General features: G+C 71.3%; 95 protein-coding genes, 3 tRNA genes and 8 pseudogenes (1 of these 106 running past the window's edge). 63 read left to right on the top strand and 43 right to left on the bottom strand.

Annotation, left to right across the window (positions count from 1 at the left end):
- The 7 genes in view from ACIREI_RS31175 to ACIREI_RS31145 are tightly spaced (at most 31 nt apart) and all read left to right on the top strand, a layout consistent with a single transcriptional unit that may run on beyond the window.
- Positions 1-566: the 3' portion of a condensation protein gene (locus ACIREI_RS31175; RefSeq protein WP_403339792.1), read on the top strand. It extends 820 nt beyond the left edge of the window; the window shows 566 of its 1386 coding nt (coding positions 821-1386); its start codon lies off the left edge, out of view; its stop codon occupies positions 564-566.
- The gene (locus ACIREI_RS31170) at positions 563-1315 is read left to right on the top strand and encodes a class I SAM-dependent methyltransferase (RefSeq protein ID WP_403339789.1); all 753 of its coding nucleotides are present in this window, start codon (positions 563-565) and stop codon (positions 1313-1315) included. The genes ACIREI_RS31175 and ACIREI_RS31170 overlap by 4 nt, the downstream gene beginning before the upstream one ends.
- Positions 1316-1340: 25 nt before the next feature.
- On the top strand, positions 1341-2258 hold the full coding sequence (locus ACIREI_RS31165) for a hypothetical protein (protein ID WP_403340041.1): 918 nt from the start codon (positions 1341-1343) through the stop codon (positions 2256-2258).
- Complete coding sequence (locus tag ACIREI_RS31160) at positions 2255-2500, top strand: Trm112 family protein (protein ID WP_403339786.1); 246 nt, start codon at positions 2255-2257, stop codon at positions 2498-2500. Before ACIREI_RS31165 ends, ACIREI_RS31160 begins: the two co-directional genes overlap by 4 nt.
- The gene (locus ACIREI_RS31155) at positions 2497-3300 is read left to right on the top strand and encodes an FkbM family methyltransferase (RefSeq protein ID WP_403339783.1); all 804 of its coding nucleotides are present in this window, start codon (positions 2497-2499) and stop codon (positions 3298-3300) included. Before ACIREI_RS31160 ends, ACIREI_RS31155 begins: the two co-directional genes overlap by 4 nt.
- The gene (locus ACIREI_RS31150; protein WP_403339780.1) at positions 3275-3871 is read left to right on the top strand and encodes a hypothetical protein; all 597 of its coding nucleotides are present in this window, start codon (positions 3275-3277) and stop codon (positions 3869-3871) included. Before ACIREI_RS31155 ends, ACIREI_RS31150 begins: the two co-directional genes overlap by 26 nt.
- A 31-nt stretch (positions 3872-3902) precedes the next feature.
- Positions 3903-4163 (top strand): hypothetical protein, encoded by a 261-nt coding sequence (locus ACIREI_RS31145; RefSeq protein ID WP_403339777.1) that lies wholly within the window; start codon positions 3903-3905, stop codon positions 4161-4163.
- Positions 4164-4184: 21 nt separating this feature from the next.
- On the opposite strand, the gene ACIREI_RS31140 is transcribed toward ACIREI_RS31145, so the two are convergent.
- Positions 4185-5111, bottom strand: a complete 927-nt coding sequence (locus tag ACIREI_RS31140; protein WP_403339775.1) for a RimK family alpha-L-glutamate ligase — start codon at positions 5109-5111, stop codon at positions 4185-4187.
- Positions 5112-5331: 220 nt separating this feature from the next.
- On the opposite strand from ACIREI_RS31140, the gene ACIREI_RS31135 reads away from it, so the two are divergent.
- The 7 genes and pseudogenes from ACIREI_RS31135 (at position 5332) to ACIREI_RS31105 (ending at position 10629) form a co-directional block, all read left to right on the top strand.
- Complete coding sequence (locus ACIREI_RS31135; protein WP_403339772.1) at positions 5332-6396, top strand: MerR family transcriptional regulator; 1065 nt, start codon at positions 5332-5334, stop codon at positions 6394-6396.
- A 782-nt stretch (positions 6397-7178) separates the two neighbouring features.
- Positions 7179-7508, top strand: a complete 330-nt coding sequence (locus tag ACIREI_RS31130; protein ID WP_403339770.1) for a hypothetical protein — start codon at positions 7179-7181, stop codon at positions 7506-7508.
- 247 nt (positions 7509-7755) lie between these two features.
- Positions 7756-7944: pseudogene (locus tag ACIREI_RS31125) on the top strand (DUF262 domain-containing protein); the annotation flags it as partial.
- Positions 7945-8150: 206 nt separating this feature from the next.
- Positions 8151-8351 (top strand): annotated as a pseudogene (locus ACIREI_RS31120) (hypothetical protein); the annotation flags it as partial.
- Positions 8352-8408: 57 nt separating this feature from the next.
- On the top strand, positions 8409-8933 hold the full coding sequence (locus ACIREI_RS31115; protein WP_403339768.1) for a hypothetical protein: 525 nt from the start codon (positions 8409-8411) through the stop codon (positions 8931-8933).
- Complete coding sequence (locus ACIREI_RS31110; protein WP_217206513.1) at positions 8933-9391, top strand: hypothetical protein; 459 nt, start codon at positions 8933-8935, stop codon at positions 9389-9391. The genes ACIREI_RS31115 and ACIREI_RS31110 overlap by 1 nt, the downstream gene beginning before the upstream one ends.
- Positions 9392-9649: 258 nt before the next feature.
- Positions 9650-10629 (top strand): annotated as a pseudogene (locus tag ACIREI_RS31105) (IS5 family transposase).
- Here the strand turns inward: ACIREI_RS31105 and ACIREI_RS31100 are convergent.
- The gene (locus ACIREI_RS31100; RefSeq protein ID WP_403339764.1) at positions 10586-11122 is read right to left on the bottom strand and encodes a hypothetical protein; all 537 of its coding nucleotides are present in this window, start codon (positions 11120-11122) and stop codon (positions 10586-10588) included. The pseudogene ACIREI_RS31105 and the gene ACIREI_RS31100 sit on opposite strands and share 44 nt — an antisense overlap.
- A gap of 404 nt (positions 11123-11526) precedes the next feature.
- Between ACIREI_RS31100 and ACIREI_RS31095 the strand changes: the two genes are divergently transcribed.
- Positions 11527-12201: an SMI1/KNR4 family protein gene (locus ACIREI_RS31095; protein ID WP_403339761.1), complete on the top strand. Its 675-nt coding sequence runs from the start codon at positions 11527-11529 to the stop codon at positions 12199-12201.
- A gap of 376 nt (positions 12202-12577) precedes the next feature.
- Here ACIREI_RS31095 and ACIREI_RS31090 read toward each other — a convergent pair whose 3' ends face one another.
- The 3 genes from ACIREI_RS31090 to ACIREI_RS31080 all read right to left on the bottom strand — a co-directional run bounded on the left by ACIREI_RS31090 (position 12578) and on the right by ACIREI_RS31080 (position 17219).
- Positions 12578-13933 (bottom strand): acyltransferase family protein, encoded by a 1356-nt coding sequence (locus ACIREI_RS31090; protein ID WP_403339759.1) that lies wholly within the window; start codon positions 13931-13933, stop codon positions 12578-12580.
- Positions 13930-16302, bottom strand: coding sequence for a glycosyltransferase (locus tag ACIREI_RS31085; protein WP_403339757.1), 2373 nt, complete (start codon positions 16300-16302; stop codon positions 13930-13932). The genes ACIREI_RS31090 and ACIREI_RS31085 overlap by 4 nt, the downstream gene beginning before the upstream one ends.
- A 209-nt stretch (positions 16303-16511) precedes the next feature.
- Positions 16512-17219 carry a FadR/GntR family transcriptional regulator gene (locus tag ACIREI_RS31080; protein WP_403339754.1) on the bottom strand — a complete coding sequence of 236 codons (708 nt, stop codon included), beginning with the start codon at positions 17217-17219 and terminating at the stop codon, positions 16512-16514.
- Between the two features lie 198 nt (positions 17220-17417).
- On the opposite strand from ACIREI_RS31080, the gene ACIREI_RS31075 reads away from it, so the two are divergent.
- The 9 genes from ACIREI_RS31075 to ACIREI_RS31035 all read left to right on the top strand — a co-directional run bounded on the left by ACIREI_RS31075 (position 17418) and on the right by ACIREI_RS31035 (position 32222).
- Positions 17418-18767: an SLC13 family permease gene (locus tag ACIREI_RS31075; protein ID WP_403339751.1), complete on the top strand. Its 1350-nt coding sequence runs from the start codon at positions 17418-17420 to the stop codon at positions 18765-18767.
- A gap of 65 nt (positions 18768-18832) precedes the next feature.
- The gene (locus tag ACIREI_RS31070) at positions 18833-20284 is read left to right on the top strand and encodes an acyl-CoA synthetase (RefSeq protein WP_403339748.1); all 1452 of its coding nucleotides are present in this window, start codon (positions 18833-18835) and stop codon (positions 20282-20284) included.
- Positions 20277-21635: a carboxyl transferase domain-containing protein gene (locus tag ACIREI_RS31065; RefSeq protein ID WP_403339745.1), complete on the top strand. Its 1359-nt coding sequence runs from the start codon at positions 20277-20279 to the stop codon at positions 21633-21635. The genes ACIREI_RS31070 and ACIREI_RS31065 overlap by 8 nt, the downstream gene beginning before the upstream one ends.
- Positions 21636-21776: 141 nt before the next feature.
- Complete coding sequence (locus tag ACIREI_RS31060; RefSeq protein ID WP_403340038.1) at positions 21777-22127, top strand: CU044_2847 family protein; 351 nt, start codon at positions 21777-21779, stop codon at positions 22125-22127.
- Positions 22124-23830, top strand: a complete 1707-nt coding sequence (locus tag ACIREI_RS31055) for a trypsin-like peptidase domain-containing protein (protein WP_403339742.1) — start codon at positions 22124-22126, stop codon at positions 23828-23830. The genes ACIREI_RS31060 and ACIREI_RS31055 overlap by 4 nt, the downstream gene beginning before the upstream one ends.
- Positions 23831-23858: 28 nt before the next feature.
- A complete protein-coding gene (locus ACIREI_RS31050; RefSeq protein ID WP_403339740.1) occupies positions 23859-24863 on the top strand; it encodes an AAA family ATPase in 1005 nt (334 codons plus the stop codon).
- The gene (locus tag ACIREI_RS31045; protein ID WP_403339738.1) at positions 24853-29916 is read left to right on the top strand and encodes an SAV_2336 N-terminal domain-related protein; all 5064 of its coding nucleotides are present in this window, start codon (positions 24853-24855) and stop codon (positions 29914-29916) included. Before ACIREI_RS31050 ends, ACIREI_RS31045 begins: the two co-directional genes overlap by 11 nt.
- Before the next feature lie 240 nt (positions 29917-30156).
- The gene (locus ACIREI_RS31040) at positions 30157-31191 is read left to right on the top strand and encodes a rod shape-determining protein (RefSeq protein ID WP_403339735.1); all 1035 of its coding nucleotides are present in this window, start codon (positions 30157-30159) and stop codon (positions 31189-31191) included.
- A 353-nt stretch (positions 31192-31544) separates the two neighbouring features.
- Entirely contained in the window at positions 31545-32222 is a 678-nt protein-coding gene (locus ACIREI_RS31035) for a hypothetical protein (RefSeq protein WP_403339733.1), read from the top strand.
- Here the strand turns inward: ACIREI_RS31035 and ACIREI_RS31030 are convergent.
- Entirely contained in the window at positions 32155-32466 is a 312-nt protein-coding gene (locus ACIREI_RS31030; protein WP_403339730.1) for an ATP-binding protein, read from the bottom strand. The genes ACIREI_RS31035 and ACIREI_RS31030 overlap by 68 nt on opposite strands.
- A 517-nt stretch (positions 32467-32983) precedes the next feature.
- Here ACIREI_RS31030 and ACIREI_RS31025 point away from each other — a divergent pair.
- Complete coding sequence (locus ACIREI_RS31025; protein ID WP_403339727.1) at positions 32984-33298, top strand: dsRBD fold-containing protein; 315 nt, start codon at positions 32984-32986, stop codon at positions 33296-33298.
- Here the strand turns inward: ACIREI_RS31025 and ACIREI_RS31020 are convergent.
- Complete coding sequence (locus ACIREI_RS31020; protein ID WP_403339724.1) at positions 33295-33975, bottom strand: response regulator; 681 nt, start codon at positions 33973-33975, stop codon at positions 33295-33297. The two genes, ACIREI_RS31025 and ACIREI_RS31020, sit on opposite strands and share 4 nt — an antisense overlap.
- A 13-nt stretch (positions 33976-33988) precedes the next feature.
- Positions 33989-35668 carry an ATP-binding protein gene (locus ACIREI_RS31015; protein ID WP_403339721.1) on the bottom strand — a complete coding sequence of 560 codons (1680 nt, stop codon included), beginning with the start codon at positions 35666-35668 and terminating at the stop codon, positions 33989-33991.
- 145 nt (positions 35669-35813) lie between these two features.
- On the opposite strand from ACIREI_RS31015, the gene ACIREI_RS31010 reads away from it, so the two are divergent.
- The 6 genes from ACIREI_RS31010 (at position 35814) to ACIREI_RS30985 (ending at position 42306) form a co-directional block, all read left to right on the top strand.
- Positions 35814-36776 carry a Bug family tripartite tricarboxylate transporter substrate binding protein gene (locus tag ACIREI_RS31010; RefSeq protein ID WP_403340036.1) on the top strand — a complete coding sequence of 321 codons (963 nt, stop codon included), beginning with the start codon at positions 35814-35816 and terminating at the stop codon, positions 36774-36776.
- Positions 36773-37309 carry a tripartite tricarboxylate transporter TctB family protein gene (locus ACIREI_RS31005; protein ID WP_403339718.1) on the top strand — a complete coding sequence of 179 codons (537 nt, stop codon included), beginning with the start codon at positions 36773-36775 and terminating at the stop codon, positions 37307-37309. Before ACIREI_RS31010 ends, ACIREI_RS31005 begins: the two co-directional genes overlap by 4 nt.
- A 7-nt stretch (positions 37310-37316) precedes the next feature.
- A complete protein-coding gene (locus tag ACIREI_RS31000; protein ID WP_403339716.1) occupies positions 37317-38819 on the top strand; it encodes a tripartite tricarboxylate transporter permease in 1503 nt (500 codons plus the stop codon).
- Positions 38820-38845: 26 nt separating this feature from the next.
- The gene (locus ACIREI_RS30995; protein ID WP_403339713.1) at positions 38846-39241 is read left to right on the top strand and encodes a universal stress protein; all 396 of its coding nucleotides are present in this window, start codon (positions 38846-38848) and stop codon (positions 39239-39241) included.
- Positions 39242-39243: 2 nt separating this feature from the next.
- On the top strand, positions 39244-40398 hold the full coding sequence (locus tag ACIREI_RS30990; protein ID WP_403339710.1) for a DUF475 domain-containing protein: 1155 nt from the start codon (positions 39244-39246) through the stop codon (positions 40396-40398).
- Positions 40399-40563: 165 nt separating this feature from the next.
- The gene (locus ACIREI_RS30985) at positions 40564-42306 is read left to right on the top strand and encodes a VanW family protein (RefSeq protein ID WP_403339707.1); all 1743 of its coding nucleotides are present in this window, start codon (positions 40564-40566) and stop codon (positions 42304-42306) included.
- Positions 42307-42318: 12 nt separating this feature from the next.
- On the opposite strand, the gene ACIREI_RS30980 is transcribed toward ACIREI_RS30985, so the two are convergent.
- The 5 genes and pseudogenes from ACIREI_RS30980 to ACIREI_RS30960 all read right to left on the bottom strand — a co-directional run.
- Positions 42319-43020, bottom strand: a complete 702-nt coding sequence (locus ACIREI_RS30980; RefSeq protein WP_403339704.1) for an SCO4225 family membrane protein — start codon at positions 43018-43020, stop codon at positions 42319-42321.
- A 107-nt stretch (positions 43021-43127) separates the two neighbouring features.
- On the bottom strand, positions 43128-44132 hold the full coding sequence (locus ACIREI_RS30975) for an esterase/lipase family protein (RefSeq protein ID WP_403339701.1): 1005 nt from the start codon (positions 44130-44132) through the stop codon (positions 43128-43130).
- Positions 44133-44245: 113 nt separating this feature from the next.
- Positions 44246-44578: a hypothetical protein gene (locus tag ACIREI_RS30970; protein ID WP_403340062.1), complete on the bottom strand. Its 333-nt coding sequence runs from the start codon at positions 44576-44578 to the stop codon at positions 44246-44248.
- A gap of 291 nt (positions 44579-44869) precedes the next feature.
- Complete coding sequence (locus ACIREI_RS30965; protein WP_403340059.1) at positions 44870-45061, bottom strand: hypothetical protein; 192 nt, start codon at positions 45059-45061, stop codon at positions 44870-44872.
- A 76-nt stretch (positions 45062-45137) separates the two neighbouring features.
- A pseudogene (locus ACIREI_RS30960) lies at positions 45138-45362 on the bottom strand (alcohol dehydrogenase catalytic domain-containing protein); the annotation flags it as partial.
- A gap of 370 nt (positions 45363-45732) precedes the next feature.
- Here ACIREI_RS30960 and ACIREI_RS30955 point away from each other — a divergent pair.
- On the top strand, positions 45733-46431 hold the full coding sequence (locus ACIREI_RS30955) for a class I SAM-dependent methyltransferase (protein ID WP_403339699.1): 699 nt from the start codon (positions 45733-45735) through the stop codon (positions 46429-46431).
- A 20-nt stretch (positions 46432-46451) separates the two neighbouring features.
- Here ACIREI_RS30955 and ACIREI_RS30950 read toward each other — a convergent pair whose 3' ends face one another.
- Complete coding sequence (locus tag ACIREI_RS30950; RefSeq protein ID WP_403339696.1) at positions 46452-46862, bottom strand: hypothetical protein; 411 nt, start codon at positions 46860-46862, stop codon at positions 46452-46454.
- 211 nt (positions 46863-47073) lie between these two features.
- On the opposite strand from ACIREI_RS30950, the gene ACIREI_RS30945 reads away from it, so the two are divergent.
- Positions 47074-47685 (top strand): TetR/AcrR family transcriptional regulator, encoded by a 612-nt coding sequence (locus ACIREI_RS30945; RefSeq protein ID WP_403339694.1) that lies wholly within the window; start codon positions 47074-47076, stop codon positions 47683-47685.
- The gene (locus ACIREI_RS30940; RefSeq protein ID WP_403339691.1) at positions 47682-48092 is read left to right on the top strand and encodes a DUF6069 family protein; all 411 of its coding nucleotides are present in this window, start codon (positions 47682-47684) and stop codon (positions 48090-48092) included. The genes ACIREI_RS30945 and ACIREI_RS30940 overlap by 4 nt, the downstream gene beginning before the upstream one ends.
- Positions 48093-48152: 60 nt before the next feature.
- Here the strand turns inward: ACIREI_RS30940 and ACIREI_RS30935 are convergent, their stop codons facing one another.
- Genes ACIREI_RS30935 through ACIREI_RS30925 form a run of 3 tightly spaced genes read right to left on the bottom strand, consistent with a single transcriptional unit; the run spans position 48153 to position 49801 of the window.
- Positions 48153-48716, bottom strand: a complete 564-nt coding sequence (locus ACIREI_RS30935) for a hypothetical protein (RefSeq protein ID WP_403339688.1) — start codon at positions 48714-48716, stop codon at positions 48153-48155.
- A gap of 35 nt (positions 48717-48751) precedes the next feature.
- Positions 48752-49204 carry a hypothetical protein gene (locus ACIREI_RS30930; protein WP_403339686.1) on the bottom strand — a complete coding sequence of 151 codons (453 nt, stop codon included), beginning with the start codon at positions 49202-49204 and terminating at the stop codon, positions 48752-48754.
- A 54-nt stretch (positions 49205-49258) separates the two neighbouring features.
- Positions 49259-49801 (bottom strand): hypothetical protein, encoded by a 543-nt coding sequence (locus ACIREI_RS30925; protein WP_403339683.1) that lies wholly within the window; start codon positions 49799-49801, stop codon positions 49259-49261.
- 338 nt (positions 49802-50139) lie between these two features.
- On the opposite strand from ACIREI_RS30925, the pseudogene ACIREI_RS30920 reads away from it, so the two are divergent.
- The 5 genes and pseudogenes from ACIREI_RS30920 (at position 50140) to ACIREI_RS30900 (ending at position 54074) form a co-directional block, all read left to right on the top strand.
- Positions 50140-50613, top strand: a pseudogene (locus tag ACIREI_RS30920) (winged helix-turn-helix domain-containing protein).
- Positions 50610-50721 (top strand): annotated as a pseudogene (locus ACIREI_RS30915) (DDE endonuclease); the annotation flags it as partial. The pseudogenes ACIREI_RS30920 and ACIREI_RS30915, both read left to right, overlap by 4 nt.
- Before the next feature lie 238 nt (positions 50722-50959).
- Positions 50960-52099 (top strand): N-methyl-L-tryptophan oxidase, encoded by a 1140-nt coding sequence (solA, locus tag ACIREI_RS30910; RefSeq protein WP_403339681.1) that lies wholly within the window; start codon positions 50960-50962, stop codon positions 52097-52099.
- Between the two features lie 18 nt (positions 52100-52117).
- On the top strand, positions 52118-53089 hold the full coding sequence (locus ACIREI_RS30905) for a succinylglutamate desuccinylase/aspartoacylase family protein (RefSeq protein ID WP_403339678.1): 972 nt from the start codon (positions 52118-52120) through the stop codon (positions 53087-53089).
- A 514-nt stretch (positions 53090-53603) separates the two neighbouring features.
- Positions 53604-54074 (top strand): Lrp/AsnC family transcriptional regulator, encoded by a 471-nt coding sequence (locus tag ACIREI_RS30900; RefSeq protein ID WP_403339676.1) that lies wholly within the window; start codon positions 53604-53606, stop codon positions 54072-54074.
- A gap of 68 nt (positions 54075-54142) precedes the next feature.
- On the opposite strand, the gene ACIREI_RS30895 is transcribed toward ACIREI_RS30900, so the two are convergent.
- Together ACIREI_RS30895 and ACIREI_RS30890 are read right to left on the bottom strand one after the other, a co-directional pair.
- A complete protein-coding gene (locus ACIREI_RS30895; RefSeq protein ID WP_403339673.1) occupies positions 54143-55573 on the bottom strand; it encodes an aldehyde dehydrogenase family protein in 1431 nt (476 codons plus the stop codon).
- Positions 55566-56654, bottom strand: a complete 1089-nt coding sequence (locus ACIREI_RS30890) for a homoserine dehydrogenase (RefSeq protein ID WP_403339670.1) — start codon at positions 56652-56654, stop codon at positions 55566-55568. Before ACIREI_RS30890 ends, ACIREI_RS30895 begins: the two co-directional genes overlap by 8 nt.
- 349 nt (positions 56655-57003) lie before the next feature.
- Between ACIREI_RS30890 and ACIREI_RS30885 the strand changes: the two are divergent.
- Positions 57004-57372, top strand: a pseudogene (locus tag ACIREI_RS30885) (PIN domain-containing protein); the annotation flags it as partial.
- Positions 57373-58485: 1113 nt separating this feature from the next.
- Here the strand turns inward: ACIREI_RS30885 and ACIREI_RS30880 are convergent.
- The 4 genes and pseudogenes from ACIREI_RS30880 to ACIREI_RS30865 form a co-directional block, all read right to left on the bottom strand.
- Positions 58486-58569: pseudogene (locus ACIREI_RS30880) on the bottom strand (IS5/IS1182 family transposase); the annotation flags it as partial.
- Positions 58570-58852: 283 nt separating this feature from the next.
- Positions 58853-58929, bottom strand: a tRNA-Ile gene (locus ACIREI_RS30875).
- Between the two features lie 179 nt (positions 58930-59108).
- A tRNA-Asn gene (locus tag ACIREI_RS30870) sits at positions 59109-59181 on the bottom strand.
- Positions 59182-59186: 5 nt separating this feature from the next.
- Positions 59187-59259: transfer RNA gene (locus ACIREI_RS30865), tRNA-Asn, on the bottom strand.
- A gap of 158 nt (positions 59260-59417) precedes the next feature.
- Between ACIREI_RS30865 and ACIREI_RS30860 the strand changes: the two genes are divergently transcribed.
- The 4 genes from ACIREI_RS30860 to ACIREI_RS30845 all read left to right on the top strand — a co-directional run bounded on the left by ACIREI_RS30860 (position 59418) and on the right by ACIREI_RS30845 (position 65207).
- On the top strand, positions 59418-59726 hold the full coding sequence (locus ACIREI_RS30860) for a YtxH domain-containing protein (RefSeq protein ID WP_403339667.1): 309 nt from the start codon (positions 59418-59420) through the stop codon (positions 59724-59726).
- Positions 59727-59926: 200 nt separating this feature from the next.
- Complete coding sequence (locus tag ACIREI_RS30855) at positions 59927-61384, top strand: FGGY-family carbohydrate kinase (protein WP_403339665.1); 1458 nt, start codon at positions 59927-59929, stop codon at positions 61382-61384.
- Positions 61385-61545: 161 nt separating this feature from the next.
- The gene (locus ACIREI_RS30850) at positions 61546-63279 is read left to right on the top strand and encodes an ABC transporter ATP-binding protein (RefSeq protein ID WP_403339662.1); all 1734 of its coding nucleotides are present in this window, start codon (positions 61546-61548) and stop codon (positions 63277-63279) included.
- On the top strand, positions 63279-65207 hold the full coding sequence (locus ACIREI_RS30845; protein ID WP_403339659.1) for an ABC transporter ATP-binding protein: 1929 nt from the start codon (positions 63279-63281) through the stop codon (positions 65205-65207). Before ACIREI_RS30850 ends, ACIREI_RS30845 begins: the two co-directional genes overlap by 1 nt.
- Before the next feature lie 121 nt (positions 65208-65328).
- Here the strand turns inward: ACIREI_RS30845 and ACIREI_RS30840 are convergent, their stop codons facing one another.
- From ACIREI_RS30840 to ACIREI_RS30820, 5 genes are all read right to left on the bottom strand, one after another.
- Positions 65329-66657 carry an RNA polymerase sigma factor gene (locus ACIREI_RS30840; protein WP_403339656.1) on the bottom strand — a complete coding sequence of 443 codons (1329 nt, stop codon included), beginning with the start codon at positions 66655-66657 and terminating at the stop codon, positions 65329-65331.
- Positions 66658-66770: 113 nt separating this feature from the next.
- Positions 66771-68678, bottom strand: coding sequence for a DNA primase (gene dnaG / locus ACIREI_RS30835; RefSeq protein WP_403339655.1), 1908 nt, complete (start codon positions 68676-68678; stop codon positions 66771-66773).
- A gap of 114 nt (positions 68679-68792) precedes the next feature.
- Entirely contained in the window at positions 68793-70058 is a 1266-nt protein-coding gene (locus ACIREI_RS30830; RefSeq protein ID WP_403339652.1) for an NAD(P)/FAD-dependent oxidoreductase, read from the bottom strand.
- Positions 70059-70377: 319 nt separating this feature from the next.
- Entirely contained in the window at positions 70378-71631 is a 1254-nt protein-coding gene (locus ACIREI_RS30825) for a deoxyguanosinetriphosphate triphosphohydrolase (RefSeq protein WP_403339649.1), read from the bottom strand.
- Positions 71632-71707: 76 nt separating this feature from the next.
- Positions 71708-72595: a sirohydrochlorin chelatase gene (locus ACIREI_RS30820; RefSeq protein ID WP_403339646.1), complete on the bottom strand. Its 888-nt coding sequence runs from the start codon at positions 72593-72595 to the stop codon at positions 71708-71710.
- A 223-nt stretch (positions 72596-72818) separates the two neighbouring features.
- Between ACIREI_RS30820 and ACIREI_RS30815 the strand changes: the two genes are divergently transcribed.
- Positions 72819-73505: a vancomycin high temperature exclusion protein gene (locus ACIREI_RS30815; RefSeq protein WP_403339644.1), complete on the top strand. Its 687-nt coding sequence runs from the start codon at positions 72819-72821 to the stop codon at positions 73503-73505.
- 40 nt (positions 73506-73545) lie between these two features.
- On the opposite strand, the gene ACIREI_RS30810 is transcribed toward ACIREI_RS30815, so the two are convergent.
- The 4 genes from ACIREI_RS30810 to ACIREI_RS30795 all read right to left on the bottom strand — a co-directional run bounded on the left by ACIREI_RS30810 (position 73546) and on the right by ACIREI_RS30795 (position 78774).
- The gene (locus tag ACIREI_RS30810; protein ID WP_403339641.1) at positions 73546-74901 is read right to left on the bottom strand and encodes a cytochrome P450; all 1356 of its coding nucleotides are present in this window, start codon (positions 74899-74901) and stop codon (positions 73546-73548) included.
- Positions 74902-75151: 250 nt separating this feature from the next.
- Positions 75152-75919 carry an enoyl-CoA hydratase-related protein gene (locus tag ACIREI_RS30805; RefSeq protein ID WP_403339639.1) on the bottom strand — a complete coding sequence of 256 codons (768 nt, stop codon included), beginning with the start codon at positions 75917-75919 and terminating at the stop codon, positions 75152-75154.
- A 21-nt stretch (positions 75920-75940) separates the two neighbouring features.
- Complete coding sequence (locus tag ACIREI_RS30800; protein ID WP_403339636.1) at positions 75941-77188, bottom strand: hypothetical protein; 1248 nt, start codon at positions 77186-77188, stop codon at positions 75941-75943.
- Positions 77185-78774 (bottom strand): amino acid adenylation domain-containing protein, encoded by a 1590-nt coding sequence (locus ACIREI_RS30795; RefSeq protein ID WP_403339634.1) that lies wholly within the window; start codon positions 78772-78774, stop codon positions 77185-77187. Before ACIREI_RS30795 ends, ACIREI_RS30800 begins: the two co-directional genes overlap by 4 nt.
- Before the next feature lie 460 nt (positions 78775-79234).
- Between ACIREI_RS30795 and ACIREI_RS30790 the strand changes: the two genes are divergently transcribed.
- Positions 79235-81448, top strand: coding sequence for a molybdopterin oxidoreductase family protein (locus ACIREI_RS30790; protein ID WP_403339631.1), 2214 nt, complete (start codon positions 79235-79237; stop codon positions 81446-81448).
- Positions 81449-81658: 210 nt separating this feature from the next.
- On the opposite strand, the gene ACIREI_RS30785 is transcribed toward ACIREI_RS30790, so the two are convergent.
- The gene (locus ACIREI_RS30785) at positions 81659-82093 is read right to left on the bottom strand and encodes a gamma-glutamylcyclotransferase family protein (protein ID WP_403339629.1); all 435 of its coding nucleotides are present in this window, start codon (positions 82091-82093) and stop codon (positions 81659-81661) included.
- Positions 82094-82203: 110 nt separating this feature from the next.
- Here ACIREI_RS30785 and ACIREI_RS30780 point away from each other — a divergent pair, with 110 nt between their 5' ends.
- The 4 genes from ACIREI_RS30780 (at position 82204) to ACIREI_RS30765 (ending at position 86449) form a co-directional block, all read left to right on the top strand.
- Positions 82204-83850, top strand: coding sequence for a M4 family metallopeptidase (locus ACIREI_RS30780; RefSeq protein WP_403339626.1), 1647 nt, complete (start codon positions 82204-82206; stop codon positions 83848-83850).
- A gap of 108 nt (positions 83851-83958) precedes the next feature.
- Positions 83959-84879, top strand: coding sequence for an aminoglycoside phosphotransferase family protein (locus tag ACIREI_RS30775; RefSeq protein ID WP_403339624.1), 921 nt, complete (start codon positions 83959-83961; stop codon positions 84877-84879).
- Between the two features lie 294 nt (positions 84880-85173).
- The gene (locus ACIREI_RS30770; protein ID WP_403339621.1) at positions 85174-85692 is read left to right on the top strand and encodes a hypothetical protein; all 519 of its coding nucleotides are present in this window, start codon (positions 85174-85176) and stop codon (positions 85690-85692) included.
- An 82-nt stretch (positions 85693-85774) separates the two neighbouring features.
- A complete protein-coding gene (locus ACIREI_RS30765) occupies positions 85775-86449 on the top strand; it encodes a class F sortase (protein ID WP_403339618.1) in 675 nt (224 codons plus the stop codon).
- Here the strand turns inward: ACIREI_RS30765 and ACIREI_RS30760 are convergent.
- Entirely contained in the window at positions 86387-86788 is a 402-nt protein-coding gene (locus ACIREI_RS30760) for a winged helix-turn-helix transcriptional regulator (protein ID WP_403339615.1), read from the bottom strand. The two genes, ACIREI_RS30765 and ACIREI_RS30760, sit on opposite strands and share 63 nt — an antisense overlap.
- Before the next feature lie 98 nt (positions 86789-86886).
- Between ACIREI_RS30760 and ACIREI_RS30755 the strand changes: the two genes are divergently transcribed.
- Positions 86887-87825, top strand: a complete 939-nt coding sequence (locus tag ACIREI_RS30755) for an NAD(P)-dependent oxidoreductase (protein WP_403339612.1) — start codon at positions 86887-86889, stop codon at positions 87823-87825.
- Between the two features lie 48 nt (positions 87826-87873).
- Here the strand turns inward: ACIREI_RS30755 and ACIREI_RS30750 are convergent, their stop codons facing one another.
- Positions 87874-88656: a sulfite exporter TauE/SafE family protein gene (locus ACIREI_RS30750; RefSeq protein ID WP_403339609.1), complete on the bottom strand. Its 783-nt coding sequence runs from the start codon at positions 88654-88656 to the stop codon at positions 87874-87876.
- Between the two features lie 248 nt (positions 88657-88904).
- On the opposite strand from ACIREI_RS30750, the gene ACIREI_RS30745 reads away from it, so the two are divergent.
- The 3 genes from ACIREI_RS30745 to nirD are packed head-to-tail and all read left to right on the top strand — an operon-like array spanning position 88905 to position 93081.
- On the top strand, positions 88905-90116 hold the full coding sequence (locus tag ACIREI_RS30745) for an NAD(P)/FAD-dependent oxidoreductase (RefSeq protein ID WP_403339606.1): 1212 nt from the start codon (positions 88905-88907) through the stop codon (positions 90114-90116).
- The gene (gene nirB, locus ACIREI_RS30740) at positions 90116-92731 is read left to right on the top strand and encodes a nitrite reductase large subunit NirB (RefSeq protein WP_403339603.1); all 2616 of its coding nucleotides are present in this window, start codon (positions 90116-90118) and stop codon (positions 92729-92731) included. Before ACIREI_RS30745 ends, nirB begins: the two co-directional genes overlap by 1 nt.
- Positions 92728-93081, top strand: a complete 354-nt coding sequence (nirD, locus tag ACIREI_RS30735) for a nitrite reductase small subunit NirD (RefSeq protein ID WP_403339600.1) — start codon at positions 92728-92730, stop codon at positions 93079-93081. Before nirB ends, nirD begins: the two co-directional genes overlap by 4 nt.
- A gap of 115 nt (positions 93082-93196) precedes the next feature.
- On the opposite strand, the gene ACIREI_RS30730 is transcribed toward nirD, so the two are convergent.
- From ACIREI_RS30730 to ACIREI_RS30705, 6 genes are all read right to left on the bottom strand, one after another.
- Positions 93197-93445 carry a hypothetical protein gene (locus ACIREI_RS30730; RefSeq protein WP_403339598.1) on the bottom strand — a complete coding sequence of 83 codons (249 nt, stop codon included), beginning with the start codon at positions 93443-93445 and terminating at the stop codon, positions 93197-93199.
- A complete protein-coding gene (locus ACIREI_RS30725) occupies positions 93442-94761 on the bottom strand; it encodes a S8 family serine peptidase (protein ID WP_403339595.1) in 1320 nt (439 codons plus the stop codon). Before ACIREI_RS30725 ends, ACIREI_RS30730 begins: the two co-directional genes overlap by 4 nt.
- Before the next feature lie 287 nt (positions 94762-95048).
- Positions 95049-95975, bottom strand: a complete 927-nt coding sequence (locus tag ACIREI_RS30720) for an oxidoreductase (RefSeq protein WP_403339592.1) — start codon at positions 95973-95975, stop codon at positions 95049-95051.
- A gap of 188 nt (positions 95976-96163) precedes the next feature.
- The gene (locus ACIREI_RS30715) at positions 96164-97321 is read right to left on the bottom strand and encodes an alkaline phosphatase PhoX (RefSeq protein WP_403339590.1); all 1158 of its coding nucleotides are present in this window, start codon (positions 97319-97321) and stop codon (positions 96164-96166) included.
- Positions 97322-97577: 256 nt separating this feature from the next.
- Positions 97578-99062, bottom strand: a complete 1485-nt coding sequence (locus ACIREI_RS30710) for a sensor histidine kinase (protein ID WP_403339588.1) — start codon at positions 99060-99062, stop codon at positions 97578-97580.
- Complete coding sequence (locus ACIREI_RS30705) at positions 99059-99877, bottom strand: winged helix-turn-helix domain-containing protein (protein WP_403339585.1); 819 nt, start codon at positions 99875-99877, stop codon at positions 99059-99061. Before ACIREI_RS30705 ends, ACIREI_RS30710 begins: the two co-directional genes overlap by 4 nt.
- 189 nt (positions 99878-100066) lie before the next feature.
- Here ACIREI_RS30705 and ACIREI_RS30700 point away from each other — a divergent pair, with 189 nt between their 5' ends.
- The 6 genes from ACIREI_RS30700 (at position 100067) to ACIREI_RS30675 (ending at position 104747) form a co-directional block, all read left to right on the top strand.
- Positions 100067-100672 (top strand): carbonic anhydrase, encoded by a 606-nt coding sequence (locus ACIREI_RS30700; protein ID WP_403339583.1) that lies wholly within the window; start codon positions 100067-100069, stop codon positions 100670-100672.
- Positions 100669-102450 (top strand): SulP family inorganic anion transporter, encoded by a 1782-nt coding sequence (locus ACIREI_RS30695; protein ID WP_403339580.1) that lies wholly within the window; start codon positions 100669-100671, stop codon positions 102448-102450. The genes ACIREI_RS30700 and ACIREI_RS30695 overlap by 4 nt, the downstream gene beginning before the upstream one ends.
- A gap of 127 nt (positions 102451-102577) precedes the next feature.
- Positions 102578-102910, top strand: a complete 333-nt coding sequence (locus ACIREI_RS30690; protein ID WP_403339577.1) for a MazG-like family protein — start codon at positions 102578-102580, stop codon at positions 102908-102910.
- Position 102911: 1 nt separating this feature from the next.
- Positions 102912-103403, top strand: coding sequence for an NUDIX hydrolase (locus tag ACIREI_RS30685; RefSeq protein ID WP_403339575.1), 492 nt, complete (start codon positions 102912-102914; stop codon positions 103401-103403).
- Positions 103400-104077 (top strand): class I SAM-dependent methyltransferase, encoded by a 678-nt coding sequence (locus ACIREI_RS30680; RefSeq protein ID WP_403339572.1) that lies wholly within the window; start codon positions 103400-103402, stop codon positions 104075-104077. The genes ACIREI_RS30685 and ACIREI_RS30680 overlap by 4 nt, the downstream gene beginning before the upstream one ends.
- 67 nt (positions 104078-104144) lie before the next feature.
- The gene (locus tag ACIREI_RS30675; protein ID WP_403339569.1) at positions 104145-104747 is read left to right on the top strand and encodes a DinB family protein; all 603 of its coding nucleotides are present in this window, start codon (positions 104145-104147) and stop codon (positions 104745-104747) included.
- A gap of 141 nt (positions 104748-104888) precedes the next feature.
- On the opposite strand, the gene ppdK is transcribed toward ACIREI_RS30675, so the two are convergent.
- Positions 104889-107609, bottom strand: coding sequence for a pyruvate, phosphate dikinase (gene ppdK / locus ACIREI_RS30670; protein WP_403339566.1), 2721 nt, complete (start codon positions 107607-107609; stop codon positions 104889-104891).
- Between the two features lie 739 nt (positions 107610-108348).
- Positions 108349-109578 (bottom strand): ROK family protein, encoded by a 1230-nt coding sequence (locus ACIREI_RS30665; protein WP_403339563.1) that lies wholly within the window; start codon positions 109576-109578, stop codon positions 108349-108351.
- Positions 109579-109698: 120 nt separating this feature from the next.
- Between ACIREI_RS30665 and ACIREI_RS30660 the strand changes: the two genes are divergently transcribed.
- The 3 genes from ACIREI_RS30660 to ACIREI_RS30650 all read left to right on the top strand — a co-directional run bounded on the left by ACIREI_RS30660 (position 109699) and on the right by ACIREI_RS30650 (position 115020).
- Entirely contained in the window at positions 109699-111105 is a 1407-nt protein-coding gene (locus ACIREI_RS30660; RefSeq protein ID WP_403339561.1) for an MGH1-like glycoside hydrolase domain-containing protein, read from the top strand.
- Entirely contained in the window at positions 111102-113039 is a 1938-nt protein-coding gene (locus tag ACIREI_RS30655) for a glycogen debranching N-terminal domain-containing protein (protein WP_403339558.1), read from the top strand. Before ACIREI_RS30660 ends, ACIREI_RS30655 begins: the two co-directional genes overlap by 4 nt.
- A gap of 223 nt (positions 113040-113262) precedes the next feature.
- Positions 113263-115020 carry a CDP-alcohol phosphatidyltransferase gene (locus ACIREI_RS30650; protein WP_403339556.1) on the top strand — a complete coding sequence of 586 codons (1758 nt, stop codon included), beginning with the start codon at positions 113263-113265 and terminating at the stop codon, positions 115018-115020.
- The last annotated feature ends 323 nt before the right edge of the window (positions 115021-115343 follow it).

The following is a 115343-nucleotide window of genomic DNA, read 5'->3' as shown; positions in this document are numbered from 1 at the left end:
GAGAACACGGCGCCCGCCCCCGACCCCTGCGCATCACCATGCCCGTGGACGACCGCCCCCGAGACGCCACCATGCCCATCGGCAACGGCACCCGACTGGTCGAAGTCCCCTTCAGCCCCGACGAGTTGAAGCGCGCCGACGACGACATGCCCGCACTCCTGCGCCGTACGGCACTGCGCACCCGCGCCCTCAGATCCCTCCCCCGCCCCCAACTCGGCCACGGCGCCTCCCTCCTCACCGCCCCGTGGGCCCCCGTCGCCGTCCGCGCCGCCCTCACCCGCGGCCTGCGCAGGGCCGCCGCGCCCTGGACCTCGACCACCCTCCTCAGCAACATCGGCCGTATCCCCTACCCCCTGGACTTCGGCGAGGAGGCCGGCCGCGCGCACGCCGTGTGGTTCTCGGCGCCCGCCCGGATGCCCCGCGGTCTCACCGTCACCACCGCCTCCACCTCGGGCCGCCTCCACCTCGCCCTGCGCTGGTCCCGGGCCCTGCTCAGCCACGGCGACGGCGCCCACCTGCGGGACCTCTTCGAGCACTACCTGCGCACCACGGAGGTGACCCCGTGACCACGACCACCAGGACCTCCCCCGTGAAACCCCCCGAACTGCGCGACTTCTACGAGAACCCGGCCGTCCCCGTCGCCTCCGGCACCCCCCGCAGCCGCCGCCAGGCCCGCATGCTCGCCGAAGCCCTGGGACCGGCGACCACCGACGGCCGTACGCGCACGATCCTCGACATCGGCTGCGGCGACGGCACCGCCGCGGCCACCGCCGCCCCCTTCCTCCCCGGCCACCGCATCGTCGGCATCGACTGGTCCCAGGACGCCCTGCGCCGGGCCCGCACCCGGATCCCGTACGCCGTCCGCGGTGAACTCACCGGCGGCGGGCTGCCGTTCAGGTCCGCCTCCGCCGACGCCGTGCTGTTCAGCGAAGTCATCGAGCACCTCGTCGACCCGGACGCAGCCCTGGACGAGATCCGCCGCGTGCTGCGCCCCGGCGGCCACCTCATGCTCTCCACGCCGAACCTGGCCGCCTGGTACAACCGCGCCCTGCTGCTGGCCGGAGTGCAGCCGGTGTTCTCGGAGGTCAGCCTGCGGGCGATCCACGGCCGGCCGGGGCGGGAGGTCGTGGGGCATCTGCGGCTCTACACCGCCCGCGCGCTGCGGGAGTTCGTGGCCGCGTCCGGCTTCGAGGTCGTACGCCTCGCGGGCGCCCCCTTCCACGGCGTACCGCGTCCGCTGCGGCCCCTGGACCGGCTGGCCTGCGCGAGACCGGCGCTGGCGTCGATCCTGCTGCTGCACGCGCGAAGGACGTAAGGGGGGCTGGACCATGTGGTGGGGAGTGGCCGCGGCCCTGCTGGCGAACACCCTGTACAGCCTCGGTTTCGTCCTGGAGAAACGGGCGCTGACCGCACTCCCGCAGGTGAGCATCCGGCAACCGGCCCGGCTGCTGCGGCTGGTGCTCGGCAGCCCGCTGTGGATCGGCGGCTCGCTGGCCCTCGCCGCCGGTTTCGGCGCGCAGCTCGTCGTCTACCGCACCCTGCCGATCGCCGCCGCGCAGGGCATCTTCGTCTCCGGGCTGGTGCTGCTCGTGCTGCTCTCGGCACGGCTGCTGGGCGAGGAGACCAGCGGACGGGAGCGGTACGCGATCGGCGCGATCCTCGCCGCGCTGCTGATGGTCGTGCTGTCGCTGCGGGAGGGGGCGGACACCGTCAGCCAGGAGGCGCCGTATCCGCTGATCCTGCTGGTGTGCGTGCCCTCGCTGGCGGCGGGCGTGTGGCTGTACAACTCCGCCGAGCGCAGGACCCGGCACCGGCACCGGCTGCCGACGACCGGCGTCGAGTACGGCGTGGCGGTGGGGCTGCTGTACGGGGTGAGCTCGCTCGCGATCAAGGGCGTGTCGAGCTACCTGACGACGAGCGGGCCGGTCGGCGCGCTCCTTGACCTGCTGCGCTCCCCGTACCCGTATCTGCTCCTGTTCACCGGCGCCTTCGGGCTGGTCATGTCGCAGGCCGCGCTGCAGCGCTGCCGGGCCTCGCTGATCGTGCCGGTGTGCACGACGGTGACGTGTCTGTACACGGCCGTGCTCGGCACGCTGTCGTTCGGCGAGGCGCTGCCCGAGGACCCGCTGCGGCTGGCGCTGCGGGTCGCGGGTACGGCGCTCGCGCTCGCCGTACTGCTGTCGATGCCCCGGCACGACCGTCCCGCACCACCGTCTCCCCAACCCCCCATCGGTGCGAAGGAGTTGACTCCACCATGAAACCCGACGACCCCCTGCTCCAGATCCTGGCGTGTCCCCTCGACAAGGGGCAGCTGCACCTCGTCGTACCGGACGGCCCCGCCGATGCGGAAGAGGCGGACGAGAAGGCCGAGGCGCTGTACAACCCGCGCCTGCGCCGCCGCTACCCGATCGTCGACGGCATCCCGCAGCTGCTGCCGGCGTCCGGGGAGCAGGTCTCCGACGACGAGCACGAGGAACTCCTCAAACGGATGGCCCCATGACCCTCGCCGCGCACCTCGCCCCTCTGTTGCCCACCCGCCTGGTCGCCGCCGTCGCCCGGGCCGTGTACCCGCGCTTCGAGCCGGAGCTGGCCCGCCTGCCGGAACTGTGTCCCGCCGAGTGCGGCACGGCCGTGGACGTCGGCGGTTGGTACGGCCCGTGGACGCGGCGGCTGTCGCGGCGGGCACGCCGGGTGGTGACCGTGGAACCGGTCCCCCATCTGGCGCGGCTCCTGGCGGCGACGGCTCCGCCCAACGTCCGGGTCGTGCAGGCCGCGGCGGCCGAACGCCCCGGCGCGGCCCGGCTCTGGCTGCCGCCGCACGACGCGGGCGACCGGGGGGTGTCCTCCCTGGTCCGCCGGAACATCCACGCCACGGCACTGCCGGTCAGCTGTGTCACCCTCGACGAACTCGGCCTCAAGGACGTCGGGTTCGTCAAGGTCGACGTGGACGGCAGTGAGCTCGCGGTGCTGCGCGGCGCGACCGCCATCCTGGCGCGCGACCGGCCCGCACTCTTCATCGAGCTGGAGTCCCGTATCCAGCCGATCGCCCCGGTGGTGACGTACCTCTCCCTGCTCGGCTACGACGGCTGGGTGCTGCCGGGCCGCGACTGGGTGCCCCTGAGCCGCTTCCCGCTGGAGACCCACCAGGCGGAGACCTCGTACGTCGTCACCCAGGGCCTCCTGCGCCGGGTGCTGCCGTTCCGCGGCCCGCGGTACGTCAATTCGGTCCTCTTCCTCCCCGACGGCCGCCGCCCGATCGGCGACCATGGAGCACATGCCCTCCGGAAAGCGCCCCGCTAGTCCCAGCCCTTTCACTCCCCTGGACTTCCAGCTGGTGCTGCTGCGCCGCATGGCCGACCACAACCCGGACCTGGTGGAGGACGCCCGCCGGGAACTGGGCGTCTCCCTCGCCGACATGCGCGAGGCGAACAAGCGCTGGCAGGCGATGGTCCGCTCGCCCCGTTCCCGCGCCGCCGCCTCCCGGTACCGCTCGGTGTTCGGCGAGCCCGAGTCGGTGATCTCCCGCAAGGTCGGCGACCTGGAGTGCGAGGCCTGGCTGTGGCCGGTCCCGCTCTGGCCCGACCTGCGCTTCGAGGTGCTGCTCGCCCCGAACGGCGCGGTGTGGAACGAGTGGCTGGTCCGCTCCCCGGACGCCGAGAGCCCGCCCCTGCGCACCCTCGCCGACCTCACCCCCTGGTCCTGCACGGTCGACGAGGCCGCCCGCGCCTTCGCCCCCGCCCGCCCCCTGGAGGGCACGGCCCCGACGCGCTGGGGGCTGGCGTTCACCGCGCCGGACGGGGAGGGGGTGCGGCGGGAGGTGGTCGCGGAGTTCACGTGGGGGTTGTTGCAGCGGACGGCGGTCAGCGGTTGAACATGGCTGAACATGTGCGATCGTTCGGCCCATGAGTAGCGACTACGACCGCATCCGTACCGGCATCGAGTTCATGACCGCCTACGTGTCCGGAAACGAACTACTGACGGCGTACGTGGCAGAGCGGCGCCGCGAGGACCCGATGGCGGCCGAGGCGCTGATGGACGGTGCCGCGGCCCTGTGCGCACTGCTGCTGCGCAAGATCGCCCGGGAGACCGGGAAGACCGAGCACGAACTCCTCCAGGAGCTGGCCCGCGGCACCCACCGACACGAGCAGCAGTCCGGCGACTGACCGGCGAGACAACCGGAGAAGCTACCGCTGCAGCTCCGCCGCCGCCAGGATCGCCTCCACCACCCGCGGCACCGACCCGGGGTGCAGCGACAGGAACAGGTTCGGTTCGACGAGCTCCAGTTCCATGACCCGCGGCTGCCCGTCCTCCCCGTCGACGAGGTCCACGCGCGCGTACAGCAGCTCGGGGGCCTCCGGCACGGCGGCCAGGGCGCGTTCGGCGACGGCGAGTTCGGCCGGGGTGGGGGTCCAGGGTTCGAGGCGGGGGTGGGCGACCTTGCGCTCGTCGTAGGGCGTCCCGGGGGTGAGGACGGCGCCCTTGCGGCTGGCGTGCAGCAGGCGGCCACCGTAGAACTGCAGCGCCCGCTCCCCGCTGACGTCGATGTTCTCGAGGTAGGGCTGCACCATCGCGGTGAACCCCTCCGCGTGCATGCGCGCGAGCTGCCGTACGGCGGTGTCGTGGTCGTCGGGCGTGTAGCGGGCGGCGAACCGCGCACCGGCCCCGGAGGTGGGCTTGACGACGTACTCGTGATCGACGGGGAGCCCGTCGATGCCGTGGGTGCCGTTGGTGCTGTGGGTGCCGTCGATGCCGTTGGTGCTCTCGTCGGGCGCGATGTACCAGGTGGGCACGACCGGCACCCCCGCCTCGGCGAGCTGCCCGAGGTACCGCTTGTCGGCGTTCCACCGCACCACCCCGGCCGGATTCGCGAGCCGGGTCGCCTTCCCGCACCGCTCCGCCCACGCCAGGAACTCCGCCGCCCGCCAGCTGTAGTCCCAGGTGGAACGGATCACGGCGAGGTCGTACCCGCCCCAGTCGGCCCGCTCGTCGTCCCACACCACGGACTCCGCCTCGGCCCCGGCCTCCCGCAGCGCCCGCACCAGCACGGGCAGGTCGCGGTCGACGGCGACCTCGGGGCCGGGACGGCAGGTGACGAGGGCTATGCGGGGCACGGTGGGCTCCTTCGGGCGGATCGGTCAGGCGGATCGGTCATGGGGATGGATCGGTCAGGCGGATCGCAGGCTAACAACGACCGCCGCAACCGAAACAGCCCGCTTGACCTTCCCCTTCGGTGAAGCCACAGCATCGGAGCGAGGAACCGGAAGGGATCCGGACGGGGATCGTGACGGGAACCAGAACGGGATCGGGAGAGGGATCGGGATGCGCAGGGGCATGCTGACGATCGGTGCCTTCGCGAAGGCCTGCCGGCTGTCGCCGAAGGCACTGCGGTTGTACGACGAGCTGGAGCTGCTGAGGCCCAGCCGGGTCGACCCGGACACCGGCTACCGCTACTACGCCCTCGATCAGCTGGAGCAGGCCCGGCTGGTGGCGTGGCTGCGCAGGCTGGGGATGCCGCTGTCCCGGATCCGCCAGGTGTGCGCCCTGGAGCCTGCCGACGCCGCCCGCGAGATCCGCGCCTACTGGGCGCAGGTGGAGTCGGAGACGGCCGCGCGTCGTGATCTCGCCGAGTTCCTCATCGACCACCTCATCTCCACACCGAGGAAGGACACCACCATGCTGGAACTCCACTACGCCGCCCACTCGGACCGCGGCCGGGTCCGCCCCGCCAACCAGGACACCGCCTACGCGGGCACCCGCCTGCTCGCGGTGGCCGACGGCTGCGGCCCCGAGGGCGCGGCCGCGAGCAGCGCGGCCGTGGATGCGCTGCGCTTCCTGGACACGGCCGAGCTCCCGGCGGGCAACGTCCTGAACCTGCTGGAGGAGGCGGTACAGGGCGCCACGGAGGCGGTCCGGGACGCGGCGGACGGTACGGGGGAGGACACCGGAACGACCCTCACGGCCCTGCTCTGGACGGGCTCCCGACTGGCCCTGGTACACATCGGCGACTCCCGTGCCTACCTGCTCCGAGACGGCGCCCTCTTCCGCATCACCGACGACCACACGGTGGTCCAGTCGCTGATCGACGAGGGCCGCCTGACGCCGGAGGAGGCCACGACCCACCCGCAGCGCGCCCTGCTCCTCAAGGCCCTCTCCCCGACCACCCCCGCATCCCCCGACCTCCGCCTCCACGACGCCGCCCCCGGCGACCGCTACCTCCTCTGCTCCGACGGCCTCTCCGGCATCGTCCCCGACGCCCACATCCGCCACCTCCTCACCTCAACCCCGGCCCCCGACACCGCCGTCCACGCCCTGATCGACGCGGCGAACGAGGCCGGCGGTCCGGACAATGTGAGTTGTGTGGTGGCGGATGTGGTGGAGAGGGGGTTGGCCGGATAGGGGTCCCCGGACCCGTGGGGCCCGGGACGCCGAATGGCTCCGCACCCACCCCCCTCACATTCTGATCCGTAGCTCTGTAGAGACCGGGCATTGAGGGGCATACAGGCTGCGGGCAGGGTCGGGCGGTTGGTGTTAAGCACTGGCGGTTGCTGGGGTTGCTGTACGTCGTTGCTGTACAGCAGGATCCTGACCGGGGGTGAGGTCATGGAACGGGAACAGCTCGAACGGCTGCTGAGCGGTGGCGACGACACGTCGTTGGCCGCACTGTCCGCTCTCCGCGCCGGCGCCTCTTACGTTTGTCTGGGACGGGACGACGTCAGCCGGATCGCTCGCGACGGTCTACAGGCGACGACTCCGTCACACGGTTCGGAGGGGCATCGAGACCTCCGGCTTGGCGCGGGCCGTGCAACGCCTCGACCTACACGGCCGACCGGTTCAGCTGGGCCAGATCAGGACTGCCGACGGATCGTGGGTCTTCATGCTGTTTCTCGACCAGGAGGGCAGCACGTTGGTGGCATGCACCGGAGTCCGGCAGACGCAACCGGACTCGCCGCGATCGGACACCTGCTGAAGCTGTGCACCGCCAACACGCTTTCCAACTGTGGTGGTGGGCTGACTGGCGGCGTGCAGGGGCGTTCACCGGCGTTCATGGGCGGTAGGCCATCGCGGTGGGGGTGGCTTCGGGTCTCGTCTGAACGACCGTGAACGGCGCTGAATGAGACGGAAACTGAGACGGACGGCGGGGCCGGGCACGCTAGCATCCTCGGCGTCCAGGAGGTGTCATGGCACTGGTCCGCAAGGGATCACGACGGATCGTTGTCGACGGCACGGTCTACCGCTGGCGGTTGCGAGGCAGACCGACGTACTGCCAGGGCTTGGCCTGGTCGCCGTGCACGTTCGCGGTCGAGCATGCGGATACTCCAGGGGCAGCGCTCGTGGTCACCACCGACCAGCCGCATCCGAGCAATTGGATCGGTCGCGAGGCCGAACCTGTGCTGCCCTCCAGCGTTGCCGCGGCCGTTCGGCTTGCCCTGCGTCAGGGTTGGTCCCCAACAGTTCCGGGCTCCGCGTTCCACCTCGACCAGTCCGCCGGCTTCACGTCCTCGTACTGAGCGGTGCAAAGAGTGAGCACCGCTTTAGGAGTTCGATCCCAGTTCGCTCCGGCTGCTGTCGTCGACTGATGCGACGGCTGGACAGGGGCGCTGCCGTACCTGCACTCGGGCGCGCGTTGACGCCATCAGTCGTTGCACAAAGTCAGACGCAGGCCGCTCGCGCGTGCCAAGCTGTGACAGGAGCACTGCCACTTGAGGGAGCGGATCTTGTCGTCTGAAGTCCACGTTTCTATCACCCCCCCGAGGCATGAGCGCCACAGAGGCGTATCGACTTTTTAGGGAGGATTCACTCCTCGTAAATCGACGGTATCAACGAAAGCTCGTCTGGTCGGTTGCCGAGAAGCAACTCCTGATCGATAGCATCCTGGACGGCTATCCAATCCCTCTGATTCTCCTAGCCGAAAGGCCTGAGATTCACGGGAGCGGCAAGTATGAGATTATCGACGGAATTCAGCGCCTCGATGCCATTTTTTCATTTATTGAGCAAAAGTTTGACTACAATGGCATGCATTTCGATCTAGGGCAGAGCGCTAGGGCGCGCCAAGCGGCTGCCGCCGGTGCGTTTAAGCCTGCCGATACCCAGAGCCTACTTCCTGCTGATAAATGCGCGAACCTGGTTGATTACCAGTTGGCTGTCACGGCAACGACCTTCGCCCGGCTGTCGCCCCGGGCATGCACGCCGCGCTGGTCCACCGTGGCCCTTGGGCGACGATCCAGTGGCGAAGCGAGGAAGCCGAGAAGCTCCCCACCTTCCGCGTGGAGAGCCCTGTGTGTACCGGGTTTTGTGCTGAAAGCCTCAGGTTTCACTCAACTGCGCTTACGTCGAACAGAGTTGCCACCTAGGGTCGGTGATCGACGGCCTGTTCGGTCGTTTTCACCGAGGAAATCAGGGGGAATCACGTGCGCCTCGCGCCCAGGATCATCACAGCCGGCTGCGCCGCCGTCGTACTCACCGGCATAGGCATCGCACCCGCGTCGGCGGACACACGCGAGGGGGTCGGTCCCCTGGTGTGTCCGCCGGACCGGGGATACGACTTCTCCGGCAGCCGCAACTACTACAGGGACATGGAACCCCGATCCGGAGGTGATAGCGGTACGACAATCAGCATCACCTTCCACAAGGGAAAGACGACGACGTCCACCGTGGGCGGAGCAATCTCGGGCGAAGCGAAGGTGGTCTTCGCCAAGGCGGAGGCGCAGTTCGACTACCATTTCGCGTGGCAGTGGACGAACAGCTCGACCTACACGTGGTCGTGGAAGGTGCCGGACACGATGAGGCATGGTTACCTGCACGCGGGCGTGAAGGTCAAGTACACGAAGTGGAACTACAACGAGACGCGGCCCGACTGCACCACCAGGGTGATACGCAGCGGAGAAGCGCGGCTGGTCTACGAGGGTCGCGAAACCTGGCACGGAACGAACTGATGCGCAGAACACGTCTGGCCGTACTGCCGGTCATCGTCGTCCTGGCCGCCGGGTGCAGCGAGAACGCCGCACCCCGCCCGGCCCCCACCTCCACCGAGTCGGCCGTCCCACGGGTGTCCGATCCGGACCACCCCGACGGCGGTGAAAAGAAACCTGGCCGCCTCGGACCCGGTACGGTCAAACTGCCTGTATCTGCCGACCGGATTGCCGAACTCGGCGTGCGCTACACCTGCCTCGGACCCGCAGGGGGTCTCGTGGTCCGTAACGGGACGGCGCTGAATGCCGACGTCGGCGACTGCCACGACGACGCCACGTACGGCGCCAGCATCAAGGCGAAGGATCTGAACGGCCGAAAGTTCGGCAGTGAGATCACCGTCACGGTCGACAAGCGGACGAGGTGGCGTATGTCCGTGGACATCACCGACAAGGACGGTGTGAGACAGACCGTCCACAGCTGACGCCTTAGCGAAGCCCCCGTGAGCATCCACCCAACGCGGGGCAGGCCGGAGCCTCCATCAACCCGGGGTGGCTCTGTATCTGTCAACCGGCTTGATACAGCCTGCGGTTGCGCTGTTCATCGGTGACCATGACGCGCCAGACGTGGTCGGCCAGGCGACGCTTGAGACAACGCTTGGCTTCCTTGGAGGGTGTTGTCTTTTCGATCTTGAGCGGTGTCGGTCGAACGCGGTTTCCCGGTCGGGTGATCTGGCCGGGGCATGAGGACGGGGCCTCCTGAACAGCTCGTGGGTGTCGAATCCATAGAGCACCAGGAGGCCCCAGTGCCGCAGTCTTCCGTGTCGATGGCCGGGCAGTCCAACTCGACTGTTCCATCGTGTGATTGCCTCGCGCACGTGTACGGCAACGCGGCCGACCAGCCCGAACGGCAGCGCCGGTACCCGACGGACATGACGGACGCGGAGTGGGCTGCGGTCCGGCCACTGCTGCCGGTGCCGGGCTGGATGCGCGGGCGGGGCGGCCGGCCGGAGGGGTATTGCCACCGTGCGATGCTCGATGCGATCCGTTATCTCGTGGACAACGGAATCAAGTGGCGGGCGATGCCGGTGGACTTCCCGCCGTGGGACCGGATTTACGCATTCTTCCGCCGCTGGCGCGATAACGCGCTGGTCAGGGAGTTCCACGACCGGCTGCGCGCCAGGGTCCGCGAGAAGCTGGGCCGGGATACGGAGCCCACGGCCGGGGTGATCGACTCGCAGTCGGTCAAGGCGGACGCCGTCGTCGGCGCCGACAGCCGCGGCTACGACGGCGGCAAGCAGATCAACGGGCGCAAGCGGCACGTCGTGGTCGACACCCTCGGCCTGCTGCTGGGCGTGATGGTCACCGCCGGGACACCGGCGACCGGACCGCCGCCCACGTGGTGCTCGGGCAGGTCGCCGACGAGCACCACCGACTGGAACTGGTCTGGGCTGATGGCGGCTACACCGGCAGCCTCTTCGAGCACTGCCTGGCCGCGTTCGCGCTGGTCCTGGCGATCGTCAAACGCAGCGACGACATGCGCGGCTTCGTGGTGCTGCCCAAGCGGTGGATCGTCGAGCGGTTCTTCGCCCACCTGATGCGCACCCGCCGTCTGGTGTGCGACTTCGAACGCCGCACCACCAGCGCCGAGGCGATGGTCTACTGGTCGATGACCCTGCTCATGACCCGCCGCCTGGCCCGGCCGGCCCCGGGGCGAGAGTGAACCGGCCCGGCTGCCGCTCGGCCAGCCACCCCCGTGCGACCAGGCGTTTCGCCTTCGACCGCAGCGCCTCCACCTTCGCCGGTACCGCATCCAGGCCAAACATCATGGCCAACTCCTGGCAGGTCAGCGGCCCTTGATGGAGCCGGTGTCGGTCCCCGAGTGCCTCAAGGATGCGCTGATAGTCCACCGACAGCACCGACCGGTCCAGCCCCTCACGCCACACCGGCACCTGTGACCTGGGCTTCGCGGCTCCGGCCGCTGACGACGCCTGCCCGGCCCGTCCGCCAACCCTCGGCGCTGTCCGGCCCTGTTCGGTCTCCTCGACCGGGTCCAGCACTTCGCTGACCCGCGAGCAGGCGATGGCCCATTCCTTCCAGTCCCGCTCGGCCAGGGCCAGCTCAGCCTGGACCCGGTCGGCCTCCTCCCGCAGCTCGTCCACCCGACGCCGAGCAACGAGCTCGCGCTGTTCAAGCAGCCCCACGACCGACGGCATCCACGACCTCCACGGGAACGGCGACACGACAGGTCACCACTCCCACAGGGTCACCAACCTATGCCTGACCAGCGGAAACATAGTCCTCAAGACCGGAAAGACAACAGCGTCTGCCGTCGCGGGCAGTACTAGGCCGCCGGGAGACTGACGCTGAGTCTGGACGGTACCGCTGGTGAGCGCATGCTTTGAGATCGAACCCCATCCTTCTCAGGTCGATCACTGGACTTTGCGACCATCGACCAACCGGCCCTGCACCTCGGTGGAACGTCTACCGAGGTTCGGCATCGGCCGGTGCCGTCCGTGGTGATGGTTAACGCTGCGGCTTCACCTGTTGCTTGACATCGCGCGTCACGGCTTGGCCGTGTGTGCACTCGGCGTAGATGCGTTGGCCTACGCTTCGGTTCATGGGGGCGATGAACTGGAGCGGCGTCCGAGAGCGGGTGGAGACTTTGGCCCGTGCTGACAAGGCGCGGGAGGTCTTCGGCGCTTGGGACAAGTACGGGGGAACGGGGCACCACTTTCGACTTGCTGATCCGCTGCCAGAGGCGAGTGTCGCGGAGGCAGAGGATCAGTGGGGTGTCTCGCTGCCTGCGGACTACCGGGCCTTCCTCCTCGAAGTCGGCGCCGGCGGTGCCGGACCCTTCTATGGACTCACGACGCTGTCCCGCACAGATACCGGGTGGCTGTGGAGTGACCCCGGCGGAGGTACCGTCCACGAGCGGCTGCGCGTCCCCTTCCCGGATGTGGAAGAGAGTGTGCGTGCTCAGGTCGAGCATGAGCGCAAGGAGCCCGTCGAGTCCGACTTCGAGGACGAAGCCGCCTTTGATGTGGCGTACCGCGCCTGGCTGGCGGAGGACGAGAGGCTGTCCGACTGGTTCTTGTCCGGCGCTGTGTGCCTCAGCCACGAGGGGTGCGGCTACTTCGACTGGCTGGTCGTGTCTGGTCCACAGCGCGGGCAAGTGTGGGTCGACGAGCGTCCAGGGGACGGGCGGTTCAGTCCCCTTGGGCAGGTCGGGTTCGCTGACTGGTACCTCGACTGGGTCGAGAAGACTGAGGCTGTCGTGCGGCGTCGCCGCTAGGACGGGCAGTCGAGTGCTCCTGGCTTAAAGGAGTATGCGCAGGCTGGGAGTTCGACAGCTTGGCGGGTGGGCCAACGGTACGAAGAGCACGGGGCGGACCGTCCATGTCATGCGCATGTGGTCTTGGGCGATCGATACGGCGCAGGGCTCTACGCGCTCGCCAACGTCGTGGGGATGCGGTGGCGTCTACCTCGGCGCCGAGGGTGTCGAAGGGCTGGTGCACCACGACACACTCGCCGACCGGGGCCGTCCTCGATGTCGGCGACGACCTGTCCGTCGAGGTCACCGGCATCAATCTCGCACGCCGCCGGGTCACCCTGACGCCGCTGCCCCGCCCCGAGGGCGAAGCAGCGGCGCATCAAGGCCCACGGCCGAGTCACCGCAGCGCAGCCTCAGGCTCCCGCTGCGGCCCCCGCTCCACCCCCGTCTCCACCCCCGGATAGAACTCCCGCGACCGCCCCTTCTTGTCCCGCAACCTCGCCAGCAGGCTCCCCGGATACTCCACCACCCAGTAGCTCACCGTCGCGACCAGCGCCCCGGCCGCGACCACCATCAGCGCCGCCGCCGGGAAAGCCGCCTGGGAGCGGGGCAGGGCGCCGGCGTCGTACAGGGCCAGCATCAGTGGCTCGTGCCAGATGTAGAGGCTGTAGCTGACCAGGCCCACGCCCGTCAGCCAGCCCGAGCGCAGCAGGGCGTGCCAGCGGGGACGGGACGCGGTGTGGATGTGGAGGGTGGCGTAGAGCAGGGCGAACCAGAGGAGCGCGGCCAGGGGGTGGTAGTAGGTGTGCCAGGCGTTCTCCGGTTCGGAGAGGTACGACAGGGCGTACAGGCCGGCTGCCGCGGTCACCGCCATCGCCGTCGCCCGGCGTGCGCCGATCCGGCCCCGTTCGCCCAGCGCCACCAGCAGCACCGCCAGCAGCATCCCCGCCGCGAAGCCGCCCAGGCGGGCCTGGGGGCCGAAGTAGACGGGCCAGTTGGTGTGCGGGATGCCCAGGGCGTGGTGGGCGACTGCGATCCAGGTGAGCGGGGCGAGGTAGAGCGCCGCGCAGCCCGCCGCGCACAGCAGCACGCGGGCGCGGCGGGTGCGCAGGCGGCGGCAGGTGCGGATCGCCAGGGGGCCGACGGCGACCAAGGTGAGGTAGAACGCGATCTCCAACGACAGCGACCAGGTCGGGCCCAGCGTGTAGAAGATCCGCTTCTGGTCGAAGACGTGCGTGAACGTGAGGTGTCCCAGCAGGTCACGCCAGTCGCCGGGGAGGGATGGGTTACGCAGGGACCAGACGAGGAGGACCGCGAGGAAGTACAGCGGCAGGATTCTCGTCGCCCGGCGGAAGAGGAAGTCCCGCCCCGGGCGGGTGCGGTCGTCGCCGTCGATGGCGGCGCGGGCGTAGGAGAGCGTGAGCAGGTACGCCGACATGACGAAGAACAGGTCGATGACCTCCAGGGAGATCAGCGCCCCGAGGTAGGGGTTGTCGACCGGCGGGTGGGCGCCCTGCGCGTCGTAGACGTAGTACTGCTGCCAGACGTGGAAGACGACCGTGCTGAGGGCGGCCAGGCCCCGGAATCCCTGGAGTTCGGGGCTGCGGGTGCTGCTTGTGCTGCGGGTGTTGCTTGTACGGCTCGTGCTGCGGGGGCTGCTTGTACGGCTCGTGCCCCCCGTGCCGCCCGTGCCGCCCGTGCCCCTCGTGCCGCCCGTGCCCCTCGTGCCGCCCGTGCTGCTTGCGTTGCTCACTCCTGCCCCACCGCCCTCGTCGCCGCCGTGCGCGGCGTGACCCGCCAGCGGCGGTCGCCCAGCAGTTCCTTGAGGTGTGCCTGCCGGGCGACGATGTTCTTGAAGTGGGTGTAGAAGAACGTCGACACGAGCGCGTGGCGCCAGAACCAGCCTCGCCGTGCGCGCAGTTCGGGCAGGGCGAGCCGGCCCGCGAACGCCGTCTGTACGAGTCCGGCCGAGAGGGTGAAGGCGAAGGCGAGCAGGCAGGCCGGGGTGGCCCAGTCGATGCGGTCCGCGCCGCCCGCGCGGACCGCCGAGTGGAGCAGGATGGGCAGGATCTGCAGCGACAGCCAGGGCTGCACCTCGCGCCAGCCCAACAGCACCACCAAGCCCGCTTTCTGACGGGGCGTGAAGGACCGAGATCGCAGCGCCTGCCCCAGGTGGCGCAGCGACACCTGCAGCCAGCCCTGCGCCCAGCGCGAGCGCTGGTTCCACAGAGGCTTGAGGCGGGTCGGCGCCAACTCCCGCGAGATCAGCGTCCGGTCACTGGCGATCCGCGCGCCCTCCCGCAACGCGCGTAGCGTCGAGTCGATGTCCTCCGTCAGCATCGAGCCGTGCATCCGGATACGGGCCAGCAGGTCGGTGCGCCAGAAGCCGTTGGAGCCGCCGAAGATGCCGAAGCCGTACAGGCGGGTCCGGCCGGGGTGGCTGACGGCGTAGATCGCCTCGAACTCGGCGGCCACCTGCCGGGCCACCCAGGAGCTGTCGCCGTTGCGGATCACGCAGTGGCCCTGCACCACGTCGTAGCCGTTCGACAGCCAGTCCCAGGCGTGCCGGAAGGCGTCCGGCGCCGGATGGTGGTCGGCGTCGAAGATGCCGACGAACTCGCCGCGCACCCGGCTGACGGCGGCGTTGACGTTCTGTGCCTTGGAGGTGCTGCCGGCCACCGGAAGCAGCACCAACCGCCGGTCGCGGCGGGCGATTTCCCGCAGGGTGTCCTCGACCGGGAGCGGGTGCGGGGTGTTGTACGCGAGGACGATCTCCAGGTCGTTCGGGTAGTCGAGGCGCAGGAAGGACTCCACGGTGTCGACGATCGTCGCGGCCTCGTTCGGCAGGTACGCGGCGATCACCGCGCTCGCGGGCGGATACGGCTGCGCGGGCGCCGCGGGCCGGGTGGGCGCGTCGAGCGAGAAGAGGCATTCGAGGAGGATCAGCGCGGCGGACAGGACCAGTCCGGCGACCACGACCCAGTAGACCCCTGAGGCGACGTCCCAGCCCAGCACCGCGTACGCCTGCTCGTACAGCGCGAACGGCACGCCCACGCCGACCAGCAGCGCGAGCAGCGGGGAGAGCGCGAGCAGCAGCGGCCGTACGACCTGCTTCGCGCGGCGGCGCGGGGCGGCGGCCCGCATCCACGGCTCGTAGCGGACGGGCCGCAGGTCGCGGTGGCGCAGGGCCTCGGCGACGGCGTCGCCCGCTCTCTCCACCGCGTGGCCGTCGGCGTCCGCGAGGGGCAGCCAGCCGACGGCGGGGGTCAGCCGTACGTTCTCGTCGGCGACCACGAACCGGGTGCCGGCCACGGCGGTGGCGAACTCGGTCAGCGCGCGCCGGGCCGTCTCCTCGTCCACGCCGGGCATGAGGAGGAGCAGCCGCCCTTCCTCGTCCCGGCCGAGCCGGTCGCTGCCGTTGCCGAGCCGCTCGGCGATCCCGGCGAGGCGTTCGGCGACCTCGCCGCGCACCCGTGCCCCGAACCGTTCCTCCAGCGTGTCCGCCTCGGCCACGCCGACCACCGCGAGGACGCCGTCGCGGCGTCCGGAACGGCTGCCGGGGCGGCTCAGTTCGCGGTCGAGTTCGGCGCGGAAGTGGGGTGCGGAGTACAGGCCGGTGCGCGGGTCGAGGGCCAGCCGGTCGACGGGGACCGGGACGCGGTGGAGCTTGGCGGCGATCCGGGCCGACAGTTCGACGGGGTCGGCGGCCTCGGGCAGGCAGTCGTCGGCGCCGCTGCGCAACAGGCGTGCCACACCGGCCGGTTCAGGGTCGGCGGTGACCATGACGAGGGGCAGGACCTGGCCTTGGGGTGCGGTGCGTATCTCCCGTACGACGGCCACGGCCTGTTCGACGCCGCCGTGTCCTTCGAGGGCGACGATCGCGTCGGGCGGGGTCCGCTGGACGCTGCGGCCGATGTCGCCGGGGACGGCGTGGGTGACCGCGTAGCCGGTGGATTCGAGGGTGCGGGTGAGCCTTTCGCGCCGGGGGCCGGGGGTGCCGACCGCGAGGACGTGGCCTTGTGACGATCCGTCGGCCGGGACGTGGCCTTGTGGCGGCCCGTCGGTCGGCGGGCAGGCCTGAGTGTTCCGGGGCGCGGGTGCGCGCCTCAGTTCGGTGTGCATGTATGTGGGTCCAATCCTGGTCGGATGTGGGGGGAGGACCTTTTGTCGGTACGCACCTGTTGTCGGTACGTGCCAGTAGCCTCACCGCGCGCTGTGACACCACACCTGCGCCGACGTAAAACGTTGATTGCCGTTCCGTGCCCGCGTCGAGGACGCAGAGGGAATCGCGTGACCGAGTGTGAGAACCCCGGGCAGAGTGGAACCCGCGGCTAGTTTTCCCCGTCCGGCTCCCAGTCCAGCAGCCGCACCTTCGCGACCGTACGGACGTGGCGGCGCATGGCCGCGGCCGCCTGTGCGGGGCGGCCTTGCGCGATCGCGTCGAGGATGGCCTGATGCTGGGCGAGGGAGCGCGCCGGGCGGTGGGGCTGGCGGAGGGACTCGGTGCGGCTCTCGGCGATCTGGCCGGCGATGGACCGCATGAACTCGGCGAGGATGCTGCTGTGCGCGGCGGCGGTGACCGCGGCGTGGAAGAGGCGGTCGCCCTCCACTCCGTGGCCGTCGCCCTCGATCTCCTCGGCCATGTGCGCGAGGGCCGACCTCATCGCCGCGAGGTCCTCCTCCGTACGGCGCTCGGCGGCCAGTTCGGCGAGTTTGGTCTCCAGCGCCTCGCGGGCCTCCAGGACGTCGGGGAGGCGTCGGCGGCGCTCGACCATCCGCTCCACCGGCTCCACGTCGAGGCTGTCGCGCACGAGGTACGTGCCGCCCCCGTGCCGCACCTCCACCAGGCCCTGCACCTCCAGGACCACGATCGCCTGCTTCACGGACGCCCGGCTGACCCCGAGCCGTTGGGCCAGGTCGCGCTCGGTCGGCAGCCGGTCCCCGGCCCCGAGGCCGCCCTCGGCGACGTACGCGCGCAGCCGGTCCAGCACCTGCTCGTAGAGGCGCTGCTTGGTCATGGGGCGCAGGGCGTCGGTCACGGGGTCCCCCTCTCGCCGGGAGCGTAACACCGGGCCGTTCGGTGGCCGAGTGGCTGAGCCAATTCACGCACGACCCCTTGACGTCCCGTCCTCGCGAGCCCACGCTTTCCAGCCAGCGCCCCCGGAATTGGCTCAGCCACTCGTCCACTCGGGGGCGTGTACCCGCAACCGCTCCGGGACCCAGAGACGGGAGCCCGTATGTCCCCCGAACTCATCTCGATCCTCGTCCTCGCCGTGGTGTTCGTCATCGCCACCACCCGCTCGATCAACATGGGCGCGCTCGCCTTCGCCGCCGCCTTCGCCGTCGGCACCCTGGTCGCCGACCTCGACGCGGACGGCATCTTCGCCGGCTTCCCCGGCGACCTGTTCGTCGTCCTCGTCGGCGTCACGTACCTCTTCGCCATCGCGCGGGCCAACGGCACCACCGACTGGCTGGTGCACGCCTCCATCCGGCTCGTGCGCGGCCGGGTCGCGCTCATCCCCTGGGTGATGTTCGCCCTCACCGGCGCGCTCACCGCGATCGGTGCGGTGAGTCCGGCCGCCGTGGCGATCGTCGCGCCGATCGCGCTGAGCTTCGCCGCCCGCTACGGGATCAGCCCGCTGCTGATGGGCGCGATGGTCGTGCACGGCGCGCAGGGCGGCGGCTTCTCGCCGATCAGCATCTACGGCTCGATCGTCAACGGCATCGTCGAGCGGGAGAACCTGCCGGGCAACGAGGTCACGCTCTTCCTGGCGTCCCTGATCGTCAACCTCGTCATCGCGGGCATCGTGTTCGTCCTCTTCGGCGGGCTGAAGCTGTGGGCGCAGGGGGCGGTGGACACGGAGGCGGACGGGAACAGCGGTGGTACCGGCACCGAGGGCGAGCCCCTCTCCGGCGGCGGGGGTACGGACGGGGCCGCCACCACCGCCACCCGCCCCGCCCCCACCGCCACCGCGGTCGCCACCACCCACCTCACCCCCGCCCGCACCGCCACCCTCCTCTCCCTCGTCGCCCTCGTCGTCGCCGTCCTCGCCTTCGACCTGGACGCCGGTCTCACCGCCATCACGCTCGCCGTCCTCCTGAGCACCGCGTGGCCGGAGGACAGCCGTAAGGCGGTCGGCGAGATCGCCTGGCCTACGGTGCTGCTGATCTGCGGTGTGCTGACGTACGTCGGCGTGCTGGACGAGATGGGCACCATCACCTGGGCCGGGGAGGGCGTCAGCGGCATCGGCGTCCCGCTGCTGGCCGCCGTACTGCTCTGCTACATCGGCGCGATCGTCTCGGCGTTCGCCTCGTCCGTCGGCATCATGGGCGCGCTCATCCCGCTGGCCGTGCCGTTCCTGGCGCAGGGCGAGATCGGGGCCGTCGGGATGGTGGCGGCGCTCGCGGTGTCGGCGACGGTCGTGGACGTGAGCCCCTTCTCGACGAACGGTGCGCTGGTGCTGGCCGCGGCACCGGACGTGGACCGTGAGCGTTTCTTCCGGCAGCTGATGGTGTACGGCGGGATCGTGGTGGCGGTGGTGCCCGCGGTGGCGTGGCTGGTGATGGTCGTGCCGGGCTGGGGGTAGGCCCACAGGCGACGGCAGCCGGTGTCCGTCGGACAATTGATTCGAGCAGTGAAGGAGTACGACGCGTGTCCTCTCTCTTCCCGGCCCTGACGGGCGCCCCGGCCGACCGAGCCGCCCTGCGGTTCGGCGACCGTTCCCTGACGTACGGCGAGCTCGGCGCCGCCGCCGGCGCCCTCGCGGCGCGGATCGGCGGGGCGGGCAGAGTGGCCGTCTGGGCGGCCCCGGCGCTGGAGACCGCCGTGGCGGTCCTGGCGGCGCTTGAGGCCGGTGTCGCCGCCGTGCCGCTCAACCCGAAGTCCGGGGAGAAGGAGCTCGGGCACATCCTGTCCGACTGCGCGCCGGGGGTAGTGCTGGCCGCCGCAGGGGACGAACTCCCCTCCCCCCTGGGTGACTTGACGCGCATCGACGTCGACGCGCACGCCACCGGCCCTCGCCCCCTCCCCGCCCCGTCGGCGTCCGGCGAGGACCCCGCCCTGATCGTCTACACCTCCGGCACCACCGGCCCGCCCAAGGGCGCCGTGATCCCGCGCCGGGCCGTCGCCCACACCCTGGACGCGCTCGCCGACGCCTGGCAGTGGACCGGCGAGGACGTCCTCGTCCACGGGCTGCCCCTGTTCCACGTCCACGGCCTGGTCCTGGGCATCCTCGGCCCGCTGCGCCGAGGCGGATCCGTACGGCACCTCGGCAGGTTCACCACGGAGGGAGTCGCGCGCGAGCTGAACGACGGCGCGACCATGATGTTCGGCGTGCCGACGATGTACCACCGCATCGCCCAGGCCCTCCCCGAGGACCCGGGCCTGGCGCAGGCGCTGGGCAAGGCCCGCCTCCTGGTCTCCGGCTCGGCCGCGCTGCCCGTGCACGACCACGAGCGGATCACGGCGGCGACCGGACAGCGGGTCGTCGAGCGGTACGGCATGACGGAGACGCTGATGAACACGAGCGTGCGGGCGGACGGCGAGCCGAGGGCCGGGACGGTCGGCGTGCCGCTGCCCGGCGTGGAACTGCGCCTGGTGGAGGAGGACGGGACGCCGATCACGTCGTACGACGGCGAGACCGTGGGCGAGATCCAGGTGCGCGGCCCCAACCTGTTCACGGAGTACCTGAACCGCCCCGACGCGACCGCCGCCGCCTTCACCGCGGACGGCTGGTTCCGCACCGGCGACATGGCGGTGCGCGACGGCGACGGGTACGTCCGTATCGTCGGCCGCAAGGCCACCGACCTGATCAAGAGCGGGGGTTACAAGATCGGCGCGGGTGAGATCGAGAACGCCCTCCTCGAACACGCCGGGGTGCGGGACGCCGCGGTCACCGGCGAACCGGATGCCGACCTCGGCGAGCGGATCGTGGCGTGGATCGTCCCGTCGGACCCCAACTCACCTCCCTCCGCCGAGGAGTTGGCGGACCACGTCGCCGCCCGCCTGGCCCCGCACAAGCGCCCGCGCAAGGTCCACTACCTGGCCGCCCTCCCCCGCAACGACATGGGGAAGATCATGAAGCGGGCTTTGACCCATGACTGAGCGGCGTCTGTCGGCACGCGAGGTCGTCGCGCGACTCGCCGACGACTCCACCTTCGCCGAACTCCCGCACCCGGAACGGCAGTCCGGGCCGGACGGCCCGCTCGCGTGGCAGGGCTACGGCGCCTCACGCGCGCGTGCCGCCGAGCGCACCGGCGAGGAGGAGTCGGTGGTGTGCGGCACCGCGAGCGTGACGGGAGCGCGGGCCGTGCTGCTGGCGTTCGAGTTCGGCTTCCTGGGCGGCTCGCTCGGCGAGCGCACCGGGGACCGACTGGAGGCGGCTTACGCGTACGCCCGCGCCCACCGCCTCCCGGTCGTCCCGCTGGTCGCCACGGGCGGCAGCCGGATGCAGGAGGGCATGGTGGCGCTGACCCAACTGCAGCGCGTGGCACGGCAGTCGGCGCTCACGCGGGAGGCGGGCCTGCCCCAGATCGCGGTCCTGCGCGACCCGACGACGGGCGGCGGCTGGGCCACCCTCGGCGCGGGCGCCGACGTCGTCCTCGCCCTGCCCGGTGCCCAGGTGGGCTTCGCGGGCTCCCGGGTCCGCCCGCCGGACGCGGATCCGGCGGCGTACACGGCCGAGGCGCAGGTGGCGGCGGGGGCGGCGGACGCGGTGGTCCGGCCGGAGGAGCTGCGGGAGGTGCTGGGGCGCTGGCTGCGGTTGCTGGCGGGATCGCCCGCCCAGGAGGCCGCGGTGCCCCGCGCCCTGGGCGCGCACGACCTGCCGGCCACGGGCTGGGACGCGGTCCGGCGCGCCCGCGCCCCGCGGCGCCCTCGCGCTGAGGCCTACCTGGACGCCTACTTCACCGACCGCGTCGCGATCGGCGGCGACCGCTGCGGCGGCGTCGACGCCGAGGGCATGCTCTGCGGCTTCGGCGCGCACGACGGCCGTACGGTCGCCTACGCCGCCCAGACCGGCACCGCGACCCGCCCGGCCGGCTACCGCACCGCCGCCCGGCTGATCCGCTTCGCGGACCGGCTCGACGTCCCGGTGCTGACGCTGGTGGACACGCCGGGCGCCGCCAATGACGCGGAGGCGGAACGGCAGGGGGTGGGCGCCGCGATCGCCGACCTGTTCGGGGCGGTGGCCGCGGCCCGCGTCCCGATCACCACGCTGCTGATCGGCGAGGGCGGCTCGGGCGGCGCGCTGGCCCTGGCGGCGCCGGGCAACACCTGGGCCACGCCGGACAGTTACTTCTCCGTCATAGCGCCCGAGTGGGCGGCGGCGATCCTGAAGCGGGGGCCGGAGGAGGTGGAGGTGACGGCGGACCAACTCCGGGTACGGCCGCAGGACTTGGTGGAGCTGGGGGTGGTCCGGGGAGTCGTCGACGGACCGAGCGGGAGCGCACCCTAGGCGGTGTCCGCAAGGTCCCGCCTGTCCCCGCTTCCCGCACGCTCCGCGAATCCCGCACACCCGAACCCGCGACATCACCAAGTACCGTCCGTAACAATGGAGTTCGTCGAGGTCACACACCACGGGGGAGCGAGCGGCGCCATGGACGGGTTGATGGAGTTCGAGACCGACGGCGGTGCGCGCGTCGTCGTGGAGGGCGTCGACGACGAGTCCGGCGCCCGGCTCGTGTCGCGCGGTGACGGCCCCGCCCGGGCGGCCCGCACCTTCGAGAACGCGCTGGACGGGGTCCGCGCGGCGGCGGACTCCGCGTTGCGGGTCTTCCGGGACGGGTCGCTCGAACCGGACACCGTGGAACTCGAATTCGGCGTGAAACTCACCGCGGAGGCCGGGGCGGTGATCGCCAAGGGGTCGACGGAGGGGCACCTGGTGGTGAAGCTCAGTTGGTCACCCGAGCGGGCACCGGCGGATCAGGAGGCCGCCGACCGGTCATGAGCAGCGCTGCCTGGCACGCCCGGATCATCTGCGGGAACGAGGTCGGCGCGGGCTTCCTGGTCTCCCCGCGCCGCGTGATCACCTGCGCCCATGTCGTGCGGTGGAGCGGCACGTCGGCGGTGACGGTGGCCTTCCCCAACAGCAGGGAACTCAGCGCACTGCCGGCCACCGTGGCCGTCCACGGCGGCTGGTCGGGCGGGGCGGCCGACCCCGGTGACCTGGCCGTCCTGGAGCTGGACCGCGAAGTACCGCTGGCGCCTGCCGAGTTCGCGCCGCCCGGCGCCGAGCTGGGTGACCCCGCCCCCACCCTGGTGGCATACGGCTTTCCCCGGGGATACGACGAGGGGATGCTCGCCCGGTACCAGGCCGTGCCCGGTCCGCTGGTCTCGGACGAGTGGCGCCAGTTGGAGGCCGTGACGGCCCACGGGCAGCCCTTGGCCGCCGGGTTCAGCGGCGCGGCTGTGACGCTGGCGGACGGCCGGGTGGTCGGCATGGTGTCGACCGTCGCGAGCGAGCGGGACATCCGGGTCGCCCGGATGCTGCCGACCCAGGTCATGGCCCGCTACCACCCCGAAATGGGCGAGCGGGTGCCCACCCCCGACCACCACCCCGACGCCGTACGACGGCTGTACACCCTGGTGCGCCGGGCGGTGGCGAAGGGGCTGGACTGCGACGCGAACCGGCTGTACGTCGATGCCGTCGGCCCCTTCGGCCCGCCGCTTCCAGGGCCCGGCTTCACCTCGCTGGGCTCGGCCGCCGGGTACGTGCAGTGGGAGGTACCCGGCGCGGAGGCGGTGACCCGGTTCGCCGAGCGGCTCCAGGAACTGCTGGACCCGCCGTCCCCCCAGCCCGCCGCCGCCTCCACGGCAGGCACTGCGGCTACCTGTACCGCTGCCGCCGTCTCGTCGTGGTCTCCGATCCTGGTCGAGATCGAGCACAGCGGCGCCGGCGCCGACCAGGTCACCGTCGAGGTGTCCGCCTACCGCGAGGGCCAGCGACGGCGTGTCGGCTCGGAGCGCCTCGCGCGCAGTGCCGTCCGGGAGTACGTCCAGCGGCACATCGACGACGCCTTCACCCAACTCGCCCCCGGCGCCGAGGAGTTGATCACCTTCGTACTCCCTCGTGAGTGGCTGAACGAGCCGGTGGCGCGCTGGGAGTGCGGCGCGGCGGACTCCACCCCGCTGGGCTGCGCCTATCCCCTCGTCGTCGTGGACCGGTCCCGGCTCCGCAGCGGGCAGCTGCGCCATCAGCTCGCCAAGAAGTGGCACAAGCTGGACGACCGTTCCCGCACCCAGCTGCACCGCGTGGACTGCGGCTCCCCGGAGCGCCCGCCGAGCCTGCGCAAGCGGCTGCGCGACGCCGACGCCGACCTGGCCGGCTACTCCTTCCCACCCAACGCCGCACGCCCGCACTTCGAGGCCGGCCTCAACACCCCGGTGCCGGTGCTGCTGTGGCCGCGCACGGGCTGCGCCGACGCCCAGCACGAGGGCCCCTGCTCCGGCGCCGCGTTCCTCGACGCGCTCAGCGCCTCGATCGCCGGCGTACCGCCCACCGAACTACCGCGCCACATCCGCGAGTTACGGGAGACCGCGGACGCGGACGACGATCCGGAGCGGCACTGGGCGACGGACGTCCAGCTCCTGTGGGACGACCCACGCTGCTTCCCCGAACCCGCCGCCAGCCTGCACTCCCCGGTCGCCTGAGCCGCCGTACCCCACGGAGAAGAGACCCATGCCCCTGTGGCCCGTCTACACCGGCACCAACGAGCCGCACGACGGCATCACCCTGCTGCCGCCGCCCCCGCCCTGGCGTGCCTTCAACGGCGGCCCGGTACTCGATCCGCCGGACGCGACCGCCGACGCCGACGCCGTCTCCCCGGACCGCACCCACCGCGCCGAGACATACCGGGCCACGGCACAGACGGTCCAACTGGTCAACGCCGCCCTCTATTTGAGACGTCCCCTGCTCGTGACGGGCCCGCCCGGCACCGGCAAGTCCTCCCTCGTGTACGCGGTCGCCCGCGAGCTCGGGCTCGGCCCGGTCCTGCGCTGGAACATCACCAGCCGGAGCACGCTCCACGACGGCCTCTACCAGTACGACCCGCTGTCCCGGCTGTACGCGGCCCGGAACGCACCCGCGGCGGAGGCCGGCATCGAGGACCATCTGCGCCTCGGCCCGCTCGGCACCGCCCTCCTCCCTTACGCCCGTCCCCGCGCCCTCCTCATCGACGAGATCGACAAGAGCGACCTCGATCTGCCCAACGACCTGCTGAACGTCCTGGAGGAGGGGCAGTACGAGATCCCCGAGCTGATCCGCACCGCCCGCGACACCCCCACCGCCGAGGTGATGATCGACGGCACCGACCAACGGGTGGCAGTGGAGGGCGGCCGGGTCCGCTGCCGGACCTTCCCGTTCGTCGTCCTCACCAGCAACGGCGAGCGCGAGTTCCCGCCCGCCTTCCTGCGCCGCTGCGTCACACTGCGCCTGCGCCAGCCCGACGACCGTCATCTCGCCGACATCGTCCGCGCCCACTTCGACGGGGAGCCCGACGCCTACGCACAGACCCTGATCAGCCGGTTCCTGTCCCGGGTGGGCGGCGGTGACCTGGCCACCGACCAGCTCCTCAACGCGATCTACCTGGCCCGCTCCTCCGGCCTGGACGTCGACTCCCTGGACGAGCTGGCCGAGCAGCTGATGCCGTATCTGAGTGAGGCGTCGCCGACCGATGCCTTCTGAGAGCGCCGGTCGGCGCCCGCCGCTGGTCCGCCTGGCCGACGTGCTGGCCGAGGCGGCCGACGGGGTGCGCCCGACCCCGCTCGAACTGGCCGAACTCCTGTGGCTGGCCCGCCACATGGAGCCCACCGAGTCAGCCTCGGAGGCCGCCGCCGAAGAGGCGCGTGCCCCTGACGCCCCCGCGCCGACACCGCCTCCTCCACGCGAGCGGGCGCCCGACGGCACCCCGCCCCCGCCCGGACCCACGTCCGTGGCGCCCCCGCCGCGTGCCCCGCTCCACCTCCCCGCCCCGCGGGGACCGGCCCCGGCCCCGGCCGCGCCCGCCGTCCCACACGCCACCCTCCTGGCCCCCGCGCCCCCGATGCTGCGCCACCCGCTGGCCCTGCAGCGCTCCCTGCGCCCGCTCAAGCGCCGTACCGACGCGCCCGACCGCCTCGAACTGGACGAGCGGGCCACCGTCGACCGCATCGCCCGGCTGGGCGCCGCCCCCGAGTGGTGGCTGCCCGTGCTGCGCCCGGCACGGGAGCGCTGGCTGCGGCTGAACCTGGTGTACGACGCCGGCCCCACGATGGCGGTATGGCGCCCCCTGATCCGTGAACTGCACACGGCGCTCGCCCAGTCGGGCATCTTCCGCACGGTCACCGTGCACCGCGCCGATCCCGACGGCAGCGTGCGCCCGGGCACCCCGACACCCACCGACGGGCGCACGGTCACCCTCCTGGTCAGCGACTGCATGGGCCCGCAGTGGCGGCAGGGCCCGGTCGGCCCACGCTGGTTCGGCACGCTGCGCCGCTGGGCGCACCGGATGCCGCTGGCCGTCGTACAGCCCCTGCCGGAACACCTCTGGCGGGACACGGCCCTGCCCGCCGCCCCCGGCCGGCTGTCCGCACCGCATCCGGCAGCGCCCTCGGCCTCGCTGGTCTTCCTGCCGTACGACGAGCCGGAGGCCGAGCCCGACGGCGCGGTCGCGGTGCCCGTGCTGGAGCCGGGCCCGGACTGGCTGGCGAACTGGGCCTCGCTGGTCGCGGCGCCGGGCGGGCGGGAGGTCCCCGGGGCCGCGGCTCTGCTGCACGGACCGCCGCCGGGCGACTCCGACAGCCGTACGGACCTCACCGTCCTGGCCCCCGAGGAGCTGGTCCTGCGCTTTCGCGCGACGGCCTCCCCGGAGGCGTTCCGGCTGGCCGGCCACCTCGCGCTGGGCCGCCCGGACCTGCCGGTCATGCGCCTGGTCCACGCCGGCCTCGAACCGTGCCCCCGCCCCCAGCACCTCGCGGAGGTCATCCTCAGCGGCATGCTCACGGGCGTGCCCGGCCCACCCGGTTCGTACGCCTTCCGGGACGGGGTGCGGGAGCTGCTGCTGCGCAGCCTGCCGCGGACGGCGCGCGAGCGCACGACCGAACTGCTGGCCCATGTGGGCGGGTTGATCGACGAGCGGGCCGGCACGGCACCGGGCGAGTTCCGGGCGTCGACCCCGGCGGCGTCGGGTACGGCGACCGTGGTGGACGCCGAGCCGTTCGCCACGGTGCGTCCGGAGAGTGTGGGCGCGCTGAGCGGGGACCGCCGGGCGCCGGAACCGGAGCCCGTGAGGGAGGTCGTGGGCGACCGCTACCGGCTGTTGGAGAAGCTCGCGCCGCACTCGAACCAGTGGCGGGCCCATGACGCGGACACGGACCGGATCGTGACCGTGCGGCTGCTCAAACCGATCACGAACCCCGACTGGCGGTCGGCGTTCCTGCGCGACGCGCAGCGGCTCCAGGACCTGGACACCCCCCATGTGACGACCGTGCACGACTTCGGGTTCGAAGGGGACAGGCCGTACCTCGTCTCGGAACACCTGGACGGTATCGACCTCAACTCCCTGATCGCAGGCAGCGGTTACGACCTCCCCCCGCCCCTGCTGATGTCCCTCGCGGCTCAGCTCACGGAGGCCGTCCTCGCCCTCCACGACGCCGGGGTCACCCATGGCGGTCTGATCATGCCGCGGGTCGTCCTGCTGCCCGACGGCACCGTCAAGCTCATCCTCGCCCCGACGAGGCGGCCCTCGATGCCTGAGGGGCCCGCCGAGGACCGGCGGGCACTCGTCGATCTGCTGTTCCAGTTGGCGGCGGGCCCGAGCCGGCCGACGCGTTGGGTGCAGCCGGACCGACTGGTCCATGTCCCGCCGCCCTTCCGCGCGCAGTTCGCTGACGCACTCGCCGAACTGCTGACCCCGAACCGCGCGAGGGACGGCTTGGACCGGCTCCTCGAACTGAGCCGGTCCCCCTCTCTCCATGCGGCCTACGCCCAGCTCCGCTACCGGGTCCTGGGGCCCCTGCAGGCCGAGTTCCCGGACCGCCCCCGCCATGTACCGCCGGACTGCGCCGCCATGCTCGCCATGCTGCTGCTCAAGCCCGGCCGCGCCGTGACCCACGACGAACTCCGGGCCGGGCTGTGGGACGCGGACGACAGACCGGCGGACACCGCGGCCGAGCTGAGCAGGATGGCCTCCCGGTTGCGGATCTCACTGGGCGCCGGCTCACTGGCCTCGCACTCCGGCGGCCGCTACGCCCTGCACACCAGCGTGGACTACGTGGACATCGTCCACTGCGACGAACTGGTCCGCCGGGCCGACGAAGCCCGCGGGGCCGGTTCCTTCGCCGAATCCCGTGCCCTGGTCACCGAGGCGCTGAGCCTCTGGAGCGGCGACGACGCCCTCGCGGACGTCCCCGGACCCGCCGCCCGCACCGCCCGCACCCGCCTCCAGCAGCTCCGCCTCGGCCTCCTGCGAGGCCGCGCCGAACTCGACCTGGAACTCGGCGAGTTCGAACGGGCTGCCACCGACCTCGCGGAGCTGCTGCGGCTCCACCCGGCCCGTGAGGACTTCCGTCGCCTGTACCTGATCGCCCTGCGTCGCCAGGGGCGCGTCGAGGAAGCCCTGGAGGTGTACGAGGAGTACGAGCTGTCCGGCGGCCAGAACCCCGAACTACTGGCCCTGGGGCGCGAGTTGCGGGACGAGTTCGGCGATGCCCCGGACGGCTCGGCGGACGGCTCGGCGTACGAGGAGCCGTCCGACACGGCCACCGACACCGACATCGCGTACGGCTTCGTCGCCGCCCCCGACGAGCTGCCGGAGGGCTTCGTCCCTCCGGAGGACGACCACCCGAGGCTCCGGGAAGAGCTGTCCGAGAACCTCCCGCTCCCCCAGGACTACGTACCGGACAGCCTGTTCGCCGTCGAAGACACGCTGTCGCTCGGGCAGGTCGAGGACGCGTACGACGAGCCCCCGCCGGACCTCGATCCCGAGGAGGAGCCGGACCCCGAGCAGCATGACTGCGTCGGCTTCGAGTTCGTGGACGGTCCGCCGACCGACGAGGCACGCGCCGAGCTCCGCCGCCTGGTCATGATCCTGGTCGAGGCGAGCGGCTTCGAGGCGAGCGGTTTCGTCCCGGGCGAGTATCTGCTCAGGGACACGGACCGCGGCTTCACGCTGCTGATGCGGCCGTACCTGGACGGAGCCCCCCTCTTCCGGGCGACGGTGGCCGGGCTGCCGGAACTGCTGGGCCGCCTGGAGGGCCGTCGTCTTCGGGTCGACTTCTGGGAGACGCGGTTCGGGCCGGCCGAGGGCGAGGTGCACAGCGACCGGCCCGACACCGAGACGGTCACTGCCGCGCTGAACGTGTCCGGGCTCCAGGCGATCATCGCCGTCTCGGAGTTCTGGCACTTCGTGGAGGTCACGGAAAGCTCCCTCGGCGCGGACCGGTTCGCGCAGCTCAGCGACGGCACGGGGTGGTACAGCACCGTTCACCCCGCCGAGGTGCCCGACCCGTCCGCCGCGACCGTGCTGATCGACATGACCGACATGCTGCGCAGTCCGGCCTTCGCCCGCGCATCCGAGTCCGCACCGTCGGCCGGCACGGCGGTGGCCGGCCCCTTCCCCGTGCCGTCCGACGGACAGATCCCCCTTCCCGGAGGCGAAAGCAAGATCGTCGTCTCTCTGCCCGGCGGCGAGCTGGTCCCCGCGGACTACGCGGTCGTCCGCTCGGCACCCGAACACGTCCGCGCGAGGTGGCACTACTTCGAGGTCGATCTGACGGAGCGCCGCCTCGCGCCCGAGGACGTTCCCGGCGTCGAGGTGAGGTGGCGCGTCAGCGACCCCGTGAGGGCCGCGAGCAGTCCGGACCTGGACCTGCCCGAACTGCTCACCGGCACTCTGCGCGGTGCGCGGGGCTCGTACGGCAACGAGCTCAGGCGAGCCCTGGGCGACAGGCACGTGCCCGGCTACCTCGTTCACTGGTCCCTCCCGACCGTGTTCCGGACCGCCGCCGTCGGCACCCTCGCACACTGGACGCGTCCCGTCAGTTCCACGCCGTCGGACCTGATCGTCCGCGCCGACTGCGTGCTGCTCGGCTTCGACGGAGTGCTGACCCGGTTGTACCCGGCGGACGAGGAACGGCAGGTCCTCCGGGACGTCGCCCGTCTGATCCTGGAGGAGCGCGATCCGGAAGACGCCCTTTCCGGGCGCCCGCTGCTGGAGCGGGAGGGTCCGCGTCAGCCGCTGGAGGGGTACGCCAACTCCCTCGACCTGCTGCGGGCGTTCGCGGGACACGAACTGGCCGAGGAGGTGCGCGGCCGGGTCGACCGGCACGACGTACTGGCGGCCGCCACCGCGCACCCCGTCCCCTCGTCCAGCCAGTTGGTCAACGCCCTGCACGCGGGCGGGGCCCGCCCGGCCGTGGTGACCGACCGGGCGAGGCTCGCCGCCGTGAAGCACCTGGAGCGGCGGGGGCTGACCTCCCGCGTGCCCGGCGGCGTGCACGGCCGCGGTGCGGATCTCGCCCGCCTCATGCCGGACCCGTATGTCCTCCGTCAGGCTCTCCACGAGCTCGGTGCGCGCGCCGCCGACTGTGTGCTGATCGGGTCCACCGTCGCTGAACAGATCGCCGCCCGTGCCGCGGGCGTGCCGTTCATCGGCTTCTCCCCGAACGAACAGACCCGGACGCGGCTGCGCGGGACGGACCGCGAAGTGCTCCTCGTTTCCAGCCTCCGTCCGCTGCTCACGGCCGCCCGGTCCCGATGAGCCGCGTATCGGGGAGCCGCCAGATCCTTACGAGGGACCCGCACCAGGCATAACAGACAAACCCCCATTCAGCCGCACCCCACCCGGCCCCCTCCAGAAGGCGCCCCCCACCACGCAGACCGCACGATCGATGTCAAGGAGGCCCGCCGCGCGGCGGGCCCGCAATCAAGGCCCACACCCCAAGCTAGGCCCGCCACCCACCCGGCGGACCCATGGTCTGCGCTCTCGGGAGGACCCCCCATGACCGCCACTCCGGAGCAGCTACGCCGCTGCCACTTCGCCGTCGACCTGGGGGCGGCCAGGACCCGCGTCTACGTCAAGGGCGCCGGACTCGTCGTCGACCAGCCCTCCGCCGCCGCCGTCAACACCCGTACCGGTGCCCTCATCGCGGTCGGTGAGTTCGCGGAGAAGATGACCGGCCGTACCCCGGACTACATCCGCGTCGTACGGCCCGTCTCCGGAGGCACCGTCGTCGACATCGAGATGGCGCAGCGCATGCTGCGGCAGCTCCTCGGTGACAAGATGCGCCGCACCCTGCGCCGCAAGCCGTTCCTGCGCGCCGCGGTCTGCACTCCGCACAACGCCGACCCGCTCGCCCAGCGCGCCGCCATCGAGACCCTCGTCGGGCTCGGCACGCGGCGTGTGGAGCTCGTGGACACGCTGATCGCCGCCGCCGTGGGCTGCGGGCTGCCCGTGGAGCAGCCCGAGGCCAGCATGATCATGGTGTGCGGGGCGGCCGCGACCGAGGTCGCCGTGCTCTCCCTCGGCAACATCGTCACCGCCGAACGCGTCCGGGTCGGCGGTGAGGCCGTGGACCACGCCATCGTGCAGCACCTGCGGCACGAGCACGAGCTCATGCTGCCCAGCCAGAGCGTACGGCCCCTGCAGCTCGCCCTGTCCGGGAACGGGCTCACGCCCCACGGCCCGGCCTCCACCGAGATCCACGGCCGCGACGTCTGCACCGGCCTCGCCCGCAGCGTCAAGGTCGACACCGCCGCCGTACGGCACGCCATCCAGACCCCGCTCACCGTCGTCCTCGACAGCATCGGCAAGGTGCTGCGCGACTGCCCGCCCGATCTGGTCGCCGACCTCGCCGACCGGGGGATCATGATGGTCGGCGGCAGTGCGCTGCTGCCCGGGTTCGACCAGATGCTGCGCCAGGCGACGCAGATGCCCGTGCACATCGCCGAGCGGCCCGACATCTGCGCCGTGCAGGGCTTGGGCACCATGCTGGAGGGCAGGGTCGAGCCACTCCAGCTGGACCCGGCCACCTGAGCGCGGCGTCACCGCGGCCGGCGTCAGTGCGGCAGCGCGGCGATCTCCTCCATCAGACTCGGCACCGGCCGCCCGGCCGCCGCCACGTCCTTGCGGTCGGCGGCCTCGCGGGGCCTCGCGCAGGTCCGCCGTGATCGCGGCCGCCCCGGCCCGGGGTGCTTCGCCCTTCAGCCGCTCCCAGACGAGTTCGAGGCTGGTGACGTCACCCGGGACAGCTCCCCCGCCACCGGCCCGCGCCGCCCCTCCGATGGACCGAAAGCACCTGAACGCCCCTGAACGCGGTGTCGGAAAACCGGGGTGAGAAGATCACCGGCCGAGTACGTCACACGTCGTCATACGGGGAGAGGGAGAGCGTGTCCCAGGGGCAATTGACCTATCACGCGGTGTACGACCAGCCCACGCCGATGATCAAGAGTTCGGTCGAGCTGAGCCAGGGCGGAAGCGGTGCGATGCGGCTCCACCGCGACACGACCGCCGTCACCGCGCTGGATCTGTCCGGCTCCGACCGTGCCTTCCACATCGTCGCCCACGGACACAGCGGCAACGGCCCCCTCGCCCGGGTGGTGACCGAGCGTCCCCTGTCGCGGTTGACCGGGCAGTCCGCCGTCTACCGCGTCGAGGACCCGTACGGCACGCCGCTCGGCCGGATCACGCTGCGCCGGCGCCCACTGTTCTGGATCGGCCGGACGCGCTGGACGCTGGAGCCGGTCGTGGGTCCGGCCCTGCGGGGCTTCGGGGGCCGCATGATGTGGTGGGTGCTGTGGTGGCCGTTCGGGCTGCCCCTCAGCCTGTTGGTGGCGATCTGGGCGTTCTTCTCCGACTGGGGCGACGACGAACGCATCCGCTCGCCCCGCCGGGTGACGTGGCGGGACGGCTCGGGCCACGCCCACATCGTCTTCCGGGGCATGATGGAGGGGTACCAGGTCTTCGCCGATGGCTGGGATCCCCGGCTGATCGCCGCACTCATCGGCCTCCATCAGTCGTTCGACCCGAACGAGGCGGCGAAGAGAGGCGGTTGGTACGCGTTGTGAGGCAGGCAGGTCGGTCCGGGGAGCACGCCGCCACCTCCGCGACGATCGCGAGGCCCAGACCAACGCCGCCCGCCCCGCGCGCACGGGACTCGACCAGCCGTACGAAATCGTCGAAGACCCGCGCCCGTTCGGCGGCCGGGATGCCGGGGCCGTCGCCCTCCAGCCTCTCGACGCGCAGGCCGGGTGCGGCAGGGTCGCTCTCGTCGGCGCGGGCGAGCAGCAGGTCGTCGACGAGGCGCTGCATGCGTACGGCCTCGTCCCGGACCGGACGGTGGCGACGCGTGGGCGCAGTTCGTGCGAGGCGGCGTCGGAGACGAACCGGCGCTGGGCGACCTCGGTCAGGACACTCGGCGTAGCGCCCCGCCGCGAACCGCTCCTCGTCCTCGACGACCAGCACCCGCATGCCCTCACGCTACGTCGGTGAGGGCGGACGGGCCCGGTGTCAGTACGGCAGGATCCGCCCCGAGGGGGTGCGCCGGTCGATCTCGCCCCTGGTGTCGCGGGGAGCGGCGGGCCGGCGGGTGACACGCACACGGACGTGGGCCTGGGGGTTCATGGCGCCCTCCTCGTTCGATGGCTCGGGTCCGTTGCGAGCGGCCTTCTCTCCGCAACCTTGTGGCACATCGTGCCCACGGAGACTCTTGTCATGCCTCCGCGGCAGGAGCGGTTGGCAGATGCCGCTCGCGCTGGACCCGGCCGGGGAACAGGCGCACGCTCGTCAGTGGGGGGTTCTTTTCCGACCCCGTACGGAAGTGATCTCGATGGAAGACAAGAACTGGACCGTCCGGATCCACATCACCGAGGACGGCGACGACACCCGCGCCGAGGCCGTGCTGACCACGCAGGACACGTCCCAGGACACGCCCGAGGGGGGCACGCCGGCCGTCACCGGCCGTGGTGTGGCCCACCGCAATCCGATCGACCGGCCCATCGCGGAGATCGGCGACGAACTCGCCGCCAGCCGCGCCCTGGAGGACCTGGCCATCAGGCTGCACGACATCGCGTCCGACGACATCGTGCAGCTGGCCGGCCCGGCCGATCAGGGAGGCGGCGGCCGGGCGTGGGAGACGCCCTAACCGCCCAGCCAGCTGTACCGCCGCTCCGGCCGCCCCGCGTGCCCGTAGCGCAGCGACACCTCCGCCTGCCCGGTGACGCTGAAGTGCTCCAGGTACCGGCGGGCGCTGACCCGTGACACCCCGAGCCGGGCCGCGCACTCGGCGGCGGAGAGGCTGCCGTCGGTCGCCCGCAGCTCGCGCTCGATCAGCTCGGCGGTCTCCACACTCATGCCCTTGGGAAGGGTGGTCGTCGTGGCGGCCGGTGCCGCGCCGCGGGCCAGCGCCCGGTCCACATCGGACTGGCCGCTGACCACGGCGGCGTAGAGGTTGCTGCGCCGGGCCGCGTACTGCTCCAGACGTGCCCTCAGGTCCCCGGCGTCGAAGGGCTTGAGCAGATAGTCGACGACGCCCTGGCGTACCGCGCCCCGGACCGCGTCCGACTCACGCGCCGCGCTGATCACCATGACGTCGCAGTCGTGGCCGGCGGTCCGCAGCCGGGGGATGATCTCCAGCCCGAACATGTCGGGCAGGTAGAGGTCGAGCAGGACCAGGTCGGGTTGCAGCTCGGCGACGGCGGTGAGCGCCTGCTCGCCGCAGTTCGCCGTGCCGACCACCTGGAACCCGTCGACGTCGTTGACGAATCCGCGGTGGATCCGCGCCACCATGAAGTCGTCCTCCACGATCAGGACGTCGATCATCGGACTCCCTCCGTCATCTGACCCCCTCCGTCGCTCGGTCGGCCGGACGGCCGACGGACATCCGGGCGGTGAACATGGCGCCGGACTGCGTGTTGGCCACCGACACCTCACCTCCCCGGCGTTTGCACACCAGCCGGGTCAGGGCCAGTCCGATCCCCCGGTCGCCACCCAGGGCGGCCTTGGTGGTGAACCCGTGCGAGAACACCTCCTGCGCGAGCTCGGGCGCCACCCCCGGCCCCGAGTCGCGTACGACGATCTCCACGCTGGAGGCGTCCTGGCGCAGCTCGACCTCCACCCACGCCTCGGGGGCGTCGTCTCCCGCCCTGGAACCGCTCGTGGCCGCGTCGACCGCGTTGTCCACGAGGTTGCCGAGCACGGTCGCCACGTCCGCCGAGTCGGTCGGCTCCAGGCGTTCCAGGGCCGTGCGCTCGGAGATCTTCAGCCGCACCTTGCGCTCGGCGGCGAGTGCCGACTTCGCCATGAGCAGCGCGGCGACGGCCCGGTCGCGGACCCGGCTGGTGAGGTGCAGGTCGAGCGACTCACGGTGTTTGCGCAGGGCGCGAACGTACCGTACGACCTCGTCGTGCTCGCCGATCTGGATGAGCCCGGAGATGGTGTGCAGCTGGTTGGAGAACTCGTGGGCCTGGGCGCGCAGCAGCTCGGTGGTGCTGCGAAAGGAGCCCAACTCCCGCTCCAGCTGGGCGAGTTCGGTGCGGTCGCGGAGGGTCGTCACGGAGCCGAGGCGGCGGCCGTCCTTGGTGACGTCCATCCGGTTCATGACCAGGACGCGGCCCCGGCGTACGACCACCTCGTCCCGCCGCGCGAGATCGCCGGGCTCGCCCTCGGGCCCGGTTCCGGCCAGGACGTCGTACAGCCGCCCCTCGATCCCCAGGTCGGCGAGGCTCATGCCGACGCAGTTCTCGGGCAGGTCGAGCAGCTTGCGGCCGACCGCGTTCACCAGCGTGAGCCGCTGGTGCGGGTCGAGGGCCACGACTCCCTCGGCGATCCCGAACAGCATCGCCTCCCGGTGTTCGGCGAGCCCGGCGATCTCGCGCGGCTCCATGCCGAAGGTCTGGCGTTTGATCCGCCGGGCCAGCAGCCAGGAACCGGCCACGCCGAGGACGCTGGCGACGCCGAGGTAGACGAGCAGGTAGGACGAGGCGCCGACCAGCCGCTGCCAGACCGACGGCGAGGCCCGCCCGATCATCACGGTGCCGAGGTGGTCCCCGGCGTTCTTGTCCTCCGCCCCCAGCACCGGCGCCTGCGCCACCAGCTCGGTGACGCCGTTCACGGGCAGCTCGCCGGACCAGCCCCGCCCCGCGGCGATCTGCGGACCGTCGGTCGGCATCCGCGTCCCGACCAGCGTGGGGTTGGTCGAGGCGACGATCTTCCCGTCGGCGTCGGCGACGGTGGCGGAGGTGACGCCGGACCTGGTCAGCGTGGACTGGAGCAGCGGCGCGAGCATCTCGGCCGGGGCGGGGCGGACGAGCTGGGTGCGCACGAGGGGGTTGCCCGCCATCTCCTCGGCGAGCGCGGTGACCCGTCGCCCCTCGACCCGGTCGAAGGTCGACTGCGACTGCGCGAGCGAGACCGCGGCGACGGCGGCCAGCACGATCACGACAATGGCGAGCTGCCATCTCAGCAGCTCACCGGCGAGCGTATGGCGCCGTTGTCGCAGTGCCGTTATGACCACTATGAACTCAACCTTCAATGGTCACAGAACCGAGACGGGGTGTCTCAGGAATCGCACAATCATGGCGCCGGATCGGCCCAAGCGAAAGAGATGAGCCATGAGAACTCGACGAGCCGCACTTGTCGGAGCTCTTGCCGCCGCGTCCATGCTCGCGGTCAGTGCCTGTGGTGCCACCGCCGACAAGGAGGAGTCCGGGAGCGGAAGCGGGTCCGGGAAGCCCGTGACGGGCCTGCGCCTCATGGTCCCCAACACCCCGGGCAGCGGTTACGACCTCACCGCCCGCACCGTCACCCAGGTCATGCAGGACACCAAGGTCGCCTCCGGCGTCCAGGTGTTCAACCTGCCCGGCGCCAGCGGCACCGTGGGCCTGCAGCGCCTGGTGAACGAGAAGGGCAACGGCAAGATGGCCATGCAGATGGGCCTCGGTGTCGTCGGAGCCTCGTACACCTCCAAGTCCAAGGCGACGCTGACCGACACCACGCCGCTCGCCAAGCTGATCGAGGAGGCCGGCGCGATCGTCGTGCCGAAGGACTCCCCGTACAAGACGATGGACGACCTCGTCACCGCCTGGAAGAAGAACCCCAAGAAGTTCGCGGTCGGCGGCGGCTCCTCGCCGGGCGGCCCCGACCACCTGCTGCCGATGCAGCTGGCGAAGGCCGTCGGCATCAAGCCGAAGGACGTCAACTACGTCTCCTACGACGGTGGCGGTGAACTGCTCCCGGCCATCCTCGGCAACAAGATCGCCTTCGGGGCGAGCGGCTTCGGTGAGTTCCTCGACCAGGTCGAGGCGGGCCAGGTGCGGGTGCTCGCGGTCAGCAGCGAGAAGCCGGTCGACGCGCTGAAGGACGCCCCCACTCTCAAGGACGAGGGCATCGACCTGGTCTTCACCAACTGGCGCGGCATCGTGGCCCCTCCCGGCATCACCGACGAGCAGAAGCAGACCTGGATCGACTCGCTGACCAAGATGCACGACTCGGACGAGTGGAAGGCGCAGCTGGAGAAGAACGGCTGGGTCGACGCCTTCGCCACCGGTGACGAGTTCGGCTCCTACCTGACCGAGCAGGACAAGGCGGTCGCCGACCTGCTGACCGAGCTCGGGCTGGCATGAGTTCGCAGACTGAGGACCGGACCGTGGAGGACTCCCGGCCACCCCGGGAGGGCGGGGACCGCGCACAGTACGGCGTGTGCGCGTTCCTCGCCCTGCTGGGCACCGCGGTGATCGTGGACGCCCTCGGCATCCCGCACATCACCAGCGGCACCGACCCGGTCGGCCCGCGCGCGGTCCCGCTGCTCCTGGGCGCGCTCCTGGTGCTGCTCGCGGTGCTGTACGCCGTCGACGTGGCCCGGGGCGGCCGCGGTGAGCCGGAGGCCGGCGAGGACGTCGACCTGTCGGGCGGCAGCGACTGGCGCACGGTCGTGCTGCTGATCGCGGTGTTCGTGGCGAACGCGCTGCTCATCGAGCGGCTCGGCTGGGTGATCAGTGGCGGCCTGCTCTTCTGGGGCACGGCGTTCGCGCTCGGCAACCGCCACTACATCCGCAACCTGCTGATCTCGGCGACGCTCTCCCTGACGACGTTCTACGCGTTCGCCATCGGCCTCGGCGTGAACCTCCCCGCCGGCGTCCTGCAAGGAATCCTGTGAGGCCCTGATGGACAATCTGAACAACCTCATGCAGGGCTTCGCGGACGTCATGGACCCGATGAACCTGCTGCTCGCCCTGATCGGTGTCGTCATCGGCACCGCGGTGGGCGTCCTGCCGGGCATCGGCCCGGCGATGACGGTGGCGCTGCTCCTGCCGATCACCTACGGCATGGAGCCGGTGCAGGCGTTCATCATGTTCGCCGGCATCTTCTACGGCGGCATGTACGGCGGCTCGACGACGTCGATCCTGCTGAACACGCCCGGTGAGTCGTCGTCGGTGGTCACGGCCATCGAGGGCAACAAGATGGCGAAGGCGGGCCGGGCGGCCCAGGCCCTCGCGACGGCGGCGATCGGCTCCTTCGTCGCGGGCACCATCGGCACGCTGCTGCTGGTCCTGGTCACCCCGTTCGTGGTGGACTTCGCGGTGAGCCTCGGCGCGCCCGACTACTTCGCGCTGATGCTGCTGGCGTTCATAGCCGTCACATCGGTGCTGGGCTCCTCCCGCATCCGGGGCCTCGTCTCGCTCCTGCTGGGCCTGACGATCGGCCTGGTCGGCATCGACACGGTGTCGGGCCAGCAGCGCCTGACCCTCGGCAGCCCGCAACTGGCCGACGGCATCGACGTCGTGGTGGTCGCGGTCGGCATCTTCGCCGTCGGCGAGGCGCTGTGGGTGGCCGCGCATCTGCGCCGCAGGCCCGCCGAGGTGATCCCGGTCGGCCGCCCGTGGATGGGCAAGAAGGACTGGCAGCGGTCCTGGAAGCCCTGGCTGCGCGGGACGGCGTACGGCTTCCCGTTCGGCGCGTTGCCGGCCGGTGGCGCGGAGATCCCGACCTTCATGTCGTACGCCACGGAGAAGCGGCTCACCAAGCACCCCGAGGAGTTCGGCAAGGGCGCGATCGAGGGCGTGGCGGGCCCGGAGGCCGCGAACAACGCGTCCGCGGCGGGCACGCTGGTCCCGATGCTGGCGCTCGGCCTCCCGACGAACGCCACGGCGGCGGTCATGCTGGCGGCCTTCCAGTCGTACGGCATCCAGCCCGGCCCGCTGCTCTTCGAGCGCGAGGCGAACCTGGTCTGGGTCCTGATCGCCAGCCTCTTCATCGGGAACCTGCTGCTCCTGCTGCTGAACCTCCCCCTGGCCCCGGCCTGGGCGAAGCTGCTGCAGATCCCGCGCCCCTACCTCTACGCGGGCATCCTGTTCTTCGCCACGATGGGCGCCTACGCCGTCAACGCCCAGCCCCTCGACCTGTTCATCCTGCTCACCCTGGGCCTGCTCGGCTTCGCCATGCGCCGCTTCGGGCTGCCGGTCCTGCCGCTGATCGTCGGCGTGATCCTGGGCCCGCGCGCGGAACTGCAGGGCCGGCGCTCCCTGCAGCTGTCCGGCGGCGAGCTGTCGGGACTGCTGGGCGGGCCGGTGTCGTACACGGTCTACGCGGTGATCGCGCTGGTCCTGGTGTGGCCGCTGATAGGCCGGTTCGTCGTCCGTCCGCTGCGCGCGCGAAGCGCCGCCTGAGGCATCCGAGACATCTGGAGATCGAGATGACCATTCTGGTCGGCTACGTCCCCTCCCCCGAGGGGGAGGCGGCCCTGCGCGCGGCGATCGACGAGGCGCGTCGGCGCGAGGAGAAGCTGCTGGTGGTGAACACCTCCCGGGGCGACGCGATCGTGGATCCGCGCTTCGCCCAGGAACCCGACCTGTCCCATGTGCGCGAGGATCTCGCGGCCCTGGGCATCGACTTCGACATCCGTCAGGTCCTCGGCGCCCGTGACGCCGCCGAGGAGATCATCGACCTCGCGCAGGAGAAGGACGCGTCCCTGGTCGTGATCGGTCTGCGGCGGCGCAGCGCGGTCGGCAAGCTGATCATGGGCTCGCAGGCCCAGCAGATCCTGCTGGGCGTGGGCTGCCCGGTCCTCGCCGTGAAGGCGGCGGGCTGACGATGGTGCTGCGGACCTTCGGCTGGTCGTTCGCCGTCACGGCGCTCGGCCTGGCCTTCGCCGCGTGGCAGTGGGGCTGGGAGGCCTTCGGGATCGTACTGATCCTGTCGGTCCTGGAGATCTCGCTGTCCTTCGACAACGCGGTCGTCAACGCCGGGATCCTGAAGAAGATGAACGCCTTCTGGCAGAAGATCTTCCTCACCGTCGGCATCCTGATCGCGGTGTTCGCCATGCGGCTGATCTTCCCGGTGGTGATCGTCGCGATCAGCGCCAAGGTCGGCCCCTTCGAGGCGGTCCAGCTCGCCCTCGACGAACCCGGGCGCTACGAGGACCTGGTCACCGACGCCCACCCGGCGATCGCGGCCTTCGGCGGCATGTTCCTGCTGATGATCTTCCTGGACTTCATCCTGGAGGACCGCGACATCAAGTGGCTGACCTGGCTGGAGCGCCCGCTCGCGAAGCTCGGCAGGATCGACATGCTGTCGGTCTGTGTGGCCCTCGTCGCCCTGCTGGTCACGGCGATGGCCTTCGCCACCCACGCCCACGTCAGCACGGGCCACGCGGACAAGACCGCCACCGTCCTGCTCTCCGGCGTGGCCGGTCTGATCACCTATCTCGTGGTCGGCGGCCTCTCCGGCTACTTCGAGGACAAGCTCGAAGAGGAGGAGGAACACGAACACGAGGAGGAGGAGAAGGCCAGGGCCGAGGGCCGGCCGGTCTCGGCGGTCGCCCTGGCCGGCAAGGCCGCGTTCTTCCTCTTCCTCTACCTGGAGGTCCTGGACGCGTCCTTCTCCTTCGACGGCGTGATCGGCGCCTTCGCCATCACCAACCACATCTTCTGGATGGCGCTCGGCCTCGGCATCGGCGCGATGTACGTCCGGTCGCTGACCGTGTACCTCGTGCGCCAGGGCACCCTCGACGACTACGTCTACCTGGAGCACGGCGCCCACTACGCCATCGGTGCCCTCGCCACGATCCTGCTGGTCACCATCGAGTACCAGATCAGCGAGATCATCACCGGCCTGATCGGCGTCGTCCTGATCGCCGCGTCCTTCGTCGCCTCCGTCCGCCGCAACAAGGCACTGGCGGCGTCGGAGGGGGACGAGGTGACGCCGGAGGCGAAGGGCGAGAAGGCGGAGGTGCCGTCAGGGGCATGACGGGCGAGGGGGCTCCCGGGCGGGACACGCGACGTGATCTGAAACATACGTGGTCTGCGACATAGGCGTTTTCGCCCGATTATGGCTAGCTGGATGTGCTTGCCTCGCGCACAGCGGCGCGTCATCGGACGCGCCGTCCCAGCCGACCATCCGCCCGGGAGACCCATGCGCCTGCGCGTACCCTCCGTCCCGCGACCCTCCTCAGCTCCCCGTATCGCCTCCCTTCCGCCCCTCGCCCTGGCGGGCGGCGCGCTGACCGTCGGTATCGGCGGCCTGTACGTCGCCGGGCTGCTGCTCGCGGGCGGTGACATAGACGCCGGCACGACGGTGCGCGGTGTCGACATCGGGGGCCTGAGCCGTGCGGAGGCCGTCCGGAAGCTGGAGGACCGGCTGGGCCCGGCCGGGTCGCGCGAGCTGACCGTGACCGTCGGCGACCGCAAGGGCACGGTCGATCCGCGGCAGGTCGGCATCACCTTCGACTACGACAGGACGGTCGACCACGCGGCGCGCACCCACGCCGCCGATCCGTTCACCGTGATCGGCGGCCTCTTCCGCTCGGGCGGCGCCGTCGAGCCGGTCGTACGCGTCGACGAGGACAAGGCGCACGCCGGCCTCGGAAAGCTGGCGAAGTCACTGGACCAGAAGGTCCGCGACGGCGCCGTCACCTTCGCCGACGGCGAGGTCCGCCAGGTCGCCCCGCGCAACGGCTACGCGCTGGACACGGACGCCGCCGTCGACCCCCTGCGCACCGCCTTCCTCAGCGGCAAGGCCGACTCCGTCACCGCCCTGCCCGCCCGCACGACGAAACCCGAGGTCACGGCGGCGGAGGTGCGGAGGGCGGTGCGCGAGTTCGCGGAGCCGGCCATGTCGGCGCCGGTCAGGCTCGCGGCGGCGGGCGAACGGTTCACGATCGACCCGGACGTCCTCGGCGAGTACCTGACGATGCGGCCGGACAGCGCCGGCAAGCTGACCCCGAAGCTGGACGCCAAGGGTCTGCGGGCCGCTCCCGCGGTGGCCGAGCCCCTGTCCGACCTGCCCGCCGAGCCCCGGAACGCCACGCTGGGCCTCGACGGCGACGAGGTCGTGGCGGCCGACGACGCCAGGCCCGGCGTCCAGGTCACCGACAAGGCGCTGGGCCAGGCCGTGCTGCCGCTGCTCACCAAGTCGGGCATCACCGCCCGCACCGGCGAGGTGGCCGCCCGCGTGACCGAGCCGCAGGTGACCGCCGAGAACGCCGAGCGGCTGGGCCTGACGGAGAAGATGTCCTCCTTCACCGTCAACTTCGAACCCGCCCCGTACCGCACGAAGAACATCGGCCGGGCCGCGGAACTGATCAACGGCTCCGTCGTCCTGCCGGACCGGACCTGGAGCTTCAACAGGACGGTCGGTGAGCGCACCGAGGCCAACGGCTTCACCGAGGGCATCATGATCCTCAACGACGAGTTCACCAAGGCGCCCGGCGGCGGTGTCTCGGCCGTGGCCACGACCATGTTCAACGCGATGTTCTTCGCCGGGGTCAAGCCGGTGGAGTACGGCGCCCACTCCTTCTACATCGAGCGCTACCCGGAGGGCCGCGAGGCGACGGTCGCCTGGGGCAGCCTGGACCTGCGGTTCAAGAACGACTCCGGCAACGCCATCTACATCCAGGCCGAGTCCACCGACACCTCGGTGACCATCACCTTCCTCGGCACCCGCAAGTACGACGAGATCGAGTCGGTCACGGGGCCGCGCGAGAACGTCAAGGAGCCGGAGAAGAAGGTGAGCACCGACGAGAAGTGCGTGCCGCAGACCCCGCTCGAAGGGTTCGACGTCGAGGTGGAGCGGATCTTCCACGCCGACGGCCGGGAAGTGAAGCGGGAGCCGTTCCGCACCCATTACACGCCGCGTGACGAGATCGTCTGCGAGTGACGCGTGCGCCCGTCAGACAGCCGGGCGCGCTGCCCCGCCCCGCAGCCGGTGGGCGAACCGGCCCAGCAGCACGGCGTTGAACAGCCCGGCCAGGCCCGCACCGGCACAGAACAGCAACGGGCTCAGCCAGGACAGCGAGGTGACCCACTCCAGGGGCCCCGTCACCACCAGGGCGAGGATGCTGAACGGCGCCGTGGCCATCAGCGGCCAGATCCCGGCGAACCCCGGGTCCGGCGACAGGTACGCGGCCCACAGGAAGAACACCAGCGACGCCGCGACCACGGCGAGGTACGCACGCGCGAGCCAGTTGTCCACCGCGGGCGCCAGCAGCTCCCGGACCCTGCCCGTGCGGGGCCGCGCGGCACCGGCCCCGTCCGTCGCGGCGGCCCCGGACCTCGTGACGAGGGCACCGAGCACGGCGGCGTTCACGACGGCGCACACCAGCAGCCATACGGCCCAGGAGCCGACGGCGAGCACCTCGACCGCCCCGCCGCCCTCGGTTCCGGGACCGAAGGGCAGGATCACGGGCGCGAAGGAGAGGGGCGCGGTGAGCATCATCGGGCTCTCGGCGAAGCCGCTGTCCGGGAAGAGGACCATGACTCCCACTCCGACGGCGACGACAGCCAGATAGCCCCGGGCGAGCCAGTTGTCCGTGGCGAGCCCGAGGAGCCGGCGCAGCCGCGGGAGGCCGCTCGGACGGGACGTGTTCGGCATCGGTGTTCCCTCGGGTCGGTCCGGTTCGGTGTTTCTCCACGGTGGACCGGAGGGCGCACCCGGGCATGAGTACGCGTACTCAGGGGCGGGGCGGCGCAGGACCTACTTCAGCCGCCGAGTACGGGCAGGGAGAGGCCGCAGCGCACGGGCCGTGCGTGAGCGGGGTCGAGGGCGTTGCTCACGAGTTGGGCGGCGTTGGTGTCGTAGGCGAGCGACAGGTGGTCGGAGAGGTCCTGCGGGCAGATCTCCTGGATCAGGATGTTCCGCACGGTCGCGCCCGGCCCGGCGGTCAGGAAGTTGTTCGTGTACGGGGTGGCGAACTCGTCGTAGCGGGTGGCGATGACGGTGTAGCGGACCCCGGGCTGGGTGTCCCCGTCCCGGTCCAGCTTCCTGTTCATCTCGGAGCCGACCATCTGGTCCGACCACGCCTGGCCGACCAGCGCGGACACGGCCGGGTTGAGGCCCAGCCTGGTGGTCAGGGTGCCGATGCCGGAGATGTTCCCGCCGTGGTTGGACGGGGCCAGGGCGATGAGGCTGCGCACCTTGTTCCGCTTCGGATGCGCGGGATCCGTGCCGCCCTCGAACCGCAGATACCAGCGGGGCGTCGGGCCGCCTCCCTGGGAGTGTCCGACGAGGTCGACCTGGCGGGCGCCGGTGGCCTTGCGTACGCGGTCGACGTAGCGGGCGATCTGCCGGGCGGAGGCCGCGATGGGCCCGGTGGCCTTGAACGGACTACCGGGCGCCCCGCCGTAGTTGGGGGCGAAGACGCAGTACCCCTGCCGCTTGAGCCACGGGGACAGCATGCCCCAGTTGATGTAGGCGTTGGCCGCGGACCCGTGCAGCAGCACGACCGGGCGCGGATGCTTGCGCGTGGGCCGGCAACTCCAGTCGTTGGCGCCGGGCGGCGACGCGTCCGGGTGGAGGAGCCCCCCGGCCGCCGCCGTGGGGATGTCGAGGATCCGCCCCTGCGGTCGCGCCGGGGCGGGTGTGTCGGATGCGGCGGCCCCGCCCTGGAGCCCCAGGGTCACCGTCAGGGCCAGCCCCCCGCAGAGCGCGGCCCACCTGCCGCGCCGCCGGTTCGACCGTCCCCGGGAAACACTGCGGTCCGCCATCGGTCCACTCCTCGCCTCAGAGCCGGCCGAGCGCCGACGCGAAGATGATCGAGGAGTGGCTCCGCGCGGCGTTCAACAACCGCTCGCGGCACCTCTGATGGAGCAGATCGTTTTCATCCGTCCAGCCCACGGCGTACCCGGGTGTTCCCCAGGTCGATGACCAGGCGGACGACGAGTTCGCCGTCGACGGTGCGGGTGCGGTCGCCGATGATCCGGTTGAGGTGGTGAACGCCGGGTTCCAGGGCCATGACGTGGGTGAGGAGCGGGCCGGCGGTGCTGTCGGTGCGCAGGGCTTCGGCGGCGGCGAGGAACTGGGGGTTGGTGACGCCGCGGTTGCCGCTGAGGGTGAGGCTCAGGCCCGGGCGGGTGAAGGTGGTGGTGGCCGCGGGCCAGGGGCCGCCGGTGCCCGCGCGGCGGACGCCGTCGGGGTCGACGCCCGGCAGCAAGGGAGTGGTGGCGCGGGGCGGGACGCCGCCGAGGGGTGGACGGCGACCAGGCGCTCGCCGAGGGCCGTGACGGCGGCTTCGACGGAGGGGACGGTTCCGCCGCGGTGGGTGGTGACGAGGAGTGCGACAGTGCCGGTGACATGCCGGTCGAGGGGGCGGTGGCCAGGACGCTCACCGTGTGGGGGAAGTGGGCCTGGGTCCATTTGAGGCCGGCCTCGGTGCGGTGGACCACGACGACCCGGACCGTGGGGAAGAGGAAGCGGGGTGCGAGCAGGGCGGCGAGATTGCCGGTCAGGCCGTCGCCGTGGACGACCAGGTGTCGGGCGCGGAGGTGGCCAGGCAGGACGGGGCGTAGCGGACGACGGCGTACGGCTCGACGAGGGTGGCGCGGGCGGCGGGGAGGTCTTCGGGGAGAGGGGAGACCAGTCCGCCGCGGACGGCCGAGGCGCCGATGAGGACGCGTTGCTGGAAGAGGCCCGGCACGTTGTGTCCGAGGAGGAACGAGGGGCGCCGGGGTGGGTGGGGTTGACGACCACCCGGTCGCCGGGGCGAAGCCGTCGGTGCCGGGTCCGGCGGCGACGACCCGGGCGGCGCCCTCGTGCCCGACGACGGGTGAGGGGTCGTCGCGGTCGCCGCGCAGGATCTGGATGTCGGTGCCGCACATGCTCACCTGCTCGGGTGCGAGCAGGAGTTCGCCGTCGCCGGGGTCCGGGGTGGGGACCTCTTCGATACGGCAGGTGGTGCCGTGGCGGACGATCGCGCGGTGGGTGGCCGTGGCCGGCATGGGGTCCTTCCCGGGTGGGTGACCACGGTTGGAGGGGCTGGTCGCGGAGCCTGTGAACAACCCCTCCAACATCGACCGCCTGGAGGCCCGCATCAGCGCCGACATCGACGCGGGCGCCCTCCCGTCCGGCGCCGACGCGCGCGGTCGCCGAGTTGGCCGGGGTGATCGTCCAGGGCATGTCGCACCGGGCCCGGGACGGCGCGACGACCGAGGCGCTGCGTACGGTCGCGGGGACGGCGTGGGAGTCGGTGCGCGTGCTGCTGGGCGAGACGTGAGGTGACGCCGGCCTGTCCCGGCGAATCCCGGGTCGGCGCCCTAGGCTGGCCCGCGTCTCCCGAACCGGTGGAGACTGCACCCCCGGGAAGTGACCATGCACGATCACCAGGGCCGGCCCGACCACGAGCTGGGCGAAGTGCAACGCACGCACTGGCAGGAGACGTACACCGAGCATCCCGGCATGTACGGCGAGGAACCGTCCGCCGCGGCCCGGCACGCCGGGGACGTCTTCCGCGCGGCCGACGCCACCGACGTCCTGGAGCTGGGGGCCGGACACGGGCGGGACGCCCTGTACTTCGCTCAGAGCGGCTTCACCGTCACCGCCCTCGACTTCAGCGCCACCGGACTGCGGCAGCTGAGCGACGCCGCCCGCTCAAGGGGAGTCGCCGAGCGGGTGACCACCACGGTTCACGACGTACGCGCCCCACTGCCGTTGCCCGACGCCTCCGTCGACGCGGTCTTCGCCCACATGCTGCTGTGCATGGCGTTGTCCACCCAGGAGATCCACGCCGTGGTCGGCGAGGTCCGCCGCGTCCTGCGCCCCGCCGGCCGCTTCGTCTACACCGTCCGGCACACCGGCGACGCCCACTACGGCACCGGGATCGCCCACGGCGACGACATCTTCGAGCACGGCGGCTTCGCGGTGCACTTCTTCGACCGCGCCCTCGTCGACGCCCTTGCCGCAGGCTGGACCCTCGACGAGGTACACGCCTTCGAGGAGGGCGAACTCCCCCGCCGCCTGTGGCGAATCACCCAGAGCCTGCCCCGCCGCGGCGGCACTGCTCCCCGCTGACCGCACCCGGTCGTACGCGATCACGACAGCAGGATGCGCGTCCCCACCACGGCCAGGAGGGTGCAGGCGAGTGTGAACAAGGTCTGCACGACGGTGGTGACCGGCATCCTCAGACAGGCATGCACGAAGGCGCTGGTTGCCGCTACGGCCGGGAGGCCCCAGACCGCGAGCCACGCCAGGGCGGGGACGTCGCGGGAGTGCGCGGTCGCGGAGGAGTGGGGAGTCTGCGTGCTGCCCATCCCGACCATGACGAGCAGCATCACGGCGGCGACGACGATGACCGCGTCCGCGATCAGGAACAGCAGGGCGACCACGATGTCGATCAGCCAGGACGAGCGTCCGCGGGCCTGGGGAGGCTCCGGGGTGTCCTGGTCGTCCTGGTCGTCCTGGTCGTCCTGGTCGTCCTGGTCGTCCTGGGGCGGTGAGGCCATGAGTCGACTGCACCACGGAATGGTCCGTTCGGCACCGTGCGGGCCCGGATAGGCATCCGACCGTGACGCCCGGCCGACGAGGGGCGTTCCCGGCCTGCCCACCGGCGGTGGAGGGACTTCCAGCCACATCCGCCTGCCGACGCACCAAAAACAAGCGGAGTGAGTGCTCACTCATTGACGGAGTGAGCACTCACTCCGTACTCTCGCGGACATGACAGCACCCAAGGAGAACCAGACCACCCGCCGCCGCGCCCCCGCGATGTCGCCGGAGCAGCGCCGCGCAATGATCATCCAGACCGCGATCCCGCTGATCGCCGAGTACGGCGCCGCGGTGACGACCGCGAAGATCGCCCGCGCCGCGGGCATCGGCGAGGGCACGATCTTCCGGGTCTTCGCCGACAAGGACGAGCTGCTGCAGGCCTGCGTGGCCGAGGCGCTCTCCCCCGAGCACGCGGTCCGCGAGCTCGACGCGATCGACGTGTCCCAGCCGCTGCCCGACCGGCTGGCGGAGGCGGCCGAGGCGCTGCAGGCGCACCTGTCCAGGATGGGCGCGATCCTCGGCTCGCTGGGGCATCGCGGCGGCAAGCACCCCGGCACGGTGCGCGGCGCGGGTCGCGAGGAGTCGACGACCCGTATCCGCGCGGCCCTCGCGGAGCTGCTGGAGCCCGACAAGGCCGCCCTGCGCCGGCCGCCGGAGCAGATCGCGGCCCTCTTCTTCGGGCTGCTCTTCACCCAGCCGCGTACGGAGGACGAGCCCGACCTGACCCCGCCGGAGCTGGTGGAGGTCTTCCTGCACGGTGCGCTCTCGGGGGGCGCCAAGTGAGCGCGCGGAGAAGGCGCCTGGGGGTCATGGCCCTGGCCGTCCTGGCCCCCGTCCTGGTGTGGCTGGTCGCGGACCCCCTGCTGGGGCACCGGCTGCGGATCACCGACGGCGAGCAGACGCTCGACATCGGCGCCGTGCCCGTGGCGGTCGTCGCACTGCTCGCCTCGCTCTCCGGCTGGGCCCTGCTGACGGCCCTGGAGCGGTTCGGGGCGCGGCGCGCCCGCGCCATCTGGACCGGGGTGGCCGGCGCCGTACTGGCCGTGTCCTTCCTGCCGTTCATCGGCGACGGCATGGACGGCGGCACCCGCATCTCCCTCGCTCTGATGCACCTGGCGGTGGCGGCGGTGCTGATCCCGGGGCTGTGCGGCAGGTACCCCGGGGCGCGAGCCGGTGCCGCCAAGGGGTGACCGCCGGCACCGAGTACGCCGCGAACAGCAGTGGCCGGCTTCCAACCGGCCCCCGACTGCTCAGGGTTGTTTCTCGACGTCGTTGACCGAGGTCGGCCCCAGCTGCTTGGCACTGGCGTATTCCGGCATGGTCATGGGTTTGTCGAACAGGAAGAACGACTGGTTCGTGCCGACCGTGAACTCCATGTACGCATCCGTCGTGGCGTCGAATCCGTAGTAGGCGTTGCAGGTGGAACCCGAGGTGTACGTGCCGTCCATGCCGGGCTGGGCGAGGACCGCGACGCCGTGGGAGGAGGATTCCACCTTCTCCGTCGGAGTGAGCATCTTGCAGCGCGGCACCGGCAGGCCCTTCATGATGAAGTACCCGTACTCGCCATTGGCGTTCTGGATGTAGACGTACGAGAGTTTGCCCCGCTTCCCCCACGTCTTGATCCACTGGTTGATCGCCTCGCGGGTCGGCGAGTACTCCATGCGGCCCGCCGGCTGCTGGGCCACGAGGTGGTCGTAGTTCTCCTGCTTGGCCTTGTTCTCCTTGTCCTGGCTGGAGTCGGTGCAGGACGTCAGGGCGAGGCCCACAACGAGCGCGCCGACGGTGGCCAGGGCCGTGCGTGCGGTCTTCTTCATGCGGTGCTGCCCTCTTCCCGGGACGAGATGGGGAATCAGTTGGTGCACGTCGTGCGCTCGGCGGTGGCATCCAGCCGGTACGGCAGATCCTGGTCACGGAAGGGCGCGCGGTGCTCCTGGGCGGCCTTCGAGTTGTAGGCGTTGACCGACTCGATCCGCGTGGCCTTCAGCGCGGTGATCGACTGGTCGATCTGCGTCGTACGCGTCTGAGAAGCGGTCGTCCGCTCCTCCCGGAGCGCCTGGATCGTCCCTTCGGCGTTCTGCACGGCCTCGCACAGATCGAAGAACTCCTCGTACGTGGTCTGGCGGAACTCGCCCGAGCCCACGGTGTTCTCGCGCTCGTCCGCCTCCCCGCGGAAGGGGGCGGTGATCCACCCCGCACCGCCGAAGGCGAACACCCCGACCATGTACAGCACCGCCAGGCCGATGACGCCGCCGACGGCCCACGCCCCGGCCCGTGCCCCCTCGCGTACCTGTCCCATGCCCATCCCTCCTCAAAGGCGCATACGAAAAGCCTTGCTTGTGGTCGACGCGTGGGACGCCTACTGCTCCGCCGGGAAGAGCCGCAGCTTCGCGGTGTCCTCCACGATGGCGAGAACGGCGATCGACAGCTCGTTGACGGTGGAGGGCCCGCCCTGGTCGGGTCGCTGCCCCAGCAGGTTGGAGGTGAATCCGCTCGCGTCGACCGAGGTCAGGTCCACGCCCCCGGCACCGACGGCGCCCACCGTGAACGGTCCCGCCCGCAGGCCCTCGGCGCGCGGGATCTCGGTGCCCTTCGTCACGACGACCGTGCAGCTTCCGTCCGCACACGCCCGCAGCTCGGCCGGCGTCGACGGCTCCATCGGCTTCACCGCGGTCGGCGACGGCGACGAGGAGGACTTCGTGGGCGTGGGCGAGGCGGACGACGGTTCGGCGGAACGCGACGGCGTGGCCGACGCGGGTGCCCCCGCCTCATCGCCCGAGTCGGAGCCGCAGCCGGTCAGCGCGACGCCAAGGGCCAGAAGGGCGCAGACGGCCCCCGCCGCGCCACGCACCACAGACAGCCTGCCCGCACGGCGGCGGGCCGAAGTTTCCGATGTGGTCATGGGGCACGTTCTACACACGGGTGCCCGGGAGGGGTCCCACGCGCCGACGGCGGCAACGGCATACGGACGCGCGGCGTTCGTGCAGCGAACGCCGCGGCCCGACTGACATCGCGACCGCGATTCCACAGGTCCCGACGTTTCTGCTGTGGTGGCGCGGGTGGGACTCGAACCTGAATTGGTGACGCGTCTCACCTGCGATGTTGCCGACGGAACGGACATATCCATCCGATTCCGTTCGGCTGCATCCCCCTCGATCCTGCTCGATCGGGTGCCGTACTGACCTTCAAAGCGTGGTGTCGTAGGGGCTGACGTCTCATGATCCCGCGTATGCCGACCGCATGAGGTATCCGCAAGGGGGCGGGCTGACCGACGAACGACGGGCCTTTCACGAGCAGTTGCAGTTGGAGGCGGCCGAGCGGTTCAGGCAGGGCGACGAGAACACGGTCATCGCTCACGACCTGCGGGTCAGCGTCCGGTCGGTACAGCGTTGGCGCAAGGCTTGATCCCACGACGGGCCAAGAGCCCTGGCCTCGAAGGGGCCGGTGGCACATGGGTAGCCGGACCAGACCTGGCCCCTGTCGCGAATCAAGACGCTGATCGGGCGCCGCTTCCACAAGAGCTACACCGCGCAAGGGGTGGCCGCCCTGCTCAAGCGGCACGGCTGGAGCTGCCAGGTCCCCGCCCGGCGGGCAGTCGAGCGGGACGAGGACATAGTGGCCGGCTGGGTGAAGGAGACCTGGCCTCGGGTGGAAGGACCGTGGCGGCGCTCGACGCCCGGCTCGCCTTCGAGGACGAAGCCGGATTTTCGATGACGCCGCCGACCACCCCCACCTGGTCCCGCCGCGGCCACACCCCCCGTGGTCCGTGTGCGTGGCCGCTCCCGACGCCGCTTATCGGTCGCAGCCCTGGCCTGCTACAAGGCCATCCGCTGGACCTCTTGACTCCCCTTTAAGCCGCTGCCATTCTCTGTGCCAAATACTAGCACGCCATACCACGATGTGGCACAACGGAGTTCGAGGGAGCTCGGCTGGATCCCCGGACTCGATACGAATACGAGTATTGGGAACTTGAGGTCCGCTTCCCTCCAGGTCGCCACCAAGCATCCTCACGCTCGGGGTCGGCCCAGCTTGCGGCCCGGCGGTACGAAAGGACAGTCCTGTGTCAGCTGCGAGGAAGCGCGTCGCCGTGGTCGGAGTGGGAACGATGGGCAGCCAGGCCGCTTGGCGGCTGGCGGCCCGGGGCGCCGAGGTCGTCGGCTACGACCGGTTCGCGCCCGGCCACGACCGCAGCGCCGCGGGCGGCGAGACCCGCGTCTTCCGCAGCGTGCAGACCCACGACGGCCGCTATGTGCCGCTCGTCAGGCACGCCGACGCCCTCTGGAAGCAGTTGCAGGCGGAGACCGGGCGGGAACTGCGCCGACTGATCGGAGCCCTGGTCATGGGGCCGGCCGACGACCCCGAGATACGTACCGTCATGGACGGCATCGCCGAACACGGCCTCAACCACGAGGTGATCGACACCGAGGCGATGGCCAAGCGTTTCCCGCAGTTCCGCGTCGACGACGGCGACCTGGTGGTGCTCGACTCCCACGCGGGGTTCGTCCGCCCCGAGCTGACGGTCCAGACCGCGGCCCGGCGTGCCGAGGAGCTGGGCGCCCGGATCCGCCGCTACACCCCGGTGCGGGACGTCGCTCCCGTCGCCGGCGGAGGCGTTCAGATCCGCACCGACACCGACACCGAGCGCTTCGACGCCGCGGTCGTCACCCCCGGCCCCTGGGTGGGCGATCTGCTGCCCGACCTGCCGTGGGACGTGAGCGTCCACCGTGCGATCAGCGCCTGGTTCCTGCCCCACGAGGATCACCCGGCGGACGTGGAGCGTCCCGCCTTCGTCCGCTGCGGCGACATCCCCTTCTACGGCATCCCGTCCCCGGACGGCCTTGCCGTCAAGCTGGGCCTGCCCCAGCCCCACCACAAGCCCGTGGAGGACCCCAACCGCCTGGACCGGACCGTCGCGCCGGAGGAACTGGAGGCCTTCACCACAGCGGTGCGACACCACCTGCCCGGCCTGAACCCCGACCCGGTGCGCCTGTCCGTCTTCATGGAGGGCTACACCGGCAGCACCCGCCCACTGGTCGGCCCTCTGCCGGGCTGCGACGACATCGTCCTGCTGGCCGGCTTCTCCGGCCAGGGCTTCAAGATCTCGCCCGCCATGGGCGACATCGCCGCGGACCTCGCGCTGGAGGGCCGCACCTCCCAGCCGATCGACTTCATCACCACGAACGGCCGTACCGCGGCCTGAGTCCGAACGAGGTAAGACATGACCCTGACCATCGGCGCGCTGCGGGCCGAGCCCGGCCAGAAGACCCGCGGGATCCTGCCCGCCGGCCTGGGCACCACGACGGCGGAGGTTCCCCTGATCCTCGTCAACGGCTCCCGTCCCGGCCCGCGGGTCGTGATCACCGGTGGTGTCCACGGCGGCGAGTTCGTCGGCGTCGACGCCGCCACCCGCCTGGCCGGTCTGCTGGAGCCGGACGATGTCGCCGGCCAGGTGGTGATCTGCCCCGTGGCCAACCCCCCGGCCGTGTACGGGGGCAGGCTCAACATCTCCCCGCTGGACGGCGTCAACATCAACCGCGTCTTCCCCGGCGACAAGGACGGCGGCCCCACCGACCGGATGGCGGCCTGGCTGTTCGAGAACCTGATCGACGGCGCCGACGCCTACGTGGACCTGCACAGCGGCGGCATCGACCAGCATCTGCTCGACTTCGTCGGCTACCGCCTGACCGGCGACGACGAACTGGACGCGAAGAACAGGGCGATGGCCCACGCGGTCGGATACGAGCTGGTCATCTTCGGCACCAGCCCGGACGGCGGCAACAGCCACGCCGCCGCGAACCGGCAGGGTGTCCCCGCGATCCTCGTCGAGACCGGGCAACTCGGCGACCGGGAGCCGCCCACCGTACGCAGGCTCCTCGACGGTCTGTACCGGATCCTGCACCACCTCGACGTCATCGAGGCACCGCAGCACCTCGCACCGGTGACCGTGCAGCCGCGCGACTGGATCTGGACGGGCGAGGTCGAATCTCCGGCCTCAGGCCTCTGGTACCCGGACGCGGTCACCGGTGACGAAGTGACCGAGGGACAAACCATCGGCCGCGTCATCGGCCCCGTCGACGGCGCCGAACTCAAGGTCTCCGCCGTCTCCACCGGAACGATCATCTACAACATGAACGGGCTGACCGTGCGCCCGGGCACGCACCTCGCCGCCATTGCCACCCCCCACGACTGACGTGCCTCACGCCCGCCCACTCAACCGCCCCCGTCCCAGTGAGCCGGCCTTCCCGCCGAGCCCGTCCTCCCCGGTGGCCGACCTCAGCTCACGGAGGGCGAGCGCGACGCACTCGCCGGTGCGCCCAACCACTACGACAAGGGCTTCGACACGGACATCGACTGGTGGCTGCAGAACGAAGCGCCGTCACCAACGCTGGTTGGAGTGGACCCACGGCTCGACACGGTGTCGCCACACCGTCCGTCAAGGTGGCCGGCGGTGCAAGCCAACCGCGACCGGCGCAGCGCAGGAAGCTCCGCGGCCAGCCTGGTCGGCTTCGACCGGAGCGGCGGCCTGCTGAAGGCCCGCCGCCACGGCCTCGCCTCCGGCACCCGGTCGCGCCGGAGACCCCTCCCTCGCGGAACAGCAGGGGATCCGGGCGGTCGCCGCGCCTGCGCCGCCTGAAGGTCTGCGGCAGTACGCCTTGCCGCGGGGGTTTGCGACCTCGACCGATTCGCGAAGGAGACGGTCCGCTGTGGACACCATCGACGAGAAGATCATCGCCGAGCTGACCCGCAACGCCCGCATCTCGCACTCCGAGCTGGCCGGCAAGGTGCTGCTGTCCCGCAACGCGGTGCGCCAGCGCATCGAACGGCTGGAGCGCCAGGGCCACATCGCCGGCTACACCATCGTCCGCGCGGGCCACGACACCGGCGATGCCGTCTCCGCCCTCGTACTCGTCCACCGCCAGGACCGCATGCGCGGCGGCGACGTCCTGGCCGCACTCAAACGCATCCCCGAGGTCGTCATCTGCGAGATCCTCAGCGGCGACTTCGACATCATGGTGCGCCTGGAAGCAGCCTCACTGGAACGCGTACGGAGCATCTGGGAGGACATCGCCAAGATGCCCGGCGTACGGGACACGGTCACCGCCCTCACCCTGTCCAGCGTCGTCAACCGCCCGCGAGGAGAACGGAATACACGGAATACCACGCCAACGGGGTGAGCAGCGGATCGGCAGGTACGCGCCGGTCACCGTTCAGTGCCAAGGGTTCGCGCTCGGTACAGAGACGGTCATTGGACGACTTCACTGATGTGGTTGACGCAGACGACCTTGGGCTGGGTCATCTCCTCGAAGGCGAAGCGCACGCCCTCGCGGCCCATGCTGCCGTACTTGAATCCGCCGAACGGCATGGCGTCGAAGCGGTAGTCGGACGAGTCGTTGATCATGACTCCGCCGGCTTCCAGCAGCCGGGCCGCGTTCAGGGCGCGGTCCAGGCGGGAGGTGAAGATGCCCGCGTGGAGGCTGTAGTCGATGGCGTTGGCCCGCTCGATGGCGTCCTCGAAGGACGTGAACGGCTGCAGCACGACGACCGGGGCGAACACCTCCTCCTGCCGGATCGAGCAGGTCGCCGGGACGTCTTCCAGGACGGTCGGCGTGTACAGGGTGCCGGTGACGTCGTTGCCGCACAGCAGCACCGCGCCCTCGGCCACCGCCGTGTCGACCTTGGCCCGGGTGGTGGCGGCGGCCTCCTGGGTGATCATGGGGCCGACGTCGGTGTGCTCGTCGAGGGGGTCGCCGACGCGCAGCTGCTTGGTGCGGGCGACGAAGGCGTCGCGGAAGCGCTCGTAGATGTCGTGGGCGATCAGGATCCGCTGGGTGCCGATGCAGTTCTGGCCCGCGGCCCAGAACGCGCCGGAGACACAGGAGGCGACGGCCTCGTCCAGGTCGGCGTCGTCCATGACGATGACCGGGGCGTTGCCGCCCAGGTCCATGGCGAGCTTCTTCAGGCCGGCGGTGCGGGAGATGGCCTCGCCGGTGGCGAATCCGCCGGTGAAGGACACCATGCGCACGTCGGGGGCGGCGACGATCGCGGCGGCGATGCCGACGTTGCCGTTGACGACGGTGACGATCTCCTCGGGCAGGCCGGCCTCGATGAGGGTGTCGACCAGCCGCAGCGCGGACAGCGGCGTCAGGGCGGACGGTTTGAGGATGACCGCGTTGCCGCCGGCGACGGCCGGGCCGAGCTTGTGGGCGACCAGGTTGAGGGGGTCGTTGAACGGGGTGATCGCGGCGATGATGCCGAGCGGTTCGCGGGTGAACCAGCCCTGCCGTTTCTCCGAGCCCTCGTAGGAGTCGAAGGGGATGACCTCGCCGGCGTTGCGCCGTGCCTCGGCTCCGGACAGGGACAGGGTGTTGACCGCGCGGGCGACTTCCTTGCGGGCCTGGGTGATGGTCTTGCCGGCCTCGCTGACGATCAGTTGGGCGAAGGATTCGGCGCGCCGCTCGATCAGGTGGGCGGCGCGTTCCAGGACCGCGGCCCTGGAGGCGCGGGACAGCGCGGCGGCGGTACGGCGCCCGCATCTGGCCTGCTGCAGGATGCTGCCGACGGCGGCTGCGTCGACGGTGGGCACCGAGGCGATGACCTCGCCGGTGTAGGGGTTGTGCACGGGCGCCGTGTCCGTGCCGAGTTCGATGCCGGGGGGCACGGCGGTGTCAGACACGGTGGGTCTCCTGGAGAACGGGGCGGGTGGGGGCGGTGTCGTCGTCGGCGTGGCGCTGGTGGATGGCGATGATGTCCGACAGCAGGGCGTAGGCGGTCTCGATGCGCCCGGCGCCCGGCCCGGAGACCGTGACGGTGCCGATGAGGTCGGTGTGGAAGGCGACCGCGTTGAGGGGGCCGGAGATCCCGGCGAGCGGGTGCTGGGCGGGCAGGGCGAGCGGGGCGACGCGGGCGTCGACGCTGCCGTCCTCGTGGCGGGTGGCGGAGCCGACCAGCTTCCAGCGCAGCCCCTTCGAGGCGGCGTCCCGCACTTCGTGGGGGGTGATCGCGGAGATGCCCTCGCAGAAGACGTCCTCGCGGCGCAGGTCGGCGCCGAGGACCTCGTTGGCCAGGATCATGACCTTGAGCTGGACGTCGTGGCCCTCGATGTCCGCGGTCGGATCGGCTTCGGTGTACCCGAGGTTCTGGGCTTCGGCGATGGCCGCCGACAGCGCGATGCCCTCTTCGAGGCGGCCCAGGATGTAGTTCGAGGTGCCGTTCATGATGCCCTGGACGCCGGTGATCTCCAGGCCGCCGAACATGCGCTCGGCGGTGCGCAGGACGGGGGTGCCGCTGAGGACCGAGCCCTCGAACTCGAAGCGGACACCACGCTCGGCGGCCAGCTGCTTCAGTGCGCGGCCGGCGAGTGCGACCGGCCCCTTGTTGGTGGTGCACACGTGCTTGCCCGATTCCAGGGCCCAGCGCACATGGGAGAGGGCGGGCTCGCCGTCGGTGGGGTTGGTGAACGTCGCCTCCGCGACGATGTCGGCCGGGACCTCGCGGATCACCCACTCGTTGCGCGGATCAGCGCTGCCGCCAGGCAGACCCGCGAAGCTCAGCTCCCCGGGCTCGGCGGCCAGCAGCGGCGCCAGATCGATGCCGTCGGTGTCCACCAGGGAACCGGCCCGCAGATCGGTGATCGCCACCACCCGCAGGGCGAAGCCCAGCTCCTTTGTCAGGCGTTCCCCGTTCTGGGATATGAGTTCGGCCAGCGCGCGATTGACGCCGCCGAATCCGATGAGGGCGAGATCGTATCGGCCCATGAGTTCGCTCCTTGACAGTCCGCCGACTCCACGGTGCGGCTGCTCAGAGCCTCGCTTCCCTGCCTGTCACCTGCTCCATGCCACAACGACCACGAGGCATGCCGATCTGCTGTGTCCTAGGGCATTTCGCTCGCCCCGCCTCCGGCAACACCGCGCTGGAGAAGGCCGGACGGCCTGTACGGGGACCGGGACGACGGCCCCCACCGTGCGCCTACTGCTCCACAAGGCGTACGGCTGAGGTTGCGGCAGAACGAGTCCGCGGGCGCTTCGGCACGGCCGCAGTGCGCACGCCGCCCTCGCGTGACCGACTCGCTTAGCCGTCGGCCGGGTTGGGTGTCTTCCTGCAGGAGTGCCAGAACGGCAAGTTCGGCGCTTGGTCCTCAACACGCTGAACTTGACAGGGAAACGGAAGGAACACCGTGGCCGATCCGCGTGCCGCTGCCGCGGATGGATCTACTGCGTTTCCAGGACGAGTGGCGTCAGAGACGAGTGGCGTCAGAAGTGGCTCGACGTAGTCGACGTCGTCCCAACGAGCGAGGCCGCGCTCAAGCAGGCATTGATGCGGGAGGCGAACCTCCTGCTGCCGTGCAAGCAGGTCACCATCAACGAAAGCGGCGACACGGCGAAGATCGGCGGGCGGGACGCCGCGATCTGGCTCACGGCCGTCGAGTACGCGCGGGAGCATCCTGACGAGACGGTCTACTTCGTCAGCAAGAACACGACGGACTTCGGCAACGGGGTCGCCTTCCCGTACCCGATGAACGAGGACCTCGCCGGCATCGAGGATCGGTTCGTGCTCCTCACCACCTGGTACGACGTTGTGGAGAGGTTCGCACAGCAGACCGACGATGCCGACGAGGCCACGGTGCGTTCGATCCTCCAGGCCCCGGAAAGCCTCGGCGCCATCGAGGCTGAGGCTATTCGTCTGATGCCCGTTCCGCCGGGCCTGGAAGGGCCAGGCTTCGAGGGCGCAATGGGCTTCTTCGTCGAGGGCGAAGGCACGCTGATCGATACCGACACCGTGCGGGTGCTGGGCTGGGCTGTACCCCCGTTCGTCACGTTCGATCAAGCAACCGATCTGAAGGCCTACCGCATCGGGGACCACGTCTGGTGCACAGCTACCGGGCGGTGGGTCCTGAGCGGGCCCGCCCTCCTGAGAGACACCCTCCGCATCAAGGGCGTCGGGTGTGTATGGGAGACCCGCGTCCTCGTGAGCACGACGAACGCTGACGCCCGACCCACTGTCCTACGAAGCCAGGGCACCCGTACGCTGCCCGCAAGACAGTTCTCCGTACTTTCAAGTCCAACGCCTACAGCTCTCTGGCCGCCGCACTGTGAAGCGACTCATCGCGGAAGGTCGTCTGGACGTGCCTCTTCCTCCGCTGCTTCCTCCGCTGCGCTGAGCCTGACCGGGTCGGGCCGGGTCGGAGCCGACGACCACGGCTGTGGATGCGTCCCCGCCCCCGCCGAGGCCGACCCCGGCACCACCGCCGACATCTACGAAGCTCGCCGACCGCATCCTCGTCATGGACCAGCCGCGTCATCGAACAGGGCACGTACGACCGTGTCGGGGCTGACGGCGGCGGCGCGGACGCTTTTGAACACCGGGCCTGGTTTGCCTCGATGGGGGTTGGTGTTCCGTCAGCACGCGTCATCCAGGGGGGTCTGTGGGCGTGGGGGCCCTTCTCGACGTGACCGTCGGCTATGGCTACCGCCCCTGGCTGGCGTACCTACTGATCACCATCGGCTGGGTGCTGACGACCGCCGTCATCGCGGGTGTCACACGCACCTTGCAGAAAAACTGGCGAGCGACAGCTGAGTGCAGGCGTCGCCAGCAGATCAGTGCGCATCCCAGTGTGAGGAAGGCTTCGTGGATGTCGTCACGCACTTCCCAGCGGATCCGCAGGCGGCGGAACCAGTCGTTAGCTAACGATCTCCCCAGCACGCGAAAGCCCCTTCAGGGCCGGGGCCGGACGTTTCCTCTGCTAAGGAACGCTCCTACAAGGCAACCCTGATGGGCGGGTGGGACCGCCACACCACCGATCCCACCCCTAAAGCCCAGGTCACAAGGGTTCAGAGCCGACGTGAGACGTGCGAAGACGCCCGTTCGCCACACCGATTCCAGACAACCACCTCATACAAAACACCCCTTCCAACCACGTTTCCGCAGCTCAGAACGTTTCCGCATGGGTGACCACTGGTGGGGCGGGTGGGACTCGAACCCACGGCCGACGGATTATGAGTCCGCTGCTCTAACCGGCTGAGCTACCGCCCCATAGCGGCGTGTCGCGTACATGTGTACGCGCCGTGTGCCGCAGCATAGCCGCTCATACGATCTCCTGCTTCGTATGGTCGACTTCGCCTGCCCTCAAGGACTCCCCCGCGACCTGCACGGTTCCCGGGAAACGAGGCCGGACATGAAAAAGGACCCCAACGGGGTCCTCGTTCAGCATGCTCCCCCGACTGGACTCGAACCAGTAACCTGCCGGTTAACAGCCGGCTGCTCTGCCAATTGAGCTACGGAGGACCGAGCTCCCCCGACTGGACTCGAACCAGTAACCTGCCGGTTAACAGCCGGCTGCTCTGCCAATTGAGCTACGGAGGAATGCCTCGTTGCATCGAACGTACCTACCTGGGTATTCGCCAGGGGGCGTGCGCTCGCTGCGACACATACATTAGCGCAAGCAGGGGGGTGCTCCGCCAATCGGTTCCCCTCGGCACCGACGCCGCACCAGGGACCTACGGAAGGGAAGGGTGGCCGCCATGCGCTACCGGCTCACGTTCGTCATCGGAGTCGCGGTCGGTTACGTGCTCGGCACGCGCGCCGGTCGCGAGCGCTACGAGCAGCTGAAGAAGTCCGCGCGCCAGGTCGCGCAGAACCCCGCGGTCCGCAACACCGCCGAGTCGGCCGCCCAACAGGGCCGCCACTTCGCCGGCAAGGCGTACCACACGGTCAGCGAGAAGGTGGGCGACCGAGTCCCCGAGACGGTGGCCGCCCGAGTCCGCTCCCTACGAGAGCGCAGCGCCCACAACGGGGGTGCAGAGGACGACTGGGGCACGAGCAACACCTGACAGCACCGTTCGAGGCTCGTCGGAGGGGGGCCTCCGGGGCGCCGGGCACTGTCACGCCCTGAGGGACGCGGGGCTGTATCGATATGCGGCTCCGCCGCGGGGCGCGACCAGCCACAACGCACCCGCACCCGCAAAACCCACACGCACCCCTCCGGCGCCCACGGCCCCAGCCAGCGCAGCGCTACGGCACAATTTGGGCCATGGGGATAGTCGCCGGGTTGGACAGTTCGCCCGATTTCACTCGCATCGTCGTCTGTGACACGGACACGGGCGCCGTGCTCAGGCAGGGGTATGCCCCGCATCCGGTGGAGTCGCCGGACGGCGGTGGCGCGCGTCCCTCCGACGTCGATCCGCAGGCCTGGCTGCTGTCCCTCGGGGAGGCGGCCGGCGGCGGGCTGCTCGAAGGCGTGCAGGCCATCGGCGTGTCGTCGCAGCAGAACGCGGTGGTCCCGCTCGACGCGCAGGGCAACACCGTGCGCCCCGCGATGGTCGGCGGCGACAAGCGGGCGCAGGTCGCGGCGGCCGATCTGATCGACGCGCTGGGGGGACGCGAGGCGTGGGCGCAGGCGGTGGGGTGTGTGCCGCAGGCCCCGCAGCCGGTGACCAAGTTGCGTTGGCTCGCCAAGACCGAGCCCGAGCACGCGGTGCGCGCCGCTGTCCTGATGCAGGCACACGACTGGCTGGTGTGGCAGCTGCTCGGGCGGCCCGTGAGAAGGACCACAGACCGGGGCGGGGCCTCCGGCACCGGGTACTGGTCAGCGGCCACCGGCACCTACCGCAGCGATCTCGTCGAGCTGGCGCTCGGCCACCAGGCGATGCTGCCCGAGGTGATCGGGCCGGCGGACGCGGCCGGTACTACCCCCGAAGGCCTCCTCATCTCCGCGGGGACCGGCGAGACCATGGCCGCCGCCTTCGGGCTCGGCATCGGGCTGGGGGACGCCGTCGTGTCGCTCGGCGCGTCCGGGTCCGTGATGGCCGTGCACCCCGAGGCCCTCGTCGACAGCTCCGGGATGATCACCTCCCTGGCCGACGCGACCGGCATGCACCTCCCGGTCGTCACCACCCTGAACGCCGTACGCACCCTGCGCGGTGCCGCCGAACTCCTCGGTGCGCCCGATCTGGAGAGCCTGTCCGACCTGGCGATGAAGTCGACGCCGGGGGCTCATGGGCTCGTGCTGCTGCCCTATCTGGAAGGTGAGCGGACGCCGAGTCTGCCGCACACCGCGGGCACGCTGGCCGGGCTGCGGCGGGAGTCGATGAAGCCGGAGCATCTGGCGCGGGCCGCGTTCGAGGGGATGCTGTGCGGGCTCGCGGACGCGCTGGACGTGCTGCGCGGCCGGGGCGTCGAGGTGCGGCGGGTCTTCCTGCTGGGGGCGGCCGCCGAGCTGTCCGCCGTGCAGGCCGCGGCGCCCATGCTCTTCGGCGCGCAGGTGGTCGTACCGCAGCCCGCGGACTATGCGGCGATCGGCGCCGCGCGGCAGGCCGCGTGGGCGCTCGGTGTGTCGCAGGGCTCGCTCGATCCGCGCACCCCGCCGGTCTGGCAGGGCGCGGCCGCGCAGGTCCTGGAGCCCGGTGAGGAGCTGGCGGTGGGGCAGGCGGTGCGGCAGCAGTTCGTGTCGGTGCGGGAGCAGACGCATCCCGGGGCGTTCCGGCCATAGGGGCGCCGTAGCGGAACGTAAGAGACCGGTAGGAGTCGCACCCGGAAGGCCGTACGGAGCCGCGCTGACGGCTTAATCGGTTGAGGTAACACCACCGGAGTGTTCGACGATAGGGGCCAAGGGCAACCAATCGCCCCGTCGTCGACTCCGAGAGAAGCAGCGTGCTCATACGACTTCTGCGGACCTACCTCAGGCCCTACCGAAAACCCATCGGCTGGCTGGTGCTGCTGCAGTTCCTGCAGACCTGCGCCACCCTCTATCTGCCCACGCTGAACGCGGACATCATCGACACGGGCGTCGTCAACGGCGACACCGGCTACATCCTTTCCTACGGCGCCCTGATGATCGGCATCTCGCTGGCGCAGGTCGTGTGCAACATCGGTGCCGTGTACTACGGCGCGCGGACGGCGGCGGCGCTCGGGCGGGACGTGCGGGCGGCCGTGTTCGACCGGGTGCAGTCGTTCTCGGCGCGTGAGGTCGGGCACTTCGGCGCGCCCTCGCTGATCACCCGGACGACCAACGACGTCCAGCAGGTGCAGATGCTGGCGCTGATGACGTTCACGTTGATGGTGTCGGCGCCGATCATGTGCGTGGGCGGCATCGTGCTGGCCCTCGGACTGGATGTGCCGCTGTCCGGGGTGCTGGTCGCGGTCGTGCCGGTGCTCGGCATCAGCGTGACCTTGATCGTGCGACGGCTGCGGCCGCTGTTCCGCACCATGCAGGAGCGTCTCGACACGGTGAACCGGGTGCTGCGCGAGCAGATCACCGGCAACCGGGTGATCCGTGCCTTCGTGCGCGACGAGTACGAGCAGCAGCGCTTCCGAAAAGCCAATGTCGAGCTCACCGAGATGGCGACGGGCACCGGCAAGCTGCTCGCGCTGATGTTCCCGATCGTCATGACGGTGGTGAACCTGTCGTCCATCGCGGTGGTGTGGTTCGGGGCCCATCGCATCGACAGCGGCGGGATGCAGATCGGTGACCTGACCGCGTTCCTCGCCTATCTGATGCAGATCGTGATGTCCGTGATGATGGCCACCTTCATGTTCATGATGGTGCCGCGCGCGGAGGTGTGCGCCGAGCGCATCCAGGAGGTCCTGGAGACGGAGTCGAGTGTCGTGCCGCCGAAGGCGCCGGTGCGGGAGCTGCGCCGGCACGGCCATCTGGAGATCCGGGGCGCGGGCTTCCGCTATCCGGGTGCCGAGGAGCCGGTGCTGAAGGCGATCGACCTGGTCGCGCTGCCGGGTGAGACGACGGCCGTGATCGGGTCGACCGGCAGCGGGAAGTCGACCCTGCTGGGGCTGGTCCCGCGGCTGTTCGACGCGACCGACGGGCGGGTGCTCGTGGACGGGGAGGACGTGGCGAACGTCGACCCCCAGCTGCTGGCGAAGACCGTGAGCCTCGTACCGCAGAAGCCGTACCTGTTCGCCGGGACCGTGGCGACCAACCTTCGCTACGGCAACCCGGACGCGACGGACGAGAAGCTGTGGCACGCGCTGGAGGTGGCGCAGGCCAAGGAGTTCGTGGGGCGGCTGGAGGGCGGGCTCGACGCGCCCATCGCGCAGGGCGGGACGAATGTGTCCGGTGGTCAGCGACAGCGGCTCGCGATCGCCCGCACCCTCGTGCAGCGCCCGGAGATCTACCTCTTCGACGACTCCTTCTCCGCCCTCGACTACGCGACGGACGCGGCGCTGCGGGCTGCGCTCGCGCGCGAGACCTCCGAGGCGACCGTCGTCATCGTCGCCCAGCGCGTGGCGACCATCCGGGACGCGGACCGGATCGTCGTGCTCGACGAGGGGCGGGTGGTCGGCACGGGCCGGCACCACGAGCTGATGGCGGACAACGAGACGTACCGGGAGATCGTGCTCTCCCAGCTGACGGAAGCGGAGGCTGCCTGATGGCCGGGCCGATGGGGCGGATGATGGCCGGCGGGGGCCCCGATCAGCACTCGCTGGACTTCAAGGTGTCGGGCCGGCGGCTCGTCGCGCAGTTCAAGCCCGAGCGGCTCACCATCTACGCGCTGCTGTTCTGCGTGGTGGTGAGCGTGGGTCTGTCGGTCGCCGGGCCGAAGATCCTCGGCGAGGCCACCGACCTGGTCTTCGCCGGTATCGTCGGGCGGCAGTTCGAGCCCGGGATGACCAAGGGGCAGGTCCTCGCGTCCATGCGGGAGCGCGGCGACAGCGAGATCGCCGACATGCTCCGCAGCACCGACTTCACGCCGGGCCAGGGCATCGACTTCAGTGCCGTCGGGAATGTCCTGCTGTTCGCGCTCGCCGTGTTCGTCGTCGCCGGTCTGCTGATGGCGGTGGCGACGCGGCTGGTGAACCGGGCCGTCAACCGGACCATGTACCGGATGCGCGAGGACGTCCAGGCGAAGCTGTCACGGCTGCCGCTGTCGTACTTCGACAAGCGTCAGCGCGGTGAGGTGCTGTCGCGGGCGACCAACGACATCGACAACATCGGGCAGACGCTGCAGCAGTCGATGGGGCAGCTCATCAACTCCGTGCTCACCATCATCGGTGTGCTGGCGATGATGTTCTGGGTGTCCTGGCTGCTGGCGCTGGTCGCGCTGGTGACCGTGCCGCTGTCGTTCGTGGTCGCCACGCGGGTCGGCAAGCGGTCGCAGCCGCACTTCGTGCAGCAGTGGCGGTCGACCGGCAAGCTCAACGCCCACGTCGAGGAGATGTACACCGGGCACACCCTGGTGAAGGTGTTCGGGCGGCAGCAGGAGTCGGCCCAGCAGTTCGCCGAGCAGAACGAGGCGCTGTACGAGGCGGGCTTCAAGGCGCAGTTCAACAGCGGTGTGATGCAGCCGCTGATGCTGTTCGTGTCGAACATCAACTACGTGCTGGTCGCGGTGGTCGGCGGTCTGCGGGTCGCGTCCGGCTCGCTGTCGATCGGTGATGTGCAGGCCTTCATCCAGTACTCGCGGCAGTTCTCGATGCCGCTGACGCAGGTCGCGTCGATGGCGAACCTCGTGCAGTCGGGTGTCGCGTCGGCGGAGCGGATCTTCGAACTCCTGGACGCGGAGGAGCAGGAGGCGGATCCGGTGCCAGGGGTGCGGCCGGAGGAGTTGCGGGGGCGGGTGGCGCTGGAGGGGGTGTCCTTCCGGTACGACCCCGACAAGCCGCTGATCGAGGACCTGTCGCTGACGGTGGAGCCCGGGCACACGGTCGCGATCGTCGGGCCGACGGGTGCGGGCAAGACGACTCTCGTGAACCTGCTGATGCGGTTCTACGACGTGTCGTCCGGCCGTATCACCCTCGACGGGGTCGACATCGCGCGGATGTCCCGGGACGAACTGCGGGCCGGGATCGGGATGGTGCTGCAGGACACGTGGCTGTTCGGCGGCACGATCGCGGAGAACATCGCGTACGGGGCGTCCAGGGACGTCAGCCGGGGGGAGATCGAGGAGGCGGCGCGGGCCGCTCACGCCGATCGCTTCATCCGCACGCTCCCCGACGGGTACGACACGGTGATCGACGACGAGGGGTCGGGGGTCAGCGCGGGTGAGAAGCAGCTGATCACCATCGCTCGGGCGTTCCTGTCCGACCCGGTGATCCTGGTGCTGGACGAGGCGACGTCGTCGGTCGACACCCGTACAGAGGTCTTGATCCAGAAGGCGATGGCGAAGCTGGCGCATGGGCGGACGTCGTTCGTGATCGCGCATCGGTTGTCGACGATTCGGGACGCGGACACGATTCTGGTGATGGAGAACGGTTCGATCGTGGAACAGGGCGCGCACGGGGAGCTGTTGGCGGCGGACGGGGCGTATGCGCGGTTGTACAAGGCGCAGTTCGCTCAGGCGGTGGCCGAGGTGGACTGAAGCCGCGGGTCCGTTGTGGCTGGTCGCGCAGTTCCCCGCCCCCCTTGAGGACGTACAGCTGACGCCCCTTTCAGGGGTGCGGGGAACTGCGCGATCAACCCCCACTCGCCCGCAGACGGCATCAGTCCAGATAGCCCCTCAGCTGATCCGCGAATGCATGGTCCCTCAACTTGTTCAGCGTCTTGGACTCGATCTGGCGGATCCGCTCCCGCGTCACCCCGAAGATCCGGCCTATCTCCTCCAGCGTGCGCGGGCGGCCGTCCGCCAAGCCGTACCGCAGCTGTACGACCTTCCGCTCCCGCTCCCCCAGCGTCGACAACACCGCCTCCAGGTGCTCCCGCAGGAGCAGGAACGCCGCCGACTCGACGGGGGACGTCGCGTCGCCGTCCTCGATCAGGTCGCCCAGCGCCACGTCGTCCTCCTCGCCCACCGGCGCGTGCAACGACACCGGTTCCTGGGCCAGGCGCAGCACCTCGCTGACGCGCTCGGGCGAGAGGTCGAGGTGGGCGGCCACCTCTTCCGGCGTCGGTTCGTAGCCGCGTTCCTGCAGCATGCGGCGCTGGACGCGGACGACCCGGTTGATCAACTCGACGACGTGGACCGGCACTCGGATGGTGCGGGCCTGGTCGGCGAGGGCGCGGGACATGGCCTGGCGGATCCACCAGGTGGCGTACGTCGAGAACTTGTAGCCGCGGGCGTAGTCGAACTTCTCCACGGCCCGGATCAGGCCGAGGTTCCCCTCCTGGACGAGGTCCAGCATGGTCAGGCCGCGGCCGACGTACCTCTTCGCCACGGACACGACGAGCCGCAGATTCGCCTCGATCAGGCGGCGCTTGGCCATCCGGCCCATGACGACCAGGCGGTCCAGGTCGAGGGCGAGCCGGCTCTCCAGGTCGGGGGTGCTGCTCAGCTTCTCCTCTGCGAACAGACCGGCCTCCACGCGGCGGGCCAGTTCGACCTCTTCGGCCGCGGTGAGGAGGGGGATGCGGCCGATCTCCCGCAGGTACTGGCGGAACAGGTCGGAGGAGGGACCGCTGTTGTCGGCGCGGGCGCGGGCCGGCAGCGGCGCTTCGACCGGCTCGGCGGCGTCGGTGGCCTCGGCGCCGTCCAGGGCCTCCGCGGGCGGTTCCGCGGGCTCGGGCGAGGCCTCCGGCTCCGCCTCGGGGTGGTGCGCGACACGGCTCTGCGGCGGCACCGCGACGAGAACGTCGGCCTCCGCCTCCGGATCGGTGCGGTCAGCGCCGGTCGCGGTACTGGCGTCGGTCTGGACGAGGGTCTGGGTCTGCACGGGGGCGACCTCCAGGGTGATCGCTGCCGAGGCATACGGCAGCGCTGCTTCGAGGGCGGAGTCGGCGGCCTCGCCGCTGTCCGTCCCGTACGCGATGAGCGGAACCGCGGGGGTGTGGGACCCGTGAGGAACGGGCCGGCCGCGCTCCGAGGACTCAGGCACCGGAACCCAGTGTGGAGTACGACACATCGCCGCCACGAGGGGCGTGCGGTGACTTTTTGAGTCCGGTGCGTGACCGGGCGGTTACCCAGTCGTACGCGAATCGCGCGTATCGCTCAGAGCGCCGCCGCGCCCTGCCCCCGCAATGCCTGGTCGTACTGCTGCAACACCCACAGTTCGTTCTGCACGGCGGCCAGTTGGGCCGGGTCGCCGCCCGCGCCCAGGCGGGCCAGTTGGCTCTGGATGTCGCGGACGCGGCGTTCCACGGCACGGCGGCGGACCGTCACGAGTTGCTCGCCGGCGTAGTTCTCGTCCACCGTCCTGCGCAGGATCGCCTCGACCGCCAGCTCCGTGACCATGGCGCGGACCTGGTCGTCGGGGGCCGCCTCGCGGACGCGGACCAGGTACTCCTGCGCGTCCTGGATGCCGTACTCCGCGCCGCCGGCGTCCATGATCGCCTGGCGTACGGCGGCGTAGGGCGCGGCGGTGAACTCGTCGACGCCGTACGCGTCGAACGCCGGGGAGACCAACTCGGGGCGCTGGAGGGCGAGTTTGAGGAGCTCGCGTTCGGTGGCGTAGACCGGGTTGCGCAGGGTCAGGGCAGGGCCCGACGGCCGGGACACGGGGGCCGCGTCGTACTGCTGCTGCGGGCCCCGGCCCGTCGGCGCCTGTCCTCTGCCGCCGCCCCGCTCCCGCGCCCAACGCGCCAGCTGCGCCACCCGCTTGACCACGAACTGTGTGTCGAGGATGCCGAGCATGCCCGCGAGCTGGACGGCCACCTCGTGCTGGGCGCCGCTGTTCTTGATGCGGGCGACGATGGGCGCCGCCTCGTCCAGCGCGGCGGCGCGGCCGGCCGGGGTGTCGAGGTCGTAGCGGACGACGATCTGGCGCAGGGCGAACTCGAAGAGCGGGGTGCGCGGTTCGACCAGGTCGGCGACCGCCTCGTCGCCTTTCGCGAGGCGCAGTTCGCAGGGGTCCATGCCGTCCGGCGCGATCGCGATGTACGTCTCGGCGGCGAACTTCTGGTCGTCCTCGAAGGCGCGCAGGGCCGCCTTCTGGCCGGCCGCGTCGCCGTCGAAGGTGAAGATGACGCGGGCCGAGCCGTTGTCCATCAGCAGCCTGCGGAGGATCTTGATGTGGTCTCCGCCGAAGGCCGTGCCGCAGGTGGCGATGGCGGTGGTGACGCCGGCGAGGTGGCAGGCCATGACGTCGGTGTAGCCCTCGACGACGACCGCGCGGCTGGCCTTGGCGATGTCCTTCTTGGCGAGGTCGATGCCGTAGAGGACCTGGGACTTCTTGTAGATCGCCGTGTCGGGGGTGTTCAGGTACTTGGGCCCGTTGTCGGCCTCGTACAGCTTGCGGGCGCCGAAGCCGACCACGTCGCCGCCGATGTCGCGGATCGGCCACATGAGCCGGCCCCGGAAGCGGTCGATGGGGCCGCGGCGCCCCTCCTGCGCCAGGCCGGACAGGAGGATCTCCTTGTCGGTGAAGCCCTTGCCGCGCAGGAAGCGGGTGAGGTGGTCCCAGCCCTGGGGGCTGTAGCCGACGCCGAAGTGGACGGCGGCGGCCTGGTCGAAGCCGCGCTCGGCGAGGAAGATCCGGCCGGTGTCGGCCTCGGGGCTGGTCGCCAGCTGCTCGGCGTACCAGTCGGCGGCGATCTTGTGGGCCTCGACCAGGCGGATGCGTTCGCCGCGCTGGTGGGAGGGGTTGTACCCGCCCTCCTCGTAGCGCAGGGTGATGCCGGCCTGGGCGGCGAGGCGCTCGACCGCCTCGGAGAAGGAGAGGTGGTCGACCTTCATCACGAACGTGATGGTGTCGCCGCCCTCCTGGCAGCCGAAGCAGTGGAAGAGCCCCTTGCTCGGGCTGACCTGGAAGGACGGGGACTTCTCGTCATGGAAGGGGCACAGCCCCTTGAGGTTCCCGCCGCCCGCGCCACGCAGCTGGAGGTACTCGGACACCACGGCGTCGATCGGGACCGCGTCCCGTACCGCCTTCACGTCCTCGTCGTTGATCCGTCCTGCCACGCGTGAATTCTACGGGGGCGCACCGACATCTCTGGGCGCGGCCAGGCCCCGCGGCCGGCCACCGCGCCCCGCCCCGCGGCGCGCACCCGCGAGGCGACGGAACCCGGCAGGCGCCTAGGCGATCAAGCTCTCAAGGGCGGTGTGCGGGTCCGCCAGGGTCTCGGTGTTCACCTGTGCCTTCGAGCGGATCAACTGCTGGATCGGCTCTGTGACGTCCCACACGTTCACGTTCATCCCGGCCAGTACCCGGCCGTCCTTCACCCAGAAGGCGATGAACTCCCTCTTCCCCGCGTCCCCCCGGATCACCACTTCGTCGTACGACCCCGGCGGCGCCCAGCCGGAGTACTCCATGCCCAAGTCGTACTGGTCGGAGAAGAAGTAGGGCAGCCGGTCGTAGGTGATGTCCTGCCCGAGCATCGCCCGCGCCGCCGCCGGGCCTCCGTTCAGCGCGTTGGCCCAGTGCTCCACCCGCAGCCGGGTGTCGAAGAGGCCGTGCGGGAAGGAGGCGACGTCGCCGGCGGCGTAGATGTCGGGGTCGGAGGTGCGGAGGTGTTCGTCCACGACCACGCCGCCGCCGTGCGCACGGTCGGCGATCTCCAGTCCCGCCGCTTCCGCCAACCCCGTACGGGGAGCCGCGCCGATCGCCGCGAGGACGTCGTGCGCGGGGTGCTCCTCGCCGTCGTCGGTGCGGGCGGCCAGCACCATGCCGTCCTGGCCGACGATCTCCGTCAGCCGCCTGCCGAAGTGGAAGCGCACCCCGTGCTCGCGGTGCAGCTCGGCGAAGAGCCCGCCGATCTCCGGGCCCAGGACGCCGTGCAGGGGAGTCGGATCCGGCCCCACGACCGTGACCTCCGCGCCGTACTCGCGGGCCGCCGCCGCGACCTCCAGGCCGATCCAACCGGTGCCGGCGATCACGATGTGGCCGTTGTCGCGGCCGAGCGAGGCCAGGACGCCCTTGAGGCGCTCGGCGTGCGCGAGGCGGCGCAGGTGGTGGACGCCGGCCAGGTCCGTGCCCGGGATGTCCAGGCGGCGCGGCTCGGCGCCGGTGGCCAGCAGGAGCTTGTCGTAGTGGACGACGGTGCCGTCCTCGCCGAACCGCACCGTCTTCGCCGTACGGTCGATCGCGTCGACCGTCTGGCCGAGGTGCAGCTCGATGTCGTTGCGCGCGTACCAGGCGGGTTCGTGCACGAAGACGCTGTCGCGTTCTTCCTTGCCGAGGAGGTAGCCCTTGGAGAGGGGCGGGCGCTCGTACGGGTGGTCGCGTTCGTCGCAGATCAGTATCACCCGCCCGGTGAAGCCCTCCGTCCGGAGCGTCTCGGCCGCCTTCGCCCCGGCGAGTCCGCCTCCGACGATGACGAATGTCTGATCCGCGTCGACCACTTGATGCCTCCTCGTAAGGGTGCCGCCACACGAGCGTCCCGCACGCAGCGTGATGCGGGAAGAGGGGGTGACCCGATCAGGCCACGCAGGGTCACTTTCGAGTGCCCGTTCATCCCATGCGTCCCACCCGTCACGGGCGGGTGATCGCACCGCCGAGGAGGCCGGCGGCGCGTCTGCCTCGCCCCGGGACAGGCGCTGCCACGCCGCGGCCAAGGGTCCCGCGATGGCCGGGAGTTGGCGGGACGTCTCGGGCCGCTCTCGGCGGGAGGCCGGCGAGCAGTCGCCGGTGGCCCGGCCCGGGCCATGGTCGTGGGGCGCCCTACGGCCTCTGCGTGAGCCGCGTGTGCAGGGAGCGGGCCGACGCGTCCGTCAGGGAGGCGATCTGGTCGACGATCACGCGTTTGCGGGCACGGTCGTCGGCCGCCGTGTCGAACAGGGCCCGGAACTGCGGGTCCAGGCCGTCCGGCGCGCGGGCGGTGAGCGCCTCGGCCAGTTCGGCGACCACGATCCGCTGGTCCGCGCGCAGCCGCTCCTGCTCGGCGCGCTGCATGACGTACCGGTCGGCGACGGCCTTGAGGACCGCGCATTCCATGCGGGTTCCGTGCGGTACGACCAGTTCGGCGCCGTAGCGGGTGAGCCGGCCGCTGCCGAACGCCGCGCGCGTGGCGCTCTCGGCGGCCAGGCAGAACCGGCCGATCAGCTGGCTCGTGGCGTCCTTGAGGCGGGCCTGGGCGACGGCCGAGCCGTCGTAGCCGTGCGGCCACCACGGTTCTTCCTGGAGGCGGTCGAGGGCGGCGGACAGTTCCGCCGGGTCGGTGTCGTGCGGGACGTACCGGCCGATGGCGACCGCGAAGACCGCCTGGCGCTCCGGTTCGGCGTGCAGGCAGTTGGGGTCGATGTGACCGGCGTGGAGGCCGTCCTCGACGTCGTGCACCGAGTACGCCACGTCGTCGGACCAGTCCATGACCTGGGCCTCGAAGGTGGTGCGGGTGCCGGGGGCGTCCTTGCGGACCCAGTCGAAGACGGGACGGTCGTCGTCGTAGACGCCGAACTTCGGGGACGTCGGGGCGGTGGGGTGGGCTCCACGGGGCCAGGGGTACTTGGTGGCGGCGTCGAGGGTGGCCCGGGTGAGGTTGAGGCCTACCGAGCCCTCCGGGGTGAAGCGTTTGGGTTCGATGCGGGTGAGGAGTCTCAGGGACTGGGCGTTGCCCTCGAAGCCGCCGCAGTCCTCGGCGAACTCGTTCAGCGCGACTTCGCCGTTGTGGCCGAAGGGAGGGTGGCCGAGGTCGTGGGAGAGGCAGGCGGCCTCCACCAGGTCGGGGTCGCAGCCGAGGGCCGCGCCGAGCTCTCGGCCGACCTGGGCGCACTCCAGGGAGTGGGTGAGGCGGGTGCGAGGGCTCGGGTCCCACGCGTTGCTGTGCGTACCCGGGGTGACCACCTGGGTCTTGCCTGCGAGGCGGCGGAGCGCCGCGCTGTGCAGTACGCGGGCGCGGTCGCGTTGGAAGGCCGTGCGGCCTGGGCGTTTGTCGGGTTCGGGGGCCCAGCGTTCGACTGCCGACTCGTCGTAGTACATGCACCGACAGTACGGGCAGGCACTGACAAATGGGGGGACTGTGTTTCGCCTGCTCGTCCGCCTGAACTTGGTCCGTTTAGGCGGATGCCAGTTCAGGTGCCGTCGTGACCGGCGTCGCCGGCATCTGGTCGTAGCGGTGAAGGAGCAGCCTCGCCATCGCCGGGTGGGTGCCCAGCGGGGCCGACGCGATCCACGGGGCCGCCTGCGCGCACTCCGTCGCGAAGCGGCCGGGGGCCGTGAAGTACGACGCCACCGCCACCCTGGTGCGGCCCCTGGCTGCCAGGGCACGCAGAGCGTCGGGGACCGTCGGGGCCGCCGTCGTCGCGTACGCGGGGACCACCGGGACGCCCAGGCGGTCGGCGAGGAGGCGGGCCGTGCGGGCCGTGTCGACCTTCGACTCGGGGTCGCGGGAGCCTGCCGCCGCCAGGACCACCGCGCTCTCGCGGCGGGTGGGCTCGTCCAGGCGGGTGTCCCAGCCGGCCTCGATCAGGCGGGCGTGGAGGGCCTCCACCAGGAGGGGGTGCGGGCCGAGTGCGCCGGCCACGCGTGCGCGTACCTCCGAGTCGGCGGCCATCTCGGGGATGTCCCGTTTGATGTGGTAGCCGCGGCCGAGGAGGAGCGGGACGAGGATCGCCTCGCGGTCGCCGAGGGAGGCGAGGGTGTCCGGGAGCAGGGGCTCGTTCAGCTCGATGTGGCCGAGGCGGACCGGCAGGCCGGGGCGCAGCTCGCGGACCTTGTCGAGGAGCGCGCGTACGGTGCTCAGGGCGCGCGGGTCGCGGCTGCCGTGGGCCACGACGACGAGCGCGGGCGGGGCGGGGCGCCGCCTGCCGTCGAGCGAGACGAGGCTGAGCTGGCTGGTGAGCTGGCTGCTGATCCGGTTCATGAGGTGCGCCGTACTGTCGAGGTGGGCCCCCGTGGCGGGGAGGGTCGTGGACTCGTCGTGAAGCGGGTTCGACGCCGTCATGAACCGATGGTGGCGGCGGGACGTTGCCTCCCCGTTGCGCGTGAATAACGGGTTTTTACACCGGGTTCACGGCGGGGTGCCAGGGCGCTGTGAGGTGGCGTGACCTGCGTATTCGAGGGTGAAGTGAACCTGGTCACGTTGGCTGGGGTGAACCACGGAGGGTGACAGGACGTCCCTGACTGTCGAGAAGAGGCGGTCAGGCGACCGGGGAGGGACCGACCAGATGCGCAGACCGAGGCTGCCCCGACCACGACTGCCGCGCACCCGTGCGGGGCAGCGGCGGCTGGTGCAGGCCGTGATGGCCGGGTGCGTGCTGGCGCTGCTTCCGGCCACCTGGATGTACGTCGTGACGGGGGACCGGCTGCGCACGACGGCCGACGTGCCGCGTACCGACGTCGCCGTCGTCTTCGGTGCCGGTCTGTGGGAGGGCGAGCCGTCGCCGTACCTCGCGCACCGGCTCGACGCGGCGGCCGAGCTGTACCGTGCGGGCCGTGTCGAGGTCGTCCTCGTCACCGGCGACAACAGCCGCGCGGACTACGACGAGCCCGACGCCATGCGCACGTATCTGACCAGGCACGGCGTGCCCGGCACGCGCATCGTCAGCGACTACGCCGGCTTCGACACCTGGGACTCCTGTGTCCGCGCCAAGAAGATCTTCGGCGTCGACGAGGCGGTGCTGATCAGCCAGGGCTTCCACATCCGGCGCGCGGTCGCGCTGTGCCAGGAGGCCGGAGTGGCGTCGTACGGCGTCGGGGTCGACGCCAAGCACGACGCGACCTGGTACTACGGCGGCACCCGGGAGATCTTCGCGGCGGGCAAGGCGGCCCTGGACGCCGTCTTCGAGCCGGACCCCCGGTTCCTCGGGCGGAAGGAACCCGGGGTGGACCGGGCGCTCGCCACGGAACGGTAGGGGGGCACTTCCCGTTCGGGAGACCGCCCCTGGCCGGTGGTCATCCGTTGCGGGGGTGGACCGTCATCTGCAGAGTGCGGGGCCGTACGGTGGTCCGGGCCACGGGTCGGACGGTCTGCCCCTCCGCCAGTTCCAGCCGTACCGCCCGCAGGATCGTCGCGAGCGCCGTGACCATTTCGGCGAGGGCCAAGCGGTCTCCCATGCACTTGTGCTTGCCGTCCCCGAAGGGCAGGAACGCGCCCGGCCGGGGCTCCTGGGCACCGTCCCGCCACCGTTCCGGGTCGAAGGCGAGCGGCTCGGGATAGAGCTCGGGATCACGGTGCAGGGCGTGCTGGCAGTAGGCCAGCTCGGTGTCGGCGGGCAGGGTCCACTCGCCGAGCCGGGTCTCGGTGATCGTGCGGCGCGTGACGAGCCAACCCGGGTGGTGCAGCCTCAGGGTCTCGGTGATCACCTGGTTCAGGTAAGGCAGGCGGGTCAGGTCGTCGAAGGCGACCGGCCGGTCGCCGACGACCTCGTCCAGCTCGGCCAGGGCGCAGGCCTCGATCTCCGGGTGGCGGTCGAGTTCGTACAGGGTCCAGGACAGCACCAGAGCGGTGGTCTCGGTGCCGGCGACGGCCAGGGTGAGGATCTCGGAACAGATCTGATCCCCGGTCAGCGGCCGGCCGGTCTCCTCGTCGACGGCGCGCAGCAGCATGGACAGCATGTCCCCGGTGTCGTGCCCGGAGGCCTTCAGTTCCTCGACGGCGCTGTTGATGGTGGCACGTATGTCGGCTCGGGCCCGGTCGAAGCGGCGGTTGAAGGGGAGCGGCAGCCGCTCGACCCAGTCGGGCAGCATGACGCGGGCGCCGATGCCGTTCATCACCACCGACAGGTCGCCGCGCAACTGACGGAAGGTGGCCTCGTCGAGGCTGCCCGCGAACACGGTCTTCGCGAGCATGTTGAGGCTGAGCTGGACCATCGCCTTGTGGACGTCGACCGTCTCGCCGGGCTTCCAGGCGCCGACGGCGGCCGTCACCTCGGCGCGCATGATGTCGATGTAGCGGGTGATCTCGGTGTGGGCGAAGGCCGGCTGGAGCTGGCGGCGCTTGCGTACGTGCGTGCGGCCGACGGCGGTGACCACGCTGTCGCCCAGCACCTGGCCCATCTTGTCGTAGAGCCGTCCCTTGTCCAGGCTCGGGCCGAGAGCCTTCAGCATCTGGTGGATCAGGGGCGGATCCTGCACCACCACGGTCCGCATCCCGGGGTGCAGAACGATCTCGATCAGAGGCTCCCCCGTCTCTCGCAGCGAGGCGATGAACCCGAGGTTGTCGCGCATCTTCAGAGCGTGGCCAATGAGCGGAAACGATCCTGCAGCCCGGGGTATGGGGGGAGGCGCAGTCGGCGTGGTCACGGTCATCCTTTCGCGGCGGTCTGAGGCGCCCCTATTTCTTCCCTGACTTTTCCCCAACGGAACGTGTCCTGCGCCACGTGTGAGGGACAAGTGGTGATACGGCCGTGTGGGCCCGGGCATCAGGCGCGCCGGAGGCATCGGGTGGCCGCCGCCCCGGCTGCCGCTCGGCCTCGCGGCGCGCACAGGCGCGCCGGATCGCCGCCGCGGCCTCGATCGCCTTGATGTCGAGGCCGGGTGGCTGTGGCGCGGCGGGGCCTCAGCGCCCCTTGAAGACGGGCGGCCGTTTCTCCAGGAACGCGGTCATGCCCTCCTTCTGGTCATCGGTCGCGAACAGGGCGTGGAAGACGCGGCGTTCGAAGAGGAGGCCGTCGCGCAGACCGGTCTCCAGAGCCTGGTCGACGCACTCGCGGGCCGCCGTGGCCGCCGCCCGGCCGTACGAGGCGATGGTCGCCGCCGCCTCCCGGGCCTCCGGCAGGACCTGGTCGTCCGGGACGACTCGGGAGACGAGACCGCAGCTGTCGGCCTCGCGGGCGTCCATCGTGCGGCCGGTGAGGATCAGGTCCATCGCCTTCGCCCGGCCGACGAGGCGGGTCAGGCGTTGGGTGCCGCCGATGCCGGGGATGACGCCGAGCTTGATCTCCGGCTGGCCGAAGACCGCCGACTCCCCCGCGATGACGAGGTCGCACATCATCGCCAGCTCGCAACCGCCGCCGAGCGCATAGCCGTTGACGGCGGCGATCTTCGGGGTGCGGAGCGTCGTGAAGCCCTCCCACGTCCCGAAGTAGTCCTCGGCCGCCATCTCCGCGGCCGTCTTCCCCGCCATCTCCCTGATGTCGGCGCCGGCCGCGAACACCTTCTCCGAACCGGTGAGGACGAAGCAGCCCACCTCGGGGTCCCGGTCCAACGGGCGCAGGGCATCGAGGAGTTCGGCCAGCAGGTCGCCGCTGAGGGCGTTGAGCACGTGCGGGCGGTGCAGACGTACGGTCACCACGGCGCCGTCGCGTTCGATCTTGAGGTTGTTCATCATCCGCTCCTCTGCGTCGAGTTACGAGTCCCAGATCGCGCCGTACGCCGGAATGCCGCGTCGCTCCAGGCCGTGCACCACCTGCCAGGTGAGCTTCTTGTTGGAGATGCAGATGACGGCCTCGGCTCCGAAGTCGCGGTACGCCTCGTAGGCGAGCCGGACCATGTCGGGCTTGCCGCGCCGGGAGGTGTCCCACACCAGGGCGTGCGGCTGCACGGCGAGGATCTCGTCGACCAGCGCGTCGCCGTAGGTGGTGCGGGGGTCGCGGGTCGCCCAGACCAGGCGGGAGGGAACCTCGGCGGCGAGGAGGTGGGGCAGGCAGGGGCCGATGCCGCTGCCGGTGGCGACGTAGACCACCTTCTTGAACAGGGTCTCTATGTTGGCGACTCCGGCCGTCGTGATGCCCTTGACCCAGACCCGGGCGGGCAGGTCGTCGATGAAGGCGCCCGTCCAGTCCCCGGCGCGCGAGATGGTGAGCCGGAAGCCGGGCTCGCCGGGTGCGGGGACGTTGGCGAAGGAGTGCCACTCCTTCAGCGGGCTGCGGCTGATCGCGGTCGAGGAGCCCGCGAAGGGGGTCTCGCCGTGGTCGAAGCGGGCCAGTACGACGTGCCGGGAGGGGCGTTCCAGACGTACGTCCACCTTGCGCAGCCGTAACCAGGGCAGGGCGACGCTGAAGGTGACGAGCGCGAGCACCATGAGCGCGACAGGGCCGGACGACGACAGCAGGGTGTGCGCCCAGAACAGGATCAGGGCCGTCCAGCCGCCGAAGCGGTGGATCTTCTCGAAGTGGTCGTGGTGGCGGGAGCGGAAGGGGGGCAGGGCGGTGCCGATGACGAGCGCGAGAAGGGTGATCAGGCTCCAGCTCACGGCCAGGAGTGCCGGGTCGGTCGTCATGAAGGCCAGCGCCAGGAACCACGCCGCGCCCGCCAGCGCCCCGCCCACGTGCAGTCCGCCGAAGTGGTACACCTTGCCCAGCGTCCAGCGGACCTTCAGCGGCCAGGTGGTCGGCGCCCAAGTGGCCAGCCTGAAGAGGAGGTTGATGACGTACTGCTGGCGCACGAGGACGGCGAGGGCGAGGTTCGCCAGTGCCGCGTGCCCCAGGGTCGGTGTCGACAGGGGCCAACCCGCCCACAGGAACGCCAGGTTGGCGGTGAGTACCAGAGCCGCCAGGCGGTTGTAGTGCATCAGGCGCGGATGCTTGAGCAGGCGGCGCGGGCCCGGGATCAGCGGCGGCAGATCGACGGCCTGACGGTTGAGGGACGTGGTCATCGGGCCGCCCCCTGAAGCGTCCGCTCCTCCGCCATCCGCAGCAGCGCCTGTTTGTCGATCTTGCCGCGGTCTGTCTCCGGCATGGATGTCAGGGGCATGACACTCTCGGGCACGCAGTAGTACGGCAGTGCCTCCGCCACCGCGCGGCGGGCACCGTCCGGGTCGACGTCCGCGGGGCAGACGAAGGACACCAGGGTCCGCGCGTCCCGCTTCAAGGTCACCGCGCGCACACAGCCCTCGACCGACTCCAGCACGGAGGAGACGGAGTCGAGCTCGACCCGGAAGCCGCGCACCTTGACCTGGTCGTCGGTGCGGCCGAGGTGTTCCAGTTCGCCGTCGGGAGTCCAGCGGCCGAGGTCACGCGTGCGGAACATGCGGCGGCCGGCGCCGAGGAAGGGGTCCGGGGCGTAGCGCTCCGCGTTCAGGGCGTCGTTGTCCAGGTAGCCGGCCGAGACGCAGTCGCCGCCCGCCCACATCTCCCCCACCTCGCCGATGGGCAGCGGGCGGCGGTCGGTGTCGAGGACGTAGACCGTGTTGTTGGGGGTCGGGCGGCCGATGGTGAGCAGCGGGTCGGACGGGCGATGCAGGTGCATGGTGTTGACGATGGTCGTCTCGGTCGGGCCGCAGCAGTTGTGGAAGGCGGCGTGCCGGGCCCACCGGTCGGCGAGCGGGCGGGGGCAAGGCTCTCCGGCGACGGCGACCGTGTGGACGCGCGGGCAGGTCGCCGGGTCGATGCCGGACAGCACGGTCGGGGTCGCGATCAGCACGTCGGCCGTGCGGGCCGCCGCGGCGACGTCCTTGCCGCGGATGACGAGGGTGCCGCCGTGGGTGAGGCAGCCGAGGATCTCCCAGGCGGCCATGTCGAAGGCGACGTTGAGGAGCTGGGCCACGCGGTCGCCGGGGCGGATGCCGAGGCCGCCGGGTTCGGTGAGGAGGATGTTGGCGACGTTGCGGTGGGTGACCTTCACGCCGTTGGGGCGGCCGGTGGTGCCGGAGGTGAAGAGGACGTAGCAGCCGTCGTCGGGGCGTATCGGAGTACGGGGTTCCGGGATGCGGGGTTCCGGGGGGTGAGGTTTCGGGGGGTGAGGTTTCGGGACGTACGGCTGTGGCTCGTCCAGCGTGATCATCAGGTGGCCGTCGGGCAGCGGCACCCGGTGGGCGTGCTCGGCGGCCGTGAGGACGACGCGGGTGCGGGCGCTGCGGATGACGTGGGCGAGCTGGTGCGGGGGTGCCTGACCGATGTCCTGGGGGACATAGGCGGCGCCCGCCTTCAGGATGCCGAGCAGGCCGACGAGCATCGGGATCGAGCGGCGCACGAAGAGTCCGACGTGGTCACCGGGGCGTACGCCCTCACGGGACAGGCGGGCGGCGAGGGCGTCGGCGCGGCGGTCGAGCTCGCCGTAGGTGATCCGGTCGCCCAGGTGTTCGGCGGCGATGGCGTACGGGGCGGCCGCGGCCTGCCGTTCCACGGCACGGTGGACGAGCGGGTCGGGGACGTCGACGGTGGGGCCGCGGCCGTACTGCCAGAAGAGGTGCTGCTCGCGGGGGGCGAGGCGGCCCAGGGGGCCTGGAGGGCGCAGGGGCATGGTCGGGGGACCTCCTGGCGGGCTGTTTCGAGATGACGGTTTGCCGTGCGGGCATGCCCGGTATGTCGAACGCCGTACGTAGACGCGATGCGCTGAGCGGCCGTGCGCGCATAATCGCGGGGGTGCAACGCCCTGAAGGGGCGCGAGGAACTGCGCGACCAGCCACAACGGCGCCGCAGACAACCCATCGCGGCACTCACAGTGGAGCGCTCAGCGCCTTATTGGGGACTGTAGTCCCGGCGCTTCAACTCTCAACCATGCGTGATCAGCCAACTACGGTACGGAATAAGACACGCGAGGCGACTTCCACAACAGCGGCAACCTCCGCACCACCCCGCGGCAACTCAAGCAGGGCGCCTGTGCGCCTCACGGCGGCCGGGCGGCGACGGGGAGGTCACCGTCCCGGCCGCGTAACAGGGAGCCGTCGCGCACGTAACACGCCCGACTCACGCTGGACGGCATGCCGAACTCCGCGACGCCCACGCACTGCCCGTACTGCGCCCTGCAGTGCGGAATGAACCTCACGCCCCTGCAGGACGGGGGTGTCGCGGTGGTCGAGCGCCCGGACTTCCCGGTGAACAAGGGGGCGCTGTGCGGCAAGGGCCGTACGGCTCCGGCGGTGCTCGCCACGAGCGTCCGCCTGACCTCACCGTTGGTGCGCTCAGGAGGCGAGCTCGTGCCCGCCACCTGGGACGAGGCGCTGGACCGCATCGCCGAGGGCCTGGCACGCACGCGTACGGAACATGGCCCGGACGCGTGCGGGGTCTTCGGCGGAGGCGGCCTGACGAACGAGAAGGCGTACAGCCTCGGCAAGTTCGCGAGGATCGTGCTCGGCACCTCGCAGATCGACTACAACGGCCGTTTCTGCATGTCGTCGGCGGCGGCGGCCGGGATAAAGGCGTTCGGGCTCGACCGGGGGCTGCCGTTCCCGCTGGAGGACATCCCGAAGACGGGCTGCGTCATCCTGGTCGGCTCGAACCTGGCGGAGACGATGCCGCCGTCGCTGCGCTTCTTCAACGAGCTGAAGGAGAACGGCGGCACCCTCATCGTCGTCGACCCGCGCCGCACCAAGACCGCCGAACAGGCCGACCTGCACCTGATGCCCCGCCCCGGCACCGACCTCGCGCTGGCCCTCGGCCTGCTGCACCTGGTCGTCGCCGAGGGGCGCGTGGACGAGGAGTACGTCCAGGAGCGCACGGTCGGCTGGGAGGACGCGCGGGCCGCCGCGATGGCGCACTGGCCGGAGTTCGCGGAGCGGATCACCGGGGTGTCGGTTCCTCAACTCCGGGAAGCCGTAAGGCTGTTCTGCGAGCCGGAGAACGCGATGGTGCTGACCGCGCGCGGGCCCGAGCAGCAGTCCAAGGGCACGGACACCGTGGGCGCGTGGATCAACCTGTGCCTGGCCACGGGGCGGGCGGGCCGTCCGCTGTCCGGCTACGGCTGCCTCACCGGGCAGGGCAACGGGCAGGGCGGGCGCGAGCACGGCCAGAAGGCCGACCAGCTGCCGGGCTACCGCAAGCTGGACGACCCGGCGGCGCGACGGCATGTCGCCGCGGTGTGGGGCGTGGACCCGGACAGCCTCCCCGGGCCGGGACGCAGCGCCTATGAGCTGCTGGACGCGCTGGGTACGGACATCCGGGCGCTGTTGCTGATGGCGTCCAACCCGGTGGTGTCGGCGCCGCGTGCCGCGCACATCGAGGAGCGCATCAAGTCCCTCGACTTCCTGGCCGTCTGCGACGTCGTGCTGTCGGAGACGGCGGCGCTCGCGGATGTCGTCCTGCCGGTCACGCAGTGGGCGGAGGAGACGGGGACCACGACCAACCTGGAGGGCCGGGTGCTGCTGCGGCGGCGCGCGATCACTCCTCCGGAGGGGATCCGCAGCGACCTCGAGGTCATGCACGAGCTGGCCGCCCGGCTGGGGCCGGAACCGGGCATGGAGAAGAAGTTCCCGACCGACCCCGAGGAGGTCTTCGAGGAGCTGCGCCGGGCGAGCGCGGGCGGCCCCGCCGACTACTCCGGGATCACGTACCGGCGGCTGATCGAGGAGAACGGGGTGTTCTGGCCGTGCCCGGCCACAGCCGACGACGGCTCGGGCGCGGGCGACGGCCTCGGGGCGGGCACGCCGGGCGACCGCGCTCAGGGTGCCTCGCCGGCCGTGACCGTCGGGGACGACAACCCGGCACAGGACGGGGATGTCGCCTCCGGCGTCCATCCCGGCACGCCCCGCCTCTTCCTCGACCGGTTCGCGACCCCGGACGGCAAGGCCCGTTTCGCCCCCGTCTCGCACCGCCCGGTCGCCGAGGAACCCGACGACGAGTACCCGGTCCTGCTGACGACCGGGCGGGTCGTGGCGCAGTACCAGTCCGGCGCCCAGACCCGCCGCGTCGACGAGCTGAACGCCGCCGCGCCGGGCCCGTTCGTGGAACTGCACCCCCGGCTGGCGGCGCGGCTCGGGACGGCCGAGGGCGATCCGGTGGCCGTGGTCTCGCGCCGGGGCCGCGCGGTCGCCCCCGCCCGCATCACGACCGGCATCCGCCCGGACACCGTCTTCATGCCGTTCCACTGGCCGGGCGAGGGCCGCGCCAACACCCTGACCAACCCGGCCCTGGACCCCACGTCCCGAATGCCGGAGTTCAAGGCTTGCGCGGTGCGGGTGGAGGCGGTGAAGCCGTAGGGAGCCGACGGCGCGGTGGCCGAGGACGATTGCGGCTGGCGCCGCGGCCACTGCGCGCCCGCCGACAACGGCGGGGTGACGACCCGGTCGGTCGCGGCCGGGACCGGCGATCCGGAGCCGTAGCCGGAGCCGGAGCCGGAGCCGGAGCCGGGGTCAACTCCCCACCAGTGGCGTGATGTTGAGAAGGTCACCCAGGCGCGGGGACCGCCCTCAGCCCGCCCGGCTCGTCCAGTCGCCGCTCTCGATGAGCTTTCCGTGGGCGCGCAGGCGGGCGGTGACCGCAGGGGCGGCGATGTACACCCAGGCCTGTACCGGTGTTCCGTCGGAGTCGCGGAGCACCTGGCGGGCGATGCGCTCGTAGAGGTTGCGCGGGCCGTCCGGGGCGTACTCCTCCAGGCGGTCGAGGGCCGCCAGGAGCGCGGGGTACTCCTCGGGGCGGGGGGTGACCAGGTCGCCGTACACCGTTCCGCTGCCGCCCCGTTCCTCGACGGCGTACGGGTAGCCCGGGCCGTCGTACAGCACCGCCCCGACGAGCCGTGCCGGTTCCTCGGTGAGGGTGCGGCCGCGCAGGAAGTGGTCGTGGTTGGGCTCTCCGGGGCGCAGGGTGCCGTAGACGAAGAACGGGAGTCGAGGAGAGAGGGTCACGGAAACGATTCTCTCCCCTCACACACCTGCACGTATTCACCCTGGTCATGGCATGTGCACGCCCCCTTGAATCTTGGGCAACCTCTGCGCCGCCCAGTTCAAGGAGACCGATGAGCCGAATACGGCCGCACATCCGGGGTTCCCGACTCGCCACGGCCGGCATCGCCGCCGCCGGCGCCACCCTGCTGGCCACCGCCCTCTCCCCCACCGCAGGCGCGGACGACAGTCCGACCAGGGCCACCGCGCTCGAGAACGCGGCGTCGGTCCTCACCGACCGCGCGGCGAGCCTGGGCCTGACCGCCGCGCAGGACACCACCGTGCGGGACGTGATCGTGGACGCGGACGGAACCCAGCACGTCCGCTACGACCGCACCTACCGTCAACTGCCGGTCCTCGGCGGCGACTTCGTCGTCCACCTGGCGAAGGACGGCACGTACCGCAGCGCCTCGCGCGCGACCACGAGCCCGATCTCCCTGGCGACCGTGACCCCCAGGATCTCGGCGCCGAAGGCGGCCGACCTCGCGGCGCGGCTGCTGCGCGCGGCGAACGTCGGCGAGACGCTGAAGCGGCTGACGGCCAAGCCCCGGCTGGTCGTCGACGCCCTGCACGGCGCGCCGAAGCTGGCCTGGCGTACCGACGCGGTCGCCCAGGACTCCGTCGGCAACCCGGTCGCCCGCACGGTGCTGACCGACGCCTCGACCGGCACGCGGATCGACGCGTGGGACAGCATCGAGACGGCGTCCGGTGACGGGAAGTCGCTGTACGGCGGCACAGTGCCGTTGGAGACGACGCAGTCGGGATCGACGTACCAGCTCAAGGACGCGACACGCGGCGGCACTTACACGGGTGACGCCGCGAACAAGACGGACACCTGCCTGCTGACCATCTGCCTCGGGCGCGCCCCGGCGACGGTCTTCACGGACGCCGACAACCACTGGGGCACGGGCACCACGGCCGACCGCTCGACGGCCGCGGTGGACGCGCAGTACGGCACGGACGTGACGTGGGACTACTACGAAGACGTCCACGGCCGTAAGGGCATCGCCGGTGACGGCAAGGGGTCGTTCAACCGTGTGCACTACGGCAAGAACTACAACAACGCCTTCTGGGACGACAGTTGCTTCTGCATGACGTACGGCGACGGTGACGGCACCCAGCTCGGACCGCTGGTGTCGCTGGACGTGGCCGGCCACGAGATGACGCACGGCGTGACGTCGAAGACCGCGGCGCTGACGTACTCGGGCGAGTCGGGCGGCCTGAACGAGGCGACGTCGGACATCTTCGGCACGCTGGTGGAGTTCCACGCCGCGAACTCCTCGGATCCGGGCGACTATCTGATCGGCGAGAAGATCGTCCGGTCGGGCTTCAGCCGGGACGCCCTGCGCTACATGGACAAGCCGTCGAAGGACGGCAGCTCGGTGGACTGCTGGAGCACGACGACGAAGGACCTCGACGTCCACTACTCCTCCGGCATCGGCAACCACTTCGCGTACCTCCTCGCCGAGGGCAGCGGTGCGAAGACGGTCAACGGCGTCAGCTACAACTCCCCGACCTGCGACGGCTCTTCGGTGAGCGGGATCGGCCGGGACAAGCTCGGCAAGATCTGGTACCGGGCGCTGACCGTCTACATGACGTCCTCGACGAACTACGCGGGGGCGCGGACGGCGACGCTGAGCGCGGCGAAGGACCTGTACGGGGCCGGTGGCGCGGAGTACAACGCGGTGGCGGCGGCCTGGAGCGCGGTGAACGTGGGCTGACCGACCGGGCTCGGGCGAGGGCGGAAATGCGGTGGCAGCGGTGACTTGGGGCCGGATACGCTCCGGCTCCGCCGCCGCCCGCCCGACCCCGAGCCGCCACGGAGCCGTATGTCGTCGCCCACGAAGATGCACGCCGACGAGCTGGACATCGACGCGGCCCTGGTCGCCCGGCTGGTCGCGGAGCAGTTCCCGCGGTGGGCCGGGCTGCCGGTGACGCGGGTCGCCTCCGCCGGGACGGACAACGCGATGTACCGGCTGGGCGCCGACATGGTCGTACGGCTGCCGCGGCTGCCGGGCGGGGCCCGTCAGGTCGACACGGAGCACCGCTGGCTGCCGCAGCTGGCCCCGCGTCTCCCCCTCCCCGTGCCGACGCCGCTCGCGAAGGGGGCGCCCGGTGCGGGGTACGGGCTGCCGTGGGGGGTGTACGAGTGGCTGGACGGCGAGAACTCCTACGACGCGCCGATCCTCGAACTACGGGATGCCGCCGAGCGGTTGGGCCGGTTCGTGGCGGCCCTGCGGAAGGTGGACGCCGTGGGCGGGCCGCCGTCGTGGCGGGGCGGCCCGGTCGGTGAGCACGACGACTACGTACGGACCGCGATCCGCGACCTGGGCGCCGCCGGAGTGCTGGACGCCGAGCTCGCGGCAGCGGCCTGGGAGGAGACCCTCCGCCTCCCCCAGTGGGACGCCGCCCCCGTCTGGCTCCACGGCGACCTGCTCCCGGGCAACCTGCTGACCTCCGCCGGCCGCCTCACCGCCGTCATCGACTTCGGCGGCCTCGGGGTCGGAGACCCGGCGGCCGACACCCTCGCGGCCTGGGCGGTCTTCGACGACGCGACCCGTGACGTGTTCCGCGCGGCGGGCGAGGTCGACGACGCGACGTGGGCGCGGGGCCGGGGGTGGGCACTGTGCTTCGGGTTGATGGCGGAGCACTACTACGGCGGTCGCTGCGGGAACGGGACGAATCCGGTGCTGGCGGGGGTGGGGATGCGGGCCGTGGGCGAGGTGCTGGCCGAGCACGGTCCGCTGTAGAACAGGCGCGACCGAACCGCCGGCGCCGACGGCGGTCACCCGTTCACACCCCCGGCCCCGCGCCCATCGGCTCTCTTCCACGACATGCCCGGGACAGGGCGGTGACCTGCTGAAACACCACCGCATGGTGATTGCGCCCCTCCCCTGCGACACCCATTCACCCCGTTTTCGGGGCTCCCTCGAGAAGCGCTCCCGCCCCACTGCCCCTTTCCTCGAAAGGGCAGGGGCGCGACCGACGCAGCGGCACATGGGGGTGTCGCGGGCCGTGGCCCCGCTGAGTGCGGAGGAGCATCGATGCGACGTACCGCCCGTCTGCTGACCGGGACCGCGCTGGCCGCCGGCGCCGTGGGGCTCGTCGTCACGCCCGCGTACGGCGACGACGGCGGTGGCCTGGAGGTGTCCCCGGCGTCGGTCGTGCCGGGCGACGAGGTCACGGTGCGCACGGCCGACTGCGGGGACGGCGTCACGGCGGCGGGCGACGCCAGCGCCGTGGGCGCGGGTTCCTTCACGCTGGCGCCGCACGAGCGGGACGCGGCAGGGGAGTTCCGGGTGCCGCCGAGCGCGCAGCCGGGGACGTACGAGATCGTCGCGACCTGCGCCGAGGACGGCCGGCGGGTGACGGGGGACCTGGTGGTCACGCTGACGTCCCCGCGTGCCGAACAGGTGTATCCGAGAGGAAGTGTGAAGACGGGGGTCGGTGGCGCTCTTGGCCCCGATCCCGTGCAGACCGCGGCCGGCGTGGCGGCTCTCGCCGTCGCCGCCGCGGGCGGTACCTGGCTCCTGCATCGCCGGGCGAGAGGCGACGGGATCTGACGGACACCCTCCGCTGTCCGTCCACCGGTACCGCACGTCCCCTCCCCCTCCGGGTCCGACGCCCCTCGCGGCCCGGAGGGGGATGAGGGCGGCCCGAGGAGAGTCCCAGGAGGCTCGCGTGCGCAGTCACCGCAGTCGCCGCAGCGTCGGCAACGCCGCCATAGCCGGCGTCACCGTGCTGGCCCTGGGCTCCGGCGCCTGGCTGCTGAGCAGCGGCGCCGAGACACATGCGCCGCCGCAGCCGTCGGCGGCGCAGTCCGGCCCACGCTCCATCGCCCCCCGCTCCGCCACCCCCGCCCTCCCCCCGTCCCCGCCCGACCGCATCCGCATCCCCTCGATACGCGTGGACGCTCCCCTCATGGGCCTGGGCCTGACGAGGACGGGCAGCCTCGACGTCCCGCCCGCCGAGCGGAAGAACCTCGCCGGCTGGTACGAGGCCGGCACCACGCCCGGTGAGACGGGCACCGCGATCGTCGCCGGCCACGTCGACAACACCGAAGGGCCCGCCGTCTTCTACCACCTCGGCGCCCTGAAGAAGGGCAGCACGATCGAGGTGGAACGCCGGGACGGCGGCACGGCGCTCTTCTCCGTCGACGCCGTCGAGGTGTACGACGCGAAGGCCTTCCCCGACAAGAAGGTGTACGGCCCGGCGCCGCGCCCCGAGCTGCGGGTGATCACCTGCGGCGGCGGTTACTCACGGACGACCGGATATCAGGGCAACGTCGTCGTCTTCGCGCACCTCACCGGCAGCCGCTGACAGCTCCGCTCGGGCATCCAGGATGTTCTGCCGGCCCCATGCCCCGAGTGGTCCCAGGGCCGCGTTGAGCGACGCCCCGAGCGGCGTCAGCGAGTACTCCACACGCGGCGGCACCTCGTCGTACGCCTCCCGGTGGACGATCCCGTCGGCCGCCAGCTCCCGCAGCTGTGCCGCGAGCACCTTCTCCGTCACCCCGGGCAGCTCGCGCCGCAACTCCCCGAAGCGGCACGGCCGCTCGTTCAGCGCCCAGAGGATGAGCACCTTCCACTTGCCGCCGACCACGTCCATCGCCGCGTCGATGCCACAGATGTACGCCCCCGGCCGCCGTCCGACCGTCATGTGACCGCCTCCCCTGCCTGGACGCTTTCCCGGCGGTAACCACCCACTCCGAAGTACGTACTTGAGCGGGCCGTTCCCCTGCGACGAGCCTAAACGCCATGACTGACAACGCACTTGCCTCTACGACCTCGAATTCGACCCCGAATTCGACCCCGACCCCGTTGACCCTCCTCGGTACCGGAGCCATGGGCACCGCCCTGGCCCGCGCCTGGCTCTCCGCCGGACACCCGGTGACCGTCTGGAACCGCACCCCGGCCCGGGCGGAGCCCCTGGCCGCCGAAGGCGCGACCGTCGCCGCGAGCGCCGCCGAGGCGGTGGCCGCAAACCGGCTGGTCGTCGTCTGCCTGCTCGACGACGCCTCGGTCGGCGCGGCCCTCGAAGGCGCCGACCTGGCCGGCCGCGACCTGGTGAACCTCACCACCGGCACACCCGCCCAGGGCCGCTCCCGCGCCGCCGGGGCCGAAGCGCGCGGCGCCCGTTTCCTGGACGCCGGGATCATGGCCGTACCGCCGATGATCGGGGACGCGGAGTCGGGGGCGTACGTCTTCTACAGCGGCTCGCCCGGCCTCTTCGAGGAGCACAGCGACACCCTCGGTGTCCCCGCCGGCACCCGGTACGTCGGCGCGGACCCGGGCTTCGCGGCGCTGCACGACGTGGCGCTGCTGAGCGCGATGACCGGCATGTTCGCGGGCGTTCTGCACGCCTTCGCGCTGATCCGCCGGGAGGACATCGCCCCGAAGGACTTCGCGCCGCTGCTGGTGTCGTGGCTCGGCGCGATGGCGCCCGCCGCGCACAAGGCCGCCGATCAGCTGGAGAGCGGCGACTACGGCACCGACGTCGTCTCCAATCTCGCGATGCAGGTCGCCGGCAACGCCACCCTGCTGGCCACGGCCGAGGAGCAGGGCGTGAGCCCGGAACTGCTGACGCCGTACATGGCCCTGTTGGAGCGGCAGCTCGCCGCCGGGCACGGCGACGAGGACACGACGGGCGCGGTCGAACTGCTCTATGCGCGACGGGGTGCCGGGGCCGGAGAGTAGATCCTGCGGATAGGGCCTGTCTGACAATTCCCGTCGTCCGCCCAGGCCCTAGGCCACCCACTGCTCGTACGCCAGCTTCGCCACCAGCGCGAACACCACCGTCAGCAGCACCCCGCGGACGAATCCACTGCCCTTCTTCAGCGCCGTACGCGCCCCCAGCATGCCGCCCGCCAGATTGAAGACAGCCATCAGCCCGGCCAGCTGCCACAGCACCGTGCCCTGCCAGGCGAACGTGGCCAGCGCGCCGGCGTTGGTGCAGCAGTTGACGATCTTGGCGGTGGCGGAGGCGGTCACGAGGTCGAGGTGGAGCACGGCGGTGAGGGCAAGGACCAGGAAGGTGCCGGTGCCGGGGCCGATCAGGCCGTCGTAGAAGCCGATGCCCAGGCCCGCGAGGCCGATCGCGGCGAGGACCTGGCGGCGGGTGGCCGGGCCCGTCGCCGGGGCGGTGCCGAAGGCGGGGCGCAGGATCACGAAGGCGGCGACGGCGAGCAGCACCACCATGATCACGGGCTTGAGCACCTCGGTGCTCATGCCGGCCGCGAAGAAGGCGCCGGCGGAGGAGCCCGCGAGGGCCGCCAGCCCGATGCGGACGGCGAGCCGCACGTCCACGGGCGCCTTGCGGGCGTACGTCACCGCGGCGCCCGTCGTGCCGACGATCGCGACCGCCTTGTTGGTGCCGAGCGCGTACGCGGCCGGCGTGCTCGCGGGGAGGCCGAGCAGCAGCGCCGGGAGCAGGAGCAGGCCCCCGCCGCCGACCACGGCGTCGATCCAGCCGGCCGCGAGGGCCGCGAGGCACAGGACGACGACCATGGTCAGCGATATCTCGGGCATGATCGCGACCCTAGGCGGCCGATGCGTGTGAGGTCCACGTAAATGAGGAGTATCTGAGGTTACGGCGGGGCCGGGCCCCTCCCCCTCAGGGCCTGGCCCCTCCCCCTTCCCGGAGCCGATCTCACAGCCCGCCCCCACCGCGCTCCCCGAACCCTCACACTCGCCCGCCGCCCCCGCTGAGGGCAGCGTTCCTCGTGGGAAACAGACGTGATGCGGTCGGGTAACACCGGCACCGCACGCTCAAGTGCATGACCTCGAATACGCGTGTGGTGGTGATCGGCGCCGGCCTCGCGGGCGTACGACTCGCCCGGCGGCTCGGTGAGCTCGGCACGCCCGTCACGCTCATCGGCGACGAGGAGCACCGCCCGTACAACCGGGTGCTCCTCGCCGAAGTGCTGGCCGGGCGGTACAGCCCCGACGTGATCGCGCTGCCCGCGCCCGCGCAGCTCACCCGTGCCCGGGTCACCGGCATCGACCGTCAGGCGCGGACCGTCGAGTGCGCGGACGGTTCGAAGATCGCATACGACCGACTGGTCCTGGCCACCGGCTCGAACCCGGTGCTGCCGCCCCTGCGCGGCCTGTTCACTCCGGACCACGTCCTGCCGGAGGGCGTCCACGCCTTCCGCACCATGGACGACTGCCTGGGCCTGTCCAAGGCGGTCCGGCCGGGAGCGAAGGCGGTCGTCATCGGCGGCGGGCTCCTCGGGGTCTCCGCGGCACGCGCGCTCGCCCAGCGCGGCGCCCAGGTCGTCCTCGCCCAGCAGGCCGAGCGGCTCATGGAGCGCCAGCTCGACCCGAGCGCCTCCAAGCTCGTCCGGCGCCACCTCGGGGACCTCGGTGTCGAGGTCCACACCGACCTGCGGGTACGTGACGTGCGCTGTGTCGGCGGCGCGGTCCGCTCGGTCGAGATGGCCGACGGTTACGCCCTCGACGCCGACCTCGTGGTCCTGGCCTGCGGTGTGCGCCCGCGCGCGGGCCTCGCGCAGGCCGCGGGGCTGGACGTGCGCAAGGGCATCGTCGTCGACGACGAGCTGCGCACCTCCGACCCGTACATCCACGCCATCGGCGACTGCGCCCAGCACGACGGCACCGTCTACGGGCTGGCCACTCCGGCCCTCGAACAGGCCGAGGTGCTGGCCGAGTCGCTGGCCGGCCGGGCCCACGCCCGGTACACCGGCACCCGTTCGCTGACCCGGCTCACGCTGCCCGGTCAGAGCGCCTTCGACCTCGCCGCGTTCGGCGAGACGGAGCCGCGCCCCGGGGACGACGTCGTCCAGCTCACGGACGCCACCCGAGGCACCTACCGCAAGGTCGTCGTCCGCGACGACCGCCTGGTCGGCGGGGTTCTCGTCGGCGAACTCGGCACCGTCGGCGCGCTCGCCCGCGCCTGGGAGGGAGCAGAGCCGCTCCCCGACGACGGCCCCCTGCTCCACCTGCTCACCAACGATGGAGGCTCCTGATGACCGCCACCCCGGAGGCCACGGAGGCCACCCCCACGATCGTGCTCGTCGGCCATGGCATGGTCGGCCAGCGCTTCCTCGAAGCGCTCGCCGAGCGCGGCATGACCGCCACGCACCGCGTGGTCGTGCTGTGCGAGGAGCCGCGTCCGGCGTACGACCGCGTCGCCCTCACCTCGTACTTCGCGGGCAAGACGCCCGAGGACCTCTCCATGACGGACATGGAGTTCATCGACACGCACGGCATCGAGCTGTACGTCGGTGACCCGGCGGAGACGATCGACCGCGAGGCGAAGAAGGTCACGGCCAGGTCGGGCCAGGTCTTCGACTACGACACCCTCGTCCTCGCCACCGGCTCGTTCCCGTTCGTGCCGCCGGTCCCCAACAAGGACGCCGAGGGCTGTTTCGTCTACCGCACGATCGAGGACCTCCTCGCCATCGAGGAGTACGCGAAGACGGCGAAGACGGGTGCCGTGGTCGGCGGCGGTCTGCTCGGCCTGGAGGCCGCGGGCGCGCTGAAGGGCCTCGGACTCACCTCCCACATCGTGGAGTTCGCGCCGCGCCTGATGCCGGTGCAGGTCGACGAGGGCGGCGGCACCGCGCTGCTGCGCACCATCGAGAACATGGGCCTGAGCGTCCACACGGGCGTGGGCACGCAGGAGATCGTCGTCGACGAGGCCGGTGCCGTCACCGGCATGAAGCTCTCCGACGGCTCCGAACTCGCCACCGACATGGTGGTGTTCTCCGCCGGTGTCCGCCCCCGCGACCAGCTGGCCCGCGACTGCGGCCTCACGGTCGGCGAGCGCGGCGGCATCGCGGTCGACGAGCAGTGCCGTACGGTCTCCGACCCGCACGTGTTCGCGATCGGCGAGTGCGCGCTGGCCTCCGACGGCCGGGTGTACGGCTTGGTCGCCCCGGGTTACGAGCAGGCCGAGACGGCCGCCGCGACGATCGCCGAGGACGAGGCGGAGTTCACCGGCGCGGACCTGTCCACCAAGCTGAAGCTGCTCGGCGTGGACGTGGCGTCCTTCGGTGACGCGCACGGCACCGCCGAGGACTGCCTGGACGTCGTCTACTCCGACTCCCGCGCGGGCCTGTACAAGAAGCTGGTCATCGGCCGCGACGGCACCCTGCTCGGCGGCATCCTGGTCGGCGACGCGGAGGCGTACGGCACGCTGAAGGCGTTCACCGGCTCGGTCCCGCCGGTCTCGCCCGAGTCGCTGGTGCTGCCGGCCGGTGCCGGGGCGCCTGCCCAGCTCGGCCCGTCCGCGCTGCCTGACGAGGCGGTCATCTGCTCCTGCCACAACGTCACCAAGGGCACGATCCGCGGCGCGGTCACCGACCACCAGTGCACGACCGTGCCCGAGGTGAAGAAGTGCACCAAGGCCGGTACGGGCTGCGGCTCCTGCATCAAGGTGCTCGGCCAGCTGGTCACCGCCGAGCTGGAGGCGTCCGGCGTCGAGGTCGACAAGGGCCTGTGCGGCTGCTTCTCGCAGACCCGCGAGGAGCTGTACGAGATCGTCCTCGCCCTGCGCATCAACACCTACCAGGACCTGCTGGACCGCTACGGCCGCGACGGCGCCAAGGGCGGCGACGGCTGCGAGATCTGCAAGCCGGCGGTGGGCTCCATCATCGCCTCCCTCGCCCCGACGATCGGCGCGAGCGGCTACGTCCTGGACGGCGAGCAGGCCTCCCTGCAGGACTCCAACGACCACTTCCTGGCCAACCTCCAGAAGAACGGCTCGTACTCGGTCGTCCCGCGCATCCCCGGCGGTGAGATCACCCCCGAGGGCCTGATCGTGATCGGCGAGATCGCCCGCGACTTCGGCCTCTACACGAAGATCACGGGTGGCCAGCGGATCGACATGTTCGGCGCCCGTGTCGAGCAACTCCCGCTCATCTGGACCCGGTTGGTGGACGCAGGCTTCGAGTCCGGCCACGCGTACGGCAAGGCGCTGCGCACCGTGAAGTCCTGCGTCGGCCAGACCTGGTGCCGCTACGGCGTCCAGGACTCGGTCCGCATGGCGATCGACCTGGAGCTGCGCTACCGGGGCCTGCGCTCCCCGCACAAGCTGAAGTCGGCCGTCTCCGGCTGCCAGCGCGAGTGCGCGGAGGCCCAGTCGAAGGACTTCGGCGTGATCGCCACCGCCAACGGCTGGAACCTGTACGTCGGCGGCAACGGCGGCGCCACCCCGCGCCACGCGGACCTGCTGGCCCAGGACCTGTCCGACGCCGAGCTGATCAAGCTGATCGACCGCTTCCTGATGTTCTACATCCGTACGGCGGACCGGCTGGAGCGCACGTCCACCTGGCTGGAGCGCATCCCCGGCGGCCTGGACCACGTCCGGGACGTGGTCGTGGAGGACTCCCTCGGCATCTGCGAGGAGCTGGAGTCCCTGATGGCGGACCACGTGGCGCACTACGCCGACGAGTGGGCGACGACCATCAACGACCCCGAGAAGCTCTCCCGCTTCGTGTCCTTCGTGAACGCCCCCGATACCCCCGACCCGGTCGTCGGCTTCATCCCCGAGCGCGACCAGATCAAGCCCGACCTGCCGCTGCTGTCCATCGGCATGCGCCCCGCTGAAGACGTCCTGGAAGGAAGCGCCCAGCGATGACCCTGGCACCCGAGACGACCGACCTGAAGGTCCAGCTCAAGCTGGAGGACGACTGGTTCACGGTCTGCGACCTGAGCCGGCTGATCCCCGGCCGCGGCGTGGCCGCGCTCCTCCCCGACGGCCGCCAGGTGGCCCTGTTCCGCGACCGGAACGGCGCCCTGTACGCCATCGACAACCGCGACCCCTTCGGCGGCGCGGCGGTCCTCTCCCGCGGCCTGACCGGCACTCACCAGGGCCGCCCGTTCGTCGCCTCACCCCTGCTGAAGCAGCGCTTCGACCTGGAGTCCGGGCAGTGCCTGGACGACGAGGCGGTGCGGATCGCGGCGTACGAGGTGCGCACCGCCGGCTAGCGACGGGCGGACCTCGTAGGGTTCCTGCCGAGGAGTTTCCTGATCGGCCGAGGGCGGCGTGGCACGAGCCACGCCGCCCTCGGCCGCGTCTCGGGGAAGTGGCCGGAGCCCGGCGCTACTGGATCGGCGCGTCGGGTGGGGGAAGCCGGACGGTGCGTTCCCGATCGACGGCCTCGACGCCGTCGACCACTTCCAGGGCGGGGATCCGGTCCTCGGCGACCGTGCCGGAGAGCGTGCCGAGGATCGGCTGCTCGCCGGTGACCGTGAGACCGGCCTGCCGCAGGGCCTCGACCACTTCCGCGAACCGGTCGGGGTCGACCACGAGGACGACCCCGACCGGCGCGGACTTCGGCGACTCGCTCACGGGACCTGCAGCAGCCCCTCGCCGACGTCCCTGGCGGGCAGCGTCAGCGGGAACGCACCTGCCCGCAGACTCGCCATGAGGTCGGCCGCGGAGGCGTTGGGATTCGCCTGGGCGAGCAGGGCGAGGGCGCCCGCGACGTGCGGCGTGGCCATGCTGGTGCCGTCCATGTAGTCGTACCCACCGCCGGGGACCGCCGAGCGCACCTGCCAGCCGGGCGCGGCGATGTCGACCTCGCCGCCTTGGCCGTTGATGGCGCCGTTGGAGAAGTACGGCATGGTGAACGCCTTGTTGAGCGCGCCCACCGCGAGGATCGAGGGACAGTTGGCGGGTCGGCTGACGGGCGCGATGAACGGGGGCCGGAAGCTGTCGTTGCCCGCGGCGGCGACGAGCACCGTCCCGCGCGCCAGCGCGCGCCGGGCCACCTCCTCGTATATCTGGGGGAACAGCTCACCGGGGAAGACCTCGGAGCCGAACGACATGGAGATCACCCGCGCACCTCGCGAGAGGGCCCAGTCGATGCCCGCCAGGATCTGGCCATCGGGGCCTTCGCCGATCCTGCCGAGCACGTTCGCGGCGAGGATCCGGGCTTCGCAGGCCACGCCGTAGCGGGGACCCTGCTGGGGATGGGCCGGACCGGCGGCGGTGCCGATGCAGTGCGTGCCGTGCCCGTGGCCGTCCTCGGCGGTCTCGCCGGGCACGAAGGAGGCCGCCGCCTCGATGCGTGCGGCCAGGTCCGGGTGGTCGGTGTCCACACCGGTGTCGAGGACGGCGATCTTCACATCGCGTCCGGTCAGGCTGGTCAGGTTGGCCCGGATCGCCTGCAGACCCCAGGTCCAGCTCTGCTCGTCCCATGACGCGCCCTGGGCTGCGGCCATCTCGGCCGTGGTGTGGCGGTCGACCACGTCCTCGTCGCTGCGGAAGGCCGGGTAGAACTGCGTCGGCGCCTGCGTCGGGGTGGTGATGGGCGAGGCGTGGACCATGCGCTCCGGCTCCGCCGCGATGATCGAGGGTTCCGCCTCGGCCGTGGTCACCAGCGTATGACGCTGTTCGGGCCGTACCTCGACGACGGCGACGCCGAGCTCCTCGAAGTGCACCGAGACGTCCGGGCGGGCGAGGAGTTCGGTGACGTTCCCGGGCTCGGCTCCTCGCACACGTTCGACGGACGCTATGCCGGCGGAGGACCGCAGTGCGCTCAGTCCGCTCTCCTGGTTGCCCTGGTCGAGCAGAACCACGTACCGACCGGTGTACTCCGGGCCCCGGCCCATGCCGGAGCCACTGGGCCGATGGGGCTGCTCGCCGAAGGCGCGCCTGTCCATGGGGCCGTTCGCCATTGAATTTCCCACTTTCTGTCGGTGTGCTCCCCGTGCGGGGACACGCGTCGAGGCACGGAGAGTCAGCGCCGTGGAAAGAGGGGCGCGGATCGGTCGCGGATCGACGCGTACTGCCGCCACCTGCGGTGATGTCCTTCACCGGGCCGTCGGCATCGCCCCCTCGTCCACCGTCGCACCGAGCAGTGAGCCCCGCAACACGGACCCCTCGGCCTCGGATTCGCCGAGGGGGGAGTCGTACGGAGGTCTCCACGGCGCGGGGGCTGGGTGTGCGCTCACACCTTCAGCGCGCCGTACGTCACCCCGGTCAGCCGCTCCGACTCCTCCCAAAGCCGTTCGCCCGCACGGTCGTCGAGGGTCCACGACGCCCTCCACGCCGGGGCGGGTGAGCCGCGCCAGCCGGCGAGGGAGGGGCCGGTGAAGGAGTCGGGGCGGACGGCGGGGGCGGTCGCCGCGTACAGGACGGGGAGCGCGCCGGCCTCGACGGGCTGCGCGAGGACACGGTTGCCGATCCGCACGAACCACTCACTCACCCGGCGCCCCTCCATGCGCGGCCCCGCGGTCTGCAGATTGGTGTCCGCGTACCCGGGGTGGGCGGCGGCCGCCACCACGTCCGTCCCCCGCACCGCCAGCCTGCGCGCCAGCTCGTGCGTGAAGAGCAGGTTGGCGGTCTTGGAGCGGCCGTAGGCGATCCAACGCCGGTACCGGCGCTCGCTGTTGAGGTCGTGGATGTCGATGTTGGACAGCGCGTGCAACGTACTGGACACGGTCACCACCCGCCCGCCCGGCGTGCCGAGCAGCGCGGGCAGCAGCAGCCCCGTCAGCGCGAAGTGCCCGAGGTGGTTGACCCCGAACTGCGTCTCGAAGCCGTCCGCCGTCGTGCCGTACGGCAACGCCATCACCCCGGCGTTGTTCACGAGCAGGTCGAGCCGGCCGTACGGCCATGCCGCGCAGAACTCCCGTACGGAGCCGAGATCCCCGAGGTCCAGCCGCCTCAACTCGACCTGCGCGCCCGGAACCTCACCGACCAGCCGCACCCCGGCCGCCGTCCCCCGCGCCTCACTCCGGCACGCGAGCACCACCCGGGCACCCTTGCGCGCCAGCTCCCGTGCCGTGACGTACCCGAGCCCGCTGTTGGCCCCGGTGACGACGGCGACGCGGCCGCTCTGGTCGGGGATGTCGTGCGCGGTCCAGCCGGACATGACGTACTCCTTCCCGCACTGACCGCGGTGATTTCGGTGGCCGCGGGGTCAGCGCTCTCGGCTTCGCAGGCCCTGCGGGTACCACCGCAGTTCCACCGTATGGCAGGGCCGCGACCGATGCCGTGGGCGCCCACACCACTGCGCGGCATGGGCGCCCGGACGGGCCCGCGTGAGGCCGGTTACGCATGTCAGGCCCGGAACGGGCCCGTCACCTCGTACGTGATGCCGCCCGACGAGCTCCCCGTCGTCCCCCGCTGGCTGGAGAAGTACAGCCGGGTTCCGTCAGGGGAGAACGCCGGCCCCGTGATCTCCGAGCTCGACTGGCCGTCGATGCGCAGGAACGAGGCGACGACGTCGTCCGGGGTGATCACGCAGATCTCCATGTTGCCGCCGTCCTCGGCGACGAAGAGATCGCCGGAGGAGGCGCCGGTGATGTTGTCGACGCCGGTGAGCGGGGCCGTGCCGTTGACGAGGGAGTCGTCGTACGCCAACTCGTAGGTGTTGTTGGTGAGGTTGAGCTGCCAGACGCGGTTGTCGCCCTTGGTCGTGAACCACACCGTGTCGTTCGCGTAGTGGCAGCCCTCGCCGCCGTTGAAGGACTTGGAGCCGGAGACCTGGGAGCGGGTGGCCGTCGGGGAGCCGTCCGGGTCGGGGACGTTCGCCCAGGTGAAGGAGCCGGACGTGCCAGTGCCCGCGACCATGACCTGGAGCGTGCCGGAGGACAGGTTGCCCCAGGTCGTCGGGACGAAGCGGTAGAAGCGGCCGTTCGACTCGTCCTCGGTCAGGTAGATCACCTTGCGCACCGGGTCCGCGGCGGCCGCCTCGTGGTTGAAGCGGCCCATCGCGTCCCGGCGGATCGCCGCGTTCGTGCCCCAGGGGTCGGTCTCGTAGACGTATCCGAGGGACACCTCCTCGCAGGACAGCCAGGTGTTCCACGGGGTGGCGCCGCCCGCACAGTTGCGGTTGGTGTTGGACAGGATCCGGTAGGCGCCCGTGATGCCGCCCGAGGAGTTGAACTTGACGGCGCCGGCGCCGCCGGTGGAGGAGATCTCCGAGTTGGAGACGTAGATCCAGCCCGTGCCGTCGGCGAAGCAGGCGCCGCCGTCGGGGGCGTTGTGCCAGGTGTACGAGGTGCCGCTGACCCGCTGGCCGGAGCGGGCGATGACACGGCTGGTGAAGCCGCTGGGGAGTCTGATGCCGTTGGCGTCGGGGGAGCCCAGCGGCCCGTAGGGGCCGGCGCCGGGCTGGGCGGGGGCGGCGTATGCGGCGCCGCGCCACAGGGTTCCGCCGAACACGGCGGCAGAGCCGCCGAGGACGGCCGCACGCAGGAGGTTACGACGTTCCACTCTCACTCCAAGAGGTGCCGTACCGCCCCACCGTCGGTCGACGGCGGGGTCGTGCGTGGGGGGCGGCATGGAACCTAGGGGCGGATGGTGGACGGACCGTGGCCGGCGCATGACCGTCGGACGGCGTGCCCGGGTGCTGCCTGTGCGCCCGCCATGAGTACTCAGGCGAGTGCCACCCGCGTGCGCTCCCCGGAGTGCAGATACCCCAGTGCGCTCCCCTGAGTGCCACCGTCGGCGTCCCCTCCCCCGAGTGGCGTCACGCGCGCAACGCCGGCACCGCCCGCTTGCGCTGTCCGGGTTTGTCGTGGCCCGGCCCGTGCACCTCGCGCGGCGGCTCCGCCGACGGCAGGCGGATCACCGCGTCCAGCCCGCCCGCGGCCGAGGCATGCAGGCTCGCCTCGCCGCCGCTGGCGTGCGCGAGCCGCTGGACCAGGGAGAGGCCGAGTCCCGTGCCGCCCTTGGGGGCGCCCGGCGCGCGCCAGAAACGGTCGAAGGCGCGGGCGCGCTGCTCCGGGGTCATGCCGGGGCCCTCGTCGGCGATGTGCAGGTCGACCCAGGCGGGGCGGGCGTCGCGCAGGGCGCGGCGGGCCGGTACGTGGAGCCGTAGCTCCATGGTCACGGTGGAGCCCGGCGGAGAGGCGCGCAGGGCGTTGGACAGCAGGTTGTCCACGATCTGCTCGACCCCGCCCGGCACCGCGAGGACCGGGCCCACACTGCCGGCGAACAGGACCAGGGCGACCCGCTGCTTCGCGAACAGCGGCTGCCAGGTGCGGTGCCGTTCCGCGCAGACCGCACCCACGTCGACCGGCCCGGGCGTCGCGGCGTCCTCCTCCAGGCGGGCCATCGCCAGCAGCCCCTCGACCATCCGGGAGAGCCGGTCCGTCTCGGTCACCGCGGCGGTGAGGCTGCCCCGGCCGCGGTCCAGGACGCTCGGCTCCAGGTTCTCCAGTCTCAGCCGCAGCGCCGCGAGCGGCGTCTTGAGCTGGTGGGAGGCCTCGCCCGCGAAGGCGTGCTGGGCGGCGAGGAGGTGGGCGAGCCGGGCCGCCGTACGGTTGAACGCGGCGGCCAGGCGGCGCACTTCGGGCGGTCCCTTCGTGATCGTCACCGGTGCCGCCAGGCCGCCGTCCGCCAACTCGTCGGTGGCCCGCTCCAGTTCACGGATGGGCCGGCCGGTCCAGCGGGCGATGGCGAAACCGACCACGGCGACCGCGGTGAGGACCCCGAGCCCGCCGAGGCCGAGCAGCAGCCAGACGTGATGGACGCGTTCGTGCACCGTCCGGGTCGGCAGCGTCAGCCATACGGCACCCTGCAGTCCCGAGTTGTGCCGGATCGGCGCGGCGACCGAGAGGTACTCGACCCCGCCGATGGTCGACGTACGGACGTCCACCGTGGAGGTGCCGTGGAGGGCGGCCGCGATACCCGGGCGGGAGGCGAGGTTGGACGACATGACGGCGGCCAGCGGATGCGAGGTGGCGAGCAGCGTGCCCGCGGCGTCCACGACCACCACCTTCCCGCCGATGCGCTCGGCGCAGTGCGCCACCCGGCGCGGCAGGTCCCGCTCGGACCGGCCCGCGCTGAGGGACAGCGAGGCGTACGCGGAGACCGACTCGGCCTCGTCCTTCGCCGCGCTCACCACCCGCTCCCGCTCGCTGCGCGAGTAGACGAAGCCCAGCGGGATCTCCAGGCACAGCAGCACGAGCGCGGCGAGAGAGAGGTAGCTGAGCAGCAGCCGGCGGGTCACGGCGAGGACACCCGCTGCCCGCCCGGCTCGGCCTGCACCGCCAGCCGGAAGCCGACCCCGCGCAGCGTCTGGATCCACGCCGGGTCGCCCAACTTCCGCCGCAGCGAGGCGACATGGACATCCAGCGTCTTGGTCGGGCCCTCGTAGTGCGGATCCCACACCCGGTCCAGGATCTGCTGCCGGGAGTACACCGCACCGGGGTCCTCGGTGAGCAGCGCCAGCAGCTCGAACTCCTTCGGGGTGAGCGTGACGGGGACCTCGCCGACCCAGACCTGGCGGGTGCGGCGGTCCACGACGAGGGGGCCGGGCGCGTACGAGGGTGGCGGCGCGGTGTCTTCGTACGACGACGGGGGCGGCGGGGCCTCGTACGACAGCGGGGGCGTCGGTTCGTACGCCAGTTGGGGCGCCGGCTCGTAGCCGCCCGTGACCGGCGCCTCCGCCCCCGCCACCACCTCCGTCCGCTGGGTCCGCCGGGTCACCGCCCGCACCCGTGCCACCAGCTCCCGCACACTGAACGGCTTCGCCAGATAGTCGTCCGCCCCGAGCTCGAGCCCCAGCACCCGGTCGGCCTCCTCACCCCGCGCACTCAGGATGATGACCGGCACGTCCGAGACCTGCCGGATGCCGCGGCAGACGTCGATGCCGTCCATGTCCGGCAGCCCGAGGTCGAGCAGGACGACATCCCCGTACGGCCTCCTCAACCCCTCGGCACCGGTCGTGACGTGATCCACCGTCAGCCCGAAATGCCCCAGCCCCTCGGAGAGCGGTTCGGCGATCGTCTCGTCGTCCTCGATGAGCAGCACTTGTATGCCCATGGGTCCTGTCTCTCGAATTGACATTCTCTGCCCTGGAGTCGACACGCTACAGGGGACAAGCGCTTGCGTGGCCACTCGACAAAGAATGTCCAATTTCTGGGCGGGCTCTGGCTTTCGCTTAACCTTCGTCTGGCATGACCCCCTCTACGGTGTGGTGACCTGGCCGAACGCCCAGCCGAGGAGGCACTGTTGAAGGCATTGCTGGACCGCGCACGCTCGTTCAAACGACGGGTCGATTTCGAGAGCGGCGAATACCGGAAACTGGCCGACGGGCAATATCCCGAGGCGCTCTTCATTACCTGCTCGGACTCACGGGTCATACCCGCCCTGATTACCGGCGCGCGCCCCGGAGAGATATTCGAGCTGCGCAACGCGGGCAATATCGTGCCGCCTTACGGCAGCCCCGGCGCGTCCGGGGAGGCCGCCACCATCGAGTACGCACTGGAGGTGCTCGGGGTTCAGGACATCGTCGTGTGCGGTCACTCACACTGCGGTGCGATGGGTGCGCTGAAGTCCGGCGACGACCTCTCGGCACTGCCGGGCGTGGACGCCTGGCTGCAACTGGCCCGCCCCGAACTGGCACCGGTTCTCACGACCGCGACCGACGACCCGTCGCTGCCGGACGTGGCGCAGGGCAATGTCGTCAACCAGCTCGCCGTCCTGCGGACCTACCCGGTGGTGCGGCAGCGGCTGGACGCAGGGCGGCTGCGGCTGCACGGCTGGTACTACGAGGTCGACACCGGGCAGGTGCACGAGCTGGAGGGCGACGGCCGGTTCCGGGTGCATAGCGGATGAGCGGGGCGCATGCGCGCGGGCGTACGCGCCCCACGAGGAGTTCGGGTACGTCGGCGAAGGCGGCCCCGGTGCAGAGGCCCGCCGGTGGGGAGACTGCCGGTGGGAGGCCGACCGGTGGGAAGCCTGCCGGTGGGAAGCCTGCCGGTGGGAAGCCTGCCGGTGGGAGGCCCGACCTCGCCAACGAGATCACCGCGTCCCTGGTCGTCTTCCTGGTCGCCCTGCCCCTGTGCATCGGCGTGGCCGTCGCCTCCGGTGTACCGGCCGAACTCGGGATCATCTCGGGGGTGATCGGCGGCCTGGTCGTCGGCGCGGTCCGGGGCAGCACGCTCCAGGTCAGCGGGCCGGCCGCCGGGCTCGCCGCGCTGGTGGCGGAGACGGTGCTGGAGCACGGCGTGGCGATGCTCGGCGTGATCGTCCTGTTCTCGGGCATCCTGCAGATCGTCCTCGGCGTCGTACGCCTGGGCCGGATGTTCCAGGCGATCTCCCTCGCCGTGGTCCAGGGCATGCTGGCCGGCATCGGACTGCCGCTGATGTTCAGCCAGGCGTACCCGATGGCCGACGCGAAGGCCCCCGGCACGCCCGTCGAGAACATGGCCGGCATCCCGAGCCTGTTCGCCGACATCCTCACCGACCCCCAGGCGATGATCGCCACGCTGCTCGGCGCCGCCACGATCGTGCTGAGCTTCCTGTGGAAGAAGGTGCCGGGCCCGGCGAAGAGGATCCCGGCCGCGCTGGTCGCGGTCGGCATCGGCATCGCGGTCGCCGCGCTGCCCGGCGTGGACGTGAAGACGCTCCAGGTCGGCAACCTGCTGGCCTCGGTACAGGTCCCGGGAGCCGAGCAGTTCGCGGGTCTCGCGGACGCCGCGGTCCTCACCTCCATCCTCACCTTCACGGTGATCGCCTCCGCGGAGAGCCTGTTCACCGCGGCCGCCGTGGACCGTATGCACAGCGGCCCGCGCACCCGCTACAACACCGAACTCATCGCCCAGGGCGCCGGAAACACGGTCGCGGGCATCCTCGGCGCGCTCCCCATCACGGCCGTCGTGGCCCGCAGCTCGGCGAACGTCCAGGCGGGCGCGAAGACCCGCATCTCCCGCACCCTGCACGGCCTGTGGCTCCTCGCCTTCGCCCTGCTGCTGCCGCAGGTCCTCGCCCTGATCCCGATCTCGGTGCTCGCGGGCGTCCTCGTGCACAGCGGCTGGAAGCTCTTCGCGCCGGAGGAGTTCCCGAAGATGTGGCGGCAGGACCGGGGCGAGTTCGTGGTGATGACGGTGACGACACTGGTCATCGTGGCGACGGCCCTGCTGGAAGGCGTCCTGATCGGACTCGCGGCCGGCATCGTGCTGGCGGCCCTGCGCATGTCCCGGACGGTGATCCGCCAGCACATCGAGGACGACACCGCGAAGGTCGTCATGGCGGGCAACGCGACCTTCCTACGGCTCCCGCAGGTCATCGAGGCCCTGGAGTCCGCGGCGGCCTCCGGCAAGCCCCGCATCCGCCTGGACCTGACCGGGGTGACACATCTGGACCACGCGTGCCGGAACCAGGTGGAGGAGTTCACGGCGCAGCAGCGGGGGTTGGGGCTGCGGGTGGAGTTGTTGATGCCGGGACCGGCGAAGACGGACGTACCGGTCGCCGCCGCGCCCGAGCCCACGCCGACCCCGGCCCCGATCCCGCGGTCGGCCCCCGGCCCGGACGCCGAGTGGTTCTACCTCGACACTCGACCGGTGCCCGGCGGTTACGACGAGTACGCGGAGCGCCCTCCGCTGGTGGGCTGAGCGCCGCGGTGCGCCGGCGCACGGGCGCCGCCCGCTGATGCCCTGCCGGTGACCAAGCGCGCCGCGCTACGTTCCTTCGGGTGGGCGACTCCTCCTTCCTCGCCCACCCGAAGAAGGGAACACCGACGTGGACACGACCGCGTGGCAGACCACGGCCGAACTCGCCGTTTTCCTCGACCGGGCCACGGCACACGTGCCCGCCACCGAGCGGCGCTTACTCCAAGTGCTGAAGATCGGGGAGGAGTTCGGCGAAGCCGCCCAGGCCGTGATCGGAGCGACGGGTACGAACCCGCGGAAGGGGGCGAGCCACAGCTGGGACGACGTGACGGCGGAGGTCTGCGACGTGATCATCACGTCGATGGTGACGCTGCACCGCCTCGGCGTCCCCGACCCCGAGGCCGTGTTCACCGAGCACCTGAAGCAGGCCGCGGCCCGCACCGTCGCCGTCCGGGAGGCCTGACGTGGAGCGAGTGCTGCCGCGCGAGGAGTGGATCAAAACCCTTCCGCAGGCCGCCATCGCGTCCTGCGTGCTGCTCCTGGACCCCGATGGCCGCATCCTGCTGCTCCGCTACGCCGAGGGTCGGCCATGTGCCGGAACCTGGTGGCTGCCGGGCGGCATGCTGGACCACGGGGAGGACCCGTCGGCAGCCGCCCGCCGAGAACTGTACGAGGAGACCGGCATCGTCCTCGACGAGCCTCTTCGATTCCTCGGCTTCGACCACCGGGCCGACGTGAAGGGAACGGGCCCGGTGATCGACTTCTTCTTCCACGGCGGCACCCTCGCAGCCGGACAGGCCGTCAGACGCAGCCCCGAGCACAACCAGGACGGCCTCTTCTCCCTCCCCGAGCTGGAGACCACGCCCCTGTCGGCACACGTGCCGACGCTCACCGCCCTGCACACCGCCGCCCGCTCCGGAACCGTCGTATGCCTCCGGGAAGGGCAGCCCCTGTGACCGCGGTGACTCAGCACGCCGCCGACGCCCGCCTGAACGCCGCCACCTGGGACGGAATCGGCCGCCCGAACCGGGCTCGTCCGAAGGCCATGGACTGGATGTTCCGCACGGCACCCGGCCCTGGCCCGGAACTCCTCGGACCACTCACCGGCGCGACCGTCGCGGAGCTCGGCTGCGGTCACGGAGCCCAGCTCGCCGGCCTCACCGGGCACGGCCTCGCGCGCGGCATCGGTATCGACGTATCCCCGGTCCGCATCCACCACGCCATGACCAGCTTCGCACCCCTACGGTCCCTGGAGTGGTGGCTGGGAGACGCGGTGCCGATCGCCCGCCGCCTCCCCCTCCTGGACGCGGCGTTCTCCAACTTCGGCGCTCTGTGGTTCGCCGACCCGCACCGCCTCCTGCCCGCCCTGACCGACCGCCTCCGCCCCGGCGGACGCCTGGTGTTCTCCTGCCTGACCCGCTCACCGGGGATGCCGGAGGGGAGGCGACGCATGCTGGTGCGGACTGGGCCGGCTCGATCGATGTGGACGGTGCGGTGGATGTACTCACTGGACGGGTGGGTGCGCATCCTCGGCGAGTACGGCTACGCCGTCGACTACGTGTTCCGGCCCACGGATCCGGTGAACGCGTTCTGGGGCTCGGTCGTCGTAAGGGCCCGGCGGCGCGGGTAGGTGCGAGCGCTCGGCGGGCGGGTCGAGCGCCGGCCCGGTTGTCAGTGCCGGATGGAACACTCCCGGCATGACGGAACCCAACCCGAAGGCGGACCTGCTCCGCTATCTGCAGGACGCTCGCGACGCCCTGCTGTGGAAGCTCGACGGGCTCTCGGAGTACGACATCCGCCGCCCCTTGACCCCGACCGGCACGAATCTCCTGGGGCTGGTCAAGCATGTCGCCGGGATCGAGCTGGGGTACTTCGGCGACACGTTCGGCCGGCCGTTCTTCGACAAGGAGCCACCGCCCTGGTGGTACACGGAGGATGCCGAACCCAACGCCGACATGTGGGCCACGCCGGAGGAGTCACGCGAAGAGATCGTCGGGCTGTACCACCGGGCCTGGGAGCACTCGAACAGCACCATCGCGGCGCTCGAGCTGGACGCGATCGGGCACGTCCCCTGGTGGCCCGAGGAGCGACGAGAGGCCACACTGCACCACATCCTGGTGCGTGTGAGCGCCGATACCAACCGGCATGCCGGTCACGCCGATATCGTGCGGGAGCTCATCGACGGGTCGGCCGGGATCCTGAAGGGCAACGACAACCTCCCCTCGGGCGACCAGGCATGGTGGGAGACCTACTGGCGCCGACTGGAGCGTGCGGCACGCGAAGCGGGCGACGCCGGCTGAGCCCGCCTGCTGTCGTAGGCAGGACGAAAGGGCGGCACCCCCGCACAGGGTGCCGCCCTCTTTCGTGCACCGAAGCCGCCGCCCATCGGTACTGAGGGTCGGGGACGGACGACGGCTCCGGAGTTTCAGTGGCCGTACGGCCTAGCGGTGGTCGCTGCCCGCCGACTGGGACGCCGCCCGCCCCGCCTCCAGCCGCGCCACCGGGATCCGGAACGGCGAGCAGGAGACGTAGTCCAGACCGACCTCGTGGAAGAAGTGCACCGACTCGGGGTCGCCGCCGTGCTCACCGCACACGCCGAGCTTCAGGTCCGGCCGGGTCTCGCGGCCCGCCTTCGCCGCCGCCGCGACCAGCGAGCCCACGCCGTCCTTGTCGATGGTCTCGAACGGGGAGACACCGAAGATGCCCTTCTCCAGGTACGCGGTGAAGAACGAGGCCTCCACGTCGTCCCGGCTGAAGCCCCACACCGTCTGGGTGAGGTCGTTCGTGCCGAAGGAGAAGAACTCCGCCGCCTCCGCGATCTGACCGGCGGTCAGCGCGGCGCGCGGCAGCTCGATCATCGTGCCGATCGACAGCTTCAGCTTCGTACCCGTCGCCGCCTCGACCTCCGCGACGACCTGGTCGGCCTCCTCGCGGACGATCTCCAGCTCCTGGACCGTGCCGACGAGCGGGATCATGATCTCGGCGCGCGGGTCGCCCTTGGCGTTCTTGCGCTCGGCGGCGGCCTCGGCGATCGCGCGGACCTGCATCGTGAACAGGCCGGGAATCACCAGGCCCAACCGCACACCGCGCAGACCCAGCATCGGGTTCTGCTCGTGCAGCCGGTGCACGGCCTGCAGCAGGCGCAGCAGGTTCTCGTGCGGCTCCTGGCGGGCCTCCGCCAGGGCGACGCGGACCGACAGCTCGGTGATGTCCGGCAGGAACTCGTGCAGCGGCGGGTCGAGGAGACGGATCGTCACCGGCAGGCCGTCCATCGCCGAGAACAGCTCCACGAAGTCCTGCTTCTGCAGCGGGAGCAGCTCCTTCAGGGACTCCTCGCGCTCGGCCTCCGTGTCGGCCAGGATGAGGCGCTCCACCAGCTCACGCCGGTCGCCGAGGAACATGTGCTCGGTGCGGCACAGTCCGATGCCCTGGGCGCCGAAGCGGCGTGCGCGCAGCGCGTCCTCGGCGTTGTCCGCGTTGGCGCGCACCCGCAGACGGCGCTTGCGGTCGGCGAACGCCATGATCCGGTGCACGGCCTCGACCAGCTCGTCGGCGTCCTGCGCACCCGCGTGCATACGGCCCTCGAAGTACTCCACGACGGGGGACGGGACCACCGGGACCTCGCCCAGGTAGACCTTGCCGCTGGAGCCGTCGATGGAGATCACGTCGCCTTCCTCGACCACGTGACCGCCCGGCACCGTCATCCGGCGCCGCTTGGTGTCGACCTCAAGCTCCTCGGCGCCACAGACACAGGTCTTGCCCATGCCGCGCGCGACGACGGCCGCGTGGGACGTCTTGCCGCCGCGGGAGGTCAGGATGCCCTCGGCCGCGATCATGCCGTCCAGGTCGTCGGGGTTGGTCTCCCGGCGGACCAGGATGACCTTCTCACCGGAACGCGACCACTTCACGGCGGTGTACGAGTCGAAGACCGCCTTGCCGACCGCCGCACCCGGCGACGCCGCGATGCCCCGGCCGACCTGCTCGACCTTCGCCTCCTCGTCGAACTTCGGGAACATCAGCTGGGCGAGCTGGGCGCCGTTGACGCGCTGGAGCGCCTCCGCCTCGTCGATGAGGCCCTGGTCGACGAGCTGCGTCGCGATACGGAACGCCGCGCCCGCCGTCCGCTTGCCGACGCGCGTCTGGAGCATCCACAGCTGACCGCGCTCGATGGTGAACTCGATGTCGCAGAGGTCCTTGTAGTGGTTCTCCAGCGTCTCCATGATCTGCATCAGCTGGTCGTACGACTTCTTGTCGATCGTCTCCAGCTCCGCCAGCGGGACGGTGTTGCGGATGCCCGCCACCACGTCCTCGCCCTGGGCGTTCTGCAGGTAGTCGCCGTAGACGCCCTGGTGGCCGGAGGCGGGGTCACGGGTGAAGGCGACGCCCGTGCCGGAGTCCGGGCCCAGGTTGCCGAAGACCATGGAGCAGACGTTGACGGCCGTGCCGAGGTCGTGCGGGATGCGCTCCTGGCGGCGGTACAGCTTGGCGCGGTCGCCGTTCCAGGAGTCGAAGACCGCCTTGATGGCGAGGTCCATCTGCTCGCGCGGGTCCTGCGGGAAGTCCCGGCCGGCTTCCTTCTTGACGATCTTCTTGAAGGCGGTGACCAGCTTCTTCAGGTCGGCGGCCTCCAGGTCGGTGTCGACCGTGACCTTCTTGGCCTCCTTGGCCTTGTCGAGGGCCTCCTCGAAGAGGTCGCCGTCGACGCCGAGGACCGTCTTGCCGAACATCTGGATGAGACGGCGGTACGAGTCCCAGGCGAACCGCTCGTCACCGGCCTGCTCGGCGAGGCCCTTCACGGACTTGTCGGAGAGCCCGATGTTGAGGACCGTGTCCATCATTCCGGGCATCGAGAACTTGGCGCCGGAACGGACCGAGACGAGCAGGGGGTTGTCGGCCTGGCCGAGCTTCTTGCCCATCTTCGTCTCGAGGGCGTCGAGGTGCGCACTCACCTCGTCACGCAGTGCCGCGGGCTCCTCGCCACTGTCGAGGTAGACCTTGCAGGCTTCCGTCGTGATCGTGAAGCCGGGAGGAACAGGAAGCCCCAGGTTGGTCATCTCGGCGAGGTTCGCGCCCTTGCCACCCAGGAGGTCCTTGAGGTCCTTGTTTCCCTCGGTGAAGTCGTAAACGAACTTCGCTACGTGGGGTTCTTTGTTTTCCGACACGGTCTCGACTCCCTCGAGGACGCGGTGGCTGCCCTGACGGCGAGGAACATACCCAGATCGAAGGCGTCTGGGTACGTCTACTCACGCGTCATGCGCCTGTAACCACCCGTCCGCCAGTGGATCGAAAGTCAAAGCTTGGCAAGCCGTGACGGGCGGATGTTTTCACTTCTTGAACGCAAGAGCGCCCGCAGGTGCGGATTTCCGCTCAGATGAGCGGCCTTACCGCACGTTTGATTTCGATCGATGAACGATCAAAGGGTGGCACCGAGTGCCACCCCTTGGAGAAGTGCAGTCGCTCAAGATCCGCTCATCTGAGCGCAACCCTTATCAGGGGTGGCGAGAATCACGCTGCCACAGCCGACGGGATTTCACCATGCGGACGGGCGCCCGGGACGGAAACACGCCCGTCACACGCCCGGTGCGAAGGGCTGCCGCCCACCCGCGCGGAGGGCTGCCGCCGACCCCAGCGGAGGGCTGCCACCGCCTCCTACGGGGGACCGCCACCCAGCCGCCCGAACGGCCGCCATCCACCCCCGCGAACCCCCTCGAACGCCCGCCACGCCCCAGCGCGACCAGCCGCCGCCCACCCATGGGAACGGTCACCACTCCCCCCGCGGACGGCCACCACCCACCTCCACGGACGGCCACCACCCACCTCCACGGACGGCCACCACCCACCTCCACGCACGGTCACCTCCCACCCCCGCGAACGACGCCCTGCACACCCACCCGACCCCCGTCACACCCCCAACGCGACCAGCCGTTCCTCCACCCGCTCGGGCGCGTACAGATGCTCCACGACCAGTGCTCCGGCCCCCACCAGCCCGGCCCGCTCCCCCAGTCGCGAGGTCACCACGTCCAGATGAGCGGTGGAGCGCGGCAGGGCCCGCTGGTACAGCAGCTCCCGTACGCCCGTGAGGAAGGGCGTCCCGGCCAGATCCCCGGCGATCATCAGCACCCCGGGGTTGAGCAGCGTCACGACGGTCGCCAGTACGTCCCCGACCTGGCGCCCGGCCTCCCGTGCCAGCGCGGCCGCCCCCGGATGCCCGGCCGCCAGCAGGTCCCGCACATCTGAGCCGGAGGCCGCCGGCACCCCGTCCTCGGCCAGCCGCCGGGCCACGGCACCGCCACTGGCGACGGCGGCCAGACAGCCGTACGAACCGCACCGGCACAGTGCGTCGGCGCCCACCCGGATGTGCCCGATGTCGCCCGCGCCCCCGTCGATGCCCCGGTACACCGAGCCGTGGACCACGACCCCCGCACCGATACCGGTCGACACCTTGACCAGCACGAATGCCGAGCAGTCCGGGTATCCGGTGCGCTGTTCGCCGTACGCCATGAGGTTGGCGTCGTTGTCGACGAGGACCGGCACGGCCCTGGCCCCCGTGTGCTCGCTGAAGGCCCGCCCCAGCCGCCCTCTTATGTCGTAACCGTCCCAGCCCGGCATGATCGGCGGCTGGACGACCCGGCCGGTCTCGCTGTCCACCGGCCCCGGCACCGCGAGTCCGATGCCGCCCACCTCGTCGGCCCGGCGCCCGGTCTTCTCCAGCAGTTCGGCGAACCAGCGCCCGAGCTCGCCCAGCACCGCGTCCGGCCCGTCCTCGATGACCGGCGTGCCGCTGTGCTCGGCGAGGATCTCGCCGGTCAGGGAGAGTACTGCGGCGCGTGCGTGCCGGGTGTCGAGATCGGCGGCGAGGACGACCGCGTGGGCGTCGTCGAACTCCAGGGTGATGGAGGGGCGACCGCCCAGCGGGGAGTCCACGGGGCCGCCCGCACCCTCGCGCAGCCAGCCGGCCCGGAACAGTCGGTCGAGGCGCTGGCCGACGGTGGCGCGGGAGAGGCCGGTGGCCTGTTGGAGGGCGCCGCGCGTGGTGGCGCGCCCGCTGCGCACGAGTTCGAGCAGATCCCCCGCACCGGCCTGGCCGCCGCTCTTCGTCGCCCTGCCCGTCCGTCCCGGCTGACCGGTCATGCGCACCCCCTTGTGTTTCTCAACCCTGCATTACATATTGGGTTTTGCGTGTTAAATAGACGTAACCCTACGGTAGCCATGACCGAACCGGTCGGCCGGACGTCTTTCGGGGAGCCCCGAGTGGATCGCACTGCCCAGCTCACAGCCCGCCCCACCGAGCGTGACATCGCATACGATCCGCCGCCTGTACGGGACGCCCTGCACGTCAGGGCATCCCGCGTGCTGGAGGCCAACTGGACCGGCACCTCGACGGTCCCCTCGCGCGGCCTGTATCCGCACCAGTGGTCCTGGGACTCGGCGTTCATCGCGATCGGCCTCAGACACCTGTCACCGCTGCGGGCGCAGACGGAGCTGGAGACGCTGCTCGGCGCCCAGTGGGGCGACGGCCGTGTCCCGCACATCGTCTTCAACCCCTCGGTCCCCCTCGACGCCTACTTCCCGAGCCCCGACTTCTGGCGCTCCTCGACCGCGGGGCGCGCTGCGGGCGCCCCGCGCACCGTACAGACCTCCGGCATCGTGCAGCCACCGGTGCACGCGCTGGCGGCCTGGCTGGTGCACCGCGCCGACCCCGGACTGTCACGGGCGCGCGGCTTCCTCACCCGGGTGTATCCGCGCCTGGCCGCCTGGCACCGCTATCTGCTGCACCGGCGCGACCTCGGCGGAGGCGGCCTCGCGTCCGTCGTACATCCCTGGGAACAGGGTATGGACAACAGCCCCTGCTGGGACGCCCCGCTCTCCCGCATCACCCCGGCCCCGGCCCGCTCCTTCCGCCGCGCCGACCTCGACCACGGGGCCGCCGAGGACCGGCCGACGGATCTGGACTACGGACGGTATGTGCGGCTGGCGACGGAGTACCGCGACGGCGGGTACGCCGATGGCGCGGGGGACTTCGCCGTCGAGGACCCGTCCTTCAACGCCCTGCTCATCGCCTCCGAGCACGCGCTGGCCCGGATCGCCCAGGAACTGGGGGCGACGGGCACGGCTCGGCACGCGCGTGCCGAGCGGCTGACGGCGGCGCTGATCGAGCGGATGTGGGACCCGGCGGAGGGGATGTTCTTCTGCCGTGACGTGCGGGGCGGGGGCCTCGTGCGCGAGCGCGGCGTCTCAGGCCTGATCCCGCTGCTCCTGCCCGGCCTGCCACGGGACATCTCCGCGGCCTTGGTACGGACGACGGCGTCCGAACACTTCGGTCTCGGCAACTCGACGCGCCTGGTACCCAGTTACGACCTCCTCGGCGAGGCCTTCGACCCGCACCGCTACTGGCGCGGCCCGGCCTGGTTCAACACGAACTGGCTGCTGGAGCGGGCGCTGCGGACGCAGGGGGAGCACCGACGAGCCGACGGGCTGCGCGAGGCGGTCCTGGACATCGCGCAGAGTTCCGACTTCGCCGAGTACGTCGACCCGTACACCGGCGAGGCCTGCGGGGCGACCGGCTTCAGCTGGACCGCCGCGCTCTCGCTCGACCTGCTGCACAGCCACACCCACACCACTGCTGTCGAAGAACTCAAGGGAGGGGACCGGGGATGACGGACCGGCATCATCTGCTCGTGTACGGGGGGACGTTCGCCGCCGTGGGTGACGGCGGGGACATCAGCGGCGTGCGGGGCGTCGGCTCCCCGGACGGGTTATTCGTACGCGACGCCCGGCACCTGAGCCGCTGGCAGCTCACCGTCGACGGGGCCGTGCCCGAGGTGCTCAGCCCGGTCGCCGACGGCGACACCACCCGCTGTGTCCTGGTCCCGCGGGGCGGCCGCAACGAACCACCCGCCTACACCCTCTTCCGCGAACAGGCGGTGGGCGACGGCTCGTTCGTCGAGTCCCTGCGCGTGACCAGCAACCGCCCGGTGCCGACGACGATCCGCCTCGCGGTCACCGCGGACGCCGACTTCACCGACCAGTTCGAGCTGCGCTCCGACCACCGCACCTACGCCAAGACCGGCGCCACCCGCTCCCGCCAAGTCCTCGACCATGGCGTGGAGTTCACCTACCAGCGAGCCGAATGGCGCTCGATCACCACCGTGACCGCCGACCCCGCCCCCGACGCCGTCGAGGAGACCGGCACCGGCGCCCGCCGTCTGGTCTGGACCCTGGAGCTGGACCCGCACGGCACGGCGGAGCTGACGCTCCGGGTGATGGCCCGCCCGCACGGCGACAAACGCCCCCTGCGCGTCCCCCGCTCCCCCGCCGCCCTGTCCTCCCAACTCCTCTCCTTGGAGGGCGAGTTCGTGGAGGGCGTGGCCTTCCCGACCGGCTGGCCCGAGCTGGCCGCCGCCTGCGCCCGCGGCCTCGCCGACCTGGCCTCGCTCCAGGTCCCGGCGACGGGCCCCGACGGCGAGGAACTCCGCGTCCCGGCCGCCGGAGCCCCCTGGTTCCTGACCCTCCTGGGCCGAGACGCCCTCCTCACCTCGCTCTTCGCCCTCCCCTACCGCCCCCGACTGGCCGCGGCCACCCTTCCCGCACTGGCCGCGACGCAGGCGGCGGAGACCGGCATCGACGCCGTCTCCCAGCCCGGCAAGATCGTGCACGAGGTACGGCACGGCGAGCTGGCGCACTTCGGCCAGGTGCCGTACGGCCGCTATTACGGCTCGGTGGACGCGACGCCGCTCTTCCTGATCCTGCTGGGCGCGTACGTCGAGCACACGGCCGACCCGGCCCTGGCCCGCCGCCTCGAACCCCACGCGCGCGCGGCGATCGGCTGGATGCTGGACCACGGCGGCCTGACCTCCCGCGGCTACCTGGTCTACCGCGCCGACCAGGGCGGCCTCGCCAACCAGAACTGGAAGGACTCCCCCGGCGCCATCTGCTCGGCCGACGGCACCCGCCCCGCCGGGCCGGTGATGGCGGCGGGCGCCCAGGGCTACGCGTACGACGCCCTGCGCCGCACGGCGTGGCTGGCCCGCACGGTGTGGCAGGACGAGACCTACGCGTCGCTCCTGGAGCAGGCGGCGGCCGACCTCCGTGACCGCTTCCAGCAGGACTTCTGGATGCCGGAGCACTCCTTCCCCGCCCTGGCGCTGGACGGCGGGGGCCGCCAGGTGGACGCGCTCGCCTCGGACGCGGGGCATCTGCTCTGGTCAGGGCTGCTGGACAAGGAGTACGGGAAGCTGGTGGGCCGCCGCCTCCTCGAACCCGACTTCTTCTCCGGCTGGGGCGTACGTACCCTGGCCTCCGGCCAGCCGGCCTACCACCCCCTCTCCTACCACCGCGGCTCGGTCTGGCCGCACGACAACGCGCTGATCACCCTGGGCCTGGCCCGCTACGGCCTGCACGACGAGGCCCGCACGGTGGCCCACGCCCTGGTCGACGCGGCGACGACGACCGGCCACCGCCTGCCGGAGGTCCTCGCCGGGTACGGCCGCGACACGCACGCGGAACCGGTGCCGTACCCGCACGCATGCGTACGCGAATCCCGCGCGGCGGCAACCCCGTTGGCGCTGCTGACGGCGGTGGGCGGGGCGTAGCGGGGTGACTCCGGGGCAGTTGGCCTGGCGTTTGCCCAGCGTTTGCCGAGCGCTGGGGCACCGAGGCTGAACACCGGCTGGGGGCCGGCCGTACGGGATGACGGCGGGCCCGGGCGGGTCCGAGGATGTGCGGGAACGCACCCGCACATACTCGGACCCGCCACCTCCCCAGCGAGGCCCGCCGCACCACTCCACCAGGGGCCTCGCACGGAAGGACCTTCGGGTGCCCGTCTTCACGCGCCTACGTCAACTGCCCGACACGAACGACGAACCCGCGGCCACCGACAGTGAGGAAGCCCCACAGAGCCCCCCTCCCCCCGACGACGAAAGCAGCACAGGTCGTACAGGTGGCGAGGTCAAGAAATACCTCCACTGGACCCTCACCGCCCTGGCCGTCGCCCTCATCCAGGTCTGCCTGCAGATGCCGAACACCCTCGGCAACCTCAAAGCCACGGAGTTCATGCGCCTCCCCGCAGAGGCCATCATCGGCGCCGCCGTGCTCCTCGCCCTCCCCCGCCGCCCCCGCCTGATCACCGCGGCGGTCTCCGGCGCCGCCCTGGGCGCCCTCACCGCCCTGAACGTCCTGGACATCGGCTACAACCAATACCTGGGCCGGCACTTCAACATCATCCTGGACTGGGAACTCCTCGACGACGCCCAGTCGTACCTGAAGGACTCCCTGGGCGGCACGACCACCGTCCTCCTCACCATCGGCGTCGTCGCCCTGGTCGTGGCCCTCATAACCGGCGTCGCCCTGGCGACCGTACGCGTCTCCAACCTCCTGGCCCGGCACAAGGCGGACGCGTCCAGGGGCGCGCTGATCGCCGGCACCGTGTGGATCACGTGCACGGCGTTCGGCCTCCAAGTGGCGGGCGTACCGCTCGCCGCGGACCACACCGCCGGTGTCATCAAGGTGCACGCGCACCGGGCGGTGGACACCCTCCGGGACGAGGCTGCGTTCGCGAGGGACGCGAAGTCCGACACCTTCGGCAACACGCCCCCCGACCAGCTGCTGCCGGACCTGCGCGGCAAGGACGTCCTGTTCACCTTCATCGAGAGCTACGGCCGCAGCGCGCTGGAGGACCCGCAGATCGCCCCCGGCGTGACCAGCACCCTCGACACCAGCACCAAGGCCCTCACCGAGGCCGGCTTCCACGCCAAGAGCGGCTGGCTGACGTCGGCGACGTACGGCGGCAGCAGCTGGCTGGGCCACTCCACCACCCTCTCCGGCCTGTGGATCGACAACCAGCAGCGCTACCGCACCGTCATGGCCAGCGACCACCTCAGCCTCACCAAGGCCTTCCAGAAGACCGGCGACTGGGACACGGTCGGCATCATGCCGGGCGTGCAGAAGACCTGGCCGGAACAGGAGTACTACGGCCTCGACAGGGTCTACAACGCCTTCCAACTCAACTACAAGGGACCGAAGTTCAGCTGGTCGACCATGCCGGACCAGTACGCCCTCGAAGCCTTCCAGCGCCAGGTCCACGGCAAGGAGCGCGACAAGCCCCTGATGGCGGAGATCATCCTGACCTCCAGCCACCAGCCCTGGGCGCCGATCCCGAAGATGGTCGGCTGGGACGACCTGGGCGACGGCTCACTCTTCAAGCCGATCCAGCAGTCCGGCATCGACCCCTCGGACATCATCTCCGACTCCACCCGCTCCAAGCAGGAGTACGGCAAGTCGATCTCGTACTCCGTCACCAGCCTCACGCAGTGGCTGGAGCGCTACGGCACCGACGACACGGTCCTCGTCTACCTCGGTGACCATCAGCCCATGTCCCGTGTGAGCGGCGCCCAGGCCAGCCGTGACGTGCCGATCTCGATAGTCGCCAAGGACCCCAAGGTCCTGGACAAGATCACCGACTGGAACTGGACGGACGGCCTCCGGCCCGGCCCCAAGGCTCCCGTCTGGAAGATGAGCGCGTTCCGCGACCGCTTCCTGACGGCGTACGGCTCAACTCCCCACCCCTCGAACTAACCCGCTTCCCTCGCCCCCGCCGCCCCTACCCGTCCCATCCCCAGGGGCTCCGCCCCTTCAACCCCGCCAGGAGGCTGCCGCCCCCTGAACCCCCGCTTCGGCCCTGACGGGCCTCGTCCTCAAACGCCGGACAGGCTGAGATGCCTGGACCGGCCTCAAGAGACGAAGCCCCTACGGGTAGGTGGGCCGTACCCCCGCGGCGCCGCACCCGCGTACGGCGGGAAGGGGACGCGTCGGGGGGTGTCCGCCCGCAGAGGCCGGTGTCAACAAACGGCACCTCCAGCCCAAGGCCCACCACCGGACCGAGGACGGACACCCCCCGG

The sequence above is a fragment of the Streptomyces sp. NPDC093591 genome, from assembly GCF_044764885.1.
Taxonomy (GTDB): Bacteria; Actinomycetota; Actinomycetes; order Streptomycetales; family Streptomycetaceae; genus Streptomyces.
This window is presented reverse-complemented; position numbering and strand designations above follow the sequence as displayed.

Coding starts and splice junctions, on each gene's coding strand:
- ACIREI_RS31160 (WP_403339786.1), top strand. CDS start 2,255: ATGAAACCCGACGACCCCCTGCTCCAGATCCTGGCGTGTCCCCTCGAC.
- ACIREI_RS31155 (WP_403339783.1), top strand. CDS start 2,497: ATGACCCTCGCCGCGCACCTCGCCCCTCTGTTGCCCACCCGCCTGGTC.
- ACIREI_RS31150 (WP_403339780.1), top strand. CDS start 3,275: ATGCCCTCCGGAAAGCGCCCCGCTAGTCCCAGCCCTTTCACTCCCCTG.
- ACIREI_RS31145 (WP_403339777.1), top strand. CDS start 3,903: ATGAGTAGCGACTACGACCGCATCCGTACCGGCATCGAGTTCATGACC.
- ACIREI_RS31135 (WP_403339772.1), top strand. CDS start 5,332: ATGCTGACGATCGGTGCCTTCGCGAAGGCCTGCCGGCTGTCGCCGAAG.
- ACIREI_RS31130 (WP_403339770.1), top strand. CDS start 7,179: ATGGCACTGGTCCGCAAGGGATCACGACGGATCGTTGTCGACGGCACG.
- ACIREI_RS31110 (WP_217206513.1), top strand. CDS start 8,933: ATGCGCAGAACACGTCTGGCCGTACTGCCGGTCATCGTCGTCCTGGCC.
- ACIREI_RS31100 (WP_403339764.1), bottom strand. CDS start 11,122: ATGCCGTCGGTCGTGGGGCTGCTTGAACAGCGCGAGCTCGTTGCTCGG.
- ACIREI_RS31095 (WP_403339761.1), top strand. CDS start 11,527: ATGGGGGCGATGAACTGGAGCGGCGTCCGAGAGCGGGTGGAGACTTTG.
- ACIREI_RS31085 (WP_403339757.1), bottom strand. CDS start 16,302: ATGCACACCGAACTGAGGCGCGCACCCGCGCCCCGGAACACTCAGGCC.
- ACIREI_RS31075 (WP_403339751.1), top strand. CDS start 17,418: ATGTCCCCCGAACTCATCTCGATCCTCGTCCTCGCCGTGGTGTTCGTC.
- ACIREI_RS31065 (WP_403339745.1), top strand. CDS start 20,277: ATGACTGAGCGGCGTCTGTCGGCACGCGAGGTCGTCGCGCGACTCGCC.
- ACIREI_RS31060 (WP_403340038.1), top strand. CDS start 21,777: ATGGACGGGTTGATGGAGTTCGAGACCGACGGCGGTGCGCGCGTCGTC.
- ACIREI_RS31055 (WP_403339742.1), top strand. CDS start 22,124: ATGAGCAGCGCTGCCTGGCACGCCCGGATCATCTGCGGGAACGAGGTC.
- ACIREI_RS31050 (WP_403339740.1), top strand. CDS start 23,859: ATGCCCCTGTGGCCCGTCTACACCGGCACCAACGAGCCGCACGACGGC.
- ACIREI_RS31045 (WP_403339738.1), top strand. CDS start 24,853: ATGCCTTCTGAGAGCGCCGGTCGGCGCCCGCCGCTGGTCCGCCTGGCC.
- ACIREI_RS31040 (WP_403339735.1), top strand. CDS start 30,157: ATGACCGCCACTCCGGAGCAGCTACGCCGCTGCCACTTCGCCGTCGAC.
- ACIREI_RS31030 (WP_403339730.1), bottom strand. CDS start 32,466: ATGCAGCGCCTCGTCGACGACCTGCTGCTCGCCCGCGCCGACGAGAGC.
- ACIREI_RS31025 (WP_403339727.1), top strand. CDS start 32,984: ATGGAAGACAAGAACTGGACCGTCCGGATCCACATCACCGAGGACGGC.
- ACIREI_RS31020 (WP_403339724.1), bottom strand. CDS start 33,975: ATGATCGACGTCCTGATCGTGGAGGACGACTTCATGGTGGCGCGGATC.
- ACIREI_RS31010 (WP_403340036.1), top strand. CDS start 35,814: ATGCTCGCGGTCAGTGCCTGTGGTGCCACCGCCGACAAGGAGGAGTCC.
- ACIREI_RS31005 (WP_403339718.1), top strand. CDS start 36,773: ATGAGTTCGCAGACTGAGGACCGGACCGTGGAGGACTCCCGGCCACCC.
- ACIREI_RS31000 (WP_403339716.1), top strand. CDS start 37,317: ATGGACAATCTGAACAACCTCATGCAGGGCTTCGCGGACGTCATGGAC.
- ACIREI_RS30995 (WP_403339713.1), top strand. CDS start 38,846: ATGACCATTCTGGTCGGCTACGTCCCCTCCCCCGAGGGGGAGGCGGCC.
- ACIREI_RS30990 (WP_403339710.1), top strand. CDS start 39,244: ATGGTGCTGCGGACCTTCGGCTGGTCGTTCGCCGTCACGGCGCTCGGC.
- ACIREI_RS30985 (WP_403339707.1), top strand. CDS start 40,564: ATGCGCCTGCGCGTACCCTCCGTCCCGCGACCCTCCTCAGCTCCCCGT.
- ACIREI_RS30980 (WP_403339704.1), bottom strand. CDS start 43,020: ATGCCGAACACGTCCCGTCCGAGCGGCCTCCCGCGGCTGCGCCGGCTC.
- ACIREI_RS30975 (WP_403339701.1), bottom strand. CDS start 44,132: ATGGCGGACCGCAGTGTTTCCCGGGGACGGTCGAACCGGCGGCGCGGC.
- ACIREI_RS30955 (WP_403339699.1), top strand. CDS start 45,733: ATGCACGATCACCAGGGCCGGCCCGACCACGAGCTGGGCGAAGTGCAA.
- ACIREI_RS30950 (WP_403339696.1), bottom strand. CDS start 46,862: ATGGCCTCACCGCCCCAGGACGACCAGGACGACCAGGACGACCAGGAC.
- ACIREI_RS30945 (WP_403339694.1), top strand. CDS start 47,074: ATGACAGCACCCAAGGAGAACCAGACCACCCGCCGCCGCGCCCCCGCG.
- ACIREI_RS30935 (WP_403339688.1), bottom strand. CDS start 48,716: ATGAAGAAGACCGCACGCACGGCCCTGGCCACCGTCGGCGCGCTCGTT.
- ACIREI_RS30930 (WP_403339686.1), bottom strand. CDS start 49,204: ATGGGCATGGGACAGGTACGCGAGGGGGCACGGGCCGGGGCGTGGGCC.
- ACIREI_RS30925 (WP_403339683.1), bottom strand. CDS start 49,801: ATGACCACATCGGAAACTTCGGCCCGCCGCCGTGCGGGCAGGCTGTCT.
- ACIREI_RS30905 (WP_403339678.1), top strand. CDS start 52,118: ATGACCCTGACCATCGGCGCGCTGCGGGCCGAGCCCGGCCAGAAGACC.
- ACIREI_RS30890 (WP_403339670.1), bottom strand. CDS start 56,654: ATGGGCCGATACGATCTCGCCCTCATCGGATTCGGCGGCGTCAATCGC.
- ACIREI_RS30860 (WP_403339667.1), top strand. CDS start 59,418: ATGCGCTACCGGCTCACGTTCGTCATCGGAGTCGCGGTCGGTTACGTG.
- ACIREI_RS30855 (WP_403339665.1), top strand. CDS start 59,927: ATGGGGATAGTCGCCGGGTTGGACAGTTCGCCCGATTTCACTCGCATC.
- ACIREI_RS30845 (WP_403339659.1), top strand. CDS start 63,279: ATGGCCGGGCCGATGGGGCGGATGATGGCCGGCGGGGGCCCCGATCAG.
- ACIREI_RS30825 (WP_403339649.1), bottom strand. CDS start 71,631: ATGTACTACGACGAGTCGGCAGTCGAACGCTGGGCCCCCGAACCCGAC.
- ACIREI_RS30820 (WP_403339646.1), bottom strand. CDS start 72,595: ATGACGGCGTCGAACCCGCTTCACGACGAGTCCACGACCCTCCCCGCC.
- ACIREI_RS30815 (WP_403339644.1), top strand. CDS start 72,819: ATGCGCAGACCGAGGCTGCCCCGACCACGACTGCCGCGCACCCGTGCG.
- ACIREI_RS30810 (WP_403339641.1), bottom strand. CDS start 74,901: ATGACCGTGACCACGCCGACTGCGCCTCCCCCCATACCCCGGGCTGCA.
- ACIREI_RS30805 (WP_403339639.1), bottom strand. CDS start 75,919: ATGAACAACCTCAAGATCGAACGCGACGGCGCCGTGGTGACCGTACGT.
- ACIREI_RS30800 (WP_403339636.1), bottom strand. CDS start 77,188: ATGACCACGTCCCTCAACCGTCAGGCCGTCGATCTGCCGCCGCTGATC.
- ACIREI_RS30795 (WP_403339634.1), bottom strand. CDS start 78,774: ATGCCCCTGCGCCCTCCAGGCCCCCTGGGCCGCCTCGCCCCCCGCGAG.
- ACIREI_RS30790 (WP_403339631.1), top strand. CDS start 79,235: ATGCCGAACTCCGCGACGCCCACGCACTGCCCGTACTGCGCCCTGCAG.
- ACIREI_RS30780 (WP_403339626.1), top strand. CDS start 82,204: ATGAGCCGAATACGGCCGCACATCCGGGGTTCCCGACTCGCCACGGCC.
- ACIREI_RS30775 (WP_403339624.1), top strand. CDS start 83,959: ATGTCGTCGCCCACGAAGATGCACGCCGACGAGCTGGACATCGACGCG.
- ACIREI_RS30770 (WP_403339621.1), top strand. CDS start 85,174: ATGCGACGTACCGCCCGTCTGCTGACCGGGACCGCGCTGGCCGCCGGC.
- ACIREI_RS30765 (WP_403339618.1), top strand. CDS start 85,775: ATGAGGGCGGCCCGAGGAGAGTCCCAGGAGGCTCGCGTGCGCAGTCAC.
- ACIREI_RS30760 (WP_403339615.1), bottom strand. CDS start 86,788: ATGACGGTCGGACGGCGGCCGGGGGCGTACATCTGTGGCATCGACGCG.
- ACIREI_RS30755 (WP_403339612.1), top strand. CDS start 86,887: ATGACTGACAACGCACTTGCCTCTACGACCTCGAATTCGACCCCGAAT.
- ACIREI_RS30750 (WP_403339609.1), bottom strand. CDS start 88,656: ATGCCCGAGATATCGCTGACCATGGTCGTCGTCCTGTGCCTCGCGGCC.
- ACIREI_RS30745 (WP_403339606.1), top strand. CDS start 88,905: ATGACCTCGAATACGCGTGTGGTGGTGATCGGCGCCGGCCTCGCGGGC.
- nirB (WP_403339603.1), top strand. CDS start 90,116: ATGACCGCCACCCCGGAGGCCACGGAGGCCACCCCCACGATCGTGCTC.
- nirD (WP_403339600.1), top strand. CDS start 92,728: ATGACCCTGGCACCCGAGACGACCGACCTGAAGGTCCAGCTCAAGCTG.
- ACIREI_RS30725 (WP_403339595.1), bottom strand. CDS start 94,761: ATGGACAGGCGCGCCTTCGGCGAGCAGCCCCATCGGCCCAGTGGCTCC.
- ACIREI_RS30720 (WP_403339592.1), bottom strand. CDS start 95,975: ATGTCCGGCTGGACCGCGCACGACATCCCCGACCAGAGCGGCCGCGTC.
- ACIREI_RS30705 (WP_403339585.1), bottom strand. CDS start 99,877: ATGGGCATACAAGTGCTGCTCATCGAGGACGACGAGACGATCGCCGAA.
- ACIREI_RS30695 (WP_403339580.1), top strand. CDS start 100,669: ATGAGCGGGGCGCATGCGCGCGGGCGTACGCGCCCCACGAGGAGTTCG.
- ACIREI_RS30675 (WP_403339569.1), top strand. CDS start 104,145: ATGACGGAACCCAACCCGAAGGCGGACCTGCTCCGCTATCTGCAGGAC.
- ACIREI_RS30665 (WP_403339563.1), bottom strand. CDS start 109,578: ATGACCGGTCAGCCGGGACGGACGGGCAGGGCGACGAAGAGCGGCGGC.
- ACIREI_RS30655 (WP_403339558.1), top strand. CDS start 111,102: ATGACGGACCGGCATCATCTGCTCGTGTACGGGGGGACGTTCGCCGCC.